This is a genomic window from Streptomyces sp. A1136 (assembly GCF_004795055.1).
GTDB lineage: Bacteria > Actinomycetota > Actinomycetes > Streptomycetales > Streptomycetaceae > Streptomyces.
This window is the reverse complement of the sequence record NZ_SSBJ01000010.1, coordinates 1-110025: the sequence shown is the minus strand read 5'-3', so window position 1 is coordinate 110025 and position 110025 is coordinate 1. Positions and strand designations below refer to the sequence as shown.

At 70.9% G+C, this 110025-nt stretch carries 134 protein-coding genes, 1 tRNA gene and 3 pseudogenes (1 of these 138 only partly in view); 81 read left to right on the top strand and 57 right to left on the bottom strand.

Annotation, left to right across the window (positions count from 1 at the left end; all coding sequences use genetic code 11):
- The 5 genes and pseudogenes from whiG to E6R62_RS12445 all read right to left on the bottom strand — a co-directional run.
- Window positions 1-319: the start of an RNA polymerase sigma factor WhiG gene (gene whiG, locus E6R62_RS12465; RefSeq protein ID WP_136213430.1), read on the bottom strand. The gene continues 521 nt to the left of window position 1, outside the view; only the first 319 of its 840 coding nucleotides appear in the window; its start codon is at window positions 317-319; its stop codon lies beyond the left edge, outside the window.
- 209 nt (window positions 320-528) lie between these two features.
- Window positions 529-1893, bottom strand: a complete 1365-nt coding sequence (gene dprA / locus E6R62_RS12460) for a DNA-processing protein DprA (RefSeq protein WP_240801632.1) — start codon at window positions 1891-1893, stop codon at window positions 529-531.
- Window positions 1890-3293 (bottom strand): annotated as a pseudogene (locus tag E6R62_RS12455) (YifB family Mg chelatase-like AAA ATPase); the annotation flags it as partial. The pseudogene E6R62_RS12455 and the gene dprA, both read right to left, overlap by 4 nt.
- Before the next feature lie 25 nt (window positions 3294-3318).
- Window positions 3319-3576, bottom strand: a complete 258-nt coding sequence (locus E6R62_RS12450; protein WP_136213429.1) for a hypothetical protein — start codon at window positions 3574-3576, stop codon at window positions 3319-3321.
- Window positions 3577-3769: 193 nt separating this feature from the next.
- Window positions 3770-4171 (bottom strand): hypothetical protein, encoded by a 402-nt coding sequence (locus tag E6R62_RS12445; protein ID WP_136213428.1) that lies wholly within the window; start codon window positions 4169-4171, stop codon window positions 3770-3772.
- 272 nt (window positions 4172-4443) lie between these two features.
- Here E6R62_RS12445 and E6R62_RS12440 point away from each other — a divergent pair, with 272 nt between their 5' ends.
- The 26 genes from E6R62_RS12440 to E6R62_RS12320 all read left to right on the top strand — a co-directional run bounded on the left by E6R62_RS12440 (window position 4444) and on the right by E6R62_RS12320 (window position 18673).
- On the top strand, window positions 4444-4737 hold the full coding sequence (locus tag E6R62_RS12440; RefSeq protein ID WP_136213427.1) for a helix-turn-helix domain-containing protein: 294 nt from the start codon (window positions 4444-4446) through the stop codon (window positions 4735-4737).
- Complete coding sequence (locus E6R62_RS39485) at window positions 4734-4910, top strand: hypothetical protein (protein ID WP_168714031.1); 177 nt, start codon at window positions 4734-4736, stop codon at window positions 4908-4910. The genes E6R62_RS12440 and E6R62_RS39485 overlap by 4 nt, the downstream gene beginning before the upstream one ends.
- An 86-nt stretch (window positions 4911-4996) precedes the next feature.
- Window positions 4997-5320, top strand: a complete 324-nt coding sequence (locus E6R62_RS12435) for a hypothetical protein (RefSeq protein ID WP_136213426.1) — start codon at window positions 4997-4999, stop codon at window positions 5318-5320.
- The gene (locus E6R62_RS12430; RefSeq protein ID WP_136213425.1) at window positions 5317-5496 is read left to right on the top strand and encodes a hypothetical protein; all 180 of its coding nucleotides are present in this window, start codon (window positions 5317-5319) and stop codon (window positions 5494-5496) included. Before E6R62_RS12435 ends, E6R62_RS12430 begins: the two co-directional genes overlap by 4 nt.
- On the top strand, window positions 5493-6068 hold the full coding sequence (locus E6R62_RS12425) for a hypothetical protein (RefSeq protein WP_136213424.1): 576 nt from the start codon (window positions 5493-5495) through the stop codon (window positions 6066-6068). Before E6R62_RS12430 ends, E6R62_RS12425 begins: the two co-directional genes overlap by 4 nt.
- Entirely contained in the window at window positions 6061-6324 is a 264-nt protein-coding gene (locus E6R62_RS12420; RefSeq protein ID WP_136213423.1) for a hypothetical protein, read from the top strand. The genes E6R62_RS12425 and E6R62_RS12420 overlap by 8 nt, the downstream gene beginning before the upstream one ends.
- Entirely contained in the window at window positions 6317-6712 is a 396-nt protein-coding gene (locus E6R62_RS12415; protein WP_136213422.1) for a hypothetical protein, read from the top strand. The genes E6R62_RS12420 and E6R62_RS12415 overlap by 8 nt, the downstream gene beginning before the upstream one ends.
- A complete protein-coding gene (locus tag E6R62_RS12410) occupies window positions 6709-7356 on the top strand; it encodes a hypothetical protein (RefSeq protein WP_136213421.1) in 648 nt (215 codons plus the stop codon). Before E6R62_RS12415 ends, E6R62_RS12410 begins: the two co-directional genes overlap by 4 nt.
- The gene (locus E6R62_RS12405) at window positions 7356-7697 is read left to right on the top strand and encodes a hypothetical protein (RefSeq protein WP_136213420.1); all 342 of its coding nucleotides are present in this window, start codon (window positions 7356-7358) and stop codon (window positions 7695-7697) included. Before E6R62_RS12410 ends, E6R62_RS12405 begins: the two co-directional genes overlap by 1 nt.
- A complete protein-coding gene (locus E6R62_RS12400) occupies window positions 7694-7909 on the top strand; it encodes a hypothetical protein (protein WP_136213419.1) in 216 nt (71 codons plus the stop codon). Before E6R62_RS12405 ends, E6R62_RS12400 begins: the two co-directional genes overlap by 4 nt.
- Window positions 7906-8712 carry a hypothetical protein gene (locus E6R62_RS12395; protein ID WP_136213418.1) on the top strand — a complete coding sequence of 269 codons (807 nt, stop codon included), beginning with the start codon at window positions 7906-7908 and terminating at the stop codon, window positions 8710-8712. The genes E6R62_RS12400 and E6R62_RS12395 overlap by 4 nt, the downstream gene beginning before the upstream one ends.
- Entirely contained in the window at window positions 8709-9593 is an 885-nt protein-coding gene (locus E6R62_RS12390; RefSeq protein WP_240801631.1) for a hypothetical protein, read from the top strand. The genes E6R62_RS12395 and E6R62_RS12390 overlap by 4 nt, the downstream gene beginning before the upstream one ends.
- Before the next feature lie 88 nt (window positions 9594-9681).
- Window positions 9682-9912, top strand: a complete 231-nt coding sequence (locus E6R62_RS12385; protein WP_136213417.1) for a hypothetical protein — start codon at window positions 9682-9684, stop codon at window positions 9910-9912.
- A 98-nt stretch (window positions 9913-10010) separates the two neighbouring features.
- On the top strand, window positions 10011-12533 hold the full coding sequence (locus E6R62_RS12380) for a phage/plasmid primase, P4 family (protein WP_136213416.1): 2523 nt from the start codon (window positions 10011-10013) through the stop codon (window positions 12531-12533).
- Window positions 12530-12793, top strand: a complete 264-nt coding sequence (locus E6R62_RS12375) for a hypothetical protein (protein WP_136213415.1) — start codon at window positions 12530-12532, stop codon at window positions 12791-12793. Before E6R62_RS12380 ends, E6R62_RS12375 begins: the two co-directional genes overlap by 4 nt.
- Window positions 12790-13074, top strand: coding sequence for a hypothetical protein (locus tag E6R62_RS12370; RefSeq protein WP_136213414.1), 285 nt, complete (start codon window positions 12790-12792; stop codon window positions 13072-13074). Before E6R62_RS12375 ends, E6R62_RS12370 begins: the two co-directional genes overlap by 4 nt.
- 39 nt (window positions 13075-13113) lie before the next feature.
- Window positions 13114-13551 carry a hypothetical protein gene (locus E6R62_RS12365; RefSeq protein WP_136213413.1) on the top strand — a complete coding sequence of 146 codons (438 nt, stop codon included), beginning with the start codon at window positions 13114-13116 and terminating at the stop codon, window positions 13549-13551.
- Window positions 13548-14072, top strand: a complete 525-nt coding sequence (locus E6R62_RS12360; RefSeq protein ID WP_136213412.1) for a WhiB family transcriptional regulator — start codon at window positions 13548-13550, stop codon at window positions 14070-14072. Before E6R62_RS12365 ends, E6R62_RS12360 begins: the two co-directional genes overlap by 4 nt.
- Window positions 14073-14083: 11 nt before the next feature.
- Window positions 14084-14278, top strand: a complete 195-nt coding sequence (locus E6R62_RS12355) for a hypothetical protein (protein WP_136213411.1) — start codon at window positions 14084-14086, stop codon at window positions 14276-14278.
- Between the two features lie 42 nt (window positions 14279-14320).
- Window positions 14321-15058, top strand: a complete 738-nt coding sequence (locus E6R62_RS12350) for a VWA domain-containing protein (RefSeq protein WP_240801630.1) — start codon at window positions 14321-14323, stop codon at window positions 15056-15058.
- Window positions 15059-15113: 55 nt separating this feature from the next.
- Window positions 15114-16205, top strand: coding sequence for a DNA cytosine methyltransferase (locus E6R62_RS12345; protein WP_136213410.1), 1092 nt, complete (start codon window positions 15114-15116; stop codon window positions 16203-16205).
- Window positions 16202-16582, top strand: a complete 381-nt coding sequence (locus E6R62_RS12340; protein ID WP_136213409.1) for an SLOG family protein — start codon at window positions 16202-16204, stop codon at window positions 16580-16582. Before E6R62_RS12345 ends, E6R62_RS12340 begins: the two co-directional genes overlap by 4 nt.
- A gap of 94 nt (window positions 16583-16676) precedes the next feature.
- Window positions 16677-17063: a hypothetical protein gene (locus E6R62_RS12335; protein ID WP_136213408.1), complete on the top strand. Its 387-nt coding sequence runs from the start codon at window positions 16677-16679 to the stop codon at window positions 17061-17063.
- Window positions 17060-17503 carry a hypothetical protein gene (locus E6R62_RS12330; protein ID WP_136213407.1) on the top strand — a complete coding sequence of 148 codons (444 nt, stop codon included), beginning with the start codon at window positions 17060-17062 and terminating at the stop codon, window positions 17501-17503. The genes E6R62_RS12335 and E6R62_RS12330 overlap by 4 nt, the downstream gene beginning before the upstream one ends.
- A complete protein-coding gene (locus E6R62_RS12325; RefSeq protein WP_136213406.1) occupies window positions 17500-17847 on the top strand; it encodes a hypothetical protein in 348 nt (115 codons plus the stop codon). Before E6R62_RS12330 ends, E6R62_RS12325 begins: the two co-directional genes overlap by 4 nt.
- Window positions 17848-17938: 91 nt before the next feature.
- Window positions 17939-18673, top strand: coding sequence for a hypothetical protein (locus E6R62_RS12320; protein WP_136213405.1), 735 nt, complete (start codon window positions 17939-17941; stop codon window positions 18671-18673).
- 1 nt (window position 18674) lies between these two features.
- Here E6R62_RS12320 and E6R62_RS12315 read toward each other — a convergent pair whose 3' ends face one another.
- From E6R62_RS12315 to E6R62_RS12305, 3 genes are all read right to left on the bottom strand, one after another.
- Entirely contained in the window at window positions 18675-18923 is a 249-nt protein-coding gene (locus E6R62_RS12315; protein ID WP_136213404.1) for a hypothetical protein, read from the bottom strand.
- A 23-nt stretch (window positions 18924-18946) separates the two neighbouring features.
- Window positions 18947-19282 (bottom strand): DUF6233 domain-containing protein, encoded by a 336-nt coding sequence (locus tag E6R62_RS12310; RefSeq protein ID WP_136213403.1) that lies wholly within the window; start codon window positions 19280-19282, stop codon window positions 18947-18949.
- Between the two features lie 76 nt (window positions 19283-19358).
- Window positions 19359-19652, bottom strand: coding sequence for a helix-turn-helix domain-containing protein (locus E6R62_RS12305; protein ID WP_168714030.1), 294 nt, complete (start codon window positions 19650-19652; stop codon window positions 19359-19361).
- 164 nt (window positions 19653-19816) lie between these two features.
- Between E6R62_RS12305 and E6R62_RS12300 the strand changes: the two genes are divergently transcribed.
- The 38 genes from E6R62_RS12300 to E6R62_RS12125 all read left to right on the top strand — a co-directional run bounded on the left by E6R62_RS12300 (window position 19817) and on the right by E6R62_RS12125 (window position 46880).
- A complete protein-coding gene (locus tag E6R62_RS12300; protein WP_136213401.1) occupies window positions 19817-20131 on the top strand; it encodes a hypothetical protein in 315 nt (104 codons plus the stop codon).
- Between the two features lie 153 nt (window positions 20132-20284).
- On the top strand, window positions 20285-21049 hold the full coding sequence (locus E6R62_RS12295) for a DUF2637 domain-containing protein (RefSeq protein ID WP_136213400.1): 765 nt from the start codon (window positions 20285-20287) through the stop codon (window positions 21047-21049).
- Entirely contained in the window at window positions 21049-21222 is a 174-nt protein-coding gene (locus E6R62_RS39480; protein ID WP_168714029.1) for a hypothetical protein, read from the top strand. The genes E6R62_RS12295 and E6R62_RS39480 overlap by 1 nt, the downstream gene beginning before the upstream one ends.
- The gene (locus tag E6R62_RS12290) at window positions 21219-21722 is read left to right on the top strand and encodes a hypothetical protein (RefSeq protein ID WP_136213399.1); all 504 of its coding nucleotides are present in this window, start codon (window positions 21219-21221) and stop codon (window positions 21720-21722) included. The genes E6R62_RS39480 and E6R62_RS12290 overlap by 4 nt, the downstream gene beginning before the upstream one ends.
- The gene (locus E6R62_RS12285) at window positions 21719-22324 is read left to right on the top strand and encodes a hypothetical protein (RefSeq protein ID WP_136213398.1); all 606 of its coding nucleotides are present in this window, start codon (window positions 21719-21721) and stop codon (window positions 22322-22324) included. The genes E6R62_RS12290 and E6R62_RS12285 overlap by 4 nt, the downstream gene beginning before the upstream one ends.
- A 79-nt stretch (window positions 22325-22403) precedes the next feature.
- Entirely contained in the window at window positions 22404-22535 is a 132-nt protein-coding gene (locus E6R62_RS41710; RefSeq protein ID WP_276615564.1) for a hypothetical protein, read from the top strand.
- Between the two features lie 517 nt (window positions 22536-23052).
- Window positions 23053-23316 carry a hypothetical protein gene (locus E6R62_RS12280; RefSeq protein ID WP_136213397.1) on the top strand — a complete coding sequence of 88 codons (264 nt, stop codon included), beginning with the start codon at window positions 23053-23055 and terminating at the stop codon, window positions 23314-23316.
- Window positions 23313-23615 (top strand): HNH endonuclease, encoded by a 303-nt coding sequence (locus E6R62_RS12275; RefSeq protein ID WP_136213396.1) that lies wholly within the window; start codon window positions 23313-23315, stop codon window positions 23613-23615. The genes E6R62_RS12280 and E6R62_RS12275 overlap by 4 nt, the downstream gene beginning before the upstream one ends.
- A gap of 292 nt (window positions 23616-23907) precedes the next feature.
- Entirely contained in the window at window positions 23908-24489 is a 582-nt protein-coding gene (locus E6R62_RS12270) for a DNA primase (RefSeq protein WP_240801629.1), read from the top strand.
- A gap of 113 nt (window positions 24490-24602) precedes the next feature.
- On the top strand, window positions 24603-24839 hold the full coding sequence (locus E6R62_RS12265; protein WP_240801628.1) for a hypothetical protein: 237 nt from the start codon (window positions 24603-24605) through the stop codon (window positions 24837-24839).
- Window positions 24839-25039 carry a hypothetical protein gene (locus tag E6R62_RS12260; RefSeq protein ID WP_136213394.1) on the top strand — a complete coding sequence of 67 codons (201 nt, stop codon included), beginning with the start codon at window positions 24839-24841 and terminating at the stop codon, window positions 25037-25039. The genes E6R62_RS12265 and E6R62_RS12260 overlap by 1 nt, the downstream gene beginning before the upstream one ends.
- Window positions 25039-25527, top strand: coding sequence for a hypothetical protein (locus tag E6R62_RS12255; protein WP_136213393.1), 489 nt, complete (start codon window positions 25039-25041; stop codon window positions 25525-25527). The genes E6R62_RS12260 and E6R62_RS12255 overlap by 1 nt, the downstream gene beginning before the upstream one ends.
- 14 nt (window positions 25528-25541) lie before the next feature.
- Entirely contained in the window at window positions 25542-27200 is a 1659-nt protein-coding gene (locus tag E6R62_RS12250; protein ID WP_136213392.1) for a terminase, read from the top strand.
- Between the two features lie 22 nt (window positions 27201-27222).
- The gene (locus E6R62_RS12245; protein WP_136213391.1) at window positions 27223-28659 is read left to right on the top strand and encodes a phage portal protein; all 1437 of its coding nucleotides are present in this window, start codon (window positions 27223-27225) and stop codon (window positions 28657-28659) included.
- 34 nt (window positions 28660-28693) lie between these two features.
- A complete protein-coding gene (locus tag E6R62_RS12240) occupies window positions 28694-29455 on the top strand; it encodes a hypothetical protein (protein WP_240801627.1) in 762 nt (253 codons plus the stop codon).
- Window positions 29456-29518: 63 nt separating this feature from the next.
- A complete protein-coding gene (locus tag E6R62_RS12235) occupies window positions 29519-30253 on the top strand; it encodes a hypothetical protein (protein WP_136213389.1) in 735 nt (244 codons plus the stop codon).
- 22 nt (window positions 30254-30275) lie between these two features.
- Window positions 30276-30665: a head decoration protein gene (locus tag E6R62_RS12230; protein WP_136213388.1), complete on the top strand. Its 390-nt coding sequence runs from the start codon at window positions 30276-30278 to the stop codon at window positions 30663-30665.
- 15 nt (window positions 30666-30680) lie between these two features.
- The gene (locus E6R62_RS12225; protein ID WP_136213387.1) at window positions 30681-31727 is read left to right on the top strand and encodes a major capsid protein; all 1047 of its coding nucleotides are present in this window, start codon (window positions 30681-30683) and stop codon (window positions 31725-31727) included.
- Window positions 31724-32029 carry a hypothetical protein gene (locus E6R62_RS12220; protein ID WP_240801626.1) on the top strand — a complete coding sequence of 102 codons (306 nt, stop codon included), beginning with the start codon at window positions 31724-31726 and terminating at the stop codon, window positions 32027-32029. Before E6R62_RS12225 ends, E6R62_RS12220 begins: the two co-directional genes overlap by 4 nt.
- Before the next feature lie 3 nt (window positions 32030-32032).
- Window positions 32033-32443, top strand: coding sequence for a hypothetical protein (locus tag E6R62_RS12215; RefSeq protein WP_136213385.1), 411 nt, complete (start codon window positions 32033-32035; stop codon window positions 32441-32443).
- Window positions 32440-32793, top strand: a complete 354-nt coding sequence (locus tag E6R62_RS12210) for a hypothetical protein (protein ID WP_136213384.1) — start codon at window positions 32440-32442, stop codon at window positions 32791-32793. The genes E6R62_RS12215 and E6R62_RS12210 overlap by 4 nt, the downstream gene beginning before the upstream one ends.
- Window positions 32790-33065 (top strand): hypothetical protein, encoded by a 276-nt coding sequence (locus tag E6R62_RS12205; RefSeq protein WP_240801625.1) that lies wholly within the window; start codon window positions 32790-32792, stop codon window positions 33063-33065. The genes E6R62_RS12210 and E6R62_RS12205 overlap by 4 nt, the downstream gene beginning before the upstream one ends.
- Complete coding sequence (locus E6R62_RS12200) at window positions 33062-33463, top strand: hypothetical protein (protein WP_240801624.1); 402 nt, start codon at window positions 33062-33064, stop codon at window positions 33461-33463. Before E6R62_RS12205 ends, E6R62_RS12200 begins: the two co-directional genes overlap by 4 nt.
- Window positions 33460-33684: a hypothetical protein gene (locus tag E6R62_RS12195; RefSeq protein WP_136213383.1), complete on the top strand. Its 225-nt coding sequence runs from the start codon at window positions 33460-33462 to the stop codon at window positions 33682-33684. Before E6R62_RS12200 ends, E6R62_RS12195 begins: the two co-directional genes overlap by 4 nt.
- Complete coding sequence (locus tag E6R62_RS12190) at window positions 33684-34235, top strand: hypothetical protein (RefSeq protein ID WP_136213382.1); 552 nt, start codon at window positions 33684-33686, stop codon at window positions 34233-34235. Before E6R62_RS12195 ends, E6R62_RS12190 begins: the two co-directional genes overlap by 1 nt.
- Window positions 34236-34342: 107 nt before the next feature.
- Entirely contained in the window at window positions 34343-34693 is a 351-nt protein-coding gene (locus E6R62_RS12185; protein ID WP_136213381.1) for a hypothetical protein, read from the top strand.
- Between the two features lie 134 nt (window positions 34694-34827).
- The gene (locus E6R62_RS12180; protein WP_136213380.1) at window positions 34828-35088 is read left to right on the top strand and encodes a hypothetical protein; all 261 of its coding nucleotides are present in this window, start codon (window positions 34828-34830) and stop codon (window positions 35086-35088) included.
- Window positions 35089-35229: 141 nt separating this feature from the next.
- Window positions 35230-38505, top strand: a complete 3276-nt coding sequence (locus E6R62_RS12175) for a phage tail tape measure protein (RefSeq protein ID WP_206308713.1) — start codon at window positions 35230-35232, stop codon at window positions 38503-38505.
- 14 nt (window positions 38506-38519) lie between these two features.
- On the top strand, window positions 38520-39362 hold the full coding sequence (locus E6R62_RS12170) for a phage tail domain-containing protein (RefSeq protein ID WP_136213378.1): 843 nt from the start codon (window positions 38520-38522) through the stop codon (window positions 39360-39362).
- A 9-nt stretch (window positions 39363-39371) separates the two neighbouring features.
- The gene (locus E6R62_RS12165; RefSeq protein ID WP_136213377.1) at window positions 39372-40403 is read left to right on the top strand and encodes a hypothetical protein; all 1032 of its coding nucleotides are present in this window, start codon (window positions 39372-39374) and stop codon (window positions 40401-40403) included.
- Window positions 40403-41488: a hypothetical protein gene (locus E6R62_RS12160; protein ID WP_136213376.1), complete on the top strand. Its 1086-nt coding sequence runs from the start codon at window positions 40403-40405 to the stop codon at window positions 41486-41488. The genes E6R62_RS12165 and E6R62_RS12160 overlap by 1 nt, the downstream gene beginning before the upstream one ends.
- Window positions 41488-42213: a hypothetical protein gene (locus E6R62_RS12155; protein WP_136213375.1), complete on the top strand. Its 726-nt coding sequence runs from the start codon at window positions 41488-41490 to the stop codon at window positions 42211-42213. The genes E6R62_RS12160 and E6R62_RS12155 overlap by 1 nt, the downstream gene beginning before the upstream one ends.
- A gap of 232 nt (window positions 42214-42445) precedes the next feature.
- A complete protein-coding gene (locus E6R62_RS40260; protein ID WP_240801623.1) occupies window positions 42446-43264 on the top strand; it encodes a peptidoglycan recognition family protein in 819 nt (272 codons plus the stop codon).
- Between the two features lie 3 nt (window positions 43265-43267).
- On the top strand, window positions 43268-43651 hold the full coding sequence (locus tag E6R62_RS12145) for a hypothetical protein (protein WP_136213374.1): 384 nt from the start codon (window positions 43268-43270) through the stop codon (window positions 43649-43651).
- Window positions 43652-43683: 32 nt separating this feature from the next.
- Window positions 43684-43989: a hypothetical protein gene (locus E6R62_RS12140; protein ID WP_136213373.1), complete on the top strand. Its 306-nt coding sequence runs from the start codon at window positions 43684-43686 to the stop codon at window positions 43987-43989.
- A complete protein-coding gene (locus E6R62_RS12135) occupies window positions 43952-44164 on the top strand; it encodes a hypothetical protein (protein ID WP_136213372.1) in 213 nt (70 codons plus the stop codon). The genes E6R62_RS12140 and E6R62_RS12135 overlap by 38 nt, the downstream gene beginning before the upstream one ends.
- 29 nt (window positions 44165-44193) lie before the next feature.
- Window positions 44194-44487, top strand: a complete 294-nt coding sequence (locus E6R62_RS12130) for a hypothetical protein (protein ID WP_136213371.1) — start codon at window positions 44194-44196, stop codon at window positions 44485-44487.
- Window positions 44488-44489: 2 nt separating this feature from the next.
- Window positions 44490-46880 (top strand): SGNH/GDSL hydrolase family protein, encoded by a 2391-nt coding sequence (locus E6R62_RS12125; protein WP_136213370.1) that lies wholly within the window; start codon window positions 44490-44492, stop codon window positions 46878-46880.
- A gap of 45 nt (window positions 46881-46925) precedes the next feature.
- On the opposite strand, the gene E6R62_RS12120 is transcribed toward E6R62_RS12125, so the two are convergent.
- Entirely contained in the window at window positions 46926-47546 is a 621-nt protein-coding gene (locus tag E6R62_RS12120; RefSeq protein ID WP_136213369.1) for a hypothetical protein, read from the bottom strand.
- 168 nt (window positions 47547-47714) lie between these two features.
- Here E6R62_RS12120 and E6R62_RS12115 point away from each other — a divergent pair, with 168 nt between their 5' ends.
- From E6R62_RS12115 to tgmC, 6 genes are all read left to right on the top strand, one after another.
- A complete protein-coding gene (locus E6R62_RS12115; RefSeq protein WP_136213368.1) occupies window positions 47715-48899 on the top strand; it encodes a helix-turn-helix domain-containing protein in 1185 nt (394 codons plus the stop codon).
- A gap of 107 nt (window positions 48900-49006) precedes the next feature.
- Window positions 49007-49168, top strand: coding sequence for a hypothetical protein (locus E6R62_RS39475; RefSeq protein ID WP_168714028.1), 162 nt, complete (start codon window positions 49007-49009; stop codon window positions 49166-49168).
- Window positions 49161-49373 carry a hypothetical protein gene (locus E6R62_RS12110; protein WP_136213367.1) on the top strand — a complete coding sequence of 71 codons (213 nt, stop codon included), beginning with the start codon at window positions 49161-49163 and terminating at the stop codon, window positions 49371-49373. The genes E6R62_RS39475 and E6R62_RS12110 overlap by 8 nt, the downstream gene beginning before the upstream one ends.
- A 123-nt stretch (window positions 49374-49496) precedes the next feature.
- Window positions 49497-49760 carry a putative ATP-grasp-modified RiPP gene (gene tgmA, locus E6R62_RS12105; protein ID WP_136213366.1) on the top strand — a complete coding sequence of 88 codons (264 nt, stop codon included), beginning with the start codon at window positions 49497-49499 and terminating at the stop codon, window positions 49758-49760.
- Entirely contained in the window at window positions 49760-50731 is a 972-nt protein-coding gene (gene tgmB, locus E6R62_RS12100) for an ATP-grasp ribosomal peptide maturase (RefSeq protein WP_136213365.1), read from the top strand. The genes tgmA and tgmB overlap by 1 nt, the downstream gene beginning before the upstream one ends.
- Window positions 50724-51890, top strand: a complete 1167-nt coding sequence (gene tgmC / locus E6R62_RS12095) for an ATP-grasp peptide maturase system methyltransferase (RefSeq protein ID WP_136213364.1) — start codon at window positions 50724-50726, stop codon at window positions 51888-51890. Before tgmB ends, tgmC begins: the two co-directional genes overlap by 8 nt.
- Before the next feature lie 145 nt (window positions 51891-52035).
- Here tgmC and E6R62_RS12090 read toward each other — a convergent pair whose 3' ends face one another.
- From E6R62_RS12090 to proS, 17 genes and pseudogenes are all read right to left on the bottom strand, one after another.
- A complete protein-coding gene (locus E6R62_RS12090; protein ID WP_240801622.1) occupies window positions 52036-52245 on the bottom strand; it encodes a helix-turn-helix domain-containing protein in 210 nt (69 codons plus the stop codon).
- Between the two features lie 205 nt (window positions 52246-52450).
- Window positions 52451-53902, bottom strand: coding sequence for a recombinase family protein (locus E6R62_RS12085; RefSeq protein ID WP_136213362.1), 1452 nt, complete (start codon window positions 53900-53902; stop codon window positions 52451-52453).
- A gap of 41 nt (window positions 53903-53943) precedes the next feature.
- Window positions 53944-54195 (bottom strand): annotated as a pseudogene (locus E6R62_RS12080) (magnesium chelatase domain-containing protein); the annotation flags it as partial.
- Entirely contained in the window at window positions 54195-54581 is a 387-nt protein-coding gene (locus E6R62_RS12075) for a YraN family protein (protein ID WP_136213361.1), read from the bottom strand. The pseudogene E6R62_RS12080 and the gene E6R62_RS12075, both read right to left, overlap by 1 nt.
- Before the next feature lie 136 nt (window positions 54582-54717).
- A complete protein-coding gene (locus tag E6R62_RS12070; protein WP_006139554.1) occupies window positions 54718-55026 on the bottom strand; it encodes a DUF2469 domain-containing protein in 309 nt (102 codons plus the stop codon).
- Window positions 55027-55081: 55 nt separating this feature from the next.
- Entirely contained in the window at window positions 55082-55573 is a 492-nt protein-coding gene (locus E6R62_RS12065; RefSeq protein ID WP_136213360.1) for an NUDIX hydrolase, read from the bottom strand.
- Window positions 55563-56360, bottom strand: coding sequence for a signal peptidase I (gene lepB / locus E6R62_RS12060; RefSeq protein WP_136213359.1), 798 nt, complete (start codon window positions 56358-56360; stop codon window positions 55563-55565). The genes E6R62_RS12065 and lepB (E6R62_RS12060) overlap by 11 nt, the downstream gene beginning before the upstream one ends.
- A 43-nt stretch (window positions 56361-56403) precedes the next feature.
- Entirely contained in the window at window positions 56404-57300 is an 897-nt protein-coding gene (lepB, locus tag E6R62_RS12055) for a signal peptidase I (RefSeq protein WP_136213507.1), read from the bottom strand.
- A gap of 113 nt (window positions 57301-57413) precedes the next feature.
- Window positions 57414-58292, bottom strand: coding sequence for a signal peptidase I (gene lepB / locus E6R62_RS12050; RefSeq protein ID WP_136213358.1), 879 nt, complete (start codon window positions 58290-58292; stop codon window positions 57414-57416).
- Window positions 58285-59007 carry a signal peptidase I gene (gene lepB / locus E6R62_RS12045; protein ID WP_136213357.1) on the bottom strand — a complete coding sequence of 241 codons (723 nt, stop codon included), beginning with the start codon at window positions 59005-59007 and terminating at the stop codon, window positions 58285-58287. Before lepB (E6R62_RS12045) ends, lepB (E6R62_RS12050) begins: the two co-directional genes overlap by 8 nt.
- A 43-nt stretch (window positions 59008-59050) precedes the next feature.
- Window positions 59051-59401 (bottom strand): 50S ribosomal protein L19, encoded by a 351-nt coding sequence (gene rplS / locus E6R62_RS12040; RefSeq protein ID WP_136213356.1) that lies wholly within the window; start codon window positions 59399-59401, stop codon window positions 59051-59053.
- A gap of 133 nt (window positions 59402-59534) precedes the next feature.
- The gene (gene trmD / locus E6R62_RS12035; protein ID WP_136213355.1) at window positions 59535-60356 is read right to left on the bottom strand and encodes a tRNA (guanosine(37)-N1)-methyltransferase TrmD; all 822 of its coding nucleotides are present in this window, start codon (window positions 60354-60356) and stop codon (window positions 59535-59537) included.
- Window positions 60356-60955 carry a ribosome maturation factor RimM gene (rimM, locus tag E6R62_RS12030; RefSeq protein WP_136213354.1) on the bottom strand — a complete coding sequence of 200 codons (600 nt, stop codon included), beginning with the start codon at window positions 60953-60955 and terminating at the stop codon, window positions 60356-60358. Before rimM ends, trmD begins: the two co-directional genes overlap by 1 nt.
- An 80-nt stretch (window positions 60956-61035) precedes the next feature.
- Window positions 61036-61275 (bottom strand): RNA-binding protein, encoded by a 240-nt coding sequence (locus E6R62_RS12025; RefSeq protein ID WP_030011889.1) that lies wholly within the window; start codon window positions 61273-61275, stop codon window positions 61036-61038.
- A gap of 2 nt (window positions 61276-61277) precedes the next feature.
- Window positions 61278-61718, bottom strand: coding sequence for a 30S ribosomal protein S16 (gene rpsP, locus E6R62_RS12020; protein WP_136213353.1), 441 nt, complete (start codon window positions 61716-61718; stop codon window positions 61278-61280).
- 313 nt (window positions 61719-62031) lie between these two features.
- Entirely contained in the window at window positions 62032-62631 is a 600-nt protein-coding gene (locus tag E6R62_RS12015; RefSeq protein WP_136213352.1) for a hypothetical protein, read from the bottom strand.
- A 223-nt stretch (window positions 62632-62854) separates the two neighbouring features.
- Complete coding sequence (gene proS, locus E6R62_RS12010; RefSeq protein ID WP_136213351.1) at window positions 62855-64267, bottom strand: proline--tRNA ligase; 1413 nt, start codon at window positions 64265-64267, stop codon at window positions 62855-62857.
- 132 nt (window positions 64268-64399) lie between these two features.
- On the opposite strand from proS, the gene E6R62_RS12005 reads away from it, so the two are divergent.
- The gene (locus tag E6R62_RS12005; RefSeq protein WP_136213350.1) at window positions 64400-65086 is read left to right on the top strand and encodes a methyltransferase type 11; all 687 of its coding nucleotides are present in this window, start codon (window positions 64400-64402) and stop codon (window positions 65084-65086) included.
- On the opposite strand, the gene ftsH is transcribed toward E6R62_RS12005, so the two are convergent.
- The 6 genes from ftsH to E6R62_RS11975 all read right to left on the bottom strand — a co-directional run bounded on the left by ftsH (window position 65083) and on the right by E6R62_RS11975 (window position 74889).
- Window positions 65083-67053, bottom strand: a complete 1971-nt coding sequence (ftsH, locus tag E6R62_RS12000) for an ATP-dependent zinc metalloprotease FtsH (protein ID WP_136213349.1) — start codon at window positions 67051-67053, stop codon at window positions 65083-65085. The genes E6R62_RS12005 and ftsH overlap by 4 nt on opposite strands.
- A gap of 177 nt (window positions 67054-67230) precedes the next feature.
- Window positions 67231-68805, bottom strand: coding sequence for a signal recognition particle protein (ffh, locus tag E6R62_RS11995; RefSeq protein WP_136213348.1), 1575 nt, complete (start codon window positions 68803-68805; stop codon window positions 67231-67233).
- Between the two features lie 114 nt (window positions 68806-68919).
- The gene (locus tag E6R62_RS11990; protein ID WP_136213347.1) at window positions 68920-71355 is read right to left on the bottom strand and encodes a [protein-PII] uridylyltransferase; all 2436 of its coding nucleotides are present in this window, start codon (window positions 71353-71355) and stop codon (window positions 68920-68922) included.
- Window positions 71356-71372: 17 nt separating this feature from the next.
- Entirely contained in the window at window positions 71373-71711 is a 339-nt protein-coding gene (locus E6R62_RS11985; protein WP_136213346.1) for a P-II family nitrogen regulator, read from the bottom strand.
- Entirely contained in the window at window positions 71708-73054 is a 1347-nt protein-coding gene (locus E6R62_RS11980) for an ammonium transporter (RefSeq protein ID WP_136213345.1), read from the bottom strand. Before E6R62_RS11980 ends, E6R62_RS11985 begins: the two co-directional genes overlap by 4 nt.
- Before the next feature lie 398 nt (window positions 73055-73452).
- Complete coding sequence (locus E6R62_RS11975) at window positions 73453-74889, bottom strand: hypothetical protein (RefSeq protein WP_136213506.1); 1437 nt, start codon at window positions 74887-74889, stop codon at window positions 73453-73455.
- Between the two features lie 493 nt (window positions 74890-75382).
- Between E6R62_RS11975 and E6R62_RS11970 the strand changes: the two genes are divergently transcribed.
- Window positions 75383-76051: a bifunctional DNA primase/polymerase gene (locus E6R62_RS11970; protein ID WP_136213344.1), complete on the top strand. Its 669-nt coding sequence runs from the start codon at window positions 75383-75385 to the stop codon at window positions 76049-76051.
- Window positions 76052-76159: 108 nt separating this feature from the next.
- On the opposite strand, the gene ftsY is transcribed toward E6R62_RS11970, so the two are convergent.
- The gene (gene ftsY, locus E6R62_RS11965; protein ID WP_136213343.1) at window positions 76160-77383 is read right to left on the bottom strand and encodes a signal recognition particle-docking protein FtsY; all 1224 of its coding nucleotides are present in this window, start codon (window positions 77381-77383) and stop codon (window positions 76160-76162) included.
- A gap of 136 nt (window positions 77384-77519) precedes the next feature.
- Here ftsY and E6R62_RS11960 point away from each other — a divergent pair, with 136 nt between their 5' ends.
- Both E6R62_RS11960 and E6R62_RS11955 read left to right on the top strand, forming a co-directional pair.
- Window positions 77520-78983 (top strand): cytosine permease, encoded by a 1464-nt coding sequence (locus E6R62_RS11960; RefSeq protein WP_136213342.1) that lies wholly within the window; start codon window positions 77520-77522, stop codon window positions 78981-78983.
- 61 nt (window positions 78984-79044) lie between these two features.
- Window positions 79045-80031, top strand: coding sequence for an LLM class flavin-dependent oxidoreductase (locus E6R62_RS11955; protein WP_136213341.1), 987 nt, complete (start codon window positions 79045-79047; stop codon window positions 80029-80031).
- 48 nt (window positions 80032-80079) lie between these two features.
- On the opposite strand, the gene E6R62_RS11950 is transcribed toward E6R62_RS11955, so the two are convergent.
- From E6R62_RS11950 to E6R62_RS11935, 4 genes are all read right to left on the bottom strand, one after another.
- Entirely contained in the window at window positions 80080-81513 is a 1434-nt protein-coding gene (locus tag E6R62_RS11950; RefSeq protein WP_136213340.1) for a sugar porter family MFS transporter, read from the bottom strand.
- A 209-nt stretch (window positions 81514-81722) separates the two neighbouring features.
- A complete protein-coding gene (locus E6R62_RS11945; RefSeq protein WP_136213339.1) occupies window positions 81723-85571 on the bottom strand; it encodes an AAA family ATPase in 3849 nt (1282 codons plus the stop codon).
- Between the two features lie 288 nt (window positions 85572-85859).
- Window positions 85860-86069 (bottom strand): hypothetical protein, encoded by a 210-nt coding sequence (locus E6R62_RS11940; RefSeq protein WP_136213338.1) that lies wholly within the window; start codon window positions 86067-86069, stop codon window positions 85860-85862.
- Between the two features lie 348 nt (window positions 86070-86417).
- Window positions 86418-86699, bottom strand: a complete 282-nt coding sequence (locus E6R62_RS11935) for an acylphosphatase (RefSeq protein WP_136213337.1) — start codon at window positions 86697-86699, stop codon at window positions 86418-86420.
- 129 nt (window positions 86700-86828) lie between these two features.
- Between E6R62_RS11935 and E6R62_RS11930 the strand changes: the two genes are divergently transcribed.
- Complete coding sequence (locus E6R62_RS11930) at window positions 86829-87689, top strand: CAP domain-containing protein (protein ID WP_136213336.1); 861 nt, start codon at window positions 86829-86831, stop codon at window positions 87687-87689.
- 133 nt (window positions 87690-87822) lie between these two features.
- Here E6R62_RS11930 and E6R62_RS11925 read toward each other — a convergent pair whose 3' ends face one another.
- Entirely contained in the window at window positions 87823-88425 is a 603-nt protein-coding gene (locus tag E6R62_RS11925; protein WP_136213335.1) for a flavodoxin family protein, read from the bottom strand.
- Between the two features lie 122 nt (window positions 88426-88547).
- On the opposite strand from E6R62_RS11925, the gene E6R62_RS11920 reads away from it, so the two are divergent.
- A complete protein-coding gene (locus E6R62_RS11920) occupies window positions 88548-88952 on the top strand; it encodes a helix-turn-helix domain-containing protein (protein ID WP_136213334.1) in 405 nt (134 codons plus the stop codon).
- Here the strand turns inward: E6R62_RS11920 and mutM are convergent.
- The 9 genes from mutM to E6R62_RS11875 all read right to left on the bottom strand — a co-directional run bounded on the left by mutM (window position 88925) and on the right by E6R62_RS11875 (window position 98023).
- Complete coding sequence (gene mutM, locus E6R62_RS11915; RefSeq protein WP_136213505.1) at window positions 88925-89794, bottom strand: bifunctional DNA-formamidopyrimidine glycosylase/DNA-(apurinic or apyrimidinic site) lyase; 870 nt, start codon at window positions 89792-89794, stop codon at window positions 88925-88927. The two genes, E6R62_RS11920 and mutM, sit on opposite strands and share 28 nt — an antisense overlap.
- Window positions 89795-89976: 182 nt before the next feature.
- On the bottom strand, window positions 89977-90834 hold the full coding sequence (gene rnc / locus E6R62_RS11910) for a ribonuclease III (RefSeq protein WP_240801621.1): 858 nt from the start codon (window positions 90832-90834) through the stop codon (window positions 89977-89979).
- Window positions 90835-90853: 19 nt separating this feature from the next.
- Window positions 90854-91027 (bottom strand): 50S ribosomal protein L32, encoded by a 174-nt coding sequence (gene rpmF, locus E6R62_RS11905; protein ID WP_003965982.1) that lies wholly within the window; start codon window positions 91025-91027, stop codon window positions 90854-90856.
- 2 nt (window positions 91028-91029) lie between these two features.
- Window positions 91030-91680, bottom strand: a complete 651-nt coding sequence (locus E6R62_RS11900; protein ID WP_136213333.1) for a DUF177 domain-containing protein — start codon at window positions 91678-91680, stop codon at window positions 91030-91032.
- Between the two features lie 145 nt (window positions 91681-91825).
- The gene (locus E6R62_RS11895) at window positions 91826-92896 is read right to left on the bottom strand and encodes an ATP synthase F0 subunit B (protein ID WP_136213332.1); all 1071 of its coding nucleotides are present in this window, start codon (window positions 92894-92896) and stop codon (window positions 91826-91828) included.
- A gap of 103 nt (window positions 92897-92999) precedes the next feature.
- Window positions 93000-93479, bottom strand: coding sequence for a pantetheine-phosphate adenylyltransferase (gene coaD / locus E6R62_RS11890; protein ID WP_206308711.1), 480 nt, complete (start codon window positions 93477-93479; stop codon window positions 93000-93002).
- A gap of 29 nt (window positions 93480-93508) precedes the next feature.
- The gene (gene rsmD, locus E6R62_RS11885) at window positions 93509-94087 is read right to left on the bottom strand and encodes a 16S rRNA (guanine(966)-N(2))-methyltransferase RsmD (protein ID WP_136213331.1); all 579 of its coding nucleotides are present in this window, start codon (window positions 94085-94087) and stop codon (window positions 93509-93511) included.
- 70 nt (window positions 94088-94157) lie between these two features.
- Window positions 94158-96359, bottom strand: coding sequence for an ATP-dependent DNA helicase RecG (recG, locus tag E6R62_RS11880; protein ID WP_206308710.1), 2202 nt, complete (start codon window positions 96357-96359; stop codon window positions 94158-94160).
- A 26-nt stretch (window positions 96360-96385) separates the two neighbouring features.
- Window positions 96386-98023, bottom strand: a complete 1638-nt coding sequence (locus E6R62_RS11875; RefSeq protein WP_136213330.1) for a DAK2 domain-containing protein — start codon at window positions 98021-98023, stop codon at window positions 96386-96388.
- Window positions 98024-98253: 230 nt separating this feature from the next.
- Between E6R62_RS11875 and rpmB the strand changes: the two genes are divergently transcribed.
- Window positions 98254-98439 carry a 50S ribosomal protein L28 gene (rpmB, locus tag E6R62_RS11870; RefSeq protein WP_007266795.1) on the top strand — a complete coding sequence of 62 codons (186 nt, stop codon included), beginning with the start codon at window positions 98254-98256 and terminating at the stop codon, window positions 98437-98439.
- Window positions 98440-98545: 106 nt separating this feature from the next.
- Here the strand turns inward: rpmB and thiD are convergent, their stop codons facing one another.
- The gene (thiD, locus tag E6R62_RS11865; protein WP_136213329.1) at window positions 98546-99349 is read right to left on the bottom strand and encodes a bifunctional hydroxymethylpyrimidine kinase/phosphomethylpyrimidine kinase; all 804 of its coding nucleotides are present in this window, start codon (window positions 99347-99349) and stop codon (window positions 98546-98548) included.
- The gene (locus E6R62_RS11860; protein ID WP_136213328.1) at window positions 99346-100329 is read right to left on the bottom strand and encodes a thiamine-phosphate kinase; all 984 of its coding nucleotides are present in this window, start codon (window positions 100327-100329) and stop codon (window positions 99346-99348) included. The genes thiD and E6R62_RS11860 overlap by 4 nt, the downstream gene beginning before the upstream one ends.
- 245 nt (window positions 100330-100574) lie before the next feature.
- Between E6R62_RS11860 and E6R62_RS11855 the strand changes: the two genes are divergently transcribed.
- Window positions 100575-100808: an Lrp/AsnC family transcriptional regulator gene (locus tag E6R62_RS11855; protein WP_136213327.1), complete on the top strand. Its 234-nt coding sequence runs from the start codon at window positions 100575-100577 to the stop codon at window positions 100806-100808.
- Window positions 100809-100830: 22 nt separating this feature from the next.
- Entirely contained in the window at window positions 100831-101331 is a 501-nt protein-coding gene (locus E6R62_RS11850) for a DUF3515 domain-containing protein (protein WP_136213326.1), read from the top strand.
- 111 nt (window positions 101332-101442) lie between these two features.
- On the opposite strand, the gene E6R62_RS11845 is transcribed toward E6R62_RS11850, so the two are convergent.
- From E6R62_RS11845 to E6R62_RS11835, 3 genes are read right to left on the bottom strand one after another with little or no spacing between them, the layout of a single operon-like run.
- Window positions 101443-102597 carry a D-alanine--D-alanine ligase family protein gene (locus E6R62_RS11845; protein WP_136213325.1) on the bottom strand — a complete coding sequence of 385 codons (1155 nt, stop codon included), beginning with the start codon at window positions 102595-102597 and terminating at the stop codon, window positions 101443-101445.
- A gap of 39 nt (window positions 102598-102636) precedes the next feature.
- On the bottom strand, window positions 102637-103647 hold the full coding sequence (locus E6R62_RS11840; RefSeq protein WP_136213324.1) for an NAD(P)H-dependent glycerol-3-phosphate dehydrogenase: 1011 nt from the start codon (window positions 103645-103647) through the stop codon (window positions 102637-102639).
- Window positions 103644-104396, bottom strand: a complete 753-nt coding sequence (locus E6R62_RS11835; protein ID WP_136213323.1) for a 1-acyl-sn-glycerol-3-phosphate acyltransferase — start codon at window positions 104394-104396, stop codon at window positions 103644-103646. The genes E6R62_RS11840 and E6R62_RS11835 overlap by 4 nt, the downstream gene beginning before the upstream one ends.
- A 218-nt stretch (window positions 104397-104614) precedes the next feature.
- Between E6R62_RS11835 and cofC the strand changes: the two are divergent.
- Window positions 104615-105238: pseudogene (gene cofC / locus E6R62_RS11830) on the top strand (2-phospho-L-lactate guanylyltransferase); the annotation flags it as partial.
- A 396-nt stretch (window positions 105239-105634) separates the two neighbouring features.
- Here the strand turns inward: cofC and E6R62_RS11825 are convergent.
- The 4 genes from E6R62_RS11825 to leuC all read right to left on the bottom strand — a co-directional run bounded on the left by E6R62_RS11825 (window position 105635) and on the right by leuC (window position 108840).
- Window positions 105635-106309, bottom strand: a complete 675-nt coding sequence (locus E6R62_RS11825; RefSeq protein ID WP_136213321.1) for an HU family DNA-binding protein — start codon at window positions 106307-106309, stop codon at window positions 105635-105637.
- A gap of 144 nt (window positions 106310-106453) precedes the next feature.
- Complete coding sequence (locus E6R62_RS11820) at window positions 106454-106681, bottom strand: hypothetical protein (RefSeq protein ID WP_136213320.1); 228 nt, start codon at window positions 106679-106681, stop codon at window positions 106454-106456.
- Between the two features lie 137 nt (window positions 106682-106818).
- On the bottom strand, window positions 106819-107412 hold the full coding sequence (leuD, locus tag E6R62_RS11815; RefSeq protein WP_136213319.1) for a 3-isopropylmalate dehydratase small subunit: 594 nt from the start codon (window positions 107410-107412) through the stop codon (window positions 106819-106821).
- A gap of 3 nt (window positions 107413-107415) precedes the next feature.
- Complete coding sequence (gene leuC, locus E6R62_RS11810) at window positions 107416-108840, bottom strand: 3-isopropylmalate dehydratase large subunit (protein WP_136213318.1); 1425 nt, start codon at window positions 108838-108840, stop codon at window positions 107416-107418.
- Between the two features lie 185 nt (window positions 108841-109025).
- Between leuC and ndgR the strand changes: the two genes are divergently transcribed.
- Window positions 109026-109742 (top strand): IclR family transcriptional regulator NdgR, encoded by a 717-nt coding sequence (gene ndgR, locus E6R62_RS11805; protein ID WP_136213317.1) that lies wholly within the window; start codon window positions 109026-109028, stop codon window positions 109740-109742.
- Window positions 109743-109901: 159 nt separating this feature from the next.
- Here ndgR and E6R62_RS11800 read toward each other — a convergent pair.
- A tRNA-Glu gene (locus E6R62_RS11800) sits at window positions 109902-109974 on the bottom strand.
- Window positions 109975-110025 lie beyond the last annotated feature (51 nt).

Genomic DNA, 110025 nt, shown 5'->3' with positions numbered 1-110025 from the left:
GGGTGATGGCGTACGTCTCGAACTTGATGGACCGCTCGATGTCGAACTTCTCGATGGCGTCGATGAGCCCGAAGACGCCGGAGGAGACGAAGTCGGCCTGTTCGACGTTGGGCGGCAGCCCCACGCTGACCCGGCCGGCCACGTACTTCACCAGCGGCGAGTAGTGCAGGATCAGTTGCTCCCGCAGTCGCTCGTCACCCGAGTCCTTGTACGAGCGCCACAGCACCTCCAGGGACGAGGGCGCGGTGGACCGCACACTGCCGCCGCGGGCAGCGGGGGGCACCGCAGCGCGGTCAGACCCTGAGGTGTGCTGGGGCATGCTTCGCCTTTGCCGGAGCCGGATTCCTTGGGAGCGTAGCGTGACGGAAGTGTCGCGGTGCGCGAAGAGTACGGGATGGCGCGGGGCCGCAGGAGCGCCCCGACCGGCACGGGCGGGCCGGGACCGGCGCTCGGCGCACGGTCCCGGCAACCGCCCTCGGGAAGACCGCGTCTCTCATCGGCGTCACTCTTTCACCGGAACGCCCCAGGTCAATGACCGCCTCGCCGGGTACCACCGGTTCGAGTGCCTCCGCGAGGTCCGCGTGTGGTCAACCGCCAGCCGTCGCCCTGCCGTTCGACGAACCCCAGAGAGTGAAGTTCGTACAGTCTGCCGATGACTTCATCGGTGCCGGCGCCGGCGGAGAGAGCCACTTCCTCCGGTCCCGCCGGACGGCCCGCGGGGAGGGCTTCGAGCACGCGGGCGGCGGCCGGGTCCAGCAGGTCCCTGGGGAGCACCGGGCCGCGCCGTTCGGGAGCCAGCTCGCCCATGCCGCCGACCAGCTCGACCACCTCCGCCGCGTCCGTGACGAGCACCGCCTCGTCGCGCAGCAGTTCGTGGACCCCGGCCGAGAGACCGCTGGTCGCCGGGCCGGGCACGCCCATCGTGAAGCGCCCCAGCTCCCGGGCCCGGCGGGCGGTGACCAGCGAGCCGCTGCGTACGGCCGCCTCCACGACCACCGTGCCCCGGGTGAGGGCGGCGATGACGCGGTTGCGCAGCACGAAGCGGCTGGGGGTGGGGTGGCTGCCCGGCGGGAGTTCACCCAGCACCAGTCCCTGGCCCGCGATCCGGCCGAGGAGCCCGGCGTGCCCGCGCGGGTAGGCCACGTCCGCCCCGCAGGCCAGGACCGCGACCGTGGCCCCGCCGGAGGCCAGCGCCCCCCGGTGGGCCGCTCCGTCGATGCCGTACGCGGCCCCGGAGACCACCACCCAGCCGCGCTCGGCGAGTCCCGCCGCCAGGGTCTGCGCCATGTGCGCCCCGTACGGGGTACAGGCGCGGGCGCCGACCACGGCGACCGAGCGCAGCGCCCAGGTGCGCAGGTCCGCCCCGCCCCGCAGCCAGAGCCCGACCGGCCGGGCGTCGCCCAGGTCGTCGAGCTGGGTCGGCCACTGCGCCGACCCGGGGCAGAGGAACCGCACCCCCGCCCCGGCGGCCTCCGCCAGGTCGCGCCGGGGGTCGGCGAGGGCGGCCCGTCTGCGGTATCCGGCCAACCGCTCCGGCCCCACCCCCACCAGTCGCTCCTCCGCCGGGCGGGCGTCGGTGCCGGTCAGCAGCCGTATCACGCCCTCGGCGCCGAACGCGCGCAGCCAGCGTCCGCCGTGCTCGTCCCCGGGCTCCAACACCCGGGTCAGCGCGACCCGCGCCAGCAGCTCCGGCCCCGGCTCCTCCCCTCCCCGGACCCCGGTCCCGGCGTCCGTCCAGGGGGCGTCCGCCCCTCCGCCCGGCTCGGCACCACCCGACGCGGCGGCGTCCCGGCCGCCGTCGGGCCCGACGCCGTGCGGCCCGAAGCCGTCCGGTCCGACCTGTGGCTGGGCGGTGCGCGGTTCGGCGGCGTCCTGTTCCGGTGCGGCGCTCATGACCCCGCCCCGATCGCCCCCATCGCGGACACCGCCCCGCGCGGGACGCCGGTGCGCAGCTCCAGCGCGACGGCCACGTCCAGCGCCTCGGGACGCTCGGTGCCGCGCAGGTCCGCCACGGTCCACGCGACCCGCAGCACCCGGTCCAACCCACGCGCCGTGAGCAGCCCCCGCTCCAGGTCCCGCTCGGCTTGGGCCAGCGCGCCCGGGGCCGCCTGCCAGCGGGTGCGCAGCTCGTGGCCCGGCACCTCCGAGTTGAGCCGCCACGGGGTGCCGTCCAACCGGGCCGCGGCCCGCTGCCGGGCCTCGCGGACCCGGTCGGCGACCACCGCCGTGGCCTCGCCCCGGCCGCCCCGTCCCAGCAGGTCGGAGCGGGTCACGGGCTCCACCTCGACGCGCAGGTCGACCCGGTCGAGCAGCGGCCCGGAAAGTCTCGCCTGGTAGCGCCGGATCACCGAGGCCGGGCATTCGCAGCCTGCGCCCTGGAGCGTGTGTCGCCCGCACGGGCAGGGGTTCGCGGCCAGCACCATCAGGAAGCGGGCCGGCAGCCTTACCACCCCGGCGGCCCGGGCGATGACCACGTGCCCCGCTTCGAGCGGCTGGCGCAGCGCGTCCAGTGCCTTCGTGCCGAACTCGGCGGCCTCGTCCAGGAACAGGACGCCCCGGTGGGCCAGGGAGACCGCCCCCGGCCTGGGCACCCCGGCCCCGCCGCCCACCAGGGACTGCATGGTCGCGGAGTGGTGCGGGGCGCAGTAGGGCGGCCGGGCGAGCAGTGGCTCGCCCGGCGGCAGGATTCCCGCGACCGAGTGGACGGCCGTCACCTCCAGGGAATCCTGTCGGGTGAGCGGCGGCAGGAGCCAGGGCAGGCGCTCGGCGAGCATCGTCTTGCCCGCGCCCGGGGGCCCGCTGAGGAAGAGGTGGTGCCCCCCTGAGGCGGCCACCTCCAAGGCCCGGCGGGCCGCGTGCTGGCCCGCGACATCGGCGAGGTCCGGGAAGTCGGCCCCGTCCCCCGACGCGCCACCGCCGCGGCCGATGCCGGTACCCAGCCCCGCCCCCGGAACGAGCAGCCCGGCCAGTATCGGGTCGGGTCGCCCGGCCCCCGGACGGTCCTCCTCCTCGGGCACCTCCCCGTCGGTCAGTACGGCGATCAGCTGCCGCAGGCTGCGTACGCCGAGCACGCTGACGTCCGGGACGAGCATCGCCTCGGCGGCGCACTGCTGTGGCACCACCACCTGCCGGTATCCCGCCTCGGCGGCGGCCAGGACCGCGGGCAGGACGCCCCGCACCGGCCGCACCCCGCCGTCGAGCCCGAGCTCCCCGATGAGGACCAGGTCGGCGATGGCGCCCGGTTCGACCACCTCGGCCGCCCCCAGGACCGCCGCGGCCACGGCGAGATCGAAGGCTCATGAAAGACAGTTCTAGGGGTCACACCTCGGGGCGCGGCCGCGCCTCCTCGATGGGGGCGTATAGAGCGGCCAGTCCAACCCGGGTGGCGTGGGCGAAGTGGTTCGCCAACTCCCGGGCGAGCTGCTCGCTCGCGTGGTCCGGGTGGAGGGCGAGCACTAGTTTGCCCTTGCAGTGAACGGGAATCATGGCACGGCCGTCCGGCACGTCCTTCGACACCACTACTTCCGCCTGCACCGGACGCGGATGTACCTGGTGCGTGCTGTCACTGTCGGACATGCGACCCCCTTGGCGCTGCCTGCGTCACAATCCGCGCGTCAGTTCGAATACGAACGCGCAGTCGCAGGCTATCGGACCCGTAACGCCCCCAGGCGGTGTGACTAATGGTGCCGCATTGAACAGCTTCTGACTACACCGAGCGCGCTTTAACTACGGTGTGTAGCAGCGATGGCCAAAGGGATATGCCGATCGGCTATTCCTGTCGGGCGATCGACTCGATCAGCCGCTGGAGCTGCTCACGCTGAGTGGACGTCAGGGCGTCCAGACTCTCGACCAGGGCGCGCGCCTCGCCCGAGGCGGACCACGCGACATCCACGCCGAAAAATTCGGCAGACGCCGCGTCTTGCACTCGCCCCAGCGTCACCTCAATGCCGGCGGCCAGACCGCGGAGCATGGGGTAGTCGGGAATCTGCACCGGCAGGTCGGTGGCAAGACGGTGCAGCCAACTCGGCTTGACCGTCCGCTCCCCGGATTCCGGGTCGACGCATCGCGCGGCGAGCTTCTCGTAGCTCAGGCCGAGTGCGGCTTTCCGCTCGCGCACGAGGTCTCTGAGCTGCGTTCGCCCTGTGGTCGGTGAACGATCTTGCGCAGCCATGAGGGTCATCCTGCCACTCCGAGTCATGTCATGGGCCGTGGGGTGTCCATGTGACCAGCGAGACGGTCCACCTATCCCCCCATGTGGCGGGGGGTGTGTCATCCACCTCGCCGGACAGAGTGTCCATGCATTGCAACGGCGCACGCTAGAGCGCGCGGGACATGTTGGCCAAATCCTCACCGCACACCCAAGAGGCTGGACGCATCGTCCAAGCTATGCAATGCTTCATTCATCCAAGCAGTGCAACGTCTTACTGCACGAGGTGGACGACCTTGTCTGAGCCCCAACCCATTCCGCTTTTCCGGCTCGTGGACCGTGACCTCCTGGCCACGCTCATGAAGCGCACCGGAACCGGCGCCGCGATGTCCGTCCGAGAACTGGCCGCGGAGGCCAGCGTCTCCCGCAGCACCGTCGGCAACCTCCTCGCCGGAGGACAGGAAAGCGTGCTCTACCCGACTGCCTGTCAGATCGCTGACGCCATCGGCGTAGATGTCCTGATCCTGTTCACCCCCACGGGGCGGGCTACCCGTCACTCCGGCCGCCCTCGTTTTAGGGCCGCAGGATGAGCGGCTTCAACCGGGCCGAGGCAGAACAGCGCCTGGGACCCGCCGCAGTCCAGGCGATCCGCGAACTCGCGGCCGCTGCCCCGCCGCTCACCAACGAGCAGCGCGCCCACATTCAGGCGGTGTTCGACACCGCGCGGACTCCGGCGGCGGCAGCCCTGCCGGCTGCCGCCTGACACCACACACGCAAGAGGGGCCGCTCCGACTTCCCGGCCTGAGCAGCCCCTCGGGCGCACCTCACACACAGACAGAGAGGTACACCGTGAACCAGAAGCCTATCCCCCAGCTCGGCGCCGTGATGGCGCTGGCCCAGCTCTTGCAGGAATTCCCGGACCTGCCGACCGCGACGTGGTCCATCGACCAGTACACCGGCGACCTCAGCGGCTACCTGCACGACGCAGGCATGAGCGACCTCGACGCGTACGCCCAGACGCTCGGCGGAGCAGTCCGCCCCGGACGCGACTACGTCTACCAGGGCCAGTTGGTCCGTCCGCACCGGCTCTCGGCGAAGTGGCGTGACGTGGAAGTCACCGTGGCTGTGGTTCTGCCGGCGCCCGTTCCCGTGTCGCTGGAGCGTGCGGCATGAGCGCGATGAACTCGGAGGCGGCCGTGTTGTCGTCGCTGCTGCTGGACCCGCCGCCGGTGCTGGTGGCTCCGACGCTGCTGCGGGCCCTGGGACTGGCCCCGGCGCGCCCGGCGGAGGTGGACTTCACGGACGGCCTGGACCTGCTGACGGCGAGCCCGGCGGAGTGTGCGGCATGACGCACTCGCCGACCCCGACGGAGCTGCTGGCGCTGCGGACAGCAAACGCAGCCCTGATGTCGCCGGACTCCTGCTACGACTTCGCGTCCACGATCGTGTTCGCCCTCGGTTCCGCGCAGTTGCTCCAGTCCCCGGAGACGGCGGCCGAGCTGGCCCGGCTGCGGGCCCGGGTGGCCGAGTTGGAGGCGGAGCGGCACGAGACGAACGAAGTGCTGTCCGACGCGGCCGAGCAGTTGCGGGCCGACCGGGACCGGATCGCCGGCCTGGAGGCCGAACGCCGCACCATCGCCGCCGCCCGCGACGCCCAGATCATCGCGTGGCTCGGCAAGAAGTCCCGCGAGTACGGCACCTCGAACCGGGAGAACCGGGCGAAGGCAGAGGCCGTGGCCCGGATGGCCGACAAGCTCAGCCGTGGTGCTGTACGCCGCCCGCTGGAGGACCCGCACGACTCGCCCCTCCACCACACCTACCGGACCGGCCACGACCTCCCGCACTGCGAGTGCCCGCCCTCGGCCGGACGGCACACGAGTGCCTGCCCGCTTCGCTTCACCAGCGAGGTGCCCCGTGGCTGACCTCCGCATCACCTTCAACCGCATCGGCCGCCACGGCGGACAGTCGGGGCAGCCCGCCCCCGCGCCCATCGAGCGGGCGCTGACTGGTGAGGCCCTCGCCAACAGCATCGCGCTCTACGCCCGCCGGTTCCTGGCTTCTACCTCCTTCGAGGTGCTGCTCGACTCGGAGGCGGGGCGCGGACAGATCCTCGCTGGCTTTCGGGACGCCGGGACTTTCACGGTCGAACCGATCACGCCGGAGGTATCCAGTGTTTGAGAACCCCAGCAGCGAGCCCCAGTTGTCCGTACGGCTCCGCGCGGACTGGCTCGCCGGCATCCTCCGCGCCGACCAGGTCCGTCACGACACGCTCGTGTCCCTCGCCGTTGCGTGGGGCTCCGACGAGGCCCGCGAGGACATCAGCCTCCAGCTCGACGCGCTCGCCGAGGCGATGCAGTCGCCCCGCGAGGGCGAGCTGGACCACCTCGTGCAGGCCGTGGAGGACGCGGCCGCGATGGACTACCCCGAGGTCGAGATTGACCTGCGCGCGGCGCTGCGGCTGCGGGCCGAGCTGGACGCGGTGATCGAGGCGCTCGGCCGGTTCAACCCGGCAGCCACCGCCCGGCCGGTCCTCCTGGCTCGGCAGCAGGACCGGAGGGCGTCATGAGCGACGTCGTCTTTCAGCCCGGCCGGACGTACACCGACGGCAACGGCTATAAGGCCCCCGAGATCACCACGTACTTCCACGTCGAGCACGTCACCCGCCACCCGGAGCGCGGGCACCTGCGGGCGATCGGCTGGTCCAAGTCCGTGGCGACCGACGCCAGGTGGCGTGGGGACTTCCGAGACGAGGACGAGGCCGACGGCTGGACCGAGCTGTCGAGCCCGCTACTCCCCTCGGAGCCCCTCGTCGTCCGTCGCGTGGACTGCTCCATCGAGCCGGACCGCGACAGCGGCGAGACCGAGATGCTCGTGTGCTGCGTCGCCGAGGACGGGCGCCCGGTGGCGCTGCTCCTGGACGACGAGGCACGGGCCAAACTCGCCGGCGTGCTGGGCATCTCCGCTCCGGCAGCGTCCGGGCCGGGTCTCGACGAGCGGGCGCTCCGCCTCGCCGACCACATCCTCAACACCGGCGGCGTCTGGACCACGGGTAAGGCACACCGCTGGGTGACCAGCGCCATCGTCCCGAAGCCGCCGATCCACTTCACCCGGCACTCCCTCCAAGCCCTCGCCGTGCACGGCTACCTGCGCGAGCGCCGCGAGCCGGGCCGCGTCTCCTACACCCCGAACTACCCGAAGGGCGGTTGCTGATGTTCATTCGCCGCAGCACCTATCACCGGCTCGTTGCCCGCGCCGAGGCGTACCACGAGGCGTACGTCGCAGCACGCCGTGCCGAGAACCGCAAGGCCGCGCCGGCCGTCGCCCGGCGGGAGCGCCTCGTTCGGGCCTGCGCCAGCTACCGCGCGGAACTGGCCGCGAACCGGCTCACGATCGCCCGCAAGGACCGTCGAATCGCGCAGCTCCAGGGGCAGCTCGATGACCTGCTCGGCCTGAACTCCGAGCAGGTCCAGGCTGGCGCCCGCTGGCAGCAGCGCCGCCCCGACAAGCCGTACACCCCGGTGAGCGACTCCCCGGCGGCGGTGCGGAAGTGACGCTCTCCGACTCTCAGCTCGACGAGCTGATCGCCGCCATCGGGCTCCGCCAGCCGCCGGGCGGTGGCCACCGCAAGCCGATCGCGCACGGCACCTACCGAGGTGCCAAGCAGCACCGGTACCGCAAGGAGCCGCTGTGCGAGCGCTGCCGTCTCGCGGACAACGCCTACCAGCAGCAGAGGTACGCGGCACAGCGAAAGGAGCGGGTGTGATCGCCACCGGCAACGACGAATACGGCGAGGTGCTCGCGCAGCGCATCGGCCAGTTCATCATCGACGCGGACAAGAACAGCGGCCGGTCGAAGCAGCGTGCGATCGGCCCGTCCGAGGTCGGCGAGCCGTGCGAGCGGCAACTCTCGTACAAGATCCTCGACTGGCCCGAGACGAACACGAACCGCGACCCGATCGCGGCGATCATCGGCACCGGGTTCCACATGTGGATGGCCGACCAGTTCGAGGCCCGGCAGACGCCGATGCCCGACGGACAGCCCCGCTACCGCATCGAAGAACGCGTCACCGTGCGCCAGGGCCACACCCCGGACTCGACGCTCACCGGCAGCTCCGACCTGTACGACCGACTGGCGATGCTGAACAACGACTGGAAGCTCGTCGGTAAGAGCAGCCACAACAAGTACCGGACGCAGGGCCCCGGCCACAAATACCGGGTCCAGGCCCACCTGTACGGCCTCGGCCAGGAGAACGCCGGACACCGGCCCGCGAGGGTCGCGGTGACATTCATCGGCCGGCACCACGAGCTGATGGTCCACGTGTGGTCCGAGCCCTACGACCGGCAGATCGCCCTCGACGCGCTCGCCCGCCTCGACCGCATCCGCGACACCGCGGCTGGCCTGGAGCTGGACCAGCACCCGGAGCACTGGGCACGCATCCCCATCCCCGAGAAACCGAACTGCCGGTTCTGCCCCTGGCTCAAGCCAGGCAGCACCGACCTCTCCCAGGGCTGCCCCGGGAAGCCCAGCACCACTCCCGGCGCCTCACTCGAAGCACTCATCGCATGACCGCCCGGTTCGTACGCGAGCGCCGCTGTGTCATCTGCGACCACCGCGTCCACGAGGTCCCCGACAGGCGCCCGCCCGCGCAGTGGGACTCGCGGTGCGACGAGGGGTTCGAGTGCACGACCGCCCATTGCCAGCCGTACCGGGTCTACACCGACGGCACCACCGACCGACGGGACATGGGTCCCTTCGGCCCCAGCAACCAGCAGGAGCAGAAGCACATGACAACACCGCAGCAGTACCAGACCCCCAGCGCGGACGACTTCCTCATGGGCGGTGGCGGCGCCCCGAGCGCCAAGTTCCCCACCCCGGGGACCAGCCTCACCGGCCGGATCACCGAGCGGCCCACCGTCGAGCAACAGCGCGACATCAAGGACGGCACCCCCAAGTTCTGGTCCGACGGCAACCCCATGAACCAGCTCGTCATCACCGTGCAGACCGACCAACGGGACCCTTCGATCGAGGAGGACGACGGCCGGCGGCGGCTGTTCGTCAAGGGCCAGCTCAAGAACGCGGTCGCGGACGCGGTCCGGGCCGCCGGGGCCCGCGGCCTGGAGGTCGGCGGAATCCTCACCGTGACCTACACCCACGACGGGCAGGCCACACAGCGCGGATTCAGCCCCCCGAAGCAGTACACCGCGCAGTACATCGCGGCCATCGCCGCCGAGCTGCACGCGCCCGACCCGGGCAACCTGCCCCAGCAGCAGTACGCGGCCCCGGCGGCGCCGCAGCAGTACAACCCCGCGCCGGCCCCGGCCCCGCAGCAGTACAGCGCGCCCGCGCCGGCGGCCGAGCAGATCGCTAACCCGGCCGTGGCCGCGCTCGTCGCGCAGCAGCAGGCGCAGGCCGCGGCCACCCCGCCGCTGTCCCCGCCGCCGTTCTAACCCCCGCAGATCGCCGTCCGGGGCTGCGCGACTCGCCCCGCAGCCCCGGACGGACCAGGCCACCACCCGCCCTCGCCAGGAGAAGCAGATGAGCTACACCGACAGCGACCAGCCCACCGGCCAGAGGTACCCCGCACGCATCGGCGTCTTCTGTGACCAGTGCGGCACCACGGTCGAGCACGACTACATCGTCAGTGACGACATGGGCAAGGCCGAGCGCTACGAGGTTGCCAGGAACCACCTGACCGAGAACGAGGGCTGGGTGTGCACGCCCTGGCGTGACCTCTGCCAGTCGTGCGCGTCAAAGCCTCACCCCTGACCTGCCATCGCCCCGGTCCCGGCGCGACGCCGCGGGATCGACTCCCGCCCGGGGCACTGCGAACCACCCCACCCGTACAGCACGACGAGGAGCCGACCTTGAGCGACACCACACCCGACATGCTCGCCGCGGCGCTCGCGCTGCACGCGGCCGGCTGCTCGGTGGTCGCCGTCCGCACCGACGGCTCCAAGAGACCAACCGGCGGCTGGAAGGAACTCCAGGCGGAGCGTGCCAGCGAAGCCAAAATCCGGGCGATGTTCGCGCACGGCCACCCCGGAATTGGGGTCATCACCGGCGCCATCTCCGGCGGCCTGGAACTCCTCGAACTCGAAGGCCGTGCCATCGAGGAAGGCGTCCTGGAGGAGCTGACCGGTGTCCTCGCCGCGTCCGGGATGGACGAGCTGTGGCAGCGCATCGCCACCGGATGGCTGGAGCGCTCCCCGTCCGGGGGCCTGCACCTTCACTACCGGGTCGAAGGCGGCGCCCCCGGGAACACGAAGCTCGCCTCCCGGCTGGCCCGCGAGGACGAGCTGACCGAGCAGGACCGCGACCTCCTCGCCCGGTATCCCCGCAAGAAGATCCTCCGTGGACTGATCGAGACCCGCGGCGAGGGTGGATTCGTCGTCACCGCACCCAGCCACGGCACCGTACACGCGTCCGGCCGCCCCTACGAACTCCTCGCCGGCGGCCCCGCCACCCTGCCCACCATCACGGCAGAGGAGCACCGGGCGCTGCACGCGGTGTGCCGGATGCTCGACACCGTCCCCGTGGACGAGACGCCGGAGACTCGCGCTTCGGGGCGCACCGAACCGCTCGACGAGGCGGCCGCGTTCCTGTTCTCCACCGACGGGCCCAGCCGTGCCGAAGGAGGTATCTCGCCCGGGGACGACTTCGAAGCCAAAGCCACGTGGCAGGACATCCTGACCCCGCACGGCTGGCGTGCCCTGTTCCGCTCCGGATCGACCACCTACTGGCAGCGCCCCGGGAAGGACGGCCGCGAGCCGAGCGCCACAACGGGTCGGGCGATGGACCGCGACCGGCTGTACGTATTCACCACCTCGACCGAGTTCATCGCCGAACGCCCCTACACGAAATTCGGCGCGCACGCACTGCTCAACCACGGCGGCGACCACTCGGCCGCCGCATCGGCGCTCCGCCGGCAGGGCTACGGAACGCCCGCGCCCGAACCGGTCCGCCACCTCACCGCGGTACCCGCGCCGCGACCCACGACCGATGGCACGGCCGCGCTCAACGTGGTGCAGCACCCCACGGCCGCAGCCGCGCCCGGGCCGGACACCTACTCGCGGACGGACGACGGGAACGCGCTGCGCCTGGTCGACCTGCACGAGCAGGAGATCCGCTACGTGCCGCAGCGCGGCCGGTGGCTCCGCTGGGACGGGCACCGCTGGGCCTGGGATGAGGCCGGAACCGTCCGGGAGATGGCCCGCCAGATCGCCCGCGACCTGCCCAATGGGGAAGGCGAGGCCAAGCACCGCATGCGGAGCCTCTCCACCGCGGGCGTCTCCGCGATGGTCACGATGGCGCAGACCGACCCCCGGATCGTCGTCCACGCGGGACAGCTCGACGCGCACCGCATGCTCCTCAACACCCCGGCCGGCGCCGTCGACCTCACCACTGGGGAGTTGTCTCCGCCGGACCCGGACGAGATGCACACCCGCGCAACGAAGATCGCCCCCGACAAGGATCTACCGACCCCTCGGTGGGAGAAGTTCCTCGCGCAGACCTTCGGCGACGACCAGGAGCTGCGCGGCTACGTCCAGCGGATGGCCGGGTACGCCGCGTCCGGGTCCGTCCGCTGGCACATCCTCCCCTTCCTCCACGGACCCGGCGGCAACGGCAAGGGCGTGTTCCTCAACGTGCTCCGCTCCGTCCTCGGCGACTACGCGGCCACCGCACCAAACGCGTTCCTCATGGCTGGCGCCCAACGCCACGAGACCGAGATCGCCCGACTCCACGGGCTCCGCCTCGTCATCGCCTCCGAGGTCAACCAGGAAGCCAAGTTCGACGAGGCCAAGGTCAAGGAACTCACCGGCGGCGACGGCCTGACCGCGCGATTTATGCGGCAAGACCACTTCACCTTCGAGCCCACGCACAAGCTGTTCCTGATGGGCAACCACCAGCCCCGCGTCTCCGCTGGCGGCAAGTCCTTCTGGCGGCGCCTTCGCCTCATGCCCTTCACCCGCACTCCCGAGGAAGTCATCGAGGATCTCGACCTCCTCCTCATCTCGGAGGAAGCCCCCGGGATTCTCGCCTGGATCATCGCTGGCGCCGTGGACGTGTTCCGCGACGGGCTGCGCGACCCGGCCTCGGTCACCGCAGCAACCGCGCAGTACGCGGCCGAGGAGGACGCACTTGCCCGCTTCCTTGATGAGGCGTGCCACGTCGGCGGCGGCGCCCAAGTCCGCACCATCACGGACGTGTTCCGCACCGCATACGAGCGGTGGTGCCGCGCCGAGGGTGAAGAACCGTTGGCATCCCGGCAGCTCGGCCGTGAGTTGAAGGACCGTTTCCAAATCGTCCGTAAGGGATCAAACGGCACCTACTACTACCTCAACGTTGCGTTGCAGGCACCCGCCGAAGATCGGTGGGACGACAAATGACCATGATCAAAGTGCCGTTGCAGTGCCGTTGCAGTGCCATCAAGAGTTCCATCAAAATCGGCCATAACCCCAGCTCAGAGCATGTCAGTGCCATCAGTGCCGTTGAAATCCACATTCCAGCCCCGTGCGCACGCAAGAGCATCAATGCTCAGAAACTGGCCCTGACGGCACTGATGGCACTGCCACCCCAAGTGACCTGCGAAAACAGCAGTTCCATCAACGGCACTGCAACGGCACTGCCCGTTGGCGGCCCGCGATGACGAATCCAGGCATCGCTGCACGCATCGCCGCAGCCGCAGACCACGCGGTCGAAAGGGACTGCCCGCGCTGCGGCGCCCCGATCCTCACCGCGTGGGCCGGCCGCACCGCCGCCCTCCACGTAACCGCAGACGCGGAACCCATCGACCTCGCCAGCGAGATCCAAGCCCGCCTGGAGGGCCGCCTCACCTGGCGGCTGCTCGTCAGCACCCTCGGCGTCCGCCGCATCGTCTGGCGCGAACCGCTCTCAGTCCCCCCACCACGCGCATCCCGTGCTTCGTGACCACCAATGCCCCCCGCAGCCCGTACAGGAGGCCCTGCTGTGACACGCCATTTCACGATCAACTTGCCGCCTGGCCTGCCCCTCCTCAACGCGAATGATCGCGTGCACCACCGCGTCCGCGGGAACCTGACCCGCGACATCCGCGCCGCGGCGATGGAAGCCTGTTCCGAGGACCCGACCATGCGGGCCGCACTCGTCGCCGCCGGCGACAAGCCGGTCATGCAGCGCGCTTACATCCTCGGAGTGCTTCACCCTCCGTCGCGCCGCCGAGCCGACCCCGCGAACTGGTACCCCTCGTTCAAGGCAGCGGTCGACGGGCTCGTCGACGCAGGCGTCCTCGAAGACGACGACCACACCCACGTCGTCGGCCCCGACATGCGCATCGGCCCCATCGTCAAAGGCGGCCGCATCAGCCTGCACATCCAAGCCGTCGACGCAGTCACCTTCGCCGCGTTCCAGTGGAGGAGCGCATCATGACCAACCCCACCACGGAGTGGATGAGCAGCCCGGCCCCACGGCCCTGCCGCACCACCCCTGATGTCTGGTTTTCGAAGGCACGCAAGGACCAGCTTGCTGCGGCTGCCGCCTGCTCTAGCTGCTCACTACTCACCCCGTGCCGCAGCTACGGCCTCGCCGACCCCGCGCTCCTCGGTGTGTGGGGAGGACTCACAGAGACGGAACGCCGCAAGTACCGGGCTCGTGGGCCGGAGTGCCGCACCAACCGCGGCTACCTGCGGCACCGCGCAAAGAAGGAAACGTGCCGGGCTTGCGAGGAATGGCGCGCCGAGCAGGTCCAAGAGGCTCGGCGGGAGCGGCTGGCCGAGGAACACGCCAAGGGCGGCACTCGTACCGGGGCCCGCATCCACGGCCGGCTCGGCGAAGCCCCCTGCACCGCGTGCTCGACCGCCGCGTACCGCGAACGCCAGGCCGAGTGGGCGGCACGACCCGCCAGCCAGAAAACCCGCCGCGCCGCCCGCATCCAAACCGACGCCGCCTGAAAGGGCACCCCATGCCCGAGACCTTCGGACACGAACCCGTCACCGGGATCACCGATGGCCGAGCGCTGAACCGCATCTGCGCCCGCTGCCGCACCACCACCACGCACTACGACGAGGCCTACCAGCCCAGCCGCTGGACCCGCCCCGTCCGCTGGCCCTGCACCACCGCGATCATCCTCGGCCTCGCACCCCGACCCGCGACCTGACCGGCGCCCAAATCCACTTCCCGCGCACACCCTGGAGACTCCGTGAACCTCTTCCGCAAGCCCATCAACCAGCAACTCCCCACCCCCGCCGGCAACGGCGCCGCCGTCAGCCCGGACACCATCCCCACCGGGCTGGTCAGCCTCACCAAGGCCGCCGCAGTATCCCTCGACAAGCAGGGCCTGACCGGGCAGCGCGCCGCCGTGTACCTCGTCCTCGACCACTCCGGCAGCATGCACAGCTACTACCAGGTCGGGGCCGTCCAGCGCCTCGCCGAACAGGCCCTCGGCCTGTCCGCCAACCTCGACGACGACGGCACCGTGCCCGTCATCTACTTCGGGTCGCGCGCCGAAGCCCCGATCGATGTCCGCCTCGACAACTACCGGGGCATCGTCGACCGCACGCACACCGCGGTGCCGTGGGGTTCCACCGACTACGCGGCCGCCATGCGCGCCGTCATCAGCGAGTACCAGCAGTCCGGAGCCACTGATCCGGCGTTCGTGATCTTCCAGACCGACGGAGAGCCCGACGACCGGGCCGCCGCTGAACAGGTACTGCGTGAAGCGTCCGGGCTGCCGATCTTCTGGGCGTTCGTCGGGTTCGGCCCGCGCCCCCGCTTTCTCGAACGCCTCGACGATCTGCGTGGCCGGCAGGTCGACAACGCCAGCCTCTTCCACGCCGCGCGCCCGGAGCGGGTCAGCGACGGCGAGTTGTACGACGGGCTCACCGCCGAGTACGGAGCCTGGCTTGCCGTAGCAGCGGGCGCTGGCATCGTCCGCTGACCCGGCCCGCCCTGCTGATCCGGATCGTCCGCCCTCGCGCACACCAGGAGACCCCGTGCACTTCGTAGACCTGTTCGCCGGCCCCGGCGGCCTCGACCTCGGCGCCCACCACACCGGCGCCACCACCACCGGCATCGAACGCGACCTCGGGGCCGTCGCCACCCGTATGGCCGCCGGACTGCCCACCCTGCTGGGGGATGTCCGCGACTACAGCCCCGCCGACGTCCCCCAGGCCGAGGGGCTCGCTGGCGGGCCGCCCTGCCAGACGTTCTCCGGCGCCGGCACCGGTACCGGCCGGGCCCAGCTCGACCGACTCGCCGCCGCCGTCCGCCGGTTCGCCGCGGAGGGCCGGGTCCGGCCGCTGGCCGGCATCGACGAGCGGACCGGGCTGGTCCTGGAGCCCCTGCGCTGGCTCCTCGCCGCCGAGCGCGCGGGCCGCCCGTACCGGGCGCTGGTCCTGGAGCAGGTGCCCGCGGTCCTGCCCATCTGGCAGGCCTACGCCGAGACGTTGGCCGCGCGCGGCTGGCATGCCGCCTACGGGGTGCTGCGCACGGAGCAGTACGGGGTGCCGCAGACCCGGCGCCGGGCCGTCCTCGTCGCATCCACCGACGGGCCGGTGGCCCTGCCCGCGCCCACGCACCGTGCGTACCGGCGCGGGGTCCACCGCGGGGCCCGGGATGCGGGCCTGTTGCCGTGGGTGGCGATGGCCGATGTCCTGCCCGACCGGGGCCCGTTCACGGTGGTGTCGAACTACGGGACCGGCGGCGACCCGCGCGCCCGGGGCCGCCGGACGTCCGACGAGCCGGCGTTCACCGTCACGGGGAAGATCAGCCGGCTCCGGCTCGTCGCCCCGGACGGCCGCGAACTGCCCCGACTGTCCGCCGCCGAGGCCGGTCTCCTCCAGGGATTCCCCGCGGACTGGCCGTGGACCGGCCGCGACATCCCCCAGCAGATCGGCAACGCCTGCCCGCCCACGCTCGCCGCGGCCCTCGTCCGCGCCGCGACCGCAGCACGCACGGCCGCCGCTGACCGGATCGTGGGAACCATCTGCGACCTGGTGCGCAGGGCCAGTCAGACGACCCAGGACGCATTCACCCTCGCATCCGGGGGGCCTGGCCCGTCCACAGCCGAGGGGGCCGGAGCGTGAGCGCCCGCCCGTACCGCATCCTCGTCACCGGCAGCCGCGACTGGACCCGCGAAGATCTCGTCCACGCTGCGCTTTCGACCGCCTGCTACCAGAACGTGCCCGCGATCATCGTCCACGGAGCATGCCCCACCGGCGCCGACGCACAAGCCTCCTGGTGGACCCGCGAACACGCCGTGATCGGGCTCGTAGAGGAACAGCACCACGCGGCCTGGGTCCTGCACGGCAGGGCCGCCGGCCCGATCCGCAACCAGGCCATGGTCGACGCGGGCGCGGACGTGTGCCTCGCGTTCATCCGCCACGGCTCCCGGGGCGCCACCGGCTGTGCGGCCCTCGCTGAGGCCGCGGGGATCCCCGTGAAGCGCTGGGAGGAGCCGTGATCGTCCTCTACGCCCTCGCCGCCTGGTGGGCCGTCAGCATCGCCACGGCAGCCGCCTACAGCACCCTCCGCGCCCTCTACCGCAGGAGCCACCGATGACCGCCGACGAAGAACTCCACGCCGCCGCCCGCCTCCTCCTCGACCGCGCCGCCGACGCAATCCACGAGGACCGCCTCACCTGGGCCACCGGCCACACACTCGGCAGCAAATCCCCCGTCGTCGTGGACGACCAGGAACGACCGAGCGTGCTCATCGAGACCTGGGCACCCCGCCGCGAAGCCGTGAACGCCTACCTCGCCCTCCTCGGCCCCGCCACCGGACTCGCTCTCGCCGACTGGCTGGCCGAGACCGCCGTCGAACTGACCGCCGCAGGGGGCTTCGCCGCCGGGGCCCTCGACTCCAGCCTCGACCGCAGCGGACCCCACAACGCGTGGAGCCGCGCCCTCGTCCTCGCCCGCGCGATCCTCGGGAGCAAGCCGTGACCGAGCCCCTCGACAACAAGCCCTGCGGCCTGACCCTGCACCCGCACCCCAGCCACCGCTACATGCAGAACGCCAAGGTCTGGCGGTGCCCCGGCACCCCCACCGGCCCGCACGCCTGGGCCGAGCACTACGCCGCGCAACGCGACCAGCATCCCGTCCGGCACACCGTCGACACAATCACCAGCGACGCCCTCGACCAGCTGTACGCACGCATCGACACCCTCACCGCCGTCTGCCGCAGCAACCAGCGCGCATACGTCGGCGCCGTCAAAGAAATACAGGCCGCCGAGCAGCGCGCCGAGCAGGTTGAGACCGCGCTCGCCCGCGTCCGCGCCGCCGCTGAACAGCTCATCGAGCACGGCTCCTTCTGGGACGGCTGCGAACCCGGAGCTGGCCGCACCATCCTCGACGCCATCGAACTCCAGGAGCCCCGCCCGTGAGCATTCGCGACCCGCACGCCCTCGCCGCCCGGAACCTCCTCGCCGCCCGCCTCACCGAACACCACGGCCTCGACCCCCTCGACGCACACACCGCCGTCACCCGCGTCTACCTCGGCATGCCCACGGAACACGAGACCCTCGTCCGGCAGGAAGCCCGAGCGCTGATAAGCGAATTCATGGAGCGCGTCACAGCAGCGTTCGCGCCCATCTCGGCCGCCATGCAGGCGCTCGGCGAAGCCATCACCCGCGCCGCCGCGCAGCTCCCGCAGCCTTCCGGCCGGCGCCAGCGGCCACGGCCGGCCTGGCAGTCCCCATACGGCCCGCCCCACCGACGCAACCGCTGACCATGCGCGAGGGGCGCATCCACCGTCCGCCACAGACCGGATGCGCCCCCAGGTGCGATCACCGTACCGCGACGCACCCACGGAGCCCACAGTGACCACCAGCACCGCCACCACCGACCTCCGCACCATCACCACCCTCTGGCCCGCCCTCCAGGACACCCTCGACGGCCTCGGCACCCAGTCGTGGCCCCCCGCCGGCCGCGCCGACCTCCTGCGCGCCCTCGACACCCGCGACGCCGACGAGGTCGAAACCGACCGCCGCCGGGCCGTGCTCCGCCGCGCCGCCGAACGCAGCCCCGAGCAGATCGGCACGGTCAACGCGCCTATCGACCTGCGGGTGTACGACACCATGCGCCTCGTGGAGACGACCCTCGTTCACCTCGCCGACACCCTCGCCCCGCAGATCACCCGACCCGCGATCAGCCACGCCCCCGCCGACTGGGAGACCCGCGGCTGGACCGCTGTCGACCGGGCGCTCCGCAACCAGTGCGCGGACGACGAGCAGGCCGACCCCCGGCGGTGGCGGTACGTCGGCCTGCGCACCGCCGAATACGCCGCCGGCTGGCTCGACGCCCGCGTGAGAGGCATGGCGGGCCCGTTCTGGATGCTCACCGCGGCGCAGCTCCACCACGTCGAGCAGGTCGCAGCCGGCTGCCGCGACCGTGTCGAGCGCGCCCTGGACCTCGTCACCCAGGAGCGCATCCTCGACCAGCCCTGTTCGTGCGGCGGCCGGATAGTGCTCCGGACCGGCGCCGGGGCCCCGCCGATGGCCCGATGCGCGGGCTGCGAGCGGCTGTGGACCATGGCGGACACGGCGGCCGCGTAGGTCAGGGCAGATCACTGGTGGGCGGCGACGGCTCGTACACGTGCGGCCCGTCGCCCTGCCACTCGATCAACGGAGACTCGCCCAGGACCAGCTCATCCGGATCGGGGACCTCGATGCGCCGCAGGAACTCGATCAGGTCGGCATCGTTGTACGCCGTCCCCAAGATGGTGTCCGTACCGCGCACGTGAAACGTGACCCGGCGGCCGCCCGACGGGGAGATCCGGTGCACAACGATCGGTGCGCGATCCATGGCTCCAGCCTGCACGCGGCCGGTCAGTCCAGCACGCCGAGCGCCGTGTCGGGGGAGCAGTACGGGCAGGGCTCCAGACGGTCCACGCCGAGCGCCCGCAGCGCCGCATCCCGGGTGAGCGGGCGCCGCCTGGCCCCTTTCCCGCCCATCGAGCAGCCACCGACATGCACGCGCACAGGCTGCCGGCCGAGGTCGGTCTCCACCTCCCACTCCGGCCGCGGCGCCAGGGGCAGGCGCGCGGTCACCTCGGCGAGGCGCTGCTCCTCGGCGGCGATCTGTTCCCGGACCCGGGCCAGGCTCATGGCGAGCCACGTCTCCAGGGTGCGGAGACGGGGCAGGTCAGGCGGCAAGTCGGACACATGTTCGAGTCTACGCGCCGACCCGGACAGCACGGAGCCCCCGATCCAGGGACCGGGGGCTCCGCCGTGCGCGCGGCTACTCGCCAGCAGGCGCAGCCTTTGGCCGCTTCGAACCTGAGCCGGAGTAGCCCTTCACGATGTCCTGCACCGTGCTGAAAGAGATGCCCAGCTCGGCACCCACGCTGCGCAGGGACGCGCCCGGTCGCGCGAGCAACTCGGCTACCGCAGCTTGCCGGGCCGTCTTGAGCTTTTTGTTCCGGTCCGGCAGGCCCTTCAATACCTCGCTCAGCGCGCGCGCCCGTTCGGTCGGGTCGGCAATCCCTTCGAGCGCATCGATGGCTTCGAACACCCGCTGCACCTCCTCGCTCACGTCCGGTCCCTCCGTTTGGGTGGGCCCACTTCCCAAAGTGTAGGGGGTTCCCCTACAGTGATGGAAGTAGCCCAGCTACTGATGCACAAACGGCCCCGGCCGGCGCTGCGAACGCCATTGGCCGGGGCCGGCACTGCTCATCCCTTTCACCGAAGGAGCAGGCCATGAGCGACCTTACCCACCCCACCCAGCAGGACGAACACCTCCGGCGCGCCCGAGGCGACGCCCCCACCGCGACCGTCCGCGCCCTCCTGCTGGAGATCGCCGACTACCTCACCGAGGCCCGCCCCATGGACTCGATGATGGAAGCCTCCCGGGTCTACCTCGCCGCCGCCCGCGCTCAGCGCCACTTCGGCATTGACGAGGACCGCGTCGCCGAGACCACCCGGCAGCTCCTCGGCCACGCCCCGCAGCCGTACGCCGGCGAGACCCGCGGCGAGTACGCCATCCGTCTCCGCGCCGTCGGCCGGGCCGTCTGATGCGCGCCCTGTACGTCCTCGCCATGGTCTGGCCGCTGATCATCCTGGCGTTCCTCCTCGGCCGCCACTTCGCCTGACCCACCCCCGACCGGCCGGGCCCCGCGCTGACCACCCGCGACGAGGCCCGGCCCACCACACGCACCGGAGCACTCCGTGAAGCGCCTCACCGCCGAGCAGGCCCTCGCCGCCGGCGCCGCAGCCGTCACCATCGCCCTCACCGCAGCCGCGTTCTGGCTGTCCTACGAGCACCTGCACGACATCGCAAGCGCCAACGGCCTCACCAGCGCCCGCGCCTGGGCCTGGCCCGGCACCGTCGACGCGTTCATCATCGCGGGCGAGCTACTGATCCTCCGCGCGTCCCTCAAAGGCGCAATCGACGGATGGGCAATCGCCCTCGCCGCATCCGGCAGCCTCGGCTCCATCGCACTCAACGTATTCGGCGTCGGCGTCGGCGCGGATGCGATGGAGTACGTCGTAGCCGCGGTCCCGCCCACGGCTGCGCTCGTCGCATTCGGTGCACTCATGCGGCAGGTACACGATGCGCTGCACCGCATTCAGGCGGCTGCGCCCGCACCCGAGCCCGCATCCGTCACCTTCGAGCGTGCAGCCGAACAGGCCGTAGCCGTAGCCGCCCTCCCTGTCCCGCCGCAGCCGTTCATCCTCGACCTCGCACCCATGCAGCCGCCCCACCCCGAGGTGTGCGCAACCACACCCGACGCAGGTCAAGGCTCGGATGCAGTCGCCGTGCTCGCCGACCCGGATGCAGACGCAGAACTCCTTGCAGCCGCACTCAAAGTCAACGCAGCCGCACTCGCCAAGACCGGCCGCCCCGCATCCCTTAGGCGGCTGCAAGACGAGCTGCGCATCGGCCAGCGTCGCGCCCAGCGCATCCAACCGAAGCTGCCGAGGAGTGCCTGATGCAGCTCCTCGCACTCGCTGCCCTGCCCCTGCTCACCATCGCGGCTGCGCTCATCCTCACCGCACTCGCGCCCCCGGCTGCACGCCTCAGCTACTTCGCGCCCGCAGTCGGAACCGTCGCACTCGCCACACTCGCCGCGATCCTCGTCACCGCCCTCTGGAGCCACCGATGATCAACCCCACCCTCGGCGCGGTCCTCTTCGGCCTGATCTTCCTCGTCTGGGAGATCGCCGTCTGGTTCCCCGGCGTGAAAGCCCTCCAGTCCAGCCCCCTCACCTATCTCGGCGACCTCCTCCCCTACATCCTCTGCTGGGGCATCGGCGCCCTCACCGTCATGGTCGTCGGCGGCGTCGTCGGCTGGATCGGAGACACAGCACTCTGGGGCCTCAACACCTTCGGGGACGGCCTCCTCGTCTTCGGCGTCGGCGCCAACACCGGAACCGCCCCCGGCTCCACCGGCGCCCCGCTCACCCAGGGCGGCCTGTTCATGACCGTGCTCGTCCTCGCCGGGTTCATCGCCCGCCGCAAGCGGGGCGCCAAGGGCTCCAAATGGCGCGGCTGGCTCTCTGGCGTCGGGATGGGCCTGTCCGCCGGCGTCGCCCGATACGCGGCCGTCCCCCTCGCATCTGCGGTGAACATCGCCGGGGTCTGGCTGACCGGCGCCATGTCATGAGCGCCGACGAGCCAGCCCCGGCCGTCGACGCCGAGCAGGACGGCGGCGGACGGATTGCGGGTGGCTGTGTCCTCGCCATCGGCCTCACCGCGGCTGGCGGCGTGGCTGTCGCCTTCCCCGATGCCGCGTACTTCGTCACCGGCTTGCTCGCTGCGACCGCCGTCCGCAAGGGCCGCGCCATCGCGGTCCGGTTCCGCAGCCGCGACGAGCAGTCGGACGCCGAGCCCGTCGACATCGTCGCCGCCCTCCAGGCTCTCGCCGCGGACGGGCAACATGTGCGGCTCACCCAACTCCGGGAAGCGGCCAAGCTGCCCGACACGAAGGCCGTCCGTGCGCTCCTCGACGAGGCTGGCATCCGCATCCGGGACGGGGTCCGCGCGGCCGGGAAGAACGGGCCCGGGGTCCACCACGACGATGTGCCGCCCCTCCTCGGCATGGAGAAGGGCACCCCTTCCGGGCGTTGTTTGTGCAGCTCAAACGACAACACCAACGCCAACAACGCGGCATTGAGCGACCCCCGAGAGGGGTTGCATGTAGAGGCCATCGGCCAGGCTGGCGCGGTCGTCCGCGTCGAATCCGAGCGCCGCGCGTACACCGTCTGACCCCGAGGCCGGCCGCCCGCCTGGTAGCTGACCGACCGGCCCCGGGCACCCATCCCACTCACGAGACAGGACGAGCATCATGGCACTCACCCAGCCCAACCCCAAGCCCGACGACCCGCGTCTCGCCGACCACCAGACGACGTATCAGGCGTCCCGGGGCGGCCACTACCCGACTGAGCCGAAGCCCGTCCCGGGCCAGCCGAAGCCGTAATCCGGCCAGTCCCAGGGGTGTTGTTCCGGCCAGTCTGGGCGTAGCGTGAGCCACCTGCCCTCCGAGGCCCGGCGGCCCGCACTCCCAAGGTGACGCCGCCGTAGAGCCCCGCCGTGAGACCCCCACGGCGGGGCTCTTTTGCGCCTAGTTGCAAAACCGCCTCGCGTGCCCCATCCTGGGGCCATCTCCGGCGTGCCCGGACACAGAACAGACCAGCAGGCCCCCACCACACGCGGTGGGGGCCTGCTGCGTTCCTGAACCACTCAGTGCGGAGTGGGTGCGGGACGGCCGCCCGGGACGAGGGCCCCGGGCGGCAACCCGAAGGAGAAGGCATGTCGACGCCGCCGGAGAATGAACTCCAAGCAGCAGGGACCGAGATGCGCCTCGCCCGGCTGCGGGCCGAGCTGGAGGCCGAGCTCTCACGCACCCTCTACGGCCGCGTGTCATGGCGCCTAGCGTGCTGGTACGCGAGGACGCGCGGCAGGGTCTGAGCACAGGATGGGAAGCGGGGGTTCACATGCGAATACGCCTCACGGACGGCACCCGCCACATCGACATCCAGGCCGCAGACACCCCCCTCACCCAGCTCGAAGCCACCGCCCTCCACCTCCTCGCCGCACTACCCCCCCCCCTCACCGACCCCCCGGACACCCCCCAGCCCCACCCCATCGGCTTCACCTGCGACGTCCAGGGCGTCAGCCTCGACAGCACCACCGAGCGTGCAGACCCGGAACCCGAGACCCTGGCCGACCCCGACGACGAGGATCGGTACCAGCCGTGAGCGGCGGATGGGAAGGCAGCACGCGGCGTGACGAGCTACCGCCGAACTGGCAGTCCGAGCTGCGGCCCTTCGTTCTCCAGCGCGACGGCTACCGCTGCCGTTGGCACGAGGACGGGCCGACCTGCGGGCACCATGCCAACCAGGTTGACCACATCGAGCCGGGCAATGATCACAGACCCGAGAACCTGCAAGCCCTGTGCGCCTACCACCACAAGATCAAGACCAGCAGGGAAGGCAACGCGGCCAGGTGGAGGGAGACCGCCCGCCGGCCGCCCGAACGGCACCCAGGGCTCATCTGAGCCGGGGATCTTCGGCCGTGACTGTCTGTGACCTGGGGGGTGACTCCCTCCCCCCACCCCATCTTGGCCCCGGGAGGTGCTGCGGCTCGGGTTGTGTACGGGTCTGGGGATCTTGGCCCTGTGACCCTGGGCGGGTGGCCCTGGGGTGGCCGCCCGGGACCCTGCTGGGGTGATTCGCCCCCTGGGGGGTTGGGGCCGGGAGGCGGCCGCTCAGGCCCTCAAGTCTTCCCGTAACAGGGTGTACTCGCAGGTCAGAGGGCTATAGCCGTTACATCCGGGGTATCATGGTGGTGTGACCACCCGACCTTGCGACCACTGCTCCGGCCAGATGCCGCTCATCGCGCGAGCGGATGCCCGGTACTGCTCCGGCCGCTGCCGGGTCGCAGCACACCGAGCGCGCCGCACGGTCCCGGCCGAGCTGACCAGCCGGCCGCGGTGGGTCCGGCATACGGCCCGCAAGGTGCCCCTCACCGTGAGCCGCGAGGTCGCGTCGAGCACCGACCCGTCCACGTGGGCGCGGTACCGTGAGGCCGCGGCCAGCAGTGCGGGCGTCGGCTCGGGCTTCGTGCTGAACGGCGACGGCATCATCTGCCTGGACCTGGATCACTGCCTGGACTCCGATGGCGAACTGGCGGGCTGGGCGCAGCAGATCGTTGACGCGGCGGCCGGCACGTGGGTGGAGGTCTCCCGGTCCGGGGACGGCTTGCACATCTGGGGGTACGGCGACCTGCCGCACGGCAGGCGCATCACGGTCGGTCCCGGCTCGGTCGAGCTGTACGGGACGGGCCGGTTCATCGCGGTGACCGGGCGGACGTACGGCCACGCGCCGCAGCGTCTCGCGAACCTGCAACACGTCATCGACGCACTGCTGTAGCGCCCCCGACACGGGAGCGCTGCCGCGCACCCGACACGGGAGGTACGGCTATGCCGCTATTTCGGAAGCGCCCCATCCTGGTTTCAGCGGTCCAGTGGACCGAGGGCATGTGCATGGCCGACCTTCGCGCTTTCGCGGACAACCTTGTTGCGCTCGACGACATCAACCGCGTGTTCCGCGTGTATGACCGGCTGCACAACACGTGGGTGTCCTTCGAGTATGGCGACTGGATCATTCGCGGCGTGCAGGGCGAGTTCTACCCGTGCAAGCCGGACGTGTTCGAAGCGACGTACGAAGCTGCCGAGCTTGCCCAGGACACGCAGGACGTTGACGCAGAGGCGGTGCGCTGATGCCGCGCGTTCAGATCCTCGGACTGCCCGAACTGGCTGACGGCGAGCAACGAGAGGTGGCCATCGCGGCCAAGGGGCACTGGTTCGGCGTAGCTGGGGTCAACGGGGACGGGAAGTGCGCCTACTGCGCTGCCGACCTCCAGCAGTGGTTGGGCCGCGCGGACGAGTGCGGCGGGACCCAGGAAGGGAGGGAGGTCTGATGGCAGGCATGGGCCCGGCGCCGAAGCCGAACGATCGGCGGGCGCGCCGCAACAAGGACACCGTCCCTCAGACCGTGCTCCGCTGGGAGCAGGCCGAAGCGCCTGAACTCCCCGACTTCCGGGTGGAGAAGGACGGCCAGCTCGTCGAGTTCGTCTGGCCGGAGCGCACCCGCGAGTGGTGGCAGACCTGGATCGACTCCCCGCAGGCCGAGCACCTGGGCACCACCGACTGGGAGTACCTCCTCGACACCGCGCTGATCCACGCCCGACTGTGGGGCGGGGACGTGTCCGCCGCAGGTGAGCTGCGCCTGCGCGTAGCCGCGTTCGGGGCGACGCCGGCGGACCGGGCCCGGCTGCGGATGGTGTTCGCGGACGCGGACGGCGCCGATGGCGGCCGCGGGCGTTCCGGCGGCGCGTCGGCACGGGAGCAGTACGGGCAACTGCGGATGATGCCGGGCGGGAAGGCCGGCCCGGCCGCCGGTGAGTAGCTCAGGGGGCCGTCGTGCCGTGGCGGGGGCCTGAGTACGAGGGCGAGCTGCCGACGCTGGGCTGGTACGTCCTCGATTGGATGATCGAGCACCTGGCGCAGCCGGGCCTGGACGAGTACCAGCCGTTCGTGCCGACGAAGGAGCAGGCTGAGTTCCTGTGCCGGTTCTACGAGCTGCACCCGTACACCGGGAGGCGGCTGATCCGGCGCGGGGTCCTGTCCCGCTCGCGAGGCTGGGGAAAGAGCCCGTTCCTGGGGGCCATCGCGCTGGCCGAGGCGTGCGCGGATGTGGTCGCGGACGGCTTCGACGCGCACGGGGAGCCGGTGGGCCGTCCGTGGTCGTCGATCCGCACCCCGCTGATCCAACTCGCAGCGGTGTCGGAGCAGCAGACGGAAAACTCGTGGTTGCCGCTGCTGGAGATGGCGCGGGGCGGGTCGCTGGCCGGGGACTACGGGGTCGAGGCGCTCGACACGGTGGTGTATCTGCCGCGCGGCAAGATCGAGCCGATCACGTCGAGTGCCGCGTCCACGAAGGGCAATCCGGCCTGTTTCGCGATCATGGACCAGACGGAGGAGTGGAAGGAAGGCAACGGCGGCCGCCGGCTCGCGAAGACCATGCGGTTCAACGCGGGCAAGCTCGGCGGGTCGCTGATCGAGACGCCGAACGCGTTCACGCCCGGTGAAGGGTCCGTGGCCGAGCAGTCCGCTGCGGACTACCAGGCCATCCTCGATGGGCGCTCGCGCGGCACGGGCATCCTCGTGGACCACCGTGAGGCGCCCGGCGAGACCGACCTGGACGACGAGGCGTCGCTGGTCGCCGGACTCCGGTACGCCTACGGCGACAGCTCCAACCATCCCGACGGGTGCGTCCTCCACGATCCGCCGTGCGCGCCAGGCTGGTCGCCGATCGAACGGCTCACCGCCGACTTCTACGACACCAGCAACGACGTGCAGGACCTGCGCGCCGACTACCTCAACCAGATCACGCACGCCGCAGACTCATGGCTGTCCGAGCCGGAGATGCGCGCCGTGTCCGACCTGGGTAAGGAGATCGAGCCCGGGGACCGGATCACGCTCGGGTTTGACGGGTCCCGCAAGCGGACCCGCGGCGTGACGGACGCGACCGCGCTGGTCGGGTGCCGACTCTCGGACGGGCATCTCTTCACGATCCGTGTGTGGGAACAGCCCGTGGGCCTGGCTGGGAAGGACTGGCAGGTTCCCGTGGTCGAGGTTCTCGCCGAGGTTGCCGAGACGTTCGAGCGGTACGACGTGGTCGGTTTCTACGCGGACCCCGCGAAGTGGGAGTCCCATGTCGCGGACTGGGAGGCGGCCTACGGGCCGCGGCTCAAGGTCCAGGCCACGCGTAATCATCCGATCGAGTGGTGGATGACCGGTGGCCGGAGCACGTTGATCGTGCGGGCGCTGGAGAAGTTCCACACGGCGGTCGTCGAGGGCGAGCTGACATACGACGGGTCGTCGGTGCTGACCCGGCACGCGCTGAACGCGCGTCGCCGTAAGACCCGCTCCGGGATTCAGATCATGAAGGAGCACCCGGACTCCGCGAACAAGATCGACGCCGTGATCGCGGCCGTCCTCGCTTGGCAGTGCCGTCTCGACGCAATCGCGGCGGGCCTGGCGGTCGAGGCCGAGGAAATGGGCGGCTTCACGTTCTGACCAGCTCCAGGAAGGGGGCGGCGTGCTCGACGAGACCCCGGACACCCCGGACTGGTGGCTGCTGCGACTGGGCCGCAAGCTGCGCCGGCGGCAAGGGCAGCTTGAGGAGTGGTGGCGGTACTACAGCGGTGAGCCGCCGTTGCCGGAACTGCCCAGCAACGCACAGCAGGCGTTTGTCGACTTTCAGCGGAAGTCGCGGACGAACTTCTGTCAGCTCATCTCGAACGCGTCCGTACACCGGCTCTTTGCACTCGGTGTGACGGGCCCGGACGGGGAGCCGGATGATCGGGCGTCGCGCTGGTGGCAGGCCAACCGGCTCGACTCCCGCCAGAAGCTCGTGTTCCGGGCCGCGATGTCGCAGGCCACCGGCTACATGATGGTCGGCCCGCACCCGCGCAGGGTGGAGGAGAACGGCCGGCCGTCGCCGCTGATCACCCCCGAGCATCCGCGCGAGTGCATCGTCGAGTACGACCCGGAGACCGGCGAGCCCTACGTAGGGCTCAAGGCCATCCACAACAGCATCGACGGCTACGGGTACGCGTGGGTGTTGTACGACGACACACGATTCCCGTACAAGACGAAGGAGAGGTGTGGGACGCGGCTGCCGTGGGGCCCGGACTCCTGGGACTACGTCGGCCCCAGTGACAACGGAGAGCCCCATGACCTGGGCATGATGCAACTGGTGGAGTTCGCCCGCATGCCCGACCTGGGCGAGGAGCCGAGCCCCGAGTTCGCCGGGGTGATGGACATTCAGGACCGGGTGAACATGGGCATTTTGAACCGGATGGCCGCCTCCCGATATTCCGGGTTCCGCCAGAAGTGGATCAAAGGCCACAAGTTCGCGAAGAAGGTCGACCCCGTCACGGGGCTGATGACCGTCGAGCAGCCTTTCGTGCCATCCCCGTCGGCGATCTGGGCATCCGAGGGTGAGAACGCCCAGTTCGGGCAGCTCGACGCCACCGACCTCAGCGGCTTCCTCAAGGAACACGCCAGTGACGTCCGGGACATGCTGATCCTGTCCCAGACCCCCGCCTACTACTACGCGGGCGACCTCATCAACATCAGCGCGGACACCATCAACGCCCTGGACATCCTGCACGTGGCGAAGATCCGCGAGCACATCGCCGCGTTCGGTGAGGCTTTCGAGGACGTCATGAGCCTCGCCGCGGCGCAGGCTGGCGTCCCTGAGGACTACACCGAGGCCGAGGTGCGGTGGGCGAACCCGGCGCACATCAGCCTCGCCATCAAGGCCGACGCCGCGACCAAGCTCAAGTCGATCGGCTACCCGCTGGACGTGATTGCCGAGGAGATGGGTGAGACCCCGTCACGGGTGCGGCGCATCACCGCGGGCGCCGCATCGCAGGCGCTGCTCGCCGCGTCGCTCCTGCCTGCACCGGCCCCCGCTGCGACCGCCGGGAACCTTCCCGACGTCGGACAGGCCGGGACACTCAATGGGTGAGGCACTCCAGGCCGCACTCACCGACCGGTACGACGTGCTGACCGGCGCCCTGCGGGACCGGCTGCTCACGTTCGTCCTGGGGGCGTTCGACGGGCTCGGCGACTACCGCGATGCCGCGGCCGCCGAGTTCGTCAACCAGGTTGTGCCGGTCGTACTGGGCGCACAGCAGCAGATGGGCGCCGTCACCGACGCCTACCTGAGCGCGCTTGTCTCCGACATGACCGGCCAGAGCGCAGCCCCGGCCGGTGTCCAGCTCCCTGAGGCGCTGCGCGGCACACCGCCGGCGCAAGTGTATGAGCGCCCGTTCGTCCAGGCACGCACCGCCCTTTCTCGCGGGCACGACCTCGCGGACGCGGTCAGCCAGGGACGGAACCGGCTGCTGAGCATCACCGAAACCGACCTCCAGCTCGCACGCACTCACGCGGCGCAGCAGTCGATGAAGCGCACCGGCGCCAAGTTCTTCCGCCGCCGGCTGTCGGGCGGGAAGAACTGCGCGCTGTGCACGATCGCCTCGACGCAGCGGTACCGGGTGGAGAACCTGATGCCGATCCATCCAGGCTGTCACTGCAAGCCCGAGCCTCTCCTCACGGGGAAGGACCCGGGGCAGATCATCGACGAGGGCCTTTTGAAGCAGGCCCACGACGCGATCGCCCGGGACCTGGGTGAATCGGACCGAGGCGGCCGCGCCCCGGACTACCGGCAAATCATCATCACCCGCGAGCACGGCGAGATCGGCCCCCTGCTGGCCGTCCGCCGCCAGAACTTCACCGGCCCGGAAGACATTCCGGCCGCGTGACGTGCCGCGCCGACACGGCGCAGCACCCCCAGCACACCACCCCCCGACACGGGAGACATCACCATGCCCCAGCGCACGCTGCCCCGCCACGCCCACACCGGGCAGACCGCTCTCGGCTGGCGCAAGGCCCGCCCCGGCGAGACGCCCGGCGAGCTGTACCCGATCTGGCCGATCCTTGGCGGCGCCTCTGACGGCGACGGCGAGGGCGGCGACCAGGCTGACGACACCGACGACTCCGACACGGAGGACGGTGGCGACGACGGCCAGGGCGACGACACGGCCGACCACAAGGCCGAGGCGGAGAAGTACAAGGCGCTGATGCGCAAGCACGAAGCCAGGGCCAAGGAGAACGCGGCCGCGGCCAAGGAGCTTGCGCGCATCAAGCGTGAGGGCATGAGCGACCTTGACAAGAAGGTCGACGAGGCTGTCGCCGCAGCCCGCGCGGAAGAACGTGTGAAGTCCGGCGTACGCGTCGCCCGCTCCGCGTTCCTCGCGGCCGCTTCCGGGCGGCTGGAGAACGCGAAGGACGTCGCCGACGACGTGAACCTCAAGAAGTACGTCGACGAGGACGGCGAAGTCGACGAGGACGCCATCGGTGAACTCGTCAACCGGCTGGCCCCGAAGAAGGCCGACAAGGGCGAGGACGACGAGCCGGACGAACGCGACACGCGCCGCCGTCGACCTGCCGGCGGCGGCTACCAGGGCACGCGCCGGCGCGCGGACGGCGGTAAGGGCGGCGGGACCGTCGCTGACGGCGCCGAGCTGTACAAGCAACTGCTTGGCGGCACTAAGACCTGATGATCTCGGAGGGGATCACACCATGGAACTCAGCATCAAGACCACCACGTTCGCGGGCGACGACCAGTCGTGGCTCGGCTCCGAGCACGGAACGCAGGCCACCGAGACGATCGTTCTCGACACCAGCCTGTTCACTTCCGGCACCCACTACCCGAACGGCTTCTTCATCTCGGGCATCCCCCTGGGGATGGTGACCTCCGGCGGCAAGTACGGCCCCTACGACAACGCGGCGACGGACGGCAGGCAGACCCTCGTCGGGTTCCTGTTCGCCTCGGTTCCCGCGCCGACGGTCAACACCCTCGACCCGGCCGCCGCCATGCTCACGCACGGCAAGGTCCGGGAGTCCCGCCTTCCCGTCGCCGTCGACTCCGCCGGTAAGACGGACGTCGCCGGTTCGATCCGGTTCGTCTGAGAGGAGATGATCTAGATGAGCTGGGTCCTGGACACCGAATTCATCGAGCCCGCACAACTGACCGGCCTGATCCGGGCAGCACTCGCCGACCAGCAGATCAACCGCTTCACCCTGTCGCGGTGGCTGCCCAACGTCGCCGTCGACGACATCAACTTCGAGTTCCTCAAGGGCGGTGGCGGTCTCGCCGAGGCCGCGTCCTACCGGGCGTGGGACACCGAATCGAAGATCGGGCGCCGTGAGGGCCTGAGCAAGGTCATGGGCGAGCTGCCCCCGATCAGCGAGAAGATCCCCCTCAACGAGTACGACCGGCTGCGGCTGCGGCAGCTCACCCGCACCGACGCGCTGCCGTTCATCGCCCGTGACGCGGCCCGCCTGGCCCGCAACATCGGCGCCCGTTTCGAGGTCGCCCGCGGCGCCGCGCTCGTCAACGCGTCCGTGCCGATCACCGAACTCAAGCAGACCATCGACTTCGGCCGCACCGGCTCCCACTCGGTGGTCGCCGCCACGCTGTGGTCCGTCCACGCCACCGCGACCCCGCTGACCGACCTCCAGTCGTGGGTGCAGACCTACGAGGACACCAACGGCGAGACGCCCGGCGTCATCCTCATGCCCAAGGCAGTCCTCCAGCACATGACGCAGTGCGACCAGGTCATCCGGCAGGTGTACCCGCTGGCCCCGGCCGGCACCGCACCCATGGCCACCAACGACCAGGTCAACAACGTGCTCAGCTCCCTGGGCCTGCCGCCCATCGAGCTGTACGACGCTCGCGTCAAGCTGGACGGCGTCGCCACCCGCATCACCCCCGCGAACGCGATCGCCCTGCTCCCGGACCCCGGCCCGACCACCGCAGGCCAGCCCACCGACCTGGGCGCGACACTGCTCGGTACGACCGCCGAGTCACTGGAGGACGACTACGCGCTCCAGGGCGGCGACCAGCCCGGCGTCGTGGCCGGCATGTGGAAGACCAAGGACCCCGTGCGCCTGTGGACGCACGCGGCCGCGGTCGGTATCCCGGTCCTGCGCGAGCCGAACCTGACGTTCAAGGCGCAGGTGCTGGCATGAGCGAGCGACGGCTGATCGCGTACGTCCACGTCGACGGTGAGACGTACGGCCCGGACGACAAGGTTCCCACCGCTGTTGCGGCCCGCATCGGCGAGCACGCGTGGGCGAAGGACACCGAGGACACCGAGCTGCCCGACGGTGGCGGTGATGAATCCGGGCCCCCGCCGCGTTCCGGGCGGGGCTCGGGCCGGGACGCCTGGGCGGCCTACGCCGAGGCGAACGGGTACGCCGCTGGCGAGTCCACGCGAGAGCAGATCATCGCCGATCTCGAAGCGGGCGGTGTGATCGAGCGGGAGGAGTAGCCGGTGGCCGCGTTCGCGACGGTGGAGGACTACGAGGCGCGCGCCGACGTGGTCCTGTCCGCGCGGAAGCGGCTCCAGGTCGAGGCGTACCTGGACGACGCGTCCGCGCTGATGCGCCGCCACATCCCCACCGGATACGTCCCCGATACGGGGACGACGAAGGCCATCGCGGTGGCGATCACACGGCGGGTGATCGCCAACGGCGGCGGGTACCGGCAGCGCACGATCGGCCAGTACTCGGAGACCCTCGGCGAGAACGGCGGCCTGTACGTCACGGCGGAGGAGATCGCCCAGCTCCAGCCGCCCGACGTCACTGACCCGGACGCCGACGGCGCCTACTCGCTCACGCTCGTCGACACGGCGATGCCCAGGTGGCGCGATGATCCGGCCGGCTGCTGGCCGAGGGTCCTGTGATCGGGGAGGAGCTGCTTCCGCATCTCGTCGATGTCGAGCACCCGGGCCTGGTCTCGGACCGGTACGGCAACCAGGTTCCCGACTGGGCGGCGTCAACCCGGGCGACGGTGCGGGCGTGGATGCAGCAGAGCAGCGGCGCCGAGGACACCGACCAGCGGGACGCGCAGATCGGCGACTGGCTGCTGATCTGCAACCCGTACACCACCGACGGGGCCGACCTCCTCGTCTACGGCCGGGACCGCGTGCACTGGAACAGCGCCGTGTTCGAGGTGATCGGCCCGCCGGGCCCCGCGTGGGAACCGTCTGAGCTGCACCACTACGAGATCAGGCTACGAACCGTAGAGGGGTGACGCCGGTGGACGAAACACGGATCATCCCCATCCGGCAGAACATCGCCGCGTTCCTGAAAGCCGCCGGCATCAGGGACGTGATCGCCCGCAAGGTACGCGAGATAGAGACAGCGGCCGTTGCCGCGGCAGACCCGGGGCACGGCCAGTTCCGTACCGACCTCGCCGAGGAAGGGGCCCGGGCGCGCGGAGCGGTCATGGGCGACTATGCGACCTCCGATCCGGAGGCATCCCGGCGTGCGCTGCTGCGCGGCTTGGAAGGCGGGGCCGGGTGAGCGCCCCGCCGGTGCTGATGCCGGACGCCGTTGCGGTGGTGACCGGCTACCTACGGGCCCGGCTCGCGGCCCGTGGGGACACTGCTCCGGTTGGCTCCCGCGTCCCCTCCCCACGGCCTGCGAGGTTCGTGCGGATCGAGCGGATCGGCGGCCCGGCCTCGTCACCGGTCACCGACCGGCCACGCCTCGATGTCCACTGCTGGGGCGCCGATGAGGTATCCGCGCATGACCTGATGCAGCTCTGCCGGGCGCTCCTGGGGGCGGCTCGCGGCGCGTACAGCGGGACGACGCTGGCCCGGCCCGCGGTGGGCGGGCCGCAGTGGCTGCCCGACCCGGCGTCCGGCCAGGCGCGGTTCGCCTTCACCTTCGACATCACTTTGAGAGGAACGGCCCTATGAGGGTGACCTTCGCCTACCCGCTGACCACAGCGGACGGCGCCATGTACGGCCCCGACGAGACAGCAGACCTTCCCGACGATGAGGCACGCCAGCTCATCCGTGACGGCATGGTCCGTATCGCCGATCGCGACAACACCGACGCCCGAGCGCCGCAGCCCACCCCGGCCGCCGCCGAAAAGCCCGCCGCCGCCCGCGGCAAGACTGCTGGAGGTGAGGGCTGATGGCCGGGAACACCGACAACCCGCGCCTGTGGGAGGGCGCGGATTTCTACGTCGCGCCCGTGGGCACGACCGCCCCGACCGACATCGTGACCGCGCTGGCCGCTGCGTGGAAGCCGGCTGGGCTGCTGTCCGAGGACGGCGCGTCCGAGTCCCGTGACCAGGACTCCAGCGACCTGTACGCGTGGGGCGGCAAGCTCGTCCGTACCACCAAGTCCAAGCACAAGCGGCAGATCAAGGTGACCTGCCTTGAGGACAACCTCGTCGTGTGGGGGCTCGTCAACCCGAACTCGACCGCTGCGACGACCGGCGGGGTCACCACCCGGACCATCAAGATCCCCAAGAGTGACCCGCGCGCGTTCCTGCTGGAACTGCACGACGGGCTCCTCACCACGCGGCGTGTTATCCCCAAGGGCGAGGTGAGCGAGGTCGGCGAGGTCACCCTGTCCGACTCCGAGCTCCAGGCGTTCGAGCTGACCATCACCATCTACCCCTCCTCGTCGGACGTCCTCTACCTGGACATCACCAACGACCCGCAAGCCGTCGTCCCGTAACCCCGGGCCGGCGCACTCAAGCGGCGGGCGGTCCGACCGGCGCGGGTCCGGACCGTCCGCCTTCACCCCTTGGCAGACCCGCGCGCACATGAAGGAGACCCGCGCCCATGACGACGCAGAAGAAGGCCGCTCGCCGGCCGGACGACAAGCCGTTCGACTTCAACCTTGACGCGGTGCAGTCCGAGGTCGAGCTGACCCCGTTCGTGTTCCAGTACAGCGGCCGTCGCTGGGAGTTCGCCCACCTCCAGGCCCTGGACATCATGCCGCTGATGACCGCGGCGCAGCTCGGCGACGCGGCGGCCATGGTCGGTGCTTTCCGGCAGGCCCTCGGTGAGGACGAGTGGGCCGAGTTCCAGAAGGTCGGTCTGCCGCAGTACAAGGTGGAGAAGCTGTTCGAGGCCTACCACGCGCACTGTGGCATGAAGCCGGGGGAATCGGCGGCCTCGTCGGACTCCTGAGGGAGCACGGCGAGGCCGTCGAGGCGGACCTGCGCCAGCACTACCAGGTCCGCCTCTCCGACCTGTGGCGCACCTGCCACACCTGCGGCAGCGCCGGCCTGACCTGGCGGGAACTCGCAGTTCTCGTCCGCCAGATGCCGGGCAATGCCCGCACCCGGCTGGCACTGGGAGACCAGGACGGCCTGTGGGGGCTCGCGGAGCACCTCCAAGCTGACGCGATCGAAGCCGCGCACATCGCGAACTGGCAGCGCGCCAACACCGGGCTCAAGAGGCACGAGCAGTCGCCGCCGCCGGAACCGTACGACCGTCCCGGCCGCCGACGGCAGCGCAAAAAGATCACGGCTGATGATCTCCTCGCCCATCGCGAACGAATGCAAGCACGCGCCGCCGCGTAGTCGCGCGCCGCCCAACCATCCGGAAGGGCGGTGCCCGTCATGGCCTCAGCAGCGACCGAGGTGGCTGTCGGCTACGTCTCCATCGTGCCCTCGGCGCGCGGTTTCGCCGCCGAACTCCAGCGGCAGATCGGCCGGCCGACCGTGCAGGTCGGCGCCCAGCTCGGCGATGAAGCCGGGCAGGCGACCGGACGGAACATGCTGTCCACGCTCGGCGGCGCGATGAAGGCGGGTATCGGCGCCGTCGCCGCGACGGGCGCAGTCCTGTTCACCGCCGCGTTCGGCCAGGCGCTGGAGCAGTCCGCGAGCAAGGCGAAGCTCGCCGCGCAGCTCGGACTGGGGCCCAAGGAGTCAGCTCAGCTCGGCAAGGCGGCCGGCAGCATCTACGCCCAGGGCTACGGCGAGTCGATCGACCAGGTCAACGAGTCGCTGCGCACGCTCACCCAGAACGGAATCCTCGCGGTCGGCGCCCCCCGCAAGGACGTGGACGCGCTCACCAAGAGCGCCCTCAACCTGGCCACGGCATTCGACGCGGACGTGGGCGACGCCGCGAAGGCCGCCGGACAGCTAGTCCGCACCGGCCTGGTCAAGGACTCCCGCGAAGCGTTCGACCTGATCACCGTCGGGTTTCAGAAGGGCGGCGACAAAGCCGGCGACCTTTTGGACACCCTCAATGAGTATCCGACTCAATTCCGCGACCTCGGCCTGAGCGCGGGGCAGGCCCTCGGTCTGCTCACCCAGGGCTTGAACGCGGGTGCCCGAGACTCCGACCTGGTGGCGGACGCGCTCAAGGAGTTCGCGATCCGCTCGAAGGACGGATCGACTACCAGCGCGGAGGGTTTCAAGGCCCTGGGCCTGTCCGGTGACGCGATGACGGCCGTCTTCGCCAAGGGCGGCCCGCAGGCTGCGGCCGGCCTCGATCAGGTGCTGGACCGGTTGCGTGCCGTACCGGACCCCGCGAAGCGATCGCAGATCGCGGTAGCCCTGTTCGGTACGCAGGCCGAGGATTTGCAGCAGGCGCTGTTCGCTCTCGACCCGTCCACCGCCACGGCCGCGATCGGGCAGGTGGCGGGCGCCGCCGACCGTATGGGTACCGCGCTCAGCAGTGGGGCCGGGCAGTCCATCGAGGTGTTCAAGCGGCAGGTGCTGCAAGGCCTGTCCGACTTCATCACCACGCACATCCTGCCGGCGCTCGTCCAGTTCGGCGGCTTCCTCAACACGAACGTGCTGCCCGTGCTGCGCGAGGCGGGCCGCGTCTTCATGACCGACGTCGCGCCAGCACTGGTCACGGTCGCCAACGCGTTCATGGGCGGCGTGCGCTGGGTGCAGGAGTACGGGGCGTGGCTGCTGCCGTTGGGTATCGCAGTCGCAGGTCTGACGATCACCCTGAACGCGTCCGCCATCGCGACGGCCGCGATGACGGCCGTGTTCTCGATCTACCGGGGCGTGATCCTGGCCGCATCCGCCGTGACGCGCGGGTACGCGATCGTTCAGGGCGTTCTGAACGCGGTGATGAACGCGAACCCGATCGGGCTGATCATCACCGGCATTGCGGCGCTCGTCGCGCTGCTGGTCGTCGCCTACAACAAGTCCGACTCGTTCCGGGCCATCGTGCAGGCGACGTGGGCCGGTATCCAGGCCGGATGGAGCATCCTTTGGAACTCCTTCCTCAAGCCCGGGTTCGACGGCCTCATGGTCGGCCTGAACGCCATCGGCTCGGCCGCGATGTGGCTGTGGAGCACCGTCTTGCAGCCGGTGTTCAGCTTCATCGGCGCGGCAGCCCGCATCCTGGCGGCGATCGTCCTCACCATCCTCATCACGCCGATCTACCTTGCGGTGAAATTGCTCGGCGCGATCTTCGGCTGGCTGTGGGACGTCGCGATCAAACCGATCTGGGACCTGATAGCCGCAGGCGCCATATGGCTGTGGACCAACGGGATCAAACCCGCGTTCGACAACATCATGGTCCAAATACACAATGTGGCCGCCGTCCTGTCGTGGCTTTGGGACGTGGTCGTGCAGCCGGTATTCGGCTGGATCGCCGGCTTCATCCAAGAGACGTGGGGGCGGATCAAGCTGGTCTGGGACATCCTCGTTGCCTACGTCGAGCTGGTTTTGGTTCCGCTGTTCATGAATTTTTGGAACAGCACCATCAAGCCAGTCTGGGAAGGGATCAAGTCCGCCATCAATGCGGCTTGGGAATCCGGCATCAAGCCGGCCTTTGAGCTCCTCAAGCGCGGCGTCGACAACGTGAAGGACAGTTTCCACAACGGAATCACCGCGATCGGCCTGATCTGGGATAGCTTGAAGGACATCACCCGAAAGCCCGTCCAGTTCGTAATCGACACCGTCTACAACAACGGCATCCGCAAGGTATGGAACACCATCGCGGACTTCGTGCACGTCGACACGCTCGACCCCATCAAATTCGCCTCTGGTGGGCGCACTTACGGTGGAATACCCGGCCGGGACTCCATTCCCGCGCTGATGATGGCCGACGAGTACGTCATCCGTCGGGACTCTGCACGCAAGCTCGGCTTCGGAACCCTCGACTACATCAACCGCAACGGCACGCTCCCCGGCTTCGCCGAAGGCGGCCCCGTCCAACGCTTCAAGGACGGGGGTGTCGTCGGCTGGATCAAGGGCGCGGCAAGCTCAGTCGGCGACTTTTTCGGCGACATGACCGACCTGATCACCAACCCGGGCAAGGCGTGGCAGTCCGCGACCGGCTTCATCCGCGACAAGATCGCCAGCATCGCGGGCAGCGGATACGGCAAGCTCATCGCCGGCGTCCCGACCAAAATCCTTTCCTCGCTCAAGGACAAGGTTGTCAGCCTCATAGGCAGCTTCGGCAGCAGCGACGTCGGCGGTTCGGGCGTGCAGCGTTGGGCGCCGGTCGTGCTCCAGGCGCTATCCATGCTCGGGCAGCCCGCCAGCCTGCTCCAGACCACGCTGCGCCGCATGAACCAGGAGTCCGGCGGCAACCCCTACGCGATCAACAACTGGGACTCCAACGCGATGGCCGGTGATCCGAGCCGCGGGCTCATGCAGACCATCGGCAGCACCTTCAACGCCTACGCGGGGCCGCTCCGATCACGCGGCATCTACGACCCGCTCGCCAACATCTACGCCTCGATGCGGTACGCCCTCGACCGGTACGGGTCCATCGCCCGGGCCTACAACCAGCCCGGCGGCTACGACAGCGGCGGCTGGCTGATGCCCGGAGTAACCCCGGTCGTCAACGGGACCGGGCGCCCGGAGGCCGTGCTCACCGGGTCGCAGTGGGAGGTGGCCCGCGCGGCCCTCGCCTCGGGTGGCGCAGGTGACCAGCGGCAGTACCACATCACCTTGCAGGGCTCGCAGATGACGAGCGCGGAGCAGGCTGCCGAGTTGGTGCGGCAGATGCGTTTCGTCGCCTAAAGAAGGGGGGACCCGTGGCGATCCCTGTCACCCTCGGAGCGCTCCCGCTCACGGGGACGGACGACGCCGGGGTGGAGTGGATTGTCACCGACCTCACAGGTTGGGACTCGCCAGGCGTCCGGGCCGACCTGTCACCCCGACAGGCCGACCACGGCGCCTGGCCATCCCAGGTCTACCTCGGCGCCCGGCCCATCACCATCGAGGGGGTTTTCGTCGCGCCCGACGAGGCATCACTGGACGCCGCAATTGACCAGCTCCTTGTCGCCGACTCCCTCACCGACACCACTCTCCTGGTGGAGGACTCCATCCCGCGGCAGGTCACGGTACGGCGCTCAGGGCCACCCCTGGTCAAGCGGGCGGGCCCGTATGAGGCGTCGTACTCGCTGCTCGTGACGGCGGCTGACCCGCGCCGGTATGCGGCAGTTGAACAGTCGCAGTCGGCGGGCCTGCCCAGCACTACAGGCGGCCTGACCTTCCCCCTGACGTTCCCGATCGTCTTCACCACCACCTCGACCGGCGGCACCTTCTCTCTCGTCAACGCGGGCAGCATCGGCACCCGGCCCGTCTTCACCATCACAGGCCCGGTGGTAGAGCCGGTGATCGTCGCTGAACGCCCGGACGGCTCCACGATGCAGCTCGCCTACTCCGACACCCTCGGCGTCGGCGACACCCTCGTCATCGACTGCGGTGCCCACTCCGTGGTCCTGAACGGGACGACCGGCCGGCGCCGGTTCCTGTCCGCGCAACCCTCCTGGCCGGAGATCGACCCCGGCTCATCGCTGGCGATCCAGTGGACCGCCTCCTCATACGACCCCGCCGCACTGCTGACGGGCACCGCCCGTTCGGCCTGGATGTAAGGACCTGCTGTGGTCGCTACCGATCCCGCCTGGCTCTCCGGGCTGTCGTATGACCAGCTCGAAGTCCGCAAAATGGACGTCTTGATGGCCATGGCCAACTCGACCGCAGGCGGCGCCCGCGCGGGTGTACGCCCCGGCGATCCCGGCCTGGCCGTCACCCTCGCCGGCACTACGATCAACGTGAGCGCGGGCGCCGGCTCCGCGTGGCGCACCGGTCAGGGCCTGTACCGCTACCAGCTCGCCGCGACCTCGCCCGGAACCCTCGCCGCAGCGCACGCCAGCCTGTCCCGCATCGATCTCGTGTACGTCCGCGTCTGGGACAACACAGTCGATTCCAGCGGGTTCAGCAAAGCGGACACGGTCTACCTGGCCGGGACCGCAGGCAGCGGCGTAGCGCCGACCCCGGGCGCCACCGAGATTTACACCGTCCTCGCCACGATCACCGTCCCATCGTCGGCCAGCGGCGGCACGGGAGCCGCAACCGTATCTACTACGGCCCGTGACCTGAGCGTGGCGCCCGGCGGCATCCTGCCCGTGGGCAGTACGGGCCTCGCGACCGCGGGCCTGTACGCGGGGCAGGCCCGCTACAACACCGTGCGGAACACGCTGGAGTTCTGGACCGGCAGCGCCTGGGCGTCGCAGGGCGACTGGACGGCGTATACGCCCACGTGGGGTGGAGGACTGGCCACGGCCGGGTCATCCGTGAGCAAGGGCCGTTGGACCCGTATCGGAAACCGGGTCGAGGTCATCGCGACCCTCAAGTGGGGCACTGGCTCGACGATGAACTCCAGCAACGTCACGATGACGCTGCCCACGGCCGCTGTGACGGCGTCCGACAGCGTGTGGCAGGGAACGGGTTATTTCTGGGATGGCGTGAACCCGTTCAAGCCGCTCGCCCCGGTCGTCACGTCGGCCGCGACGACAGCCATCCTCTACGCGCTCCGCCAGTCCGACCTCGGCTACCAGTCGCCGGGCGGACTCAGCTATAGCTGGGCATCCGGCGCCCTGATGACCATGCAACTCGCCTACGAGGCGGCCTGATGAACGTTCCGTTCACGCTGACCTGGTACGGATGCGACCTGCTGACGGGCGCGATCACCGAGGAACTCCCGTCCCTGGAACCGACACAGGGCCTGTCGCGGAAGCTCGGCGCGGTCACGAGCTGCAATTTCACGCTGCTGCTGGGCGACAACATCCCCACCGAGTGGGCGGCGGCCACCGACCCTGGCCGCACCATGATCGTGGCCGTCGATGACACCACGGGCTACCCCGTGTGGGCGGGCATCATCCTGACCCGGGAAGGCGGCTCCGACGGGGCGATCGGCATCGGAGCATGCAGCCCCGAGGGCTACCTCGACCGCCGCTACCCGGGCACCTACAGCGAAGCGGCCATCGACGCGTCCACGGTTATGGCCGACCTGGCCGCCGGGATCGTCACGGCCGGCCCGCCGTTCCTGTTCGACGTCACCGCGTCCGGGCTCCTCATCGACTATCTGACGCTCGACCTCGACGACAAGACCGTCCTCTCGCAGATCCAGACCATCAGCCAGATGGCCGGAGCACCGGAGTGGACGGTGGACGTGCAGTGGGCGGATGCAGACCGCACCGCCTTTCAACTGCTGGTACGGATCGCTCCGACGATCGGTGCCATCGACGGGCGTCCGGAGGCAGTCTTCGACCTGCCCGGCTGTATCGCCTCCTACCGACTCTCGGAGTCCTACGAGCAGGGCAGAGGCGCCACGGTGGTCCAGGCATCCGGTGAGGGTGAGGGGGACGCGCGGGTCGTATCCGACGTGCAGACCGCTACCGATCTGATCGCCGCCGGCTGGCCGCGGTGGGTCCACCGCTACACGCCGGGCACGGGCATCACCGATGTCACACAGTTGAACGCGCACGCGCAGGCGACGCTGGAGCTGATGAAACAGGGTGCCCGGACGTGGACGGTGGATGCGGTCGCGTCCGCTGCGCCACGCCTGGGCAGCACCTGGGGCCTGGGCGACAGCATCAGTATTCAGATCACCCGTTCCCCGCGGCACCCGAACGGCGCCTCGGTCGTGGCCCGCGCCTTTGGCTGGGACCTCGACACCAAGGCCGACAAGCTCACCCCGCTACTGCTGGAGGGCTGATGCCGAGCCCCGCCGATCTACTGCCCGACGGGCCGGACGGATTCGCCCGCCGGCTGCTGCGCCTGGAACGCGAGATCAGAGAACTACGAGCGGCCCGCAGCTCCGAACGCACAGGCGCGCTCCGCACCTACACTCCCGCGGGCACTCTCATCGTCGAGACCGGGCCGATCGCCGAGTACCCGCACCTGGACGGGTCCGAGCAGCAGGGCGTGCGCACCTATCGGGAGGACGGCTCCCTCGTCACTGCGGTCCAGGCCCAACCGGCGGTGACCGGCGTGGATCGGCAGTCCTGGATGCTGTACGACCGGTCGGGGAACGCGCTGCTCGGGGACGACCCGATCTCGGGGCTCGGTCTGGCCGGCCCTTACCTGCCGTTCTCCTTCGGCCGGGCCTGGTACCTGGACTGGGAGGGCACCAATAGCGGCAGTTTCGTGGACGTCCACCAGACGGCGATCTACAAACAGCACGCGATGGCCACTGTCGTCATCGCCCACACCAACGACACTGCGGGCGCCACCGGTCAGGTGCGGCTGATGGTGAACGGCGTGGCCACCGGGACGACGATCAGCACGACGTTCTCCGGCGGGACCACCAGCACGATCGGGCCTTTCGCTCTGCCCGGTGCGCATCTCGACACCGTGGATCTTCGTGTTCAGGCCCGAGTGCTCTCCGGCAGCGGCAACACCCGGTGCGAGGTGCTGAGCGCATGGACGATCAAGTCGTAGGGGGTGGCTGTGGCAACACCTGAGGAACCGCTGCCGCGGGATCGCGTGATGGAGATGCCTGACCTTCCCTTACCGCCCTCGGAGGCGAACCCGCCGGACATCGTCATCCCGCCGGCTCCGGACCCCGGCGACGGGGACGCCGCCACCTGACCACCCATCTCAAGCCCCCGCCGAGTCGGGGGCTTCCTTATGCCCAGGAGGCCTTATGGCCTGGTATCCCGGAGCTACCAAAATGGAGCTCCAGCCGGAGAGCGACAGCCAGCCGGCGATCCGACCGACACAGGTGATCTACCACAGCATCGCTGCCCCGTGGACACCGCAGCGCACCTACGAATTCTGGCGCGACAGCACGAACTTGGAGTCGCACTTCGGCCTCGGGTACGACGGCGTCGTCGCCCAGTACATCGGGACCGAGACCCGGGCCGACGCCAACTACCTGGCGAACCGACGCTCCGACGGCACCGGCGCGATCTCGCTGGAGTCGGCCAGCAACGACAACCACAGCGACCCGTGGACGCCCGCCCAGGTGGAGACGCTGATTCGGCTCGGCGTGTGGGCGCACCACCAGCACGGCATCCCGCTGCGGATCTGCCGCACCGCCTCAGACCCGGGCTACGGCTACCACCGCCTGCATTCCGACTGGGCGATAGGCGGCACCGCCTGCCCTGGCGACGCCCGAGTGAGGCAGTTCAACGACGTCATCTTCCCCGCCATCGCCGCCCGCGCGAGCGGCGCACCCGATCCCACCACCACGGCGCCGAACCCGGCGCCCACTGAGGAGGAACTCATGACCCCCGAAGAGCGGTCCTGGATGGACTCTTGGTTCGGCCAGCTCAATGCGATGGCCTGGGGCCAGAAGCACGACCTGGCCGCGCAGCAGGCCACCATCGACAGCCTCGTGAAGCTCGTCGCCGCCGACCACGACCTCGACGCGGCGGCTGTCGGCGCGGCCGTGAAGAAGGCCGTGAGCGAGGCCCTCGCGGCTGGCACCGTCGACGTCGACGTGACCGTCCACGACAAGACCGCGACCACCCCGCCGAAGGCGAGCTGACCCGTGAAGATCCTCGGCAGAGAACCCGTCGTCGTCCTCAACACCCTCTCCGCGGTGCTCGGACTTATCGTTTCCCTCGGCGTCACCAGCCTCACGGCCGGTCAGGCCGCGGCCATCGTCGGCGCGGCCACCGCGATCCTCGGCGCGATCGCCGCGGCCATGACCCGCCCGATCGCCCCGCAGGCATTCACAGCGGTCGTCGCCGCGGGCGCCGTGCTCGTCGCCGCGTACGGCTACGACGTCAGCCAGGGCACCATCGGCGCGGTCAACACCACGGTCCTGGCCGTGCTGACCCTCCTGACCCGCGCGCAGGTCTCCCCGTCCCCGGCTCGTCAGCTTGCCGCGCAGCCCCGCCCGGACCAGCCGACGGGATTGCAAGGCGTCTGACCTTGCCGCAGATCACACAGGAGGGCGGTGTCATGACCGAGCTGTTCGGGCTCTCTCCGACTGATCTCGGAGTCTCGGGACTCCTCGTCCTCGTCGTCCTTCTCATCCTCACCGGCCGGCTCGTCCCACGGTCGACCTTGCTCGACATGCGGGAGGAGCGGGACACCTGGCGGGCCGCACATACGGAGTCTGAGGCAGCCCGCCAGGCCGAGCGCGAGCAGGTCACCGAGCTGCTCGAACTGTCCCGCACGGCCGGGCACGTCCTGACCTCCCTTCCGCGGGCGAAGGAGGTGGACTCAGATGGTGCGTTGGCTGCGATGCCTGATCGGCAGGGGTAGGCGGACGGCGGGGCAGCGCAGCGCCGAGGGCGCACTCGCGCGGGCGCAGAACGCGCGATGCCAGGCCGAGGCCCGCCGGCCGGAGGTCGAGGCCGCGGCGAGCATGCTGCGCCGGGCCCGCCTGGAGAACCACTTCGCGGAGCGCATCTCCGCGGCTTTGAGAGGGGGCACGTGATGCTGCGTGACCTGGGCGTGGATGAGTGGGTGAACACGATTGCGTCCGCAGTCGCCTTCCTTGCCTGCACTGCTTTCGCTGGCGTCTACCACCACCGGGCGCCCTGGTGGCGGTCGGATGTCGGCCGGAATCTTATGGGCTTCGCCGGGGCGGTCGGCGCCCTGTGCCTGTACACCGTGCTCATCACCCTCTGGCCCGTCGGCTGCACGGCGGCCCTACTCCGGAGCGTCCGCACCCTCGTGCTGCTGACCATCGCCGGACTCATGATCCAACGGACATGGATGGTCATACGTGCGCAGCACCGCGACCGGTCGGAGGTATGACGATGTCGCTGCCAACACGGATCGTGCACGAGACGTACACCAACCCGGCAACCGGGGAACCCGCCGAGGGCCGAGTCATCCTCACGCCGATTCCGCTGGTGTGGACGGACACGGCCGGTGAGACCATCTACCCAGGCGGCGGCGAGTTCGTCCTGGACTGGGCGGGACAGTGGTCGCACGCCCTCGGGCGTACAGACGCCCCCGGGGTGGAGCCTGCCGAAGGCCGCTACTGGCACTACGAGGAACGTCTGAAGGGTCTGCCCGCGCGCGAGCGGGTGTTCGCGCTTCCCGTGGGTGACGGCGGGCCGATCAGCATCGCGAAACTGGTGGCCGCAGACCCGGGGGCGGCCGTGTACACCCCCGTGGTAGGGCCCCAGGGGCCCCCTGGAGATACGGGTCCTGCGGGCCCACGTGGGGCGGACGGCTCTAACGCCGACGCCGAGGCGTACACCAACGGGGCCATTGCGAGCGAGGTCGCCCGGGCTAACGCCACCTATGAGACGCCGGCCGGGGCGACCGCGAAAGTCGCAGCCCACACCACAGCGTCTGATCCTCACGGTGACCGTGCCGCAGCAGCGAGCGCCCTGGCCTCCCATGGAGCCGCGACGACCAGCGTTCATGGCATCGCCGACACGGCAGTGCTCGAAACGCAAGCCGGCGCCCAGAGCAAGGCGACCGCGGCCTTGACGGCTGCGACCACAGCAGCCTCGTCGGCTCTCGCCGCACACGAGGCCGACACCACGAGCGTGCATGGCATCGCGGACACGGCCGCCCTGGAGACCGCCGCCGGCGCCCAGTTGAAGGTCAACGTGCATAAGGATGCCGTCGACCCGCACGGCGACCGCGCGTGGGCGAATACCCAGTTCTACTCGGCAGCGGCCGGGGACGCGCTCGACGGTTATCTGAACGACGCGATAACCCGCCTTGCCGCGGTCGAGGGTGGCACTGCCTTCCTGGCCGGGCTGAACACCACCGGGGCCGCGCGGGTGATCAACACCGTCCTCAAAGTCGAGGGCGCCAGCGGGACAGTCCGTCACACCCTTAACGGTGCCGCCAACACTGCCGGGTTCTACGGAGCCTCCCCGGTATCTCAGCCGACCGTCACAGGCTCCCGCGCCGATGGCACCGCCCTGAGCAGCGTACTCGCCGCTCTCGGCAATCTCGGGCTGATCACGAACAGCAGCAGCGCCGGCATCGCCGCCCCCTGGCGACAGCGGCACCTTCCCGACCCGGTCACAGCAGACGCGCTCTACGCCGGGGCGGCGCCATCTATCTCCACAGCCCCGACAACCACGCCGACCGCGGGGTACATCAAGTACGCGCCAGCGGGCGTAGCGCTCGCAGGCTCGGACGTCACCGGCCCGTACACCTATGCGGGCGCCGGGAACTTCGCCATCGGGGCCACGTCGCCCGACACCAACTACGTCCTGCCGTTGAGCAAGTACCCGAACACCTACGCCAGCGGGCAAGGGGTCTGGTCCGTCGAGTTCGGGACCGACGCCAAGGACTTCCAGGTCCGTATGAAGTACATCTCGACGGCGACCATGTACCGCCTCAGCATCGACGGTCGCAAGGTCACCGACCTCATGCAGAGCTCCGGCGGCATCACGGCAGGCTCGGGGCACCTGATCACCTTCGACCTTGGCTCGACAGGGCCGCGACGGATCCGGCTCGACTTCGCCACCTTCCCCTTCGGCGGCGTCTACCTACCGCCCGGCGCCACCATGTGGCGCGTGCCGCTGCAAGGCGGGCGCCTCATGAGTTTCACCGACTCCATCGGCGACGGCTCAGCCCAGAACACCGGCGCTGGCTGCGGCACATGGGTCGACCGCGTAGGCCGCTTCCTCGGCAGCACGGACGTGTGGCGCCAAGGCCGCGGCGGCACCGGCTACATCACCGCCGGCTCCTACGCCACCTTCGGCGACCGCGTCAACGCCGACGTCATCGCCTGGAACCCCACACGCCTAATCATCCTCGGCGGATACAACGACAACGGCGGCAGCCAGTCCGCGATCTCCACCGCTGCGACCAGCCTGTACTCGGCAATCAAGACCGGGCTCCCGTCCTGCGAGGTGTACGTCATCGGCTGCTGGGCCCCCACCGGAAGCCCAGCAGCGTCCATCGTCAACACCGACAACACCCTCAAAGCGGCAGCGGCCGTGGCCGGCTACCCGTTCATCAGCCCAGTCACCGGCTCCGTCTACGACTCCACCGGAGCCCTCGTCACCACCCACGGCCCGTGGATCACCGGCACCGGCCGCGTCGGAGCCACCACCGGCACAGGCAACGCCGACACCTACATCGGCACGGACGCTGTCCATCCCACCGACGCTGGCCACGTCTACCTCGCGCGCCGCATCACAGCAGCGATCCGCGAGCTGATGCCGGCGTAGCACGACGCCCCCACTGCCTTCGGGCGGTGGGGGCGCCTTCGTGCGTTACGAGGCGAGCTCCTTCTTGATCTGCGCGGCCTCGGGGCCCGTGTCCTGCTTCGGCATCGTCCACCGGTACGCCTTCCCCTCCCCGTCGGTGTAGATGAGGGTGCCCCCGGCCTGGACGGTGTCGAGGTCGAACACAGCCCCGTCCAGGACGAATGAGCCTGGCTGAACCGTGCGGCCCGCGTTGAAGGACTCGGCGGTCACGTTGTAGGCCTCCCCGTTGCCTTGGGCGATGGCCTGCCCGTCGGGCGCGATCCAGCTCCAGCCTCCGCCGTCGATGGGCGCGACCTGGTCGGCGGCGACCGCTGTCACCGCGCGCGCCTTGTAGCCGACGAAAGCGAACGTCGCCTTTGTCGGCTTCGTGAAAGTGTTGCCGGTGGAGTAGACGATGTTCGTGGGCGTGATCTCCAGCCGGCCGGTTCCGCCAGCGCCGACCGTCTCGGCAGGCTGCCCGAGCTGGAGCGCGGCGGCCGCGGGGGCCGACTGCGATGGAGTGGTGGCCGGCGTGGAGGAGCTGGGGCGTGGGGCTGGCTTATCCGAGGGCTTCGGGTCGCTCGACGAGCTGCACGCGGTGAGGGTGATCGCGGCGATAGCGAGGATGACGGTGGATCTGACGCGCATGGTCGGCTCCTGAGGTCGCGGGGACGAGGAGACCGTAGCGCCCGGTATGCCAACCAGTGACGGAAGTTGCCGAATTGCGGCTCGCCCCCTCTCAGCCTTCGGGCTGGGAGGGGGCGATTTTGTCGTGTACCGGTACCGTTCAGGTGTCGAGTCTGAACGGGAGCCAGTATGCACTCTCTACCGCACGACCACACCGGCGCGCGCATCAAGCGCTTGCGCCTCGAACGCCACCTCACCCAACAATCCCTGGCGGAGCTGGCGGGGATCTCGGCCAGCCTGCTCACGAAGATCGAACGGGGCGAACGACCCCCGACCCCCTACGCTGCGGCCTGCCTCGCCCGCGCCCTGCGCGTGGACGTAGCCACCATCGTCGGGCAGCCCTTCACGGCCGAGCTGCGCGCCGACCAGCTCGACGTCCTGATAAGGCCCATCCGTGAGGCCTTGGACGTGTACGACCTCGGCGCCGACCCCGAGATCAGTCCCCGCCCGGTCCCGCTCCTCTCCGATGACGCGGAAACCCTCCTCGTCGCGGTGCGCGCCGGCGAGATCAAGCAGGCCGCGAACCTCCTCCCCGCTTTGATCCAGGAAGTCACCACGGCCGCGCACACGGCTCCGTCCGATGAGCTTTGGCGGCTGCTCGCCAGCACCTACCGCAGCGCCTACGACGTGGCCTCCAAGCTGGGTTACGGCGACCTGGCGGCCATCGCCCTGGCCCGCATGGAGTGGGCCGCCGAACGGGCCTCGTCGGCCGCCCTGGGTGGCATGTACCGGTACTTCCGGGCCCTGACCTACTTCCGCGACGGCCAGTACCGCACCGGCCAGCGCCTGACCGCCCTCGGCCTCTCCATCCTGGAACAGGCGGAACCCGGCCAGGAACGCGAGGTCGTCACCGGCCAGCTCCACCTCGGCGCCGCAGTCATGGCGGGCCGCTCGCAGAACGGTGCCCTCGCGGAGGATCACCTGGGCGAGGCCGAGCGAATCGCCGCAACTACGGGCGAGGCTGCCACGCTGCACTACCTCGCGTTCGGACCGACCAACGTGCAGGTGCACCGAGTGTCGGTGCTGGCCGAGCTGGACCAGTACGGGAAGGCGGCGCAGCAGGGCCGAGCGGTGGTCATCCCGCAGGACTGGCCCAAGTCTCGCAAGTCGCATCACTACGCGGAGTTGGCGCGGGCGCAGATGTGGACGGGTGATCTCGAAGCCTCGTTCCAGAACCTGCTGCGGGCGCGTAAGGCGGCGCCGCAGCAGGCGCGGTATCACCAGACGGTCCGGGACACGTACTCGGGCCTGGAGGCGGCTCACCGAATGTTGCCCGATTCGTTCCTGTCGTATGGCTCCTGGCTGGGCGTCTGACCGTACGTCAACCTATGGCCCCAACTGACACAAGTGCGTGTCAGTTGGGGCCTTTTGCTGCCCCCACACTCGTCTCACCACCCGCTGACGACGGTAGGGAGTGACCAGTGACGAGCCCCATCCCCCGAGGCGTGTTGTGCCTCGACACCCCGGATGACCCCCGAATCGACACTGCGGTGGTCTACCAGCCGAGCGCCGATCTCCTTGAGCGCGCGCACGCCGGCTGGCAGCGCTTCACCGGGAGCGGCGAGGACGAGCCCGATGCCTGAGGCGTACGAACACCTCTGGCATCCGCTACTGCGGTGCCCGGTCCGGGATATCGCCTCCGGAACGGAGGGCCAGTTGATGGCCGTGGTGTACGAGGAGGTCGGTCAGGTCCGCGGCGATCCGCAGTACAAACCGATCGCGTACATCCGCATGCCGTCCGGGCGCGAGCTGCCCACGGCCGCCTCGAACATCGAGCCGTTGGCGTGAGCGAGTTCGCCCGCCAGTTCCTGTACGTCGTGATCGTGCTCGGCATCCTCGCCGTGATCGTCGTCGGCACCCACTGACTCCCGGTCCCGCCCGGGATCGGGTTCATCAACCGATGGGAGTCTCATGTCCGCCACCTCCTTTGCGCCTGTCGCCCCGTGGGGCAGCAGCCGGCTCAGCCCCTACACGTCCACCGTGCAGCTCCCGCACGCCTCCGTCACGATCGACCCCGACACCCAGCTCGGAATCCGCCGCGACCGGCACGGCCGAGTGGTCGAGATGGGCCAGCACGGCACCAGCAGCGGCACGGGGACGACGACCTCGACCAGTCCCGACGGGGGTCAGGGGACCGGCGACCAGGGCAGCGACCAGGACAGTCAGCAGGACTGATGCGTACGACCGAGATGGGGCCCGTTCTGGTGGCCACCGAGGCTGACGACGTCACCGCGGACATGGTCATCAGCGAACTCAACCGGCGCGGCGTGCCAGTGGTCAGGTTCAACCCCGCCGACATCGGCGACGGTCTCACGGTCTCGGCTCGGTACGGCGGCCGCCCGACCCCTATGGTCGGGCGGCTGCTCACGCCGTCACGAGATGCCTACCTGGAGCACGTCCGGGCCGTGTACTGGCGCCGGCCAACCTGGCCGACCTTCCCCGACCTCAGCCCCGATGACGCCCGGTTCGCCGCCGCCCAGACGCGGTACGGGCTAGGCGGCATCCTGCACGCCCTCGATCGCCCGCTGTGGGTAAACCACCCACTGAGAAACGCCGAAGCGGACTACAAGCCGCACCAGTTGGCCCTCGCACACCGGCTGAGGTTGGCTATCCCCCAGACCCTCATCACCAACGACCCGAACGAGGCACGCGCGTTCGTCGCCGCTCACCCTGCCGTGATCCACAAGTCGCTGCGCTCGACGTCCTACCAGCGAGACGGCGTCCCCGTGGTGTCGTGGGCGGAGCAGGTCACCGCAGACGAGATCGATGACCGGGTCCGAGTCGTCCCGCACCTCTTCCAGGAGCGGGTGGAGAAGGCGCACGACGTCCGGGTCCTGATCGTGGGCCACCAGGTCTTCGCCGTGCGCATCGAGTCCGATCTCCTGGACTGGCGACGGGACTACTCTGCCCTGACGTACTCGGTCATCAGCCTCCCCACCCCCCTAGAAACAGCTCTATGCGCCTTCCTCGACGCCTTCGACCTCGTGTCCGGGAGCTTTGACCTCGCGGTCGACCGCGCTGGAACGTACTGGTTCCTGGAACTGAACCCGAACGGTCAGTGGGGCTGGCTGGAGGAGAACACTGGGCTCCCTATGGCGGCCGCCTTCGCCGATCTGCTCACTCAAGGAGGAAGCACCCGTGATTGACACCAGCTCCCAGCGGCAGGCACTCGCCGATCGACTCGAAGCCGCCGGCGCAGTCCGGGCGCCCGCATGGCGGAAGGCGGTCGAGGCCGTTCCCCGTGAACAGTTCTTGAGTTCCGGCGTCTTCCTGTCCGCCGGGGTCGGACTCTGGCGACCGGTGACCGCCGCCAGCACGGACCCCGCGGAGTGGGCCGAGATCGCCTACGCCGACGAGTCCCTCGTCACGCAGCTCGACGGGCACCTCACCTCCGACCAGGCCGCGGGCCCGGTGTCAGGCATCCCGACCTCATCCTCCACAGTGCCCCAACTGGTACTGGAGATGATCGAGGAACTGGAGGTCGAAGACGGGCACCGTGTGCTGGAGATCGGCACCGGGACCGGCTACTCCACTGCGCTGATGTGCCACCGCCTGGGTGAGGACAACGTCACCACGATCGAGGTCGATCCGGATGTCGCCGCACGCGCGGACACAGCCCTGGAAGCGATCGGGTACTCCACCTGGACCGTCACCGGGGACGGGCTGCTCGGACTGCCGCGGCGCGCCCCCTACGACAGGGTGATCGCCACCTGCGGTGTTCGACGCATCCCCTACACGTGGGTGCGACAGACACGCCCCGGCGGGATCATCCTCGCCACCATCGGATCACTGCTCACCGGGACCGGCCTCGCCAAGGTCACCGTGAACGACGACGGCACGGCCGAAGGCCGGTTCGTCTCCCACGCCAACTTCATGCAGGCACGCTCCCAAGCCGTCACCCCGATCGCCGGTGACCTGTCGTCCCGCGTGGCGTACCCCAAAACCGAGCGGCACGCCGTTACCGCCCCGACCGACCTCGATGAGCCCATGCCGGCCTTCCTGGCCCACCTGGCTGCCCCAACAGCCCAAGTCCTGCGGGCCCGGACCGGCGACGGCGCGGCCCTCGTCTACCTCTTCGACCCGGACCGCGAGTCATTCGCCGAACTTAAGCAGAACGGCGACGAGTGGGTCGCACGCCAGGGCGGCCCCGTCGCCCTGTGGGACGACGTGGAGCGGGCGCTGTGCGGGTGGCGCGACGCAGGCCAGCCCGGTATCACCGAGGTTCAACTCCGCGTGACAGAGCGCTCCCACAGCTACTGGATCGGCGACTCCACAACCCTTCGATGGCAGCACCCGCTTTACTGACCAGCCGGCCCCGGCCAGCGCTGGAGCACCGCTTGAGCCCGACTCGACTTCGATGCATTGTACAAATTGGCTGGTTCCCTGTAGCCGATTCTCACCGTACGGTGTGCTCATGTCACAGATGAAGCGCCGCTTCCGCTTAGCCTGACTACTCGCGCACCAGATGTGCGAGCGGGACACCAATCGCATCGGCGACGAGGATCAGGGTGTCCAGGAGCGGCGAGGCCTGCCCCTGCTCGATCCGCACATACGAGGCCCGGTCCAGGCCGGCGGCCAGCGCGACACGCTCTTGGGTGAGGTTCCGCTCCAGACGAGCCGCTCGAATCTGCTGGGCGACTCGCCGGCGCCTGGCCAGCACGTGAGCGGGTAAAGACGCGGAGCGGGGCACCGAACCACGCTGACGGGATCACCCTCGAATGTATGTAGGGTGCACCCTACATTGCGTGATCAAGCGAAATCAGGGCACCAGCGCCAAGCCCCCCAAGAACGGCCCTCCCTGCCCTGCCCCCCAGGCGGCGGGAGCGGCTGGCTACGCCCCCGGCGGACGCGTCGGGGGCGTAGCTCTACCTCCACGAGATCGTCACCGCGTCGGGGTCCCAGTACCCGCCGCCCGGCTGCCTACCCGGCCGCGCCCGGTGGACTGTCACCGTCATCAGATACGAGATCACGGCGCGCTGCCGGGACAGGTCGAGGGCATTCCACGCCTCCTCGACGTCTTCCACCCCGACGAGGGCGGCAACTGGGTTCAGTTTCACCGCAGCGGATAGGACCGTTTCGGCGTCAGCGATCCGCCGGCGAGCAGCCTCCGAGGCGAGTTGCCACGAGCGCATGTCCAGCTCTCCCCGCCCCAGGGCGCCCGCCAGGCCGTCCAGGGTCAGCCGCGCTTGCCTCATGTCCTCCTGGGCCCCCCGGACGTCTACCGGGTCCTCTCTGTCGGCCAGTAGATCAGCCGCATCCGGCCGCGAAAGCCGTTCCAGGACGGCGAGCTGCACTAGGTCATCGAGCCGCTCTCGGCGGCGGATGATGTGTTTCTTGGCTCGACATCGGTAGTTCGGCGCGCCCCCCTTGTACTTGGCCCTGTCGCCCTTCGAGTCGGTGGCCGCGTACAGGGTCTCGCCGCATACGCCGCACAGGTAGATGCCTGTCCCCAGCGCCACGCGAGCCCCGCCGGGCCCGCTTCGGCGGCTGGGATCGGTGAGCACTGCCACGACGCTCCGCCAGGTGGGCTCGTCCAGGGCGGCGGGCCAGCGGCCGGGGCCGACTTCAACGCCGCGGTGGATGACGATCCCGGCGTTTCGGGGTCGCAGCAGCATTTTGCGGATCTCGGTGGCTTTCCACTCGCCGCCAGTGCTGGTCACGATGCCCTGGGCCTGCCACTCGCGCTGGAGCGACATGAGCGAGGCGCCGGCGAGGATGCTTCGGGCTGCGTGACGGATGCACTCCATCTCTGCCTCGACGGGGCGGAGGCCGTCGATCTCCCACCCGAATGGGCGACGGCCGCCGAAGTGCTTCCCCATCTGCGCCATCTGGTCTCGGGCACGCTTTTGTCTCTCGACCATGCGTTCGACTTCATAGCGGGCCTGTACGCCGAGCTGTCGGGCGATCATGCGGCCGGTCGCGGTGGCGAGGTCGAGGTGGCCGGCCTTGACTGTCCGGGTTTCGACGCGGCGTGGCTCACAGACGTCGATGTACTCCTCCAGTTCGGCGGGCGAGCGGTGGAGACGGTCGGTGTGCCAGGCGAGGATGCATTCGGCGCCTCCTGCCCGCAGCCCTTCGAGCATCCGAATGTAGTCCGGTCGCGGCTTGCCGGAGTAGGCCGACAGGTCGTTGTCCTCGAATACTTCCACGATGCGGTATTCGACGTCGCGGTTGGTCAACTGTTCGGCCAGGGCGTAGCCGTCCTCGATTTGCCTGTCGCAGGCGAGGCCGGCGCCTTCCCTGTCTGAACTGATGCGCGCGTAGAGGTAGCAGCGGACGACGCGGCGTCCCGCGGCATCCACGATTTGAGGCTCCATGGCGCCATGCTGGCACTTTAAGGCTGTCTTTTGTAGGCCTTTGCTAGATCGAAGCCGGAGCCCCCTTTGGGCACGGAGGCCGGGCTGAGTCCGACCGTGAGCTTCTTCTGCGGCCAGGCGGCGCCGGAGTTGACCACGGCGGCCCGCACCCGGTCCCTGCTCTCGACCAGGGTCTTGTCGGGCAGGCCCACCAGGGTGAAGGCCGCCACGCCGGGTTCCAGGTCGGCCTGGACCTCCACGACCACGCCCTCGACCCCCACCAGGGCCACCGAGCAGGCCCGCGCGAACCCCATCAGGCCGCCCCCCTGACATGCTCCACCACGGGCGCGCCGCGCCGCGGCAGCAGGATTCCGACGAGGTCGATCCGCACTCCGCCCGGCGGCGGCCCTCCGTGATCGGCGAGCCAGCGCCCGGCGAGCCGGCGCAACCGCTCGGCCTTGCCGGCCCGGACGGCGGCCATCGGATGCTCGAACACCGCCTGCCCGGCGGTTCCCGCCCTGCGGGTCTTCACCTCGCACACGACGAGACAGTCCCCGTCCCGCGCGACGATGTCGATCTCCCCGCTCCGGCACCGCCAGTTCCGGGCGATCACCATCATCCCGGACTCGGTGAGCCGCCGTACCGCGAGTTCCTCGCCGTACCGGCCCAATGCCTGCTGCGCCACGCTCTTCGCGTTCATCCGGCACCACCTCCGGCACCGACGATCCCGCGCCCCCGCCCCCCGTGTGGATCTTGGTGGACAACCATGGCGTTGTGGAAAACCCGGTCACCCTCGCGGGTGAGACCGGGTCTTCGGGCGCGTCTCTTCGGGCGGCTCAGCTCCCGGGAAGTTCGAGGTCGCTCTTGTTGAGCTCCTCGATGTTCACGTCCTTGAAGGTCAGCACGCGCACCTGCTTCACGAAGCGGGCCGGACGGTACATGTCCCAGACCCACGCGTCGGCCATGGTGACCTCGAAGAAGACCTCCCCCTGGACCGAGTGCACCTGCATCTCGTAGTCGTTGGTGAGGTAGAAACGGCGTTCCGTCTCGATCACGTACTTGAACAGACCGACGACGTCGCGGTACTCCCGATAGAGCTTCAGCTCCATCTCGGTCTCGTACTTCTCGAGGTCCTCGGCACTCATGGCATGTTCCCCTTCAGCCGTGCGTCCCCCTATTGTGCGCCGGCGCCCCGCGCCCCTAAACGATTTCCGGGGCCAGGACCACCGGCACACCCGGAGGACCGTCGTCGAGCAGCGTACGGAGCAACCCGGCGAGTCTGGTCGGGTACACCGTCTCATGTGCCGAGAGAAGTTCCTCGGAGGTCCACCACCTCGCTCCCGTGACGGTGCGCCGCTCCAGCTCCGTGAAGCCGGTCGTCACGGTCGCGGTGCTGGTCGTGCGGGCGAGGAAGTACCACTCGTCCTGCTCCCAGCGCCGCCCGTCGAAGGGAAAGGCGCAGTACCGCTGCCACAGCACCGGTCCCAGCTCCACGTCCGTGATGCCGGTCTCCTCCGCGAGTTCCCGCAGCGCGGCCTCCGCGCGCGTCTCTTCGCCCTCGACCCCGCCGCCCGGGGTGAACCACCAGTCGTTCGCCGGGTCGTCCGGCTCGAAGCCGTGCAGCAGCAGGATGCGGTCCCGCGGGTCCAGGAGGATGACCCGGGACACCTTGCGGACCTCGTCAGCGGCCATCGCCGCGCTCCCGCCGGCGCCCGCGTCCCAGCACCCGCGTGACGGGCCCGTAGGCGGCCCCCAGCACTACCAGGGCCGCCCCGGCCACGACCGCGGCGAGCTGGAGCCGCAGGGGCCCCGGCTCGGAGATCCCGCCGGGGAGCGCGGCGTACGCGCGGGGTCGCTCCACCATCGACATCGACGGCCATGCCAGCGCGTCCACCCGGGCGCTGACCGCCGAGCGGGCCACCGTGCCCTGCCCGCTCTCCTGGAGGTGGGCCCGGGAGTCCAGCGAGGCCGCCCGGTGGTCCCCGAGCAGGAAGAGGTTGCCCTGGGGGACCTTCACCTCGAAGGTGGTGTCGGAGGCGCCGCCGGGCACCGGGACCGTCGTCGGATCCAGCGGGGTGACATGGGAGTCGTCGAGGTAGGGCTCGTCCAGCTCCTTGCCGTTCACGGTGAGCCTTCCGCCCGCGCCACAGCACTTCACGGTGTCGCCGCCGACCGCGACCACCCGCTTGACCATGGGCGAGTCGCTCCACACCGAGTCGGTGAAGACGACCACGTCACCACGGCGCACCCGGTCGCCGTCGATCCGTTGCGCGAGGACCCGGTCTCCGGGCCGCACGGTCGGCACCATCGAGTCGGTCGGCACCGTGTAGGGCTGGTACGTCAGCGCGCCCCAGACGAAACCGCCGAGGAAGAGCACGAAGCCGATGGCCACGGCGATTCCCGACAAGACGCTGCCGAGACCGCCGCGGCCACCGCCACCACGTATGACCTGTGTACCGCTTGTTCGTGTTCCGCCCATTGCAGCGCCCCCACACTCCGGGATCGTCGACCTGGGCGGCACCCTACCCGGCGGTACGGCTGCCGGCCGGCTTCCGCCTGCGCCACAGGACCACCGGAACCGCGCCGGTGAGCCCCAGGGCCGCCGGCGCGAGGCCGACCGGCGCCAGTCCCGAGGCGTCGAGGCCGAGGGCCGCGGCCTTGGCCTGGTTGCCGATGCCCGGCTGGTCGAAGGTGTCCGGGATCGGGAGGGTGGCCCAGCGGGTGACGGGCCACGCGACGACCACGGCCCGACCGACCACGTCCTTGACCGGCACGAAGCCCTGGGTCGAGTCCTGCATGTGGTAGCGGGAGTCCTGCGAGTTCTGCCGGTGGTCGCCCATCACCCAGATCTTGCCCTTGGGAACGGTGATCGGACCGAACGGGGCGTCGTCGCAAGCGGTGTTGCCGGGGAAGATGTACGGCTCGTCCAGCGGCTTGCCGTTGACGACGACCGGTCCGCCGCGCTTGCACTCGACGGTGTCACCGCCGATGGCGATCGTCCGCTTGATCAGGTCCTTCTCCTCGGCGGACGGCATCAGACCGATCCAGCTGAGGGCCTTCTGCGCGAAGTTCGGCTCCGGAGTGGCCTCGCCGGCGAGCCAGTTGGCGGGGTCGTGGAAGACCACCACCTCACCGCGCTCGGGCTCCGAGCCGAACCACGGGGTCAGCTTGTCCACCAGCACCCGGTCGCCGCGCTGGAGGGTGTTCTGCATCGATTCCGACGGGATCGAGAACGCCTGCACCAGGAAGGTCTTGATCAGCAGGGCCAGCAGCAGGGCGATGCCGACGAGGAGCGGCAGCTCCTTCCAGAACGAGCGTTGGGGGCGTGCCCCGGCACCGCCGTCCTCGGTCTCGCTCTCGACGCCGTCCTCCGGCCGCTCGTCACCCTCGTCGCGTCCGGACCGCGCGCCTACCGCCACATCCCCCACATCCACTCCCTCACTCGGATTCGCCGCCCGCTCCGGTACGGACGCGGGCCCTCCCCTCCCTTAACGAGCGGGAGTTCCCTAAGGCGCGGGAGACCGAGGACACACTATGCGAACCGCGCGGCCCGACGCCGTCCGCCGCGTCCGCGCCGCCCGCGCCGTGCCTGATCGGGCACCGTGCGGAAGGTCGCGGGCTGTTCCAGTTCGCGCCAGTGGCCGTAGGGCCAGGCGATCACCACGGCCCGTCCCACCACTCCGTTCTCGTCGATCGTGCCCTGGAACCCCTCGTCGAGGTGGTAGCGGGAGTCGGCCGAGTTGGCCCGGTGGTCCCCCATCACGAAGAGCCGCCCGCGCGGCACCTTCACCTCGAAACGGATCTCCGACGGGGCGTTGCCCGGGTTCACGTACGGCTCATCCAGCGGCGTCCCGTTGACGGTGATCCGCCCCCGCGCGTCACAGCACGCGACGTCGTCCCCGCCGACGCCGATGACCCGCTTGATCAGGTCCTGCTCGTCCGCCGAGGGCAGCAACCCGATGAAGGTCATGGTCTGTTTGATCTGCTTGACGACGACGGGGTCCTTGGCCGGCCGGGCCGCCTCGCCCCTGAGCCAGCCGCCCGGGTCCTTGAACACGACGACGTCGCCCCGCTCGACCTTGGAGCCGAACCAGGGCGTGAGTTTGTCGACCAGGACCCGGTCGCCGATCCTGATCGTCTGCTCCATGGAGCCCGACGGGATGAAGAAGGCCTGTACGAGGAAGGTCTTCAGGAGCAGGGCGATGCACAGCGCGACCACCACCAGCAGCGGCAGCTCCCCCGCCCTGCGGGTCCGTCTGCGCCGCCGGACCCTGCGTGCCAGCCGGCGCCGCTCGGCCCGGCCGCCCTCGGGCTGGGCCTGTGGCGGCGCCTGCGCCGCTTCGGGCTCCGGCTCCGGCTCGGGGGCCCGCTCAGGGCCCCGCCGTCCTCTCGGCCGCCCCCGGCTACCCATGTCCGCCCCCCGCGCTCCCCGTCGCGCCCAGGCGCGAGAAGGGCCAGCCGATCCAATCGGCCCGCCCGATCACCTTGTCCACCGGCACCATCCCCCCGCCGGGCTCGCCCAAGTGGTCCCGGGAGTCCCGCGACTGTGACCGGTGATCACCCATGACCCACAGGGTCCCAAGCGGTACGACGATGCGGAAGGGCACCTTCGAGGACGTGTCGCCGGGGTACAGGTACGGCTCGTCCACCGGTACCCCGTTGACCCGCATCCGGCCGTTCTCGTCGCACACCACGTCGTCGCCGCCGACGCCCACGACCCGCTTCACGAAGTCCGTGTCGGACGGCTCCGCGAGCCCGAGCACCGAGGCCGCGTCGTGCAGGGCCCCGCCCACCGGATCGCCTTGCGGTCCCTCGGGGACGAAGGAGCCCGTGCCGTCGAAGACGACCACGTCGCCGCGTTTCGGCCGGTCGCCGAAACGGTACGCCAGCTTGTTGACCAGCACCCGGTCCCCGACCCGGAGCGTCGGCTCCATCGACCGGCTCGGGATCAGGAAGGGCTGTACGACGAAGTTGCCGAGCAGCAGCACGAAGACCGTGCAGATCAGCCCCAGCAGTCCCGCCCGACGCCAGGTCAGCCCCCGCCGGACCAACGCACGACGCGGCCGCCCCTCCCCCTCGCCGGGGGAAGAGCGGCCGCGCTGTGTGAGCTCTGCTTCGGTGTCCATCGGGGGGAGCCTATCCGGCCGCCCCCCGGACCCGGAGAGGAGATCAGCGGTCGCGCTTCTCCTTGATCTTCGCGGCCTTGCCGCGGAGCTCACGGAGGAAGTAGAGCTTGGCGCGACGCACGTCACCGCGGGTGACGACCTCGATCTTCTCGAAGATCGGGGAGTTCACCGGGAAGGTGCGCTCGACACCGACGCTGAAGGAGACCTTGCGAACGGTGAAGGTCTCGGAGACGCCAGAGCCCTGGCGACGGATGACAACACCCTTGAACTGCTGGATACGGGAGCGGTTGCCCTCGATGACGCGGACGTGCACGTTGATCGTGTCACCCGGGCGGAAGGCCGGGACGTCGGAGCGGATCGAGGCGGCGTTGACGCCATCGAGCAGGTGAGACATGTTCTTCGTCTGCTTTCTTCGCACGACGCCACAGGCCGTCGGTGCGGATTTCCGTAGAGAATTCGGGAGCTGCGCCCTCTCGCGGACGACGGTCCCCCTGTGGCAGGGGCGTACGCGAGCACACAACAGCCGCCTATTCTTCCACGCCCTGCGGCCTACGCCAAAATCGGCCGTCGGGGGTCGGCTTCCAGCCCAGGAGGCTCAAGATCTCCCGGTCCTTCTTGTCGAAGGCGGAGGCCTCGCAGCGCTCGATCAGGTCGGGGCGGTTGCGCGCCGTCCTGCGGAAGGCCTCGTCCCGCCGCCACCGGGCGATCTTCCCATGGTGCCCACTGAGCAGGACCTCGGGGATGTCCCGGCCGCGCCACCGCGGCGGCTTCGTGTAGACGGGCCCTTCCAGCAGGTTCGCCATCTCGCCCGGGGCGAAGGAGTCGTCCCGGTGCGACTCGGCGTTGCCGAGCACCCCCGGCAGCAGCCGGGCCACCGCCTCGGTGACGACGAGTACGGCCGCCTCGCCGCCCGCCAGGACGTAGTCGCCGATGGACACCTCGTACACCGGCATCCGGGTCGCGTACTCGTCCATCACGCGGCGGTCGATGCCCTCGTAGCGGGCCGGCGTGAAGATCAGCCACGGCCGCTCGGACAGTTCGACGGCCAGTTCCTGGGTGAACGGGCGACCGCTGGGCGTGGGCACGACCAGGACCGGCCCGTGGGCACCGGCCTCGTACCCGTCGGCGAGCGCCGCGTCCAGGGCCTCGCCCCACGGCTCGGTCTTCATGACCATGCCGGGACCCCCGCCGTAGGGGGTGTCGTCGACCGTGTTGTGGCGGTCGTGGGTCCAGTCCCGCAGGTCGTGGACGTGCACGTCGAGCTGTCCGCGCGCCCGCGCCTTCCCGACGAGGGAGACGTTCAGCGGCTCCAGGTACTCGGGGAAGATCGTGACGACGTCGAGACGCATCAGGCGTCGTCCCCGGCGGCCTCGTCCCGGGCGGCTCCGGCGTCACCGGTGGACTCGCCCCCCTCGGCGTCGGCTTCGTCGACGGCGGCCCGTTCCTCGATCAGACCGGGCGGCGGCGTGATGACGCAGCGCTGCTCCTCCAGGTCGATCTCCGCGACGATCTCCTCGACGAACGGGATCATCACCTCGGTGCCGTCGGGCCGCTCCACGATGAACAGGTCCTGCGAGGGCAGGTGGGAGATCTCGGTGATCCGGCCGATCTCCGTACCGTCCTCCAGCACCACGTCCAGGTCCATCAGCTGGTGGTCGTAGTACTCGTCGGGCTCCTCGGGCAGCTCCGTCGGGTCCACTTCCGCGATCAGCAGGGTGTTGCGCAGCGCCTCGGCGCCGGTGCGGTCCTTCACTCCCGCGAAGCGCAGCAGCAGCCGTCCGCTGTGCACCCGCCCCGTCTCGATGGTCAGCGGGCCCGCCGACGCCGGCTCCGTCATGAGCACCGCTCCGGGCGAGAGCCGCAGTTCGGGCTCGTCGGTCCGCACCTCGACGGTGACCTCGCCCTTGATCCCGTGGGCGCGGCCGATCCGCGCGACTACCAGCTGCACTTCTAAGTCTCCTGTTCAGACGACGACGGGCCGGGGCGGGCGCATTCGCCCTCCCCGGCCCGTGCCGGTGGTTCAACTCTTCAGCGGACCTGGTCCACGTCGACGAGGTCGACGCGGATCCCCCGACCGCCGATGGCGCCCACGACGGTACGCAGCGCACGTGCGGTGCGGCCGTTACGGCCGATCACCTTCCCGAGATCGTCCGGGTGGACCCGGACCTCGAGCACCTGTCCGCGGCGCAGGTTGCGCGAGGCGACCTGCACTTCGTCGGGGTTGTCCACAATGCCCTTCACGAGGTGCTCAAGAGCCTCCTCGAGCATGATCAGGCCTCGGTCGACTCGGCGGCGGCCTCAGCCTCGTCCGCCTTCTTGTCGGCCTTCTTCGCCTTCTGGGTGATGGCCTCGCCCTTGCCCTCGCCGATGCCCTCGAGGGCCTTGGCGAACTCGTCGAAGGAGCGACGCTTGCTCTCCTTCGTCTCCGGCTGCAGCAGCGGCGCGGGGGCGGGGAGACCCTTGTGGGCCTGCCAGTCACCGGTCAGCTTCAGGATGGCGAGCACAGCCTCGGTGGGCTGGGCGCCGACGGACAGCCAGTACTGCGCACGCTCGGCGTTGACCTCGATGCGCGACGGGTTGTAGGTCGGCTGGTAGATACCGATCTCCTCGATCGCGCGACCGTCCCGGCGGGTGCGGGCGTCGGCGACGATGATGCGGTAGTGCGGCTGGCGAATCTTGCCGAGACGCTTGAGCTTGATCTTGACTGCCACTGGAGTGGTGTCTCCTGAACTTGACGTGGTTGGGCACATGAGATGCCACGTGGGGTTGCGGTACTCGGGTGCCCGATGGACGCGTCAGCCGGAGGAGAGAGGGGTCCTGTGCGACTGTCGAGTACAGCTAGCCATTGTGCCACACGCCCGCGGCGCGCTCAGCCGGTAGGGGCGGCCCGAAGCACCGGTGGGAGCGGGACGCCGGACACCACGGGCCCGCCACCGCCCGGACGGCAGGGCGACCGCCGTCCGGTTCGCGCCCCCGGGCACCGCGAACCGGCGGCACGACGACCCGCGCGATCGCGGACGCGACTCAGGACGCGGCGGCCGAGACGGCCACCTCGGGGATGCGGAACGGCTTCATGCAGCCACCGCAGACGATGGGCGCCTGGGCCAGGACCGACGGGACGACCCGCACGTTGCGCCCGCAGTCGCAGACCGCCTTGACCCGCACGCCTCCGCCGGAGGAGCCGTGCCGGGCGGCCGGCCCGCGGAAGCTGCGCTTGGTGTCGGCGGCCGTGGCGACCGTGTGCGCCTTGAGGGCGCGCTGCAGCCGCTCCATGGTGGGGCGGTAGCGCTTCTTCGCCTCGGGACTGAGCGAGACCAGGGAGAACCCGCTGCTGGCATGCGGCTCCTCGGAATGGTCCAGCCCCATCTCCTCGGCGATCGCGAGGAATCTGCGGTTGTGGTAGCGGCCGGCCCGCGAGGTGTCGCGGACTCCACGGGCGGCGGCGATGCCGTGGACTGCCTCGTGCAGCAGTCGCTCGAAGGAGAGCTCGGCGCCACAGGCGGACGACGACTCTCCGATCAGGGACTCGGGCGCGGCAAGGTCAGGCAGCTCGGGGTGGTACCGCTGAATATCGGCCCACGCCTGCGCCAGCTCTGCGGCGAGAACAGGTGGTGTCGTGCTCACGTCGTGACAACGAGCCGAGGTGCCCCGGTGTTCCGATTCCGGGCCATTCCAAATTTTTTGCACGTACCAGTCAGTTCAGTCTGATGCGTCCCGACGAGGACGGGTGCGCATATCCCCGGAGGAGTCGGTACGTAACGGGGACCAATGAAAGACCGCCCCGGCGCGCGACAGGAGCCGCACGCCGGGGCGTGTCCGCGATCAGCGGGGCCGATCAGCGGCGCGATCAGTACGAGCGCGCCACGATGGCGAGGGTACCGGGGGCGTCGTCCGCCTCCGGGACGGAGCCGTCCTCGGCGATCAGGCAACGCACGGAGACGGCCTGCTCGGCCAGCTTCGCCTCGCCCTCGGGGCCCAGATCGGCCCACGGGATGCGCGCCCAGCCGCCGGCGACGGCGGCCTCGGCGGCCTCCTCGATCGTCGCGACATCGGAGGTACGGGCCTCACGGCGCTCGCGGGACTCGCGCAGCAGCTGCGCCTGGTCCTCCTCCAGCACCTTGGGCAGCAGGTCGGCCAGCGCGGAGATCTGCACGGCCTCCTTGCCGCCGGGGATGCGGCGGGCCAGCATCGCGGTGCCGTTCTCCAGGTCGCGCGGGCCGATCTCGACGCGCACGGGTACGCCCTTGAGCTCCCAGTCCACGGCGCGGCGCCCGAAGGGGGTGTCCACGCGGTCGTCGACGTGGACCCTGATTCCGGCGGCCTTCAACCGGGCCCCCAGCTCGCGGACCTCGGCCACGGCCTCGTCACCCTTGATCGCCATGACGACGACCTGGACGTGCGCGAGGCGCGGCGGCACCCGCAGGCCGTTGTCGTCGCCGTGGGACATGATCAGGCCGCCGACCATGCGGGTGGAGACGCCCCAGGAGGTCTGCCAGACGAGCTCCTGCTTGCCTTCCTTCGACAGGTACTGCGTGTTGAAGGCCTTGGCGAAGTTGGTGCCCAGCTCGTGGCTGGTGCCGAGCTGGAGGGCCTTGCCGTCGCCCATCATCCCCTCCAGCGTGAGGGTGTTGATGGCGCCGGCGAAGCGCTCCTTGGCCGTCTTGCGACCGAGTACGACGTCGATGCCGAGCACGTTCGTCATGAAGTCGCCGTACACGTCCCGGTGGATGCGCGCCGCGTACTCGCGGGCGTCCTCGTAGGTGGCGTGGGCGGTGTGGCCCTCCTGCCAGAGGAACTCGCTCGTACGGAGGAACACGCGCGGGCGCATCTCCCAGCGGACCACGTTGGCCCACTGGTTGATCAGCAGGGGCAGGTCCCGGTAGCTCTGGACCCACTTGGAGAAGTAGTCGTTGATGATCGTCTCGGAGGTGGGCCGGACGACGACCGGCTCTTCCAGCTCCTTGCCGCCGCCGTGCGTGACGACGGCGAGCTCGGGGGCGAAGCCCTCGACGTGCTCGGCTTCCTTCGTCAGGTAGGACTGCGGGATGAACAGCGGGAAGTACGCGTTCTGGGCGCCCGCGTCCTTGATGCGCGCGTCCATCTCCTGCTGCATCCGCTCCCACAGCCCGTAGCCGTACGGCCGGATGACCATGGTGCCGCGTACCGGACCGTTGTCGGCCAGCTCGGCCTTGTTGATCAGATCCTGGTACCAGCGGGGGAAATCCTCCGCCTGGGGGGTGAGAACGGGTGCCTTTGCCATGGCGCGAATGGTACGGCGCCGGGCGTCGGATGCGTGAATCGGGTGGCGCACTCCTCTGGACGCGGGGGCCGATGGGGAGTTCCCTGGCAACGGGGGCCAGGGGGCGACACGGAATCAGGAGCGCTCTTTCAGATGACATCGACGCCGACGACGACGCTCGTCGCCCGGGACTGGGCGGAGATCCAGGAACGGATGCTGGTACCGCTGTACGAGGCGGTCTACGACCGGCTGGAGGTCGGGCCCGGCGCCCGGCTGCTCGGCCTGGGGTGCGGAGCCGGGCTGGCCCTCCTGCTGGCGCAGCGGCGCGGGGCCGCCGTGACCGGTGTGGAGGCGGACGCGGCGCGGCGCGCGCTGGCCCGGGAACGGCTTTTGGAGGTGCGGCCGGACCCGCCGTCCACCGCGCGGCCGTACGACGTCCTGCTGGCGTTCTCGCCCGGCCGCGAGACCCTGGCCGCCGCCCTTCCGGCGGTCCGCCGGGGTGGGGCGGTGGTCCTGGCGGACTGGGGGCCGGCGGAACGGTGCACGGTCCCCGCGGTGTCGGGCGGCGGCCCCTCGCCGCGGGACCTGGACGCGTTGGTGACGGGAGCGGGGCTGGTACCGGACGGGTCCGGGCGGGTGTTCTGCCCGTTCGGCTACGCGGACGTGGACAGCGCCGTACGGGGCCTGCTCTCGACGGGGCTGTACGAGTCCGCCTCCGACCCGGCCCAGGTGGAGAAGGAGCTGACCGAGGCGCTTCACCCGTACGAGCGGCCGGACGGCTCCGTGTGGCTGCCGAACATCTTCCGCTACGTGATCGCCCGCGTCCGCCGGTCCGCCTAGGGCGTGTCCGGGCCGGTCGGGCCGGGTTCCGTGCCGGGCGGCTGCTTCGACAGGCGCGGGATGCCGGCGGCGGCGTAGGCGGCGGCCTCGTCGAGGGTTTCGGCGGCGAGCAGGGCTTCGGCGAGGTCGTCGAGCTGTGAGCGGTGCTCCCGGAGCAGGCGACAGGCCTCCGCGTAGCACTCGTCGACGATCCGTCGCATCTCGGCGTCGACGGCGTCGAGCGTCGCGGGGGCGGCGGAGAGGCCGTACGCGCCCTGGCCGTCGGACGGGATCGCGGTCAGCCGGCCGACGCGTTCGCTCATGCCCCACCGGCCGACCATGCCCCGGACGAGGTTGGTGACCTGTTCGAGGTCGTTCTCGGCGCCCGTGGTGATCAGGTCGTACACGACGTGTTCGGCCGCCATGCCGCCGAGCGCGCCGATGATGCGCCCGCGCAGGTACTCCTCCGTGTAGGCGTAGCGGTCGGCGTCCGGGGTGGAGAGGGTCACGCCGAGCGCCCGGCCGCGCGGGACGATGGTGATCTTGCGGACCGGGTCGGCGCCGGGCTGGAGCATGCCGAGCAGGGCGTGGCCGCTCTCGTGGTAGGCCGTGCGGCGCCGTTCCTCCGGCGGCATGACGAGCGGGCGTTCGGCGCCGAGCTGGACCTTCTCCAGGGCCTCGGAGAGATCGGCCTGGGTGACCTGCGACTGCCCCCGCTTGACCGCCAGCAGGGCGGCCTCGTTGGCCAGGTTGGCCAGTTCGGCGCCCGTCATGCCCGGTGTCGTGGCGGCGACCCGGCCCAGGTCCACGCCGTCCGCCAGGGGGATCTCGCGGGTGTGGATGCGCAGGATCGCCTCGCGGCCGCTCTTGTCGGGCGGCGAGACCTGCACCAGGCGGTCGAAGCGCCCCGGCCGGGTCAGCGCGGGGTCCAGGACGTCCGCGCGGTTGGTGGCGGCGAGGACGACCACGCCCTCGGAGCCGGAGAAGCCGTCCATCTCGGTGAGGATCTGGTTCAGCGTCTGTTCGCGTTCGTCGTGGCCGCCGATTCCGCCGCCCGCGCCGCGCACCCGTCCGATGGTGTCGATCTCGTCGATGAAGATGATGGCGGGCGCGACCTTGCGCGCCTCGGCGAAGAGTTCTCGGACGCGCGACGCGCCGACGCCGACGATCATCTCGATGAACTCGGAGGCGGAGGCCGAGAAGAAGGGAACCCCGGCCTCTCCGGCGACGGCGCGGGCGAGGAGGGTCTTGCCGGTTCCGGGGAGACCGGCGAGGAGGACCCCGCCGGGCATGCGGGCTCCCATCCTCCGGTACGCCTGCGGGTTCTTCAGGAAGTCGACGACGTCGTCGAGCTCGCCCTGCACCTCGTCGATGCCCGCCACGTCCTCGAAGGTGGTGCGCTTGGCGCCCGCCTCCAGTTCCACCGGTTTCGGCGGCGCCTTGCGGCCCAGACCGCCGAGGCCCCCGCCCATGGCCGACCCCATCCGGCGGGCGATGACCACCCACAAGACGACCAGCAGCAGCATCGGCGCGAGCGAGAGGAGGAGGTTGGCCAGGAAGCTGCGCTGGACGACGACGGGCGAGGCGGTCACCGTCACCTGGTGCTTGGTGAGGTTGGCCCACAGGTCGTCGTCGGCGAAGGCCGGGCGCTGGGTGACGAACTTGGTGTAGTCGCCCTTGCCGCCGTCCGGCTTCGGCGCCTTCGCCTTGAGCTCGCCCTGGATGGCGTCGCCCTTGGAGTAGATCTTCGAGACGTTGCCGGCCGCGACCTGCTTGCTGAACTCGGTGTAGGAGACCGTCGGCTCGTCGCCCTCGTTGAAGAACGACAACACGAGGTTGGCGATCAGGAAGACGATCAGGGCGACGAGGACCAGCCCGCGCCAGCCGCCGGCCATCCTCTTCCTCGGCGGCGGGGTCGGCGGCGCGCCCTCGGAACGCCAGGGGGTGTCGGCCCGGTCGCGGGGCGGTGCGGGGGTGGGGCTGGGCACGGGGCCTCCTTCTGCCGTCCTCCCGGCCGACCATAGGGGAGATACCGGACCATTGCCCCCCGAGAAGCCGCTGGCCGGGAACGACGGAGGGCCCCGGCCGGCTGGTCACTCCGGGCCGGCCAGGGCCCCTCCACACGACGCCACGCGCACCGCGCCGCCGCTACCCGCGAACCGTCGTCACTTCATGAACTTCTTGAACTCGTCCGGAAGGTCGAAGTCCTGGCCGGGCTGCGCCCCGCCCGCGGGCAACCCGAACGGGTTGCCGCCGGCCGCCGGCTCGACGACCTGCGGCCCCTGCTCGCGCCGGGCCGCCGCCGCGGCCTCCTCTTCCCTGCGCTTCATCGGGTTGCCGCTCTTGCGCTTGCCCTTGGCCTGCTTGACCTGCTTCTTCTGCCGGCCGGGGCCGCCACCCATCCCGGGGATGCCGGGCATGCCCGGCATCCCGCCGCCCTGGGCCATGCGGGACATCATCTTGCGGGCGTCGAAGAACCGCTCGACGAGGTTCTTGACGGCGCTGACCTCGACGCCGGAACCCTTGGCGATACGGGCACGGCGCGAGCCGTTGATGATGTGGGGGTCCTGGCGCTCGGCCGGGGTCATCGACTTGATGATCGCGGCCGTGCGGTCGACGTCGCGCTCGTCGATGTTGTTGATCTGGTCCTTGATCTGCCCCATGCCGGGCAGCATGCCGAGCAGCTTGGAGATGGAGCCCATCTTGCGGACCTGCTCCATCTGGGCCAGGAAGTCGTCGAGCGTGAACTCCTTGGGGCCCTTCGCCAGCTTGGCCGCCATCTTCTCGGCCTCGGCCTGCGAGAAGGTCTTCTCGGCCTGCTCGATGAGGGTGAGCATGTCACCCATGTCGAGGATCCGGCCCGCCATGCGGTCGGGGTGGAAGGCGTCGAACTCGTCGAGCTTCTCACCGTTCGAGGCGAACATGATCTGCTTGCCGGTGACGTGCGCGATGGAGAGCGCGGCACCGCCCCGGGCGTCGCCGTCGAGCTTGGAGAGCACGACGCCGTCGAAGCCGACGCCGTCGCGGAAGGCCTCGGCGGTGTTGACCGCGTCCTGGCCGATCATCGCGTCGACGACGAAGAGGATCTCGTCGGGGCTGACGGCGTCGCGGATGTCCGCGGCCTGCCGCATCAGCTCCTGGTCGATGCCGAGGCGACCGGCGGTGTCGACGATGACGATGTCGTACTGCTTGGTGCGGGCGTACTCGATGGAGTCCTTGGCGACCTGGACCGGGTCGCCGACGCCGTTGCCGGGCTGCGGCGCGTAGACGGCCACGCCCGCGCGCTCGGCGACGACGCTGAGCTGGTTGACGGCGTTGGGGCGCTGGAGGTCGCACGCGACGAGGAGCGGGGCGTGGCCCTGCCCCTTGAGCCACAGGCCGAGCTTTCCGGCCAGGGTGGTCTTACCGGCACCCTGGAGGCCGGCGAGCATGATGACGGTGGGCGCGGTCTTGGCGAAGCGCAGGCGCCGGGTCTCGCCACCGAGGATCGAGACGAGCTCGTCGTTGACGATCTTGAGGACCTGCTGGCCGGGGTTCAGGGCCCTGCTGACCTCTTCGCCGCGCGCGCGTTCCTTGACGTTCGCGATGAAGGAACGGACGACGGGGAGCGCGACGTCGGCCTCGAGGAGGGCGATACGGATTTCCCGCGCCGCAGCGTCGATGTCCTGCTCGGAGAGGCGACCTTTGCCCCGGAGGGACTTGAAGGTCGCGCTGAGGCGGTCGGAAAGCGTATCGAACACGGTGGTCGCGATTCCTCGGGTCGGGGGCGTGTGGTCGCCCCCCAGGGTATCGGCCCTTTCCCGATGGTGGGCCCTGCGGTCCGTCTCCGGTCCCGGGCCCACCCTCGGGCGTGCTCAGCGCAGGGCGGTCTCGACCGCCCCGGCCAGCCGTGCGGCGGCTCGTGGGGACAGCGGTTTGCCGTCGGGGTCGACCACGTAGAGGGTGTCGACCGCGTTCGCGCCGAGCGTGGAGACGTGCGCGCTGCGGACCCGGACGCCGCCCTCGTCCAGGGCCCGGCCGATCCGGTGGAGCAGCCCCACGGCGTCGGGGGCCCGCACCTCCAGGACGGTGGCCGACGAGGAGGCGTCCGGCATCACCGTCACCCGGGGCGGCGGCGGGACCACCCCGCGCCGCCTGCGGTACGCGGCCTCGCGGTCGGCCAGCCTCGCCGGGACGTCCAGGGAGCCGTCCAGCGCCCGGACCAGGTCCGTGCGCAGCCGGGCGGCCTCGGGCAGGGCCCCGTACTCGGCGGCCACCCGCCAGCGGAACACCAGCACCTCGCCCAGCCGGTCCGGCAGCTCCAGCGAGCGCAGGTCGGCCGCGCGGACGGTCAGTCGGTGCAGCGCCAGCACCCCGGCCAGGGCGGGCAGGACCCCGGGCTGGTCGGGGACGGTCACGACCAGGTCCACCCCGACCCCGTCGTCCTCGTGGCGGGTCTCCAGGGCCAGGACCGGCTCCCCGGTGCAGAGCGCCTCCACCGCGAGGCGTTCCTGTTCGGTGACCGGGATGCCCAGCTCGGTGGGGGTGGGGGCGGCGCCCCGCAGGACCGCCCGGACCCGGGAGACCAGGTCCGCCACGAGCGAGCCGCGCCAGGTGCTCCAGGCCGCCGGGCCGGTGGCCAGCGCGTCGGCCTCGGTCAGCGCGTGCAGGAGCTCCAGGGTGCCCACCGAGCCGACGACCTCCGCGACGGAGCGCACGGTGGCCGGGTCGTCCAGGTCGCGCCGGGTGGCGGTGTCGACGAGCAGCAGGTGGTGGCGCACGAGGGTGCCGAGCACCGCGACGTCCTCGGCGTCGAAGCCCATCCGGGCCGCCGTGTCGCGGGCGATTGTCTCCCCCGCCACCGAGTGGTCGCCGGGCCATCCCTTGCCGATGTCGTGGAGCAGGGCGGCCGTCAGGAGCAGGTCGGGGCGGCTCACGCGGCGGGTGAGGGCTGCGGCCCGGACCGCCGTCTCCACCAGGTGCCGGTCCACCGTCCAGGTGTGCACGGGGTTGCGCTGGGGCCGGCAGCGCACCCGCTCCCAGTCGGGCAGCAGCCGGGTGATCAGGCCCTCGGCTTCGAGCGCCTCCCACACCCCCACGGTCGGCTCGCCCGCCCCGAGCAGGGTGACCAGTTGCTCCCGCGCCTCCGCGGGCCAGGGCACGGGCAGCGCCTTGCCCTGGGCCGCGAGCCGGCGTACGGAGTGCAGGGAGACGGGCAGGCCCGCCTGTGCGGCGGCCGCCCCGAAACGCAGTGCCAGCACCGGGTCCCGGTCGGGTCGGGCGGCGAGTGCCAGGACGGCCTCGCCGTCGGACTCCACGACGCCCTCGGCCAGCGGCGCCCGCTGAGCGGCGGGCTCGCGCGTGCCCGGCAGCAGGCGGCGCAGCCTCGGCCGGGCCGCCCGGGACCGCAGCACGCGCCCGACCTCCCGCCAGGTGACGTCACCGGCGTACGAGATGACCCGCGCGGCCTCGTACACCTCGCGCAGCAGGGCGTCCGCGTCGAGCAGCCCGAGCCGTGCCGCGACCTGGTCCTGCTCCTGGAGGGAGAGCCGCTCGGTGGCCCGGCCCGTCACCAGGTGCAGGGCGTCCCGGGCGTCGAGCAGCCGCCGCCGGGCCTCGGCCAGCCCCTCGCGCGGGGCGTCGGCGAGCCACGACGCGGCGACGGCGCGCAGCGCGGCGGCGTCGCGCAGCCCGCCGCGGGCCTCCTTGAGGTCGGGCTCCAACAGGAAGCGCAGCTCCCCCGCCTTCTCGGCCCGGTCGCGGCACAGGGCGTGCAGTTGCGGGAGCCGCTTGGTGGCCTGGTTGCGCCAGTCGGCCAGGACGGAGGTCCGCAGTCCGGCGAGGAGTCCGGCGTCGCCGGCGACGGGCCGCGCGTCGAGCAGTCCGAGGTGCACCTTGAGGTCCTCGGCGGCGGTCTTGCGCGCCTCGGCGGGGGTGCGCACCGAGTGGTCCAGGGCCAGGCCCAGGTCCCACACGGGGTACCAGAGGCGGTCGGCGAGGGCACTCAGCGCCGCGGCGGCGGCCCTGCCGTCGTGCAGGAGCAGCAGGTCGAGGTCGCTGCGGGGGGACAGTTCGGCCCGGCCGTACCCGCCGACCGCGACGAGGGTCGCGCCCCGGACGCCGGTCTCCCGGACGGCCCTCGTGAACAGGGCGTTCAACCAGTCGTCGGTCAGTGCCGACAGGGCGGAACGCCGGGAGGGCCCGGACCGCGACTCCTCCCGGAGGAGTCGCAGCCGGGCCGCGGCGTAGCCGCCGGGTCCCGAGCCGTCCGGACCGGACGGCTCGGCGGTCGTGTTCTCCACACTCGTCACCCGGGGGCTCCCGTCGCCTAGAGCGCGTCCGCGCCGCGTTCGCCGGTGCGGACCCTGATGATCGAGTCCACGGGGACGCTCCACACCTTGCCGTCACCGATCTTGCCGGTGTGGGCGGCGGTGACCAGCACGTTCATCACGTCGTCGGCCGTGTCGTCCTCGACGACCACCTCGATGCGGATCTTCGGTACGAGGTCCACGGTGTACTCGGCGCCCCGGTAGACCTCGGTGTGGCCGCGCTGGCGGCCGTAGCCGCTGGCCTCCGAGACCGTGAGTCCCTGGACACCGAACCGCTGGAGGGCGTCCTTGATCTCGTCCAGCCGGTGCGGCTTGACGATCGCGGTGATCAGCTTCATGCGTCAACCTTCTTGGTCGCGGCGGCAACGTGGGCGGGTACGGCGGTGCTCCGGGAGGAGGCGCCGCCGCCTGCCCCGCTGAAGTCGTAGGCGGTCTCGGCGTGCTCGACCTGGTCGATGCCGGAGACCTCGTCGTCCTCGCTGACCCGCATCCCGATCGTCTTGTCGAGCAGGAAGGCGAGGAGCGCGGACGCGAGGAGAGAGTAGGCGAGGACGGCGAAGACCCCGATGGCCTGCTTGCCGAGCTGCGCCAGGCCGCCGCCGTAGAAGAGGCCGGCCGCGTCGGACTGGACCCCGCCGGTGGCGAAGAGGCCGACGAGGAGGGAGCCGATGACCCCGCCGACGAGGTGGACGCCGACCACGTCGAGGGAGTCGTCGAAGCCGAACCGGTACTTCAGGCCTACCGCCATGGCGCAGACGACGCCGGCGATGGCGCCGATGGCGATCGCCCCGAGCGGGGAGCACGAGCCGCCGGAGGGGGTGATCGCGACGAGGCCCGCGACCGCGCCGGAGGCGGCGCCCAGGGTGGTGAAGGAGCCGTGGCGCAGCTTCTCGTAGCCGAGCCACGCGAGCATGGCGGCGGCGGTGGCGACCTGGGTGTTGACGAACATGACGGCGCCGACGCCGTCGTCGTTGCCGAGCCAGGAGCCGGCGTTGAAGCCGAACCAGCCGAACCAGAGGAGGCCGGCGCCCAGCATGACCAGCGGGAGGCTGTGCGGGCGCATCAGGTCCTTCTTGAAACCGACGCGCTTGCCGATGACGAGGATCACGCCGAGCGCGGCGGCGCCGGCGTTGATGTGGACGGCGGTGCCGCCGGCGAAGTCGATGACGCCGAGCTTGAAGAGCCAGCCGCCGGTGCCCCAGACCCAGTGGGCGACGGGGAAGTAGACGAGGCTCACCCACAGGGCGGTGAACAGGGCCCACGCGCTGAACTTGACGCGGTCGGCGAGGGCGCCGCTGATCAGGGCCGGGGTGATGACGGCGAACATCAGCTGGAAGACGGCGAAGACGTAGACCGGGATGGTGTAGCCGTCCCAGAGCTCGGTGATGCCGATGCCGCTGAGTCCGACGTAGTCGGAGTTCCAGCCGATGAGCGAGCCGGCGTCGGTCCCGAAGGCGAGGCTGAAGCCGTAGAGGACCCACAGGATCGTCACGATCCCGAGGCTGATGAAGCTCATCATGAGCATGTTGAGGCTGCTCTTGACGCGGACCATGCCCCCGTAGAAGAAGGCGAGTCCCGGGGTCATCAGCATGACCAGGGCGGAGCAGATGAGCATGAACCCGGTGTTCGCGGCAGAGAGGGAGGGGGCGTCTGCCGCGAGGGTCGTGATGGCTGATGCCATCGGCGTCTCCTCGTCGTCGGTACGTTCGCGTGCGGGCGATCGTGGCTGCCTAAGCGGCGCGGGGGTATGAGGCCCGCTGGTGTGTGCCTGGAGGCCGGCCGGTTAATGACCCTGAGATTCGCGCAGCCCGGTTTCCGGAGCCACCGCTCGATGTTTCGCCGCCGTGACGAAGGGGTCGCGCCTGTTACGGCACGGTGAACGCGATGATGGGGACAGTGGACGCCGCGCCCGTCGGTCGGGGGCCGCGACGACCAGCCCACGCGGGAGGGCGGCGCCGGTGAGGGCGCGAGGGGGGACCGGTCGCGGCGGGGACCCGGGTGGCCTGGCTGGGGGAGCCTGATCGGGCTTCACGGGGTCGGCCGCCGCGGCCGGGGTTCGGGGGACGGTCGGCAGGACCGTCAGACGGCCTCCGCCGCTTCGGGGAGCCGGGAGGCGAGGTGATCGGTCAGCCGGACCACCTCGGCCACGTCGCCGTACTCACGGGCCGCGGTGTCGACGGTCTTGCGCAGACGGGTGTTCACCCGTTCGGACCGTACTTTTCGCGCCACGTCGAGGGCCTGGTCGACGAGGACGGTCGCCTGCTCGGGCTCGCGTTGGAGGAGGTGGACCGTGGCCATGCCGATGAGGTTCAGGGCGTACGAGCGCTGGTGCTCCGGGTCCTTGGCGAACAGCTCGACGGCCCGTTCCATGACGGGCTCGGCGAGGGAGGCGTAGGTGGGGCTGCGCCCGGCGACGTAGGCCAGGTCGCGGTAGGAGTGGGAGTTCTCGCCGTTGAGCTCGGCCTCGGAGAAGAAGCGGATCCAGTCGGGCTCGGGCTCACCGTCGAAGCCGACGTCGCCGAAGGTGTCCTCGGCCATCCGGACGGCGCGCTTGCAGCGGCTGGGCTGGCCCATGTTGGCGTAGGCGCGGGCCTCCATCGCATACAGCATGGCCTGGGTGCGGGGGCCGGCGCAGTCGCGGCTTCCGTACTGGGCGAGGTGGATGAGTTCCAGGGCGTCCTCGGGGCGCCCGAGGTGGATCATCTGGCGGCCCATGTTGGAGAGGATGTAGGAGCCGAGCGGCTTGTCGCCGCCCTCCTTGGCGGCGTGCAGGGCGAGGACGAAGTACTTCTGCGCCGTGGGGTGCAGCCCGATGTCGTAGCTCATCCAACCGGCCAGTTCGGCGAGTTCGGCGGCGACTTTGAAGAGGCGTTTCATCACGGGGGCCGGGTGGCTCTCCTGGAGCAGGTCGGTGACCTCGTGGAGCTGCCCGACGACCGCCTTGCGGCGCAGCCCGCCGCCGCACTGGGCGTCCCACTGGCGGAACATCACGGTGGTGGCTTCGAGCAGGTCGAGTTCCGGATCGGAGAGGCCGGACGGCCGGTAGCCCCCGGTGAGTCCGGCCGGGCCGCCCTCGGCGCGCGATCCGGGGTCGGCGGCCGGGGACGGGACGAGCCAGCGCTGCATCGGCTCGATGAGGGCCGGGCCGGCGGAGAGGGCGAGCGAGGTCCCGAGGAAGCCGCGGCGGGCCAGCATCAGGTCGCTGCGGGAGAACTCGCTGAGCAGCTCGACCGTCTGCGGTCCGGCCCAGGGCAGGTCGACACCGGACACCGACGGCGTCTGGTGCGCGGTGCGCAGACCGAGCTGTTCGATGGCGACGACGGAGCCGAAGCGTTCGGAGAACAGCTCGGACAGGATGCGGGGGACGGGTTCGCGGGGCTGTTCCCCGTCGAGCCAGCGGCGTACGCGCGAGGTGTCGGTGCTGATGTGGTGGGCGCCCATCTGGCGGGCCCGGCGGTTGACCTGGCGGGCGAGTTCGCCCTTGGACCAGCCGCTGCGCACGAACCAGGAGCTCAGCTGCTCGTTGCGGACGTCGGTGTCCGACGGCGCCTCCGCGGGCGCGGACGACCGCCCGTTCGTTCCGCTTGCGCCGTTGCCGCTCACTGGAACGCCCCCATCCGTCGCGCCTCTTCCCTGCAAACCCTGACCGGAATGACGGCTACCGCCACGAACTTCACAAGTCCTTCACGTATTGCCTCCGGCATACCCACGGATGGGCGCGCCTCCGGGGTTCGTGCACCGAAAGTAATCCTACGATCACCCCCGCGGCGAGGCCGACCGTGGAAACGCCACCATTCGCCACCCCTTCGAATGAACTCGCCACCGGCCAGGCGCGATTCACTTGACAGGAAGGCGAAACGGAATGGTTGGACGGGAGTGCGGCCGGGGCGCGCGTGGCGAGGAGTGCGCCGGGCAGCCCCGGAGGAGGCCGCACCCCGCCCTGCCGGACACCAGGTCTCGCCGGCGTCGTAACCACCGGCGCGTCCGACCCGTTGGAGGGGGCATGGGCATGGGCTTCACGATCGGCGGCAGCCGCGGCACCAAGGAGTTCCGTTCCGGCTCGCGGCGACGCGGACGGTCCTCGGAGTGCACGGCGGTGGCCGAGTACACGGGACTGTGGGGTTGGGACGCCGTCCCCGGGGCCCGCGCCGCGGCGCCCGGCCGCGACTGCTCCTGCGGTCATACGAATTGCGGTGCGCCGGGGGCGCACCCGCTGGACTTCGCGCCCACCGTACCCGCGGGGGCGACCCTGGACGAGGTCGCCGAGATCTGGGACGGGTACCCCGGCGCCGCGATCATGCTGCCCGTCGGCCGCGTCTTCGACGTCATCGAGGTGTCCGAGGAGGCCGGCCGGCGCGCGCTGGTGCGGCTGGAGCGCATGGGCCTGCCGCTCGGGCCGGTCACCGTGACACCGGACGGCCGCGCGCAGTTCTTCGTGGCTCCGGGCGCGGCGGCCGGCCTGCCGCAGCTGCTGTACCGGATGGGCTGGGACGACGCCGATCTGGACCTGCGCGCCCTGGGCGGCGGTGCCTACCTGACGGCCCCGCCCTCCGACCGCGCGGGCCTCGGCCCGGCGGCCTGGCTGCGCGCGCCCGCGCTCGACTGCGTGGGCGGGCCGCCACAGGCCCGGCTGCTGCTGGGGACGCTCGCCTACATCTGTCACCGGTTCCGCCGCTGAGGCGCCTGCCGCCGGACGGCCAATACACACGGCAGTGCCCCCGCGTCCGGTCCGGATGCGGGGGCACTGGCGCGTGCGCAGGCGGCGCGGGCGCGGCGCCCGCGGTGCTCAGTCGCCGATCAGGGCGTCGACGAACGCCTCCGGCTCGAAGGGGGCCAGGTCGTCGGGGCCCTCGCCGAGACCGATGAGCTTGACGGGGACACCCAGCTCGCGCTGGACGGCGACGACGATGCCGCCCTTCGCGGTGCCGTCGAGCTTGGTCAGCACGATGCCGGTGATGTCCACGACCTCGGCGAAGACGCGCGCCTGGGTCAGGCCGTTCTGTCCGGTGGTGGCGTCCAGGACCAGCAGGACCTCGTCCAGCGGGCCGTGCTTCTCCACGACGCGCTTGACCTTGCCGAGCTCGTCCATGAGGCCGGTCTTGGTGTGCAGCCGGCCGGCGGTGTCGATGAGCACGACGTCCGCCCCCTCGGCGATGCCCTCCTTGACCGCGTCGTAGGCGATCGACGCGGGGTCGCCGCCCTCGGGACCGCGGACGGTGCGCGCGCCGACCCGGTCCCCCCAGGTCTGCAGCTGGTCGGCGGCGGCGGCGCGGAAGGTGTCCGCCGCGCCGAGCACGACGCTGCGGCCGTCGGCGACCAGCACCCGGGCAAGCTTGCCGGTGGTCGTGGTCTTGCCGGTGCCGTTGACGCCGACGACCATGACGACACCCGGGGTGTCGACGCCGCTCTCGGTCTTCACCGCGCGGTCGAAGTCCGTGCCGACCAGGGTCAGCAGCTCTTCCTTCAGCAGGGTGCGCAGTTCGGCGGGGGTGCGGGTGCCGAGCACCCGGACCCGCTCGCGGAGCCGGTCCACCAGCTCCTGCGTCGGCACGACACCGACGTCGGCGATGAGGAGGGTCTCCTCGATCTCCTCCCAGGTGTCCTCGTCGAGGTGCTCGCGGGAGAGCAGCGTGAGCAGCCCCTTGCCGAGCGAGTTCTGCGAACGGGCGAGCCGCGCGCGCAGCCGGACCAGACGGCCGGCGGTGGGCTCGGGCACCTCGATCTCGGGGGCGGGCGCGAGCCCGACCACGGGGTCCTCGACGGCGACCGGCGAGTCGACGGCGGCCTGCGCGTCCGGGAGGTCGACCTCCTCGATCGTGCGGCGCGGCTCTTCCGCCGTCGTTGCGGCGTCCTCCCCCACCTGCGGTTCGGCGGGCGGGGCAGTGATGGTCGGCGTGCTCGGCGGCGCCGTGGGAGGCAGCTGCTTCTTCTTGCGGCTGCTGACCACGAGCCCGCTGATCGCGCCGACCGCGACCAGGGCGATGACTACAGCGAGAATGAGGATTTCCATAACCCACCCAGTATGGCGTGAGCCCTCCCGAGTCCCGTGAGCCGGAGCTGCGCCCGGGGCGGGAATCCTCAATTTGTGCTTTTCCGCATGAAAATACGATGATGTACGACTCCTCCCACACCCCCCGGAGTCGTACATGCCTGCCGAGCCCGCAGAGTCCGCGGTGGAGACCCGCGGCCTGGAGCCCGTCCCCGACAACGAGCGCGGCGGCCGTGTCCGCGAGCTCGTCCCCACCTGGGTCGCCGCGAACATCAGCGTGCTGCTGCTGACCATGGGCGCCGGGCTGGTGATCTTCAACAAACTGAACATCTGGCAGGTGCTCGTCGTGGCACTCGCCGCGCCCGTCGTCTCGTACGGGATGGTCGGCCTGATCTCGATCGCGGGCAAGCGCGGCGGTTCCCCCGGCATGGCGCTCTCCCGGGCCGTCTTCGGCCAGCGCGGCAACCTCTTCCCCGGCGCGCTGATCTGGGTGGCCCGCTGGGGCTGGGAGACCATCAACGCGGTGAGCGGCGCGTACGCGGTCCTGACCGTCCTCGACCTCCTCTTCGGCGTGCGGGCGGGCACCCCCCTCATCGTCGTCACGCTGCTGTTCTTCGTCAGCTGCACGTTCGTGGTGTCCGGGCTCGGCATCAACGCGCTGCGGGTCTGCTCGAAGTGGTCTACGTACCTCTTCGGCGCCTTCAGCGTGCTGGTGCTCGGGTATCTGGTGCTCACCACCGACTGGGCCGCCGTCTTCGACAAGCCGGCCGGCTCCACCGCGATGATGATCGCGGGCATCGGCACGATCGCCGCCGGCGGCATCAGCTGGGTCCCCTCCGGCCCGGACTTCACCCGCTACCTGCCGCGCACCGCGTCCGCCAAGGGCATGGTCGGCGCGACGATCGGCGGCGCGGGGATCGTCGTCCTGCCCATGGTCCTGATGGGCGCGGTGATGGCCGTCGGCACCCCGGACCTCGCCACCGCCGCGGACCCGGTCTCCTTCATCGGGGAGCTGCTGCCGGTCTGGCTGGCGGTCCCGTACCTGTTGATCGCCCTCGTCGGGATGCTGCTGATCAACTCGATGTCCATGTACTCGGCCGGCTTCACCGCGCAGACGCTGGGCATCAAGGTGCCGCGCGCCTGGGCCGTCAGCGTCAACGCCGTCATCAGCCTGGTGTTCGGCTTCCTGCTGATGGTGGTCGCGAAGAGCTTCTTCGGCTCGTTCATCTCCTTCCTGACGCTGCTGGCCGTCGCCTTCTCCGCGTGGATCGGGGTCTTCGGCGTGGACATGCTGCGACGCAAGACCTACGACGGCGCCGCCCTGCTGGACACGACGCGGAGCAGCGCCTATTGGTACCGGGCCGGCTTCGCCTGGCAGGCCATGACGGCCTGGGGCGCGGCGCTGGTCGTGGGCCTGCTGTTCACGAAGGTGGACTGGTTCGCCGGGCCGCTGTCCGGGAGCTGGATCGGGCAGAACGGGCTGGGCTGGGCGGTCGGCGTCCTCACCTCCGGCGCGCTGTACGCCGTACTGCCGCGTACGGCGCCGCTCGGCGAGGCGCCCGAGCAGGCCGGCGCCGCCGGAGTCGGGGAACCGGTGCTCGCCGGACCCCTGTCCAACTGACACTGCGTCAGCTAACGTCCCCCTTCGCCGCCCACCCCATCAGGCGAAGGGGGACTTCTCCATGCCCATCACCGTGGTCCGGTTCAATCTGGTCGACCCGAACGGCACCCCCGAGAGCCTGCGCGCCCGCTACCGGACCGCTCTGGAGATGGCCCGGTACGCGGACGACCGCGGGGTGGACACCATCCAGACGGAGGAGCACCACGGCACCGACAACAACTGGTTGCCCTCGCCCTTCGCCTTCGCCGGAGCATTGTTCGGGGCCACGCGCCGGATCGCCGTCACCGTCTCGGCGATCATCGGACCGCTCTACGACCCGTTGAAGGTGGCGGAGGACATCGCCGTCCTCGACCTGCTGAGCGGCGGCCGGCTGGTCACCGTGGCGGGCATCGGATACCGGCCGCAGGAGTACGAGCGGCACGGGGTGGAGTGGAGTCGGCGCGGCAGGCTCCAGGACGAGTTGCTGGAGACGCTGCTGCGGGCGTGGACCGGCGAGCCCTTCGTCTTCCGCGGGCGCACGGTACGGGTGACCCCGAGGCCGTTCACCCGACCGCACCCGCTGCTGCTGGTCGGCGGCAGCTCCGAGGCGGCGGCCCGGCGCGCGGCCCGGCTGGGGCTTCCGTTCTTCCCGAGCGCCCACCTCCCGGAGTTGGAGGCCTACTACCGGGGGAAGCTGGCGGAGTACGGCACGGAGGGCTTCTGCATGATGCCCGCCGCCGAGACCCCGCTGTTGCACGTCGCGGAGGACCCGGACCGGGTCTGGGCGGAGCACGGCGCGTGCTTCCTGCACGAGGCGGCGACGTACGCGTCCTGGCAGTCCCGGGACATCCGCAGCGCCGTGCGCTCGGCGGCGCGGTCGGTGGCGGAGCTGCGCGCGGAGGGCGTGTACCGGGTCCTGACCCCGGAGCAGGCGGTGGCGTACGCCCGTGACGCGGGCGAGGCGGGGAACCTGGTGCTGCACCCGCTGTGCGGCGGGATGCCCGTCGACGAGGGCCGGCGCAGCTTGCAACTGCTGTGCGAACAGGTACTGCCCCGGCTCAAGGGCTGAGCCGGGGCAGTACCTGTGTGAGAGGAGAGGGGGTGGTGGCGGGGATGGTTACCCCATCTCCTCCAACGCCTTGCCCTTGGTCTCCGGCACCCACTTGAGGATGAAGGGGATCGAGAGCGCGGCGAAGACCGCGTAGATGACGTACGCCCCGGACAGGCTCCAGTCGGCCAGCGAGGGGAACGTGACGGTGATGAGCCAGTTGGCGATCCACTGGGCGGAGGCGGCGACACCGAGCGCGGCGGCGCGGATGCGGTTGGGGAACATCTCGCCGAGCAGCACCCAGACCACCACGCCCCAGGACAGGGCGAAGAAGAGGACGAACGAGTGCGCGGCGACCAGCGCCACCGTGCCCTGGGTGTCGGGCAGGGTGATGTTGTCCCCGGTGCCCTCCTTGAAGGAGAACGCCCACGCGGCGGTACCGAGGGAGATCGCCATGCCCACGGAGCCGATCAGGGCGAGCGGCTTGCGGCCGAGCCGGTCCACGAAGATCATCGCGATCACCGTGCCGATGATGTTGATCATCGAGGTGGTGAAGGAGTAGAGGAACGAGCTGCTGGGGTCGATACCGACGGACTGCCACAGCGCGGAGCTGTAGTAGAAGATCACGTTGATGCCGACGAGCTGCTGGAAGACGGAGAGGCCGATGCCGATCCAGACGATGGGCAGGAAGCCGAAGCGGCCGCCGAGCAGGTCCCGGAAGGTGGACTTGTGCTCGGAGCGCATCGCGTGCTCGATCTCGGCGGCCCGGGCGTCGAGATCGACACCCGAACCCTCGACCTCGCCCAACACCTTCTTGGCCTCGGCGGTACGGCCGACCGAGATCAGGAAGCGCGGGGACTCCGGGATGACGAAGGACATCAGCCCGTAGAGCACGGCGGGGACGACCATCACGCCGAGCATCCACTGCCAGGCCTCCAGGCCGGCGATCTCGCCGCGCTGGTCGCCGCCGGCCAGGTTCAGGATGCCCCAGTTGACGAGCTGCGAGACGGCGATGCCGATGACGATGGCCGCCTGCTGGAAGGAGGCCAGCCGGCCGCGATAGGCGGCCGGGGAGACCTCGGCGATGTAGGCGGGGCCGATGACCGAGGCCATACCGATGCCGAAGCCGCCGATGACGCGCCACATGGCGAGGTCCCACAGGGCGAACGGCAGGGCGGAGCCGACGGCGCTGACGGTGAAGAGGGTGGCGGCGATCTGCATGCAGCGGATCCGGCCGATCCGGTCGGCGATGCGGCCGGCGGTGGCCGCGCCGATCGCGCAGCCGATCAGGGCCGCCGCGATCACCTGCGCGAGGGTTCCGGAACCCACGTCGAAGCGGTCGCGGATCGCGACGACGGCGCCGTTGATCACCGAGCTGTCGTATCCGAAGAGGAAACCGCCCATGGCCGCGGCCGCGGTGATGAAGATGACGTGCCCGAGGTGGTCGGGGTGGGGCGCGCGTCCGCCGCCCGAGGCCGACGCCTGCTCTGTGCTGCTGGTCAAGGTCTGCTCCTGCGTGCCCGGCTGCGGTGGCGGGTGGGGGTGGTTCCTTCCAGTGGCGCACAGGTGGGGAACCGGCACCACCCGAAGGGAAAAGGCAGCGGAGCAGAGCTTATGTGTTCAGTTCATGAAGTCAACACCTCGGCACAAGCGCGTAGAGATGAGTTGAGCTTCACTTCTTGAATGAACAGCGGTCGGCTGCGACGATCCCGTCAGCGCAGTCGCTGACTGATGACCTTCGACACGCCGTCGCCCTGCATCGAGACCCCGTAGAGGGCGTCCGCGATCTCCATCGTCCGCTTCTGGTGGGTGATGACGATCAGCTGCGAGCTCTCCTGGAGCTCCGCCATGATCCGGATGAGCCGTTGCAAATTGGTGTCGTCAAGGGCTGCCTCCACTTCGTCCATCACGTAGAACGGGCTGGGCCGGGCCTTGAAGATGGAGACCAGCAGGGCCACGGCGGTCAGCGACCGCTCCCCACCGGACAGGAGGGAGAGCCGCTTGACCTTCTTGCCCGGCGGCCGGGCCTCCACATCCACCCCGGTGGACAGCATGTCGTCCGGATCGGTGAGGACGAGCCTGCCCTCGCCGCCCGGGAACAAACGCGCGAACACGCCCTCGAACTCCCGGGCCGTGTCCCGGTACGCCTCGGTGAAGACCTGCTCCACCCGCCGATCAACCTCCTTCACGACTTGAAGGAGATCGGCCCGCGTCTTACGCAGATCCTCAAGCTGCTCGCTGAGAAACTTGTGGCGCTCCTCCAAGGCCGCGAATTCCTCCAGCGCCAGCGGATTGACCTTGCCGAGCTGCTGGTAGGCGCGCTCCGCGGCCTTCAGGCGCTTCTCCTGCCTCATCCGGTCGAAGGGACCGGGGCGGTTGCGCGGGTGCTCCGGGTCCTCGGGGAGCTCCTCCCCCTCCGCCGGCGGTGACGGGGGCACCGGCTGATCGGGGCCGTACTCGGCGACGAGACCCGCCGCCTCCACCCCGAACTCCTCCAGGGCCCGGCTCTCGACCTGCTCGATCCGCATCCGTTTCTCGGCGCCGAGCACCTCGCCCCGGTGCACGGAGTCGGTGAGCTTGTCCAGCTCCCCCTTGAGGTCACGCCCGCGGGCGCGGGCATCGGCCAGCTCCCGTTCCCGCAGGCCCTTGGCCTGCTCGGCGAGGGACCGCTCCCGTTCGGCGCGGCCGATCGACACCTCCAGGTGCGCGAGCAGTTGCCGCGCCCCCTCGGCGACCGCCCGGCCGACCCCGGCCTCGTGGCGCAGCCGCTCCCGGCGGCGCTCGGCCCTGGCGCGGGCCTCGCGCTCCGCGCGGGCGGCGCGGTCGAGCGAGTCCGCGCGACCGGCCAGGCCCTTGACCCGTTCCTCGTGGGTCCGCAGTTGGAGCCGGGCCTCCATCTCCGTCTGCCGGGCGTTGGCGCCGTCGGCGGCGAGTCGGTCCCGGGCGGAGGTGTCGGGCTCGTCCTCCACGGGCAACTCCTCCGCCGCGGCGAGCCGCTCGGCGCACTCCTCGACCTCCAGGCGGGCCAGGTCCAGCGCGTCCTGGGCCCGGGCCGCGGCCGCGGCGCTCCGCTCGGCCTCTCCGGCGGCCCCCTTGGCCTGTCCGGCGAGCCGGCCGAGCTGCTGGGCGACCCGGGCGCGGGCCTGTTCCCCGGCCCGGCGCCGCTCGCCCAGCTCCTCCACGAGGGCAGCCGCCGCCCGGCGCTCCTCCTGGGCGGCGGTCTGGGCGGCGCCGAGTTCCGCGCACCGGGCCTCCAGACGAGTGAGTTCCTCGTCGGCCTCGTCCACCGCGGCACGCACTTCGAGGAGGCTGGGGGCGCCGGCGGAGCCGCCGTGGGCGATGTGGGTGCCGAGCACGTCCCCGTCGGCGGTCACCGCGACGAGGTCGGGGTGCTCCGCGACGACGTCCTCGGCCTGCGCCAGGTTCGACACGACGACGTAGTCCCGCAGCACCCACCCCAGGGCCCGCACGACCGCCGGGTCCCCTTCCACCATGCGCGCGGCCGCAACCGCGCACTCCACGCCCACGCCACCCCGCGCGGCCGCCGAGCGGCCCGGCCCGGCCGTGGCGGTGGCGGGCTCCGGGCCGGTCGAACGGGACCGCGCCGGTGCGGGCGGCGCCGTGGCGGTGGCGTCCTCGGAACCTGTTCCGGCAGGCGGTACGGGCTGCGCGGGGACCCCGGCGTTCGGGTCGGCGCCGGCGGCGGCCTGCGGCGCGGGAAGGTACGCGGTCGCGCCCGAAGCGGCGGGGCCACGCCCCCCGGCGGGCGGTACGGAGGCCGCGTCGGGAGCCGGGTCGGGGGCGCCGGCCTGGCCCGGGAGGGCCAACGCGGGACCTCCGCCCGGAGGGGTGATCAGCAGCGTCGCGCGGCCGGCGTCCGCCTCGCGCAGGTGCCGGATCGCCTCCGCCGCCTCCCCCGGGGACGCGACCGCCACCGCGTCGGCCGCCGCGCCCAGCGCCGCCGCCACCGCGACCTCGTATCCAGCCGCCACCCGGACCCGCTCGGCCGCCGGCCCCAGCAGCCCGGCGAGGCGGTCCCGCGCCTCCTGCCCCAGCAGCGCGCCGGTGCCGTCCTTGCGGCGCAAACCCAACGCCAGCGCGTCCCGGCGCGCGGAAACCGCCGCCCGCGACCGCTCCGCCACCGTCAGTTCCTCGCGCGCACCGGCCAGCGCCGCCTCCGCCTGTTCCAGCCGGGCCCGCGCCGCCTCGTACTCCACCTCCGCCGACGGTTCGTCGAGGCCTCCCACCTCCCGCGCCAAAGCCTCGTACTCCGCCTGCGCGGCCTCCGCGCGGGCCGCCGCCTCGTCCCGCGCCGCGATCAGCCGGTCGATCTCCGCCTGCGCCGCGCCCGCCCTGGAGCGCGCGGCGCCGAGCCGCCCCGTCAACCGGGCCAGCCCCTCGCGACGGTCGGCGATGGCCCGCGCCGCGTCCCGCAGCCGCCGTTCCTCCTCGGCCAGCGCGCGCTCCAGCTCCGCCCGGTGCTCGACGGTGTCCTCCAGCGCCCGCGAGGCCGCCTCCAGCGCGGCCGTCAGCTCCGCCTCCTGCTCGCGGATTCGGCCGGCCTCCCGTTCCAGCTCCTCGGGGTCGCGGCCGCGCCGCTCCTCCTCCGCCGGCGCCGAGGCCGACTTGACCCGCGCCTCGGCCAGTGACGCCGTCCCGCGTACCCGCTCGGCGAGCTGGGACAGCTCGTACCAGGTCTGCTGGGCCCGGTGCAGGCGCGGCGCGAGGTCCCGTACGGCCCTCTCCAGCTCGCCCTCGCGCCGCAGCGCCCCCGCGAGTTCGCGCTCCGCCGACTCCTTGCGCTCCTTCAGCGCCGCCTCGTCGGCGATCTCCGCCTCCAGCGCGCCCCGCAGCGTGACCAGATCGTCGGCGAGCAGGCGCAGCCGCGCGTCCCTCAGGTCCGCCTGGATCACCGCCGCCCTACGCGCCACCGCCGCCTGCCGGCCGAGCGGCTTCAACTGGCGCCGCAGCTCGTCGCCGAGGTCCTGCACGCGCGCGAGGTTGGCCTGCATCGCGTCCAGCTTCCGCAGCGCCTTCTCCTTGCGCTTGCGGTGCTTGAGCACTCCGGCCGCCTCCTCGATGAAGGCGCGGCGGCCCATCGGGTCGGCGTGCAGGACGGAGTCCAGCTGACCCTGTCCGACGATCACGTGCATCTCGCGGCCGATGCCGGAGTCGGAGAGCAGCTCCTGGATGTCGAGCAGCCGGCAGGTGTCCCCGTTGATCTGGTACTCGCTGCTGCCGCCGCGGAACATGATCCGGGTGAGGGTGACCTCGGCGTACTCGATGGGCAAGGCGCCGTCGGAGTTGTCGATCGTCAGGGACACCTCGGCGCGGCCGAGCGGCGGGCGTCCCGTCGTGCCGGCGAAGATGACGTCCTCCATCTTGCCGCCACGCAGGGTCTTGGCCCCCTGCTCCCCCATGACCCAGGACAGCGCGTCCACCACGTTGGACTTCCCCGACCCGTTCGGGCCCACGACACAGGTGATCCCGGGTTCGAAGCGCAGGGTGGTGGCGGAGGCGAAGGACTTGAAGCCACGCAGGGTCAGGGACTTGAGGTGCACGCCGCCGGACTCTACCTTTCGCCCCCGGTTTCGCCCTCGAAGGCCGGGGGCAGATCAGACATTGAAGAAAACAGCCCCCACCTGGCCCAATGCCCCCATGCGGCCCGTCCGCGACCACGACGCGTCCGCACCGGGGCGGGGACGCGAGGCGGCACGGGGAGGGGCACGGAAGCGGACCGCGGGAAAGCGGCGACCGCGGGAAGGCGGCGCGGGAAAGAAAGAAGGGACGCCGAAGCGTCCCTTGCAGATCGTGCTTGCTGGAGTCTAGCGTCGACGCGAGAGCGCGGATCAGGTGAGCGCGGGCTCCGCCTGAGATACGTCGAGGGTGTCCAGCAACGTGTCTCCGTGCTGAGCGGCGGCCGCATTCAGTGCGTCGTTCTCGGACTGGATTCGTCCGAGCTCGGACTCGAGGTCCTGGACGCGCTGCTGAAGCCGTCGCATCTCGGCGAGGAGTCGCGGGTCAGAACCGCCGACGTAACCGAGAAGCGCCTTTGCCATGATGGATGGTCCTCCACATGAGTGACCGACCGAAGCGGTGTGGGTCGTATGGGAATCGCACCCGCGGCGGTCCGGCGGCGACTGTCAGTCACTGCGCTTACTACTGTCAGCGCTGCCAAACAGCTCAGGTGCGCGGGGCTTCCAGCGTCTCACCAAAAAGTTTGACGGTCAACACGATCACGCCCTGTATCGGCGACCGACCCGGCCCCCGCGGCGGAGGCGGAGATCAACCTCTCCTACGAGCCTTTCACGTTCCGCCTCGCGCGGCAATGCCGCCGCGAGGAATCCGCAGCTCCGAGCGGGTGCGGGCCGGCCGCGGATCGGATCAGCCCATGATCGGCCGATACGTCACCGGATCGCGAACCCGTCGTAGCCACCGCGCGGTGTGCCCCAGATCTCTGTCACTCCGTCGACCCGCCCGGGCGTGTCGCCCGAGCGCAGCCAGTCCAGCAGCCGGTGGCAATTCTCACGTTGACCCTCGGCCACGACCTGCACTCGGCCGTCGTCCAGGTTCAGCGCGAAGCCGACCAGGCCTCCGATCTCCAGCGCATTGGCCCTGGTGAACCAGCGGAAGCCCACTCCCTGTACACGGCCGCGCACCCATGCGGTCAGCCGGACGTCTTCACTCATGCGTGCACGCTAGCCGGACGATCACTTTCCAGTCACATCACCCCCCAGGGCCCATGGCGTACAGTCGCGCACCAATGAACTCACCCATTTGGGTGAGTTAGGGATGATCTTGTGAGGAAGGCCAGCCGGATGGGACGCCATCGACTCCACGCCACACCGCCCGGCGGCGGCAAGCGCCGCACCGTCGTGCGCAACGGTCTGCTGGGCGTCTCCGTGGCCGTGGCCCTCGGCACGGCGGCCGTCACCACCGGCCTGGTGCCGGTCGGCCACTCCTTCCCCTACGTCGGCACGGACTCCGACTCCGCGACCGAGGCCAAGGCCTCGCCCACCCCGGACGCCGGCGGCTACACCCAGCAGCCGGGCGGCCTCACCGGCCTCCCGGGCCGGGCCGTTCCGTCCTACGAGGCGAGCAGCGCCTCCCCGACCGCCTCCGCCTCGCCTTCTCCCTCCGCCTCGCCCTCCGCCTCCCCGTCGCCGACACCCACCCCCACCGCGTCGAAGAAGGCCCCGGAGCCGGTGAAGACCACCACCGCCCCCAAGCCCCCGAAGCCGGCGGCCCCCAAGCCCGCCCCCAAGCCCGCGGCCCCCGTCCCCGCCGCCCCGGCGACGGGCGGCTCCTCCGAGGAGGCGGCCGTCCTCACCCTGGTGAACCAGGAGCGCGCCCAGGCGGGGTGCGGCCCGGTCCGCGCCAACCCTCCGCTCGCCTCGCTGGCGGCGGCGTTCAGCAAGGACATGGCGGTCCGGGGCTTCTTCGACCACACCGACCCCGACGGCCGCACCCCGTGGGACCGTGCCCAGGCCGCGGGCATCTCCGGCCTCGGCGGCGAGAACATAGCCCGGGGTCAGGGCGACGCGACTTCGGTGATGAAGGCCTGGATGGACAGCCCGGGCCACAAGGCGAACATCCTCAACTGCGAGTTCCGCACCCTGGGCGTCGGCGCCTACTTCGGCGCCGGCGGCCCGTGGTGGACCCAGGACTTCGGCTTCTGACCCTGGGCACCCGGGCTCCCCTATCCCGCTCGGGGCCCGCCTCGCGGCCAGGGCCGCGTCCGCGACCCGGACCTCTCTTCCGACGCCGCCCCGCCGCCACCGGCGCGGGGCGCCGGCCGCCGGGCCAAGCCGGTCAGGCGGCCAGGGCGGCGCGGCCGGCCAGGATGACGCGGGTGTGCTCCGCGACGCGGCGACCGAGGTGCTCGGCGGTGGCTATGTCGGCCTTGTGGACGCCCTCCACACCCTGATCGGTGTGCGTCTGGGCGGCCGCACCGGAGAAGAACCCCAGGCGGTTGAGGTCGTACTCGGAGGCGGTGCTGCTGTTCCAGCCCGGCTTGAGACCGAGGTTGACCCAGCTCATGGCGTGCTGGGCGGCAAGCGTCTGGAAGTAGCCCAGCGTGGCGGACTTGTCCCCGCTCTTCGAGCCGGAGTTCGTGAAGCCGGCCGCCACCTTGTCCTGCCAGACGTCCCCGAACCAGCGCTTCGAGGTCGCCTCGGCGAAGGCGTGGAAGGCGCCCGAGGCGGTGCCCATGTAGGTCGGCGAACCGAAGACGATCGCGTCCGAGGCGTCGAGGAGCTCCCACTGCGTCTCGTCGATCTCGTCGACCTTGATCAGCTGGACCGTGGCCCCGGCCTCGGCGGCGCCCGCCCGGACGGCCTCGGCGAGGACCGCGGTGTGCCCGTAGCCGGAGTGGTAGGCGATGGAGACGACGGGGGCGTGGACAAAGGCGGACATGGCGGTACTCCTCGGGAATGCTCGTGCCGTTCGCCGCTCACCGCGACGACGACACAAGAGAAGCACTACCTTTTGGAAAGCGCAAGCAACCGGTTAGCGCTGTGGAGGAGTAGGCTGGAGGCATGCAGAAACCCGTCAGCCCCGATACGACGTACACGGACCTGCCGTTCGACGTGTTCGCGCGCGCGTGCCCGTCGCGGGAGACCCTGGAGCACGTCACCGGCCGCTGGGGCAGCCTCACCGTCGGCGCCCTGCGCGAGGGCCCGTGCCGCTTCAACGAGCTGCGCCGCCGGGTCGACGGCGTGAGCGAGAAGATGCTCTCGCAGACCTTGCACGCGCTGGAGCGGGACGGCATCGTCACGCGTGACGCCCAGCCGACGAACCCGCCCCGCGTGGACTACGAGCTGACGCCCCTCGGCCGCGAGGTCGCCGACCGACTGCTCTCCCTGATCCACTTCCTGGAGGGCAGCATGCCCCAGGTCCTGTCGTCCCGGCAGTCCTACGACGGCAGTCGCGGCGGCCTCTGACAGCGCGGGCAGAAGTAACTCGACCGGTTCATCCACGGCCGGCGCCGCATCGGCGTGCCGCAGCGCCGGCACGGCTCGTCCTCGCGCCCGTAGGCGTCGAGCGACCGGTCGAAGTAGCCCGACTCCCCGTTCACGTTGACGTAGAGGCTGTCGAAGCTGGTCCCGCCGACGGCGAGAGCCGCGTTCATGACGTCCCGGACATGGGTGAGGAGTTCCGCGCTCCGGGGGCGCGTGAGCGTGGCGGTCGGGCGCTCGTAGTGCAGCCTCGCGCGCCACAGCGCCTCGTCCGCGTAGATGTTGCCGACACCGCTGATCAGCGACTGGTCCAGCAGCGCCCGCTTGAGGGTGGTCCGCTTGGCGCGCAGGGCCAGATGGTAGGAGGGCTCGTCGAACAGGGGGTCCAGCGGATCGCGCGCGATGTGCGCGATGACGTCGGGCAGCCCCTCGGGGCTCCCGGGGACGGTCTCGTGCAGCGAGAGCCCGCCGAAGGTGCGCTGGTCGACGAAGCGCAACTCGGTCCCGGCGTCGTCCGTGAAGCGCACCCGGATCCGCAGGTGCTTCTCGTCGGGCGCGGCGTTCGGCTGCACCAGCAGTTGCCCGCTCATCCCGAGGTGGCCCAGCACCGAGAGGTCCCGACCCTCCAGCGGCAGCCACAGGTACTTGCCCCGCCGCATCGGCACCCCGAAGGTCTGGCCGGTCAGTCGCGCGACGAAATCGGCCCCGCCGCCGGTGTGCCTGCGCACGGCTCGTGGATGCAGCACCTCCACGGCGCCGACGGTGCGCCCGGCCACCCAGCGTTCCAAGCCCCGCCGCACCACTTCGACTTCGGGCAGCTCGGGCACGGGTTCCTCCGACGGGTACGGTTCTGCGGCGCTCACCCTGAGCGTACCGGCCTGCGCCCACAGGCCCCTCCGCCAGGTCCTCGCCTCCGGATCGTCCCCGGCCCCCGGACCCCCGGACCCCGCGAACAGCACCGCCCGCCCCTGCCGAGCAGGGACGGGCGGTGCTGTTCCCGAAGGAAGCGTCAGGCGCTCGGCGTCGGACCGGCGGGCGTCGGCGCCCCGCCGTCCACGGCCGCGACGTCGGACTCGGCCGAAGCCGGGACCTCCGCCGGAGCGGCGGCGGCCGCGGCGGCCGCCGCGATCCGCTCGTCCGCCGCGGCACGGATCCCGCGCCACGCGGACTCCGCCGCCTGCTGTTCCGCTTCCTTCTTGCTGCGGCCGGTGCCGGTGCCGTACGAGACACCACCGACGCGAGCGGCAGCTGTGAAGGTCTTCTCGTGGTCCGGTCCGGTCTCGGTGACCAGGTATTCCGGTACGCCGAGGCCTTCGGCCGCCGTGAGCTCCTGGAGACTGGTCTTCCAGTCCAGGCCGGCCCCGAGGTTGGAGGACTTCTCGATGAGCGGGTCGAAGAGCCGGTGCACCAGCTCGGAGGCCGCGTCGAGACCCTTGTCGAGGTAGACCGCGCCGATCACCGCTTCGAGGGTGTCGGCGAGGATGGAGGCCTTGTCCCGGCCACCCGTGCCCTCTTCGCCCCGGCCGAGCCGGATGAAGGAGCCGAGGTCGAGGCCGCGCCCGACCTCCGCCAGTGCGCGCGAGTTGACCACCGCGGCCCGCAGTTTGGCCAGTTGGCCTTCCGGCAGGTCTGGGTGGGTCGTGTACAGCGTGTCCGTAACCACCAGGCCCAGCACGGAGTCCCCGAGGAACTCCAGGCGTTCGTTGGTGGGCAGACCGCCGTTCTCGTACGCGTACGAGCGGTGGGTCAGCGCACGCACCAGAAGGGCGGACTCGAGTTGGTACCCGAGCCGCCCTTCCAGAAGCACGTGGGACGAGGCCGCGTTGTTACTGTCTGCCTGCTTCTCAGCGTTGGACAGCTCAGACATTGCGCCTCTCACCAGCCGCTCAGACCTCGAGGACCTGGCGCTTGTTGTAGGTGCCGCAGCTCGGGCACGCAATGTGCTGGAGCTTCGGCTCCTGGCAACGCTCGCACGAAACCAGGGTGGGGACCGCAGCCTTCCACTGCGACCGGCGGTGGCGCGTGTTGCTGCGCGACATCTTCCGCTTCGGAACAGCCACGGCTACTTCTCCTGCTTCTCGGCGGCGCTCTGAACTCCGTCAGACGCAGTGCCGCTCATGTTGTCCTTCTCGTCGTCCTGATCGGTCACGACGAGTTCCTGCAGAGCCGCCCAACGGATGTCGACGGCGTCATGGTGGTGGTCCGGGTCCTCGTTCAGATTGAGCCCACATTCGGGGCACAGTCCGAGACAGTCCTCCCGGCACACCGGCTGCAGCGGCAGTGCGAGCACCACCACGTCACGCAGCACGGGTTCGAGGTCGAACAAGCCGTCCTCAAGGTGGAGCGTGTCCTCGTCGTCCTCGGCGTCGTCGGCCGGCTCCGCCTTGGAGCGGCTCCGGTCGTCGGCGTCAGGGTACGAGAACATCTCCTGGAAGTCCGCCTTGAGCTCGCGCTCGACGGACTCCAGACACCTTACGCACTCCCCCACGGCCCGGCCACGAGCGGTGCCTGTGACAAGCACCCCTTCCATGACCGACTCCATACGGAGGTTGAGCTTCAGCGGGGCGCCTTCCGGCACTCCGATGACGTCGGCGAGACCGAGGTCCGCCGGCGCCGCGACCTCACGGGACAGCCGCTGCATGGCACCGGGACGCCGACCCAGCTCGTGCGTGTCGAACACGAGGGGGTTGCGGTGGTCGAGGTGCGTGCTCAGGGCCGGTTCCCGCTTTCACAGATCGCTGAAGATCGAACTCGCTGCGCTCAAAAGGCTGAGCCGCTCAAGGGCAGCATGGATCGCGGTGCATACGCGCGACCGAACAGTCAGGATACCCGGCACCGCGCCAAGAGCCCAATCCGACCTAGCGCCCCTCTTCTCCCCCGTAGCCCTGCACGGGAGGTACCCCCAGACGCAGCTGGTCCAGGTTGATCATGCTCGTGTCGAAGAAGCTGGTCTCGTCGAGCGCGGGCTGCCTGGGGGCCTGGGGTTGCTGGTACGCCGCGTAGGGGTCCGGCTGCTGCTGGTAGGGCATGCCGTACGGGTCCGGCTGCCCGACCTGCTGCTGGTACCCATAGGGGTCCTGGTAGCCGGCGTACGGGTCGTGCTGCGGCTCTTGCTGCGGCTGCTGCGGCTGCCCGTAGGCGTACGCGTCGTAGGCCGGCTCCTGCCGGCTCTGGGCGGGGACGGGGGCGACGGCGGGCGCGGGTTCGGCGAGGCCGGCCAGGAACTCGGCGTCGCTCGCGGAACGGGACTGCGCCGGGCCCGCCGCGTCCTGGGCGGCCATGTGCGCGCCGAGGTCGTCCGTCGGCACCCGGCCCAGCAGCTTCTGGCGGCCCCGGCCGACGGCCTCAAGGGTCTTGGAGAGCACCGCTTCGAAGGTCGCCAGCTTGGTGTCCACGTAGGCGTCCGCCTGCTCGCGCTGCGTGCGCGGGTCGTCGCTGCGCTCGGGGGCGTCCGTCTCGGGGTACCCGTGCTCGTCCAACCCCGGGCCCCGCCCCAGCAGCTTCTCGCGGCCCCGGTCCACGGAGCCGATCGTCTTGCTGAGCACCACCTCGAAGTTGGCGAGCTTGCTGTCGACATAGTCGTCCGCCTCGGCCCGGACCCCCTCGGCCTCCCGGCGGGCGTCCTCCAGGATGCGGTCGGCCTCGGCCTGCGCGCGCCGCACGATCTCGGTGTCGGAGATCAGCGAACCGCGCTGGGCGTGCGCGGACTCGATGATGCGGTCCGCCTCCCGGCGGGCCTCCTCGACCATCTGGTCCCGGCCGCCGATGAGCTCCTGTGCCTGCGCGAGCGAGCCGGGCAGCGCCTTGCGGACCTCTTCCAGCCCGGAAAGCAGCTCCGCGCGGTTGATCACGCAGGAGGCCGACATGGGCATGGACCGGGCGCCGCTGACGGCCGCGACGATCTCGTCGAGCTTCTTCTGCACGTCCATGGGGGCTCGCACTCTCTCGGCCTCGGGCGGTTCCCGAGTCGGACGGGACGACTGTAAGGCCGCAGGGCGGACGCGCGGGGCCGGCCGGGGGAAGGGAGGGCGGTCAGCGTTCGGCGAGCCGCGCCAGGAGGGCCGCGTGGACGTGGGCGGGCAGCAGGTGGGCGACGTCACCGCCCCAGGTCGCGACCTCCTTGACCAGGGAGGACGACAGGAAGCTGTAGGTGGGGTTGGTCGGCACGAACAGCGTTTCGACGCCCGACAGGCCCATGTTCATCTGGGCCATCTGGAGTTCGTAGTCGAAGTCGCTGACGGCGCGCAGGCCCTTGACGATCGCCGGGATGTCCCGCTGCTTGCAGAAGTCGACGAGCAGCCCGTGGAAGGACTCGACCTGGACGTTCCCGTAGTCGGCCGTCGCCTCGCGGATCAGCTCGATCCGCTCCTCGACGGTGAACAGTCCCTTCTTGGACTGGTTGATCATCACGGCGACATGCACGACGTCGTAGAGCCGGGAGGCCCGGCCGATGATGTCGAGGTGTCCGTTGGTGATGGGGTCGAAGGACCCGGGACAGACGGCGCGGCGCAAGTGAGCTCCCTCGCTCTCCGGTGCGGGCATCATGATTCTTCGCTGGTGAAGGCGGCGCGACCGTACCAAAGGGTGCCCTCGCCGTACTTCCGCGACCGGAGCGGCTCGAACCCGTCGGGCCAGGGGAAGGCACCGCTCCTGGTGCTGCGTTCCACGGTGACCAGTGCGTCGTCCGTGAGCCAGCCGTTGGACCGGAGTGTGAGCAGGATCTCCCGAAGATCGTCGTGCCCGACGGCGTAGGGCGGGTCGAGGAAGACGATGTCGTAGGGCTCCGTGTGGGCGGCCGCCGCGACGATCTGCTCGGCCTTGCCGGCCCGGAAGTCGGCGCCCGGCAGGCCGACCGCCTTGATGTTGTCGCGGATCGCCTTGGCGGCCTTCGCGTCGGGCTCGACCAACAGGGCGTGGTCCGCGCCGCGCGAGAGCGCCTCCAGGCCGACCGCGCCGGAGCCCGCGTACAGGTCCAGCACACGGGACCCCTGGACGCCGTGCAGGGACTCCCAGGTGGAGAAGAGCCCTTCGCGCATCCGGTCCGAGGTCGGGCGGGTGCCGGTGCCGGGCGGCACGGTCAGCCGTCGCCCGCCGGCGCTGCCGGCGATCACGCGGGTCATCTGGGTCCTTCGGGGTGGGGAGGGCGGGGTGCTCGGGGTGCTCGCGGGCTCCAACGATATGTCGTACCGGTCAGCCCTTCTCCAGGTACTGCTCGCGCTCGGTGTCCAGCAGGGCGTCCAGGGCGTCGCGCAGGCCCGGCAGCCGGGTCAGTTCGGGGTCCTCGGCGACCACGCGGGTGGCCTCCTCGCGGGCGTCGGCGATGACCTCCTCGTCCTCGATGACCGCGAGCATCCGCAGCGAGGACCGCACGCCCGACTGGGCCTGGCCCAGGACGTCGCCCTCGCGGCGCTGCTCCAGGTCGATCCGGGACAGCTCGAAACCGTCGAGGGTGGCGGCGACGGCGGCGAGCCGGGCCCGGGCGGGGCTGGCCTCGTGCATCTCGCTGACCAGCAGGCACAGCCCGGGTGCGGAGCCGCGGCCGACGCGCCCGCGCAACTGGTGGAGCTGCGAGACGCCGAACCGGTCGGCGTCCATGATCACCATCACGGTGGAGTTCGGGACATTCACACCCACCTCGATGACGGTGGTGGCGACGAGCACCTTGACCTCGCCCGCGGCGAAGCGGCGCATCACGTCGTCCTTTTCGGCGGGGTCCATCCGGCCGTGCAGCACTTCGACCGACAGCCCGGCGAGCGGCCCCGCGACCAACTGCTCTGCGATCTCCAGGACGGCCAGCGGGGGCCGCTTCTCGCTCTCGTCCTCGGCGGACTTCTTCTTGGGGTCGTCCTCCCCGTCACCGATGCGGGGGCAGACGACATACGCCTGGTGGCCGTTCTCGACCTCCTCGCGGACCCGCTCCCAGGCGCGGGCGAGGAAGTGCGGCTTGTCCTTGGCCGGCACCACGTGCGTGGCGATCGGGGAGCGCCCGGCGGGCAACTGGTCGAGGACGGAGGTCTCCAGGTCGCCGAAGACGGTCATGGCGACGGTGCGCGGGATCGGGGTCGCCGTCATGACCAGCAGGTGGGGCGGCTGCTTGCCCTTGGACCTCAGGGCGTCACGCTGTTCGACGCCGAAGCGGTGCTGCTCGTCGACCACGACCAGGCCGAGGTCCTGGAAGCGCACCTTGTCCTCGATCAGGGCGTGCGTGCCGATGACGATGCCGGCCTCTCCGGTGACGAGGTCGAGGAGCGCCCGGCGCCGCGCGGGCACTCCCATGGAGCCCGTGAGCAGTACGACCTTGGTTCCCCGGTCGGAGCCGCCGAGCATCCCGCCCTCCGCGAGCTCGCCCATCATCTCGGTGACGGAGCGGTGGTGCTGTTGGGCGAGCACCTCGGTGGGCGCGAGCATCGCCGCCTGCCCTCCGCAGTCCACGACGGCGAGCATGGCCCGCAGCGCGACCAGCGTCTTGCCGGAGCCGACCTCGCCCTGGAGCAGACGGTGCATGGGGTGTTCGGTGGCGAGGTCGTCGAAGATCTCCTTCGAGACGGTCTGCTGGCCCTCGGTGAGGGTGAAGGGCAGCTTCGCGTCGAAGGCGTCGAGCAGGCCTCCCGGGGCGGGTCGGCGGGGGACGGCCGGGAGCTGGGAGTCGGCGTGCCGGCGGCGGGCCAGGGCGACTTGGAGGACGAACGCCTCGTCCCACTTCAGGCGCCGGCGGGCGTCCTCGATGTCGGCCTTGGTGCCCGGCCGGTGGATCTTCAGCAGCGCCTCGGGGAGGGGGATCAGACCCCGTCCCTCGCGCAGCGCCGGAGGCAGGGGGTCCAGGGCCTCCCGGGCGCCGGGCAGCACCGCGTCCACGCATTTGGCGATCTTCCAGGACTCCATCTGCTTGCAGGCCGGGTAGATCGGGATCAGCCGGCCGGCGAAGGCGGCCGCCGCGTCGCCGGTGTCCTCCGCGTCCCGGCCGAGCGGCTCGTAGGCGGGGTGGGCGAGCTGGAGCTTGTGGTTGAACTTGGAGACCTTGCCCGCGAACATGGCGCGGCTGCCTGGCAGCAGGTCCTTGTGCGGCTTGTGGACGCCCGAGCCGAAGAAGACCAACTGGAGCCGGCCGCTGCCGTCGGTGATGGTGACTTCGAGGCGCTTCCCCCCGCCCCGGCTGCCCTGGTAGGTGAGGAGTCTCGCGTCCGCCACCTGGGCGACGACCGTCACGTGCTCGTCGATCTGGTCGGCGAGGTCCGCGAGGGGCGTGAGTTCGCCGCGCTCCGCGTACCGCCGCGGGTAGTGGTGGAGCAGGTCCAGGGCCGTGTGCAGGCCGAGCTGCTCGGCCAGCACCTTGGCGGTGGCGGGGCCGAGCGTCTTCTTGAGGTCTTCGTCGAGCGCGGGCACGTGTTCCATTGCACACCATGGCGCCGACAACGCGGCTATTCGACCCCGATGAGCAGCGGCGCCGAGTAGCGGCCACCGCGGTAGGTGACGGTGTCGACGGCGAGGTGACCGTGCTGGACGTAGGCCTCCAGGCGGGCGGCGACCGCGTCGGGGACGTCCGGTCCGAGGACGAGGGTGACGAGTTCGCCGCCGGAGCCCAGCATCCGCGCCAGGACGGCCTCCGCGGTCTCGGGCAGACCGGACCCGATGACGGCGACGTCCCCGTCGATGAGGCCGAGCACGTCCCCGGCCTGGCAGATGCCGGCGGAGGTGAAGGACTGCCGTTCGGCGACCGCCAGTTCCCCGTACCGGGTCGCGCCCGCGGCGGCGGTCATGGCCACCACGTCCTCGTCGAAGGTGGCGTCCGGGTCATGCACGGCGAGTGCGGCCAGGCCCTGGACGGCCGAGCGGGTGGGTATCACGGCCACCCGCACGCCGTCGCCCCGGGCCGCCTCGGCGGCCGCGGCGGCCGCGGCCCGCGACTCGGTGCCGCCCGGCAGCACCACCACCTCGCGGGCGTGGGCCCGACGGATCGCGTCGACCAGTTCGGCGACCGCCGGCGCCTCCCCGGGCCGGGCGAGGACGGTGGTCGCGCCCGCGTCCCCGCACAGGCCGGCCAGCCCCTCGCCGGGGACCACGGCGACCACGGCCCGCTGGACGCGCTCGCCCCGCGCGCGGCGCCGCTCGTCGCCGAAGTGGGTGATGCGGATGCGGTAGGGCCGCCCGGCCACCACGCCGGCCTCCACGGCCGCCCCGGGGTCGTCGACGTGCACGTGGACGTTCCAGAGATCGCCGCCGCCGACCACCACCAGCGAGTCCCCCAGGCCGTCGAGGCGGGCCCGCAGGGTCTCCACGGCGGCCTCGGAGGCTTCCAGCAGGTAGATCACCTCGTAGGCGGGGCCACCGAGGTCGTGCGCGTCACAGGGCCGCGACGGCCTCGGTACGGGCACGGCCCGGCCCCGCACCGGCTCCGGGGCGGGCTCCTGGCCGGACAGTGCCTGCCACAGCGCCCCGAGTACGGCGACCACCCCGCACCCACCCGCGTCGACCACTCCGGCCCGGCCCAGCGCGGCCAGCTGTCCGGGGGTCTCGGCGAGCGCCGCGCGGGCCCCGTCGTAGGCGGCGCGGGCGACGTCTGCCGCGGTCCCCGCCACGGTCCCCGCGGCCCGCGCCGCGGCGGTGGCGACGGTGAGCATCGTGCCCTCGACGGGGTGCGCGACCGCCTGGTAGGCCTCTTCCGCGGCCCGGGCCAGGGCCTCGGCGAGCATGGGCCCGGGTGCCCGCGCACCGGGTTCGGTGCCCAGCACGTCGGCCACCCCGCGCAGCAGTTGCGCGAGGATCGTCCCGGAGTTGCCCCGGGCGCCTATGAGCGCGCCGTGCGCGTAGGCGCGTACGGCTTCGGGGAGCGAGGGGGCGGCCGTGTCCCGCGTCACGTCCTCGAAGGCCGCGGCCAGCTCGCGGTCGGCGGACTCGGCGGTGAGGAAGAGGTTGGTGCCGGTGTCGGCGTCGGCGACGGGGTAGACGTTGATGGCGTCGATGTCCTCGCGGGCCCGGTCCAGGGCGGCCAGGGCCAGCGAACTCCAGGTGCGCACCGCTTCGGCGTCGAGCGTGTGCGGCTGATGCTCGTGCGGCACCGGGCGTTCCTCCTTGTGCGGGCCAGGGTTCACCGCAGGGTAACGAAGGCAGGCCGCCCGAGGCGGGTGCGGCGGAGCCCATGGTAGTTTTCTTGGACGGGCGCAGTCGTTGTATGCTGCTCCGGTTGCCCGATGAGAGTCGGGCCATTTCCCCCGGCAAACCACTTCGGATCTCTGATTCCGGTGCGCCGGATTCACTGTAAGTGCATCTGAAGTCTTTGGAGTGACCTGTGGCTGCCAACTGCGACGTTTGCGCCAAGGGGCCGAGCTTCGGCAACAACATCTCCCACTCGCACCGCCGCACCTCGCGTCGCTGGAACCCGAACATCCAGCGCGTCCGTGCCGTGGTCAATGGGACGCCGAAGCGCCTCAACGCCTGCACCTCGTGCATCAAGGCCGGCAAGGTCTCGCGCTGACGCCTCCCGTCGTCGTAGCGCAGCCCTTTCCGGTTGCCAAAAAGGCCGGTCCACCTGGTGGACCGGCCTTTTGTCATTCCTCTCGCCTTTCCGCCCCCGGCGGCCGTTACCGGGACCTCCACCGCCAGGCGTGGTCCACGGGCCCGATGCCGGCGCCGAGCGCGAACCCGGCCGCGATGGCGCCGGTGACGTACTCCTTGGCCGCCGTGACGGCTTCGGGCACGTCCGCCCCCTGAGCCAGGCCCGCCGCGATGGCGGAGGCCAGGGTGCACCCCGTGCCGTGGGTGTGCCGGTTGTCGTGGCGGGGCGCGCGCAGCCAGTGTTCCGCGGCGCCGTCGGTCAGCAGGTCCACCGCTTCGCCGCCGTGCGCCGCCAGGTGGCCGCCCTTGATCAGGGCCCAGCGCGGCCCGAAGCCGAGGACGGCGTCCGCGGCCCGCCGCATGTCGTCCTCGCTCCCGACCTCGATGCCGGTGAGCTGCGCCACCTCGTCGAGGTTGGGCGTCGCCACCGTGGCCCGGGGGAGCAACCGCGTGCGTACGGCGTCCAGCGCGGACGCGGCGAGCAGCGCGTCGCCGTGCTTGGAGACGCCCACGGGGTCCACGACCGCCGGGGCCGCGGTGTCCGCGAGGAGTTCGGCGACCGTCTCCACGAGCACGGCCGAGGACAGCATCCCGGTTTTGACGGCCTGCACCCCGATGTCGTCCACCACGGCCCGGTACTGGGCCCGGACGGCCTCGGCGGGCAGCTCCCAGGCTCCCCGCACGCCGAGCGAGTTCTGGGCGGTCACGGCCGTCACGACGCTCATGCCGTGCACGCCGAGCGCCAGCATCGTCTTGAGGTCCGCCTGGATGCCGGCGCCGCCCCCGGAGTCCGAGCCGGCGACGGTCAGGCACAGCGGCGGACGGTTCACCGCGTGGGCTCCTCGGCGGCCGGGTCGGCGCCGAAGTGGTCCCAGCCGCCGGTACTGGTCCAGGGGGCGCCGTCGACGGTCACCTGGGGCAGCGCGGAGCGGTTCTGCACCTCGCCGATGACCTTCCAGCGGGCGGGCAGCTTCACGTCGGGCGGGAAGGTCGCCACGATGGCGTGGTCCTCGCCGCCGGTGAGCACCCACTGGAGCGGGTCGACGCCGACGGCCTGGCCGATGTCGTACATCTGGCTGGGGATGTCGACGGCCGCCGAGCGCAGGTCGATCCGCACCTTGCTGGCCTCGGCGATGTGCCCGAGGTCGGCGACCAGGCCGTCACTGACGTCGGTCATCGCGGTGGCCCCGAGTCCGGCGGCGGCGGGGCCCGCGTGGTAGGGCGGCTCGGGGCGGCGGTGGGCCTCCACGAAGGCCCGCGGGGAGCGGAATCCGCGCGAGAGGACGGCGAATCCGGCAGCGGACCAGCCCAGCCAGCCGGTGACGGCGACCACGTCGCCGGGCATCGCGCCGGAGCGAAGGACCGGTTCGTGGTTGCGCAGGTCGCCGAGGGCGGTGATCGCCACGGTGATGGTGTCGCCGCGTACGACGTCACCGCCGACCACGGCCGCGCCGGCGACCTGGCACTCGTCGCGGATGCCGTCCATCAGCTCGGTGGGCCAGGTCACCGGCAGTTCCGCCGGTACGACGAGGCCGAGCAGGAGCGCGGTCGGCACCGCGCCCATGGCGGCGATGTCGGCGAGGTTCTGGGCGGCGGCCTTGCGGCCGACGTCGTAGGCCGTGGACCAGTCGCGCCGGAAGTGCCGGCCCTCCAGCAGGATGTCCGTGCTCGCCACGACCCGCCGGTCGGGGGCCGAGACCACCGCCGCGTCGTCCCCGGGTCCGAGCCGGACCGCCGGGGTGGTGGTGAGCCGTGAGGTGAGCTCCCGAATGAGCCCGAACTCCCCCAGCTCGCCCACAGTGCCCTTCATCGCTGTGCCCCTTCTTGCCCAGTCCGCTTGCGGTCGCGAGCCGTCACAGCTCTGGGTACCGTCAACAGATACGTCAACTTCTGCTCTGCGTGCGCCCCGCCGAGCGCGGTGCCGGGCTCGCGGGTCTCCCCGCGGCGCTCGGCGACGCGGTACCGTGGCGTCCCTTCCTCACCGGGCCCACCCGCAATTCCCGGGCCCAACCGAAGGTTAGGGGAAATGCTCCTCGTGGCCGCCCTGGAGGTTCCGTGGTACAGGCGTACATCCTCATCCAGACCGAGGTGGGCAAGGCGTCGTTCGTCGCCGAGTCCATCGGCAAGATCCCGGGGGTGATCCAAGCCGAGGACGTGACGGGCCCGTACGACGTGATCGTGCGCGCCCAGGCCGACACCGTCGACGATCTCGGGCGCATGGTGGTCGCCAAGGTCCAGCAGGTGGAGGGGATCACCCGCACCTTGACCTGCCCGGTGGTCCATCTGTAGCCCCGTCTAGTCTTGGCCGGTGATGTCTGACCACCGCCGGCCGCTGCGTCTCCTGGCCCTGCCTGCCTGCTCCGCCCTGCTGGCCCTCGCGGGCTGCGCCCCGGACGGTTCCCGGGCCCGGCTGGACCCACCGCCCACGCCGCCCGCCGATGTCGCGGGGCTCTGTGCCGCACTGCACAAGGAGCTCCCGGACACGGTGGCCGGCCTGGCGCGGACCGGCACCACACCCGAGTCGCCGCTGACCGCCGCTTGGGGCGGCTCGGCGATCGTACTGCGGTGCGGCATCCCCAAACCCCCGAAGATGGCCGATCCGAACCAGGACGGGGTCGAGGTCGACGGAGTGGGCTGGCTGGTGGAGAAGGTGCCCGACGGCGAGGGCGGCGGCTACCGGTTCACGACCGGGCTGCGGCTGGCGTACACCGAGGTCCGGGTGGACAAGGAGCACGCCACCGACGCGCAGATGCTGGTCGGGCTCTCCGCGGCGGTCGCCAAGGCCGTTCCCGAGGGCATCTCCTCCTACTGAGTCCCCGCCCGGCCCGTTTCCGGGCCCGGGGCCGCCTCCGCCCCCGTTCCCACGAGGACCGCCCGCCGGAGATCCGGCGGGCGGTCCTTTCGCGCGTACGGCGCCCGGGGCTCAGCGCAGTCCGGTGGACCGGCGCAGCGCCGCCTGGATCAGGAGGTCGACCAGTTCCGGGTACTCGACGCCCGACTCCTGCCACATGCGCGGGTACATGGAGATGGGGGTGAAGCCCGGCATGGTGTTGATCTCGTTGATGACGAAGGTGCCGTCCTCGGTGAGGAAGAAGTCGGCGCGCACCAGGCCCTCGCAGGACGCGGCCTCGAACGCCTCGATCGCGAGCCGCTGCACCTCGGCGGTCTGCTCGGGGGTGAGCGGGGCGGGCACCAGCCCGGAGGCGGAGTCGATGTACTTCGCCTCGAAGTCGTAGAAGTCGTGGCTGGACACCGGCGGGATCTCGGCCGGGGCGCTCGCGCGCGGCCCGTCCTCGAATTCCAGCACGCCGCACTCGATCTCGCGGCCGCGCAGCAGCGCCTCCACGATGATCTTCGGGTCGTGGCGCTGGGCCTCCGCGACGGCGGCGTCGAGCGCGGAGGCGTCGTCGACCTTGGTGATGCCGATGGAGGAGCCGGCCCGGGCGGGCTTGACGAACAGCGGCCAGCCGTGTTCGGCGGCGAAGTCCAGGATCTTCCCGCGGGCGGCGTCCGGGTCGGACCACTCGCGGGGGCGGATGGTCACGTACGGGCCGACCTTGAGCCCGAAGGAGGTGAACACCCGCTTCATGTAGTCCTTGTCCTGGCCGACGGCCGAGGCGAGGACACCGGAGCCGACGTACGGGACGCCGGCGAGTTCCAGGAGCCCCTGGAGCGTGCCGTCCTCACCGTACGGGCCGTGCAGCACGGGGAAGACGACGTCGACCTCGCCCAGGGCCTTGGGGACGGTGCCCGGCTCGGTGTAGACGACCTCGCGGTGGGCGGGGTCGACGGAGAGTACGACGGCGCCGTCCTCGGAGTCCGCCAGCTCGTCCACGTCCGGGAGTTTCCGGTCGGAGATGGCCATCCGCGAGGGTTCGTCGGCGGTCAGCGCCCACCGGCCGTCCGTGGTGATGCCGATGGGCAGCACCTCGTACTTGGACCGGTCGATGGAGCGCAACACGGCGCCCGCGGTGACGACCGAAATGCCGTGTTCCGAGCTGCGGCCGCCGAACACGACGGCCACGCGGGGCTTGCGGCCCTGCTGCTCAGGGGTCTGGGGAAGGTTCTCGCTGCTCATATCGCCACGAGAGTACCCGCTCGAACGTGCGGAAAGGACTCAGCGCCGTTCCGGTTTGGCGCTGCGGCTCATCAGTTCCTTCAATGCGACCAACGTGGGCTTGCCGTGGTGCACGATGTCGACGACCGTCTCGGTGATCGGCATGTCCACTCCGTGCCGGTGGGCCAGATCTGCCACGGACTGGCAGGACTTGACCCCTTCCGCCGTCTGCTTGGTGACGGCGATGGTCTCCTCCAGGGTCATCCCGCGGCCGAGGTTGGTGCCGAAGGTGTGGTTCCGGGAGAGCGGCGAGGAGCAGGTGGCGACGAGGTCGCCGAGCCCGGCGAGGCCGGAGAAGGTGAGCGGGTCCGCGCCCATCGCGAGGCCGAGGCGGGTCGTCTCGGCGAGGCCGCGGGTGATGAGCGAACCCTTGGTGTTGTCCCCCAGGCCCATGCCGTCCGCGATGCCGACGGCGAGGCCGATGACGTTCTTGACGGCGCCGCCGAGCTCGCAGCCCACCACGTCGGTGTTGGTGTACGGGCGGAAGTAGGGCGTGTGGCAGGCGGTCTGGAGGCGCCGGGCGACGCCTTCGTCCACGCAGGCGACCACGGACGCGGCGGGTTGGCGGGCGGCGATCTCGCGGGCCAGGTTGGGGCCGGTGACGACGGCGACGCGCTCGGCCGGGACGTCCGCGACCTCCGCGATGACCTCGCTCATCCGCTTGGCGGTGCCGAGTTCGATGCCCTTCATCAGGGAGACGAGCACGGTGTCGGGGGCCAGCAGCGGCGTCCACGCGGCCAGGTTGCCGCGCAGGGTCTGGGACGGGATGGCGAGGACCGTGAAGTCGGCGCCCTCCGCCGCCTCGGCCGCGTCGGTGGTGGCCCGGATGCTCGCGGGGAGTTCGACGCCGGGCAGGTAGTCCGGGTTGGTCCGGCCGGTGTTGACGGCGTCGGCCAGTTCCTTGCGGCGGCCCCAGAGGGTCACCTCGCAGCCGGCGTCGGCGAGGACCATGGCGAACGCCGTGCCCCAGGAGCCGGTTCCGTAGACGGCCGCCTTCACGGGACGTGTCACTTCATGCCCTCCCCCGCGGCCTTGCGCCGCTGTTCCGCCCTGGCCTTGCGGTGGTCGTACGGCTGCTCGGGCGCCTTCTCCCCGCGCAACTCCTCCAGCAGCCCGGTGACGGCCGCCATGATGGTCTCGGTGGCCGCCTTGAGCACGTCGGGAGTGGGTTCCCGGTCGTAGAACTCGGAGAGGTCCACGGGCGGTCCGGCCAGTACCTGCAGGGTCTTGCGGGGGAACAGGCTGACCTTGTTCTCCTTGGCGTAGGGCGGCATCACGTGGTTCGCGCCCCATTGGGCCACCGGAATGACGGGCGCCTTGGTGACCAGGGCCACCCTGGCCACGCCGGTCTTGCCGGCCATGGGCCACATCCCGGGGTCACGGGTGAGGGTGCCCTCCGGGTAAAAGGCCACGCATTCCCCGCGCTCGATGGCGGCGACGGCCGCGCGGAACGCGTCCAACGCGTTGGTGGTCTCCCGGTAGACGGGGATCTGTCCCGAACCGCGCAGGATCATGCCGACGAAAGGCACCTTGAAAAGGCCGGCCTTCGCGAGCAGCCGCGGCACCCGGCCGGTGTTGTACTGGAAGTGCGCGTACGACAGCGGGTCCAGGTACGAGTTGTGATTGACGGCGGTGATGAAACCACCGTCGGCCGGAATGTGCTCCATTCCCCGCCAGTCCCGCTTGAAGAGCACTACCAGCGGCGGTTTCGCGATGACCGCCGCCAGGCGGTACCAGAAGCCGATTCTGCGGCGGGACACTCGGACACCTTCCTCTAGGACCGGGGCGCGGGTGCGGGCACCTCGTGGGCCGGACAAGTGTCGCCCCGGGTCCGGTCTCTGTCGAGAACACCGTACGCCCCACGCGGGCCGCCGGACCCACCCGTGTCCGCGCGGAGGGGACAATGGGCCGACTGACGACCGGGACGTGAGCCGACCACGGCCCGAACACGTGCGGGGCGCACCGGAGGGAAGGGGCCGTGACGAACGCCGTCTGGAGTCTGGTGGTCCCGCTGAAACCGCTGGCGCTGGCCAAGAGCCGGCTCGCCGCGGCCGTCGGCGGCTCCCGCCCGGGCCTCGCGCTGGCCTTCGCCCAGGACACCGTGGCGGGGGCGCTGGCCTGCGCCGCCGTGGCGGATGTGGTGGTGGTCACGGACGACGCGGTGGCGGGGGCGGAACTGGCGCGGCTGGGCGCCCGGATCGTCCCCGACGCCCCGGGCGCCGGGCTCAACGCGGCGCTGGCCCACGGGGCGCGGGCGGTACGGTCGGGCCGGCCCGGGTCGGCGGTGGCCACGCTGAACGCGGACCTGCCCGCACTGCGTCCTCCCGAATTGCTACGCGTGCTCGATACCGCTTCGGTATTTCCGCGCGCTTTTCTGGCGGACGCGGCGGGAATCGGGACGACCTTGCTTTCCGCTGCTCCGGACGTGGAATTGGCGCCCTCGTTCGGCGGCCCGTCGCGGACCCGGCATTCGGCTTCCGGGGCGGTGGAAATCCGCCTGACCGGCGTCGACAGCGTCCGCCGGGACGTGGACACCGGCGCCGATCTGCGCACGGCCCTCGCCCTCGGGGTGGGCCGTCACACCGCCCGATACAGTGCCGGTATGCAGGCGACCGCGTACACGTACGACTCCCAGACCCGCAGCGGCAGTGTGTTGCTGGACGACGGCACCCCGGTGCCCTTCGAGGCCGCGGCGTTCGACGCGGGCGGCCTGCGGCTGCTGCGTCCCGGGCAGCGCGTGCGGATCGAGACGGAGGGCGCGGGCACCGACCTGCGCATCACGCTGGTCACCCTGCAGACGTTCTGACGCCGCCCCCGCCGCCCCCGCCCGCGCGGGGGTTCCGGGCCGGGGCGCCCGCGGCCGGGGGCGCTCCGGCGGCGGGCTCGTCGACCGTCCCGGCGTAGCGCTCCACCTGCGCGGATCGGCCGCGTGAACGCACCGCGGGCCGGCTTCCCCGCCGCGGGGAAGCCGGCCCGGCGTGTGCGACCCGCGCCCGTGTTACTTCTTGCGGGCGGTGGTCTTCTTCGCGGTGGTCTTGCGCGCCGTCGTCTTCTTGGCCGGCGCCGTGGTCTTCGCGGTGGTCTTCTTGGCCGCCGGAGCCGTCTTCTTGGCCGTGGACGTGGCCTTCTTGGCGGTGGTCTTCTTCGCCGCGGCCGTGGAGGACCCGGCCGCCGTCTTCTTCGCGGCGGTGGTCTTCTTGGTGGCCGCGGTCGTCTTCTTCGCGGCGGCCTTCTTGGTGGTGGCGGCGGTCGTCGTCTTCCGCGCGGAGGTCGACTTCGCCGCCGTCTTCTTCGCGGTGGCCTTCTTGCCGACGGCCTTGGCGGTGATCGGCGCGGTGCCCGAAAGGCTGCCCTTCGGCGCCTTCTTGACGGAGACCTCTCCACCCTTGGGGAGCTTCTTGGTGCCGCTGACCAGGTCCTTGAAGCCCTGGCCCGCACGGAACCGGGGAACCGAGGTCTTCTTGACCCGGACGCGCTCACCCGTCTGCGGGTTACGGGCGTAGCGGGCCGGACGGTCGACCTTCTCGAACGAGCCGAAGCCGGTGACCGAGACCCGGTCGCCCGCGACGACCGCGCGGACCATGGCGTCCAGTACCGCGTCGACCGCGTCGGCGGCCTGCTGGCGGCCGCCGAGCTTGTCGGCAATCGCTTCTACGAGCTGCGCCTTGTTCACGTCTTCCCCTTCGGAGACTTCGCCAGAACGAATGTGTTCAAGCTTATTTCGCACGTTAGGCGGATATATACCGCAAATCAAACACGAAACGGGCTAATCACCCTAGTGCCGCAACGTTGTAAGCCGTTACGGAGTTCCTTCGCATCAGTCGCCTTCAGGGAATCGACCCTCGTCGAGGTCCTTCATCAACCTGTCCAGGCGCCTTGCCGCATCGGCGAGATCATGCTTCGCCGCGGCCGTGACGACCAACAGCTTCCGGGACAGCGCCATCCTTACGCCCTCCGGGACTTGCAGCGTGCGCACCCTTGCGTGTGCTTCTTTCAATCGGTTCGCGACCACTTCGTAGAGCTCAAGTTGACTGTCGCGTTCCATGCACAGATTGTGCCATCTGGGGCGAGTTGTCGCCTCACGGGGCCTCAACACACAGCTGTGCCCCCCGCCGGGAGGCGGAGGGCACAGTGGGGGCGACGAGATCACCCGAGGGCGAATAAGCGCTGATCAGGCCGGAATCACAGCTGAATCGTGCGCGGCTTGAAGGTGGGCCGGGTGCTTTCGTACGTGGCGATGTCCGCTTCGTTCTGAAGGGTGAGCGAGATGTCGTCCAGCCCCTCCAGCAGACGCCAGCGGGCGTTGTCGTCGAGTTCGAACTCCGCCTCGACCCCTTCGGCTCGCACCTTGCGGTCCACCAGGTCGACGGTGATCTCGGCCGTGGGGTCGGCCTCGGTCAGCTGCCACAGCCGCTCGACGGTCTCCTGCGGCAGGACGACGGTCAGCAGACCGTTCTTCAGCGAGTTGCCGCGGAAGATGTCGGCGAAGCGCGAGGAGATGACGGTCTTGAACCCGAAGTTCTGCAGCGCCCAGACGGCGTGCTCGCGCGAGGAGCCGGTACCGAAGTCGGGGCCGGCGACCAGCACGGTCGCGCCGGCGCGCTCCGGACGGTTGGTGACGAACTCCGGGTCCTTGCGCCAGGCCTCGAACAGGCCGTCCTCGAACCCGTCGCGGGTGATCTTCTTCAGCCAGTGGGCCGGGATGATCTGGTCGGTGTCGACGTTGCTGCGGCGCAGCGGGACGGCCCGGCCGGTGTGGGTGGTGAAAGCTTCCATGATTCAGACTCCGGCGGGGGCGGTGACGTCGGACAGGTCGGCGGGCGAGGCCAGGTGGCCCAATACCGCGGTCGCGGCGGCCACCTGCGGGGAGACCAGGTGGGTACGCCCGCCCTTGCCCTGGCGGCCCTCGAAGTTGCGGTTGGAGGTGGACGCGGAGCGCTCACCGGGGGCCAGTTGGTCGGGGTTCATGCCCAGGCACATCGAGCAGCCCGCGTGCCGCCATTCGGCCCCGGCCTCCTTGAAGACCTTGTCCAGTCCCTCTTCCACGGCCTGCAGCGCGACCCGGACCGAGCCCGGGACGACCAGCATCCGTACGCCGTCGGCGACTTTGCGGCCCTCGATGATGCCGGCGACGGCGCGCAGGTCCTCGATGCGGCCGTTGGTGCAGGAACCTACGAAGACGGTGTCGACCTTGATGTCGCGCAGCGGCTGTCCGGCCGTCAACCCCATGTACTCCAGGGCCTTTTCGGCGGCGAGGCGCTCCGAAGCGTCCTCGTACGAAGCCGGGTCGGGGACGCTCGCGGACAGCGGCGCGCCCTGTCCCGGGTTGGTGCCCCAGGTGACGAACGGGGAGAGCGAGGCGCCGTCGATGACGACCTCGGCGTCGAAGACGGCGTCGTCGTCGGTGCGCAGCGTCTTCCAGTAGGCGACCGCCGCGTCCCAGTCCTCGCCCCGGGGCGCGTGGTCGCGGCCCTGGAGGTAGTCGAAGGTGGTCTGGTCGGGGGCGATCATGCCCGCGCGGGCGCCGGCCTCGATCGACATGTTGCAGATGGTCATGCGGGCTTCCATCGACAGCTTCTCGATGGCCTCGCCGCGGTATTCCAGGATGTAGCCCTGGCCGCCGCCGGTACCGATCCGGGCGATGATCGCCAGGATGAGGTCCTTGGCGGTCACGCCGTCGGCCAGCGCGCCGGTGACGGTGATCGCCATCGTCTTGGGGCGGGCCAGCGGCAGCGTCTGGGTCGCCAGCACGTGCTCGACCTGACTGGTGCCGATACCGAAGGCCAGCGCGCCGAAGGCGCCGTGCGTGGAGGTGTGCGAGTCGCCGCAGACCACGGTGGTGCCCGGCTGGGTCAGTCCCAGCTGCGGTCCCACGACGTGGACGACACCCTGCTCGACGTCGCCCAGCGAGTGCAGGCGGACCCCGAACTCGGCGCAGTTGCGCCGCAGCGTCTCCAGCTGCGCCCGGGAGACCGGGTCCGCGATCGGCTTGTCGATGTCGATGGTGGGGGTGTTGTGGTCCTCGGTCGCGATGGTGAGGTCCAGGCGACGGACCTTGCGGCCGGCCTGACGCAGTCCCTCGAAGGCCTGCGGGCTGGTCACCTCGTGCAGCAGGTGCAGATCGATGAAGAGGAGATCGGGCTCGCCCTCGGCGCGCCGGACGACATGGTCGTCCCAGACCTTCTCCGCGAGTGTCCTACCCATCGCTTTCCCTCCGGCCGGCCGGTTGTGCCGGCGCTTCATAGAGATCTTGTGCGCCTGTATCGCCCGTACCCCACGTCCCGGACGACGGCTCGGACCCAGTGGTTCGTGGACCCGCACATACAGACTCGCTCGTTCTTGGAAAAATTGAACTTGCGTTTCACAGTGTGAGACGTGAATATCGTTTCATGGACAACTCTAGCGGCGTCGGCGTTCTCGACAAGGCGGCTCTGGTACTGAGCGCACTGGAGTCCGGTCCGGCCACCCTCGCCGGGCTGGTCGCGGCGACAGGGCTCGCACGACCCACGGCACATCGCCTTGCCGTGGCACTGGAACACCACCGGATGGTGGCGAGGGACATGCAGGGCCGGTTCATCCTCGGTCCGCGGTTGGCAGAGCTTGCCGCCGCGGCCGGCGAGGACCGCCTGCTGGCCACGGCCGGACCGGTGCTCACCCACCTCCGCGACGTGACGGGCGAGAGCGCGCAGCTCTACCGGCGTCAGGGCGACATGCGCATCTGCGTGGCGGCGGCCGAGCGGCTGTCGGGCCTGCGGGACACCGTCCCCGTGGGCTCCACGCTCCCGATGAAGGCCGGTTCGGCCGCGCAGATCCTGATGGCCTGGGAGGAGCCCGAGCGGCTCCACCGCGGCCTTCAGGGCGCGCGGTTCACGGCGACGGCCCTGTCCGGCGTACGACGCCGCGGCTGGGCCCAGTCGATCGGCGAGCGGGAGCCCGGCGTGGCCTCCGTCTCGGCGCCGGTGCGCGGCCCGTCGAACCGGGTCGTGGCCGCCGTGTCGGTCTCGGGCCCGATCGAGCGCCTGACCCGGCACCCCGGGCGGATGCACGCCCAGGCGGTCATCGACGCCGCCGGCCGGCTCACCGAGGCCCTGCGCCGCTCCGGCTGACCCGGCCTCCCTTTTTCCCCGTCCCTCTCCGGGCCCGGGGGCGCGTACGACGCCGCACACGTCCTGACACGCGCCTCCGGGCCCGCACTTATGCCCCGTTCCCGCGCCGGACATGACGAAGAGGCCCCCCGCGATGATCGCGGAGGGCCTCTTCTCCTGTACCCCCGACCGGATTCGAACCGGCGCTACCGCCTTGAGAGGGCGGCGTGCTAGGCCGCTACACAACGGGGGCAAAGCACTGCGTTACTGCTGCACTGCGCTGGGCTACCAGGACTCGAACCTA

Excerpts from the sequence above, each read along its gene's own strand:
- E6R62_RS11980 (WP_136213345.1), bottom strand. The coding sequence starts at position 73,054 with ATGGCATCAGCCATCACGACCCTCGCGGCAGACGCCCCCTCCCTCTCT.
- E6R62_RS12025 (WP_030011889.1), bottom strand. The coding sequence starts at position 61,275 with ATGCTCGAGGAGGCTCTTGAGCACCTCGTGAAGGGCATTGTGGACAAC.
- E6R62_RS12005 (WP_136213350.1), top strand. The coding sequence starts at position 64,400 with ATGACATCGACGCCGACGACGACGCTCGTCGCCCGGGACTGGGCGGAG.
- E6R62_RS12260 (WP_136213394.1), top strand. The coding sequence starts at position 24,839 with ATGCCGCGCGTTCAGATCCTCGGACTGCCCGAACTGGCTGACGGCGAG.
- E6R62_RS12235 (WP_136213389.1), top strand. The coding sequence starts at position 29,519 with ATGCCCCAGCGCACGCTGCCCCGCCACGCCCACACCGGGCAGACCGCT.
- E6R62_RS12425 (WP_136213424.1), top strand. The coding sequence starts at position 5,493 with ATGACGCACTCGCCGACCCCGACGGAGCTGCTGGCGCTGCGGACAGCA.
- lepB (WP_136213359.1), bottom strand. The coding sequence starts at position 56,360 with ATGGGCGGAACACGAACAAGCGGTACACAGGTCATACGTGGTGGCGGT.
- E6R62_RS12390 (WP_240801631.1), top strand. The coding sequence starts at position 8,709 with ATGACCGCCCGGTTCGTACGCGAGCGCCGCTGTGTCATCTGCGACCAC.
- E6R62_RS40260 (WP_240801623.1), top strand. The coding sequence starts at position 42,446 with ATGGAGCTCCAGCCGGAGAGCGACAGCCAGCCGGCGATCCGACCGACA.
- E6R62_RS12190 (WP_136213382.1), top strand. The coding sequence starts at position 33,684 with ATGGCCGGGAACACCGACAACCCGCGCCTGTGGGAGGGCGCGGATTTC.
- E6R62_RS12445 (WP_136213428.1), bottom strand. The coding sequence starts at position 4,171 with ATGGCTGCGCAAGATCGTTCACCGACCACAGGGCGAACGCAGCTCAGA.
- tgmB (WP_136213365.1), top strand. The coding sequence starts at position 49,760 with ATGCGTACGACCGAGATGGGGCCCGTTCTGGTGGCCACCGAGGCTGAC.
- rnc (WP_240801621.1), bottom strand. The coding sequence starts at position 90,834 with ATGTCTGAGCTGTCCAACGCTGAGAAGCAGGCAGACAGTAACAACGCG.
- E6R62_RS11935 (WP_136213337.1), bottom strand. The coding sequence starts at position 86,699 with ATGAGTGAAGACGTCCGGCTGACCGCATGGGTGCGCGGCCGTGTACAG.
- E6R62_RS11970 (WP_136213344.1), top strand. The coding sequence starts at position 75,383 with ATGGGCTTCACGATCGGCGGCAGCCGCGGCACCAAGGAGTTCCGTTCC.
- E6R62_RS12140 (WP_136213373.1), top strand. The coding sequence starts at position 43,684 with ATGACCGAGCTGTTCGGGCTCTCTCCGACTGATCTCGGAGTCTCGGGA.
- E6R62_RS12220 (WP_240801626.1), top strand. The coding sequence starts at position 31,724 with ATGAGCGAGCGACGGCTGATCGCGTACGTCCACGTCGACGGTGAGACG.
- E6R62_RS12160 (WP_136213376.1), top strand. The coding sequence starts at position 40,403 with ATGAACGTTCCGTTCACGCTGACCTGGTACGGATGCGACCTGCTGACG.
- E6R62_RS12070 (WP_006139554.1), bottom strand. The coding sequence starts at position 55,026 with ATGAGTGCCGAGGACCTCGAGAAGTACGAGACCGAGATGGAGCTGAAG.
- E6R62_RS11850 (WP_136213326.1), top strand. The coding sequence starts at position 100,831 with ATGTCTGACCACCGCCGGCCGCTGCGTCTCCTGGCCCTGCCTGCCTGC.
- E6R62_RS12135 (WP_136213372.1), top strand. The coding sequence starts at position 43,952 with ATGGTGCGTTGGCTGCGATGCCTGATCGGCAGGGGTAGGCGGACGGCG.
- E6R62_RS39485 (WP_168714031.1), top strand. The coding sequence starts at position 4,734 with ATGAGCGGCTTCAACCGGGCCGAGGCAGAACAGCGCCTGGGACCCGCC.
- E6R62_RS12375 (WP_136213415.1), top strand. The coding sequence starts at position 12,530 with ATGACCATGATCAAAGTGCCGTTGCAGTGCCGTTGCAGTGCCATCAAG.
- E6R62_RS11940 (WP_136213338.1), bottom strand. The coding sequence starts at position 86,069 with ATGGCAAAGGCGCTTCTCGGTTACGTCGGCGGTTCTGACCCGCGACTC.
- E6R62_RS12405 (WP_136213420.1), top strand. The coding sequence starts at position 7,356 with ATGTTCATTCGCCGCAGCACCTATCACCGGCTCGTTGCCCGCGCCGAG.
- E6R62_RS11925 (WP_136213335.1), bottom strand. The coding sequence starts at position 88,425 with ATGTCCGCCTTTGTCCACGCCCCCGTCGTCTCCATCGCCTACCACTCC.
- E6R62_RS11985 (WP_136213346.1), bottom strand. The coding sequence starts at position 71,711 with ATGAAGCTGATCACCGCGATCGTCAAGCCGCACCGGCTGGACGAGATC.
- E6R62_RS12125 (WP_136213370.1), top strand. The coding sequence starts at position 44,490 with ATGTCGCTGCCAACACGGATCGTGCACGAGACGTACACCAACCCGGCA.
- recG (WP_206308710.1), bottom strand. The coding sequence starts at position 96,359 with ATGGAACACGTGCCCGCGCTCGACGAAGACCTCAAGAAGACGCTCGGC.
- ftsY (WP_136213343.1), bottom strand. The coding sequence starts at position 77,383 with ATGGAAATCCTCATTCTCGCTGTAGTCATCGCCCTGGTCGCGGTCGGC.
- E6R62_RS12290 (WP_136213399.1), top strand. The coding sequence starts at position 21,219 with ATGATCAACCCCACCCTCGGCGCGGTCCTCTTCGGCCTGATCTTCCTC.
- E6R62_RS12410 (WP_136213421.1), top strand. The coding sequence starts at position 6,709 with ATGAGCGACGTCGTCTTTCAGCCCGGCCGGACGTACACCGACGGCAAC.
- lepB (WP_136213358.1), bottom strand. The coding sequence starts at position 58,292 with ATGGGTAGCCGGGGGCGGCCGAGAGGACGGCGGGGCCCTGAGCGGGCC.
- E6R62_RS12385 (WP_136213417.1), top strand. The coding sequence starts at position 9,682 with ATGAGCTACACCGACAGCGACCAGCCCACCGGCCAGAGGTACCCCGCA.
- E6R62_RS12430 (WP_136213425.1), top strand. The coding sequence starts at position 5,317 with ATGAGCGCGATGAACTCGGAGGCGGCCGTGTTGTCGTCGCTGCTGCTG.
- E6R62_RS12300 (WP_136213401.1), top strand. The coding sequence starts at position 19,817 with ATGAGCGACCTTACCCACCCCACCCAGCAGGACGAACACCTCCGGCGC.
- E6R62_RS12065 (WP_136213360.1), bottom strand. The coding sequence starts at position 55,573 with ATGGCCGCTGACGAGGTCCGCAAGGTGTCCCGGGTCATCCTCCTGGAC.
- E6R62_RS12360 (WP_136213412.1), top strand. The coding sequence starts at position 13,548 with ATGACCAACCCCACCACGGAGTGGATGAGCAGCCCGGCCCCACGGCCC.
- E6R62_RS11860 (WP_136213328.1), bottom strand. The coding sequence starts at position 100,329 with ATGAAGGGCACTGTGGGCGAGCTGGGGGAGTTCGGGCTCATTCGGGAG.
- E6R62_RS12110 (WP_136213367.1), top strand. The coding sequence starts at position 49,161 with ATGCCTGAGGCGTACGAACACCTCTGGCATCCGCTACTGCGGTGCCCG.
- dprA (WP_240801632.1), bottom strand. The coding sequence starts at position 1,893 with ATGAGCGCCGCACCGGAACAGGACGCCGCCGAACCGCGCACCGCCCAG.
- E6R62_RS12370 (WP_136213414.1), top strand. The coding sequence starts at position 12,790 with ATGACGAATCCAGGCATCGCTGCACGCATCGCCGCAGCCGCAGACCAC.
- E6R62_RS11920 (WP_136213334.1), top strand. The coding sequence starts at position 88,548 with ATGCAGAAACCCGTCAGCCCCGATACGACGTACACGGACCTGCCGTTC.
- rsmD (WP_136213331.1), bottom strand. The coding sequence starts at position 94,087 with ATGACCCGCGTGATCGCCGGCAGCGCCGGCGGGCGACGGCTGACCGTG.
- E6R62_RS12185 (WP_136213381.1), top strand. The coding sequence starts at position 34,343 with ATGACGACGCAGAAGAAGGCCGCTCGCCGGCCGGACGACAAGCCGTTC.
- ndgR (WP_136213317.1), top strand. The coding sequence starts at position 109,026 with ATGGACAACTCTAGCGGCGTCGGCGTTCTCGACAAGGCGGCTCTGGTA.
- leuC (WP_136213318.1), bottom strand. The coding sequence starts at position 108,840 with ATGGGTAGGACACTCGCGGAGAAGGTCTGGGACGACCATGTCGTCCGG.
- leuD (WP_136213319.1), bottom strand. The coding sequence starts at position 107,412 with ATGGAAGCTTTCACCACCCACACCGGCCGGGCCGTCCCGCTGCGCCGC.
- rplS (WP_136213356.1), bottom strand. The coding sequence starts at position 59,401 with ATGTCTCACCTGCTCGATGGCGTCAACGCCGCCTCGATCCGCTCCGAC.
- E6R62_RS12265 (WP_240801628.1), top strand. The coding sequence starts at position 24,603 with ATGGCCGACCTTCGCGCTTTCGCGGACAACCTTGTTGCGCTCGACGAC.
- E6R62_RS12255 (WP_136213393.1), top strand. The coding sequence starts at position 25,039 with ATGGCAGGCATGGGCCCGGCGCCGAAGCCGAACGATCGGCGGGCGCGC.
- E6R62_RS12085 (WP_136213362.1), bottom strand. The coding sequence starts at position 53,902 with ATGGAGCCTCAAATCGTGGATGCCGCGGGACGCCGCGTCGTCCGCTGC.
- E6R62_RS12335 (WP_136213408.1), top strand. The coding sequence starts at position 16,677 with ATGACCGCCGACGAAGAACTCCACGCCGCCGCCCGCCTCCTCCTCGAC.
- E6R62_RS12315 (WP_136213404.1), bottom strand. The coding sequence starts at position 18,923 with ATGGATCGCGCACCGATCGTTGTGCACCGGATCTCCCCGTCGGGCGGC.
- E6R62_RS11895 (WP_136213332.1), bottom strand. The coding sequence starts at position 92,896 with ATGGACGTGCAGAAGAAGCTCGACGAGATCGTCGCGGCCGTCAGCGGC.
- E6R62_RS39480 (WP_168714029.1), top strand. The coding sequence starts at position 21,049 with ATGCAGCTCCTCGCACTCGCTGCCCTGCCCCTGCTCACCATCGCGGCT.
- E6R62_RS12180 (WP_136213380.1), top strand. The coding sequence starts at position 34,828 with ATGCCGGGCAATGCCCGCACCCGGCTGGCACTGGGAGACCAGGACGGC.
- E6R62_RS12155 (WP_136213375.1), top strand. The coding sequence starts at position 41,488 with ATGCCGAGCCCCGCCGATCTACTGCCCGACGGGCCGGACGGATTCGCC.
- E6R62_RS11930 (WP_136213336.1), top strand. The coding sequence starts at position 86,829 with ATGGGACGCCATCGACTCCACGCCACACCGCCCGGCGGCGGCAAGCGC.
- E6R62_RS11960 (WP_136213342.1), top strand. The coding sequence starts at position 77,520 with ATGCCTGCCGAGCCCGCAGAGTCCGCGGTGGAGACCCGCGGCCTGGAG.
- E6R62_RS12285 (WP_136213398.1), top strand. The coding sequence starts at position 21,719 with ATGAGCGCCGACGAGCCAGCCCCGGCCGTCGACGCCGAGCAGGACGGC.
- proS (WP_136213351.1), bottom strand. The coding sequence starts at position 64,267 with ATGGCAAAGGCACCCGTTCTCACCCCCCAGGCGGAGGATTTCCCCCGC.
- E6R62_RS12355 (WP_136213411.1), top strand. The coding sequence starts at position 14,084 with ATGCCCGAGACCTTCGGACACGAACCCGTCACCGGGATCACCGATGGC.
- E6R62_RS41710 (WP_276615564.1), top strand. The coding sequence starts at position 22,404 with ATGGCACTCACCCAGCCCAACCCCAAGCCCGACGACCCGCGTCTCGCC.
- E6R62_RS12450 (WP_136213429.1), bottom strand. The coding sequence starts at position 3,576 with ATGTCCGACAGTGACAGCACGCACCAGGTACATCCGCGTCCGGTGCAG.
- lepB (WP_136213357.1), bottom strand. The coding sequence starts at position 59,007 with ATGGACACCGAAGCAGAGCTCACACAGCGCGGCCGCTCTTCCCCCGGC.
- tgmA (WP_136213366.1), top strand. The coding sequence starts at position 49,497 with ATGTCCGCCACCTCCTTTGCGCCTGTCGCCCCGTGGGGCAGCAGCCGG.
- E6R62_RS12075 (WP_136213361.1), bottom strand. The coding sequence starts at position 54,581 with ATGAACGCGAAGAGCGTGGCGCAGCAGGCATTGGGCCGGTACGGCGAG.
- E6R62_RS12120 (WP_136213369.1), bottom strand. The coding sequence starts at position 47,546 with ATGCGCGTCAGATCCACCGTCATCCTCGCTATCGCCGCGATCACCCTC.
- trmD (WP_136213355.1), bottom strand. The coding sequence starts at position 60,356 with ATGCGTCTCGACGTCGTCACGATCTTCCCCGAGTACCTGGAGCCGCTG.
- E6R62_RS12225 (WP_136213387.1), top strand. The coding sequence starts at position 30,681 with ATGAGCTGGGTCCTGGACACCGAATTCATCGAGCCCGCACAACTGACC.
- E6R62_RS12195 (WP_136213383.1), top strand. The coding sequence starts at position 33,460 with ATGAGGGTGACCTTCGCCTACCCGCTGACCACAGCGGACGGCGCCATG.
- E6R62_RS11820 (WP_136213320.1), bottom strand. The coding sequence starts at position 106,681 with ATGGAACGCGACAGTCAACTTGAGCTCTACGAAGTGGTCGCGAACCGA.
- E6R62_RS12115 (WP_136213368.1), top strand. The coding sequence starts at position 47,715 with ATGCACTCTCTACCGCACGACCACACCGGCGCGCGCATCAAGCGCTTG.
- E6R62_RS11845 (WP_136213325.1), bottom strand. The coding sequence starts at position 102,597 with ATGAGCAGCGAGAACCTTCCCCAGACCCCTGAGCAGCAGGGCCGCAAG.
- E6R62_RS12230 (WP_136213388.1), top strand. The coding sequence starts at position 30,276 with ATGGAACTCAGCATCAAGACCACCACGTTCGCGGGCGACGACCAGTCG.
- E6R62_RS11955 (WP_136213341.1), top strand. The coding sequence starts at position 79,045 with ATGCCCATCACCGTGGTCCGGTTCAATCTGGTCGACCCGAACGGCACC.
- E6R62_RS12280 (WP_136213397.1), top strand. The coding sequence starts at position 23,053 with ATGCGAATACGCCTCACGGACGGCACCCGCCACATCGACATCCAGGCC.